The following is a 113,235-nucleotide window of genomic DNA, read 5'->3' as shown; positions in this document are numbered from 1 at the left end:
GTGAACGTGGTCTCGGCGGAAGAGCAGATCTTCTCGGGCGAGGCGAAATTCGTGGCGCTGCCGGGCGAAGGCGGCGAGCTGGGCATCCTGCCCAAGCACACCCCGCTGATCACCCGCATCAAGCCGGGCGCGGTGCGTATCCAGCGTCCCAATGGCGATGAAGAGTTCGTCTTCGTCGCCGGCGGCCTGCTGGAAGTGCAGCCGGACGTCGTGACCGTGCTGGCCGACACCGCCATCCGCGGCAAGGACCTCGACGAGGCCCGCGCCGAGGCCGCGAAGAAGGCCGCCGAGGAAGCGATGAAGAACGCCAAGAGCGACATCGACTTCGCCAAGGCGCAAAGCGAATTCGCGGCCATGGCCGCGCAGATCGCCGCGCTGCGCAAGTTCCGCGCCAAGCGCTGAGCCCCCCATCTCCTCGCGCGCCGGGACGCCGGTGCGGCGAGGACACCACACTGCATCGGCAGGACTGCGAAAAACTCGCACTCCTGCCGATGTTCTTTTCGGCGTTCCCCCAACCACTCGGTTCGGTATCGCACACTTCGAACATCCGGCTTCGACCGGAGCAAGCACCGGCGTCCCGCCGGTGTCGTTTTTGAGGGAGTTCCCATGTCATTCAACGTCCTGGCGCGCCGCGCCACCCTGGCGCTCGCCCTGACGGCCCTGTTCGGCTGCGCGACCGAGCAATCCCGCACCATTGAAGTCCCGCGCGCGGCGCCCGCCCCGGTCCAGTACCAGGGTCAGCGTGCCCCGATCGCGGTGGGCAAGTTCGAGAACCGCTCGAGCTTCATGCGCGGCATGTTCGCCGACGCGATCGACCGCCTGGGCAACCAGTCCAAGTCGATCCTGATCGCCCACCTGCAGCAGACCAACCGCTTCAGCGTGCTGGACCGCGACAACCTCGAAGAGGCGCAGCAGGAAGCCAAGTTCAAGAACAGCGCGCTGACGATCAAGGGCGCGGACTACCTGGTGACGGGCTCGGTGACCGAATTCGGCCGCAAGGAAGTCGGCGACCAGCAGCTGTTCGGCGTGCTGGGCCGCGGCAAGAAGCAGATCGCCTACGCCAAGGTCACGCTGAACGTGGTGAACAGCCAGACCTCGGAAGTCGTGTACTCGGCGCAGGGCGCCGGCGAATACGAGCTCTCGACGCGCGAGGTCGTCGGCTTCGGCGGCACCGCCAGCTACGACGCGACGCTGAACGGCAAGGTCCTGGACCTGGCCATCAAGGAGGCCGTCAACACGATGGTCGCCGGCATCGACAGCGGCGCCTGGAAGCCGCAAGCCGCCCGCTGACCAGGAGCCCGATCATGACCCTCCGTATCAAGCACGCGCTGCGCGTGAGCGCAGCCGTGGCCGTCGCCGCGCTGCTGACCGCCTGCGGCACGCCGCAGAAGCCGCTCTATCAATGGGCCGGTTACCAGAACAGCGTCTACCAGTACTTCAAGACCAACGGCACCGCGCCTGGCGACCAGATCACGCAGCTCGAAGCGCAGCTGATCAAGAACAAGGCGGCCAACGAAGCGACGCCGCCCGGCCTGCACGGCCACCTGGCGCTGCTCTACGCGAAGGTCGGCAACGACGACGCCGCGCGAGCCCACCTGGAAGCCGAGCGCGCGCTGTTCCCGGAATCCGCCGCCTACGTGGACTTCCTGCTGAAGAAGCCGTCCGAGAAGACCGCGGCCGCTGCCGCCGTGCCCGCCAAGGCGGCCAGCGGCGTCTGAGCGCCGAGGAGAACGACACCATGACGAACCTGATGTCCCTGATCCGCCGCCTCGGCGCCGTGGCCGTGCTGGCCGCGCTGACCGCCTGCGCCTCGCCGTCCAAGCCCTACGACTACACCGCGTTCAAGGAAGCCAAGCCGGCCTCGCTGCTGGTGCTGCCGCCGGTCAACGACACGCCGGACGTGAATGCCACCTATGGCGTGCTCTCCAACCTGTCGATGCCGCTGGGCGAAGCCGGCTACTACGTGCTGCCGGTGTCGCTGGTCGATGAGACGCTGCGCACCAACGGCATCACCACGCCGGCGGACGCACACCAGATCGACGCCGCCAAGCTGCGCCAGATCTTTGGCGCCGATGCGGCGTTGTATGTCGACGTGAAGCAGTACGGCTCGGTCTACAAGGTGCTGTCGAGCGAGACCATCGTCGAGATGCATGCCAAGCTGGTGGACCTGCGCACCGGCGCGCTGCTGTGGGACGGCAAGGCGACGGCATCCAGCGCTGAACAGAGCAGCACCCAAAGCAATCCAATCGCGATGCTGGTACAGGCTGTGGTGGATCAAATCGCTGCGAACCTTACCGACCGCAGCTACCAGATCGCGGGCATGACCAGCAACCGTCTGGTCTACGCCCCTAATGGCCTGCTGCCGGGTCCCCGGGCGCGTCAGCCTGTGAAAAACTAAGGGTCTCGACCACGAACCCGGAAACGGCGGGCGCCGCGACGCGCCAGCCGATCCCCACCCACCGGTTCGCGCCGGTGGGTTTTCTTTTTTCAGCATGACCACTCCGATCTCCATCACCCGCCACCAGGGCCTCGAGGCCATCGAACTCCGCGCGCCCGATGGCGCTCGCGCGACGCTGCTGCTGCATGGCGCGCACCTGGTGTCCTGGGTGCCCGCGGGCGCCGACGAGCAGCTCTACCTCTCCCCCAAGAGCGCCTTCGCCACCGGCCAGGCGATCCGCGGCGGTGTGCCGGTGATCTTTCCGCAGTTCGCCACGCGCGGCCCGCTGCAGCGCCATGGCTTCGCGCGTGGGAAGCCGTGGCAGCTGGTCAGCGCCGAGTCCGGCAAGGACGACGCATTGGCCGTGCTGCGCCTGAACGACGACGGCGCCACCCGCATGGTCTGGCCGCATGCCTTCGAAGCCGAGATCAGCATCCGGATTGCCGGCCGCGCGCTGGAGATCGAACTCGCCTGCGAGAACCAGGGCGACACGCCGTTGTCCTTCAGCGCCGCGCTGCACACCTACCTGCGGCTGACGCAGATCATGTCGGCGTCGGTCCAGGGGCTGTCCGGCCTGGCGTATTGGGACTCGACGATCGAACGCGCCGCCACCCAGCACGAGGACCTGCTGCGCCTGGACGGCGAGACCGACCGCATCTACCAGGACGTGAAGCACGGCCTGACCCTGCGCGACGGCGACCGACGCCTGGCGATCCGCCAGCAGGGCTTCGCCGACGCCGTGGTCTGGAACCCCGGCCAAGCCAAGGGCGACGCCCTTCCCGACATGCCCGAAGGCGGCTGGAAGCAGATGCTCTGCGTCGAAGCGGCCCAGGTGCTCAAGCCGGTCGAACTCGCGCCTGGCGAGAGCTGGGCCGGCATGCAGACGCTCGAACTGGTCTGATCCGCTCGCGCCGTGGCCGGTGCGTGCGACGAGTTAAGCTGGCCCGTCCTTCACTGCACGGAGCGAGCATGGGCGACAAGAAGTCCAAGAACGACGCGAAGCAAAGTGACCGGCCCGGCCAGAACGGCGGCAAGCTCTCCAAGTCCGACTACCTGGACCGCCTGCAGCCGATGCAGGTCGAGCTGAACAACCTGGCCCGGTGGCTGCAGCACACGCGCAAGCGGCTGCTGGTGATCATCGAAGGCCGCGACACCGCCGGGAAGGGCGGCGTCATCAACGCGATCTCCGAGACGCTCAATCCCCGCCAGTGCCGCACCGTCGCGCTGGGCAAGCCCAGCGAGCGCGAGCAGGGCGAGTGGTACTTCCAGCGCTACCTCACCCACCTGCCGTCCGCCGGCGAGATCGTGCTCTTCGACCGCAGCTGGTACAACCGCGCTGGCGTCGAGGCGGTGATGGGCTTCTGCACGCCGCGGCAGACCGAGGACTTCCTCGAGCAGGCGCCGCGACTGGAGCGGCTGCTGGTCGACGACGGCCTGCTGCTCTTCAAATACTGGCTCACCGTCGACCAGCAGCAGCAGGAAGAGCGCTTCGCCGAACGCGCCGAGGATCCGCTCAAGCAGTGGAAGCTCTCGCCGATCGACCTCGAGGCCCGCAAGCATTACCAGGACTACGGCCGTGCGCGCGACCGCATGCTCGAGCACACGCACACCAAGCACGCGCCCTGGACGCTGGTCGACTTCAATGACCAGCGCCGCGGCCGGCTCACGCTGATCCGCCACCTGCTCGACCACCTGCCGGACGTGACCGTGCCCGCGAAGGAACTGGTGTTCCCCAAGCTCAAGGGCGGGCCGAAAGCCGAGCGCTTCGGCTGGAAGCTCAAGCCGATCAAGAGCCTTTGAGCGCTTGCGGACTGCGACCGCCGCTGGCCCTACAGCACGACGACCGCGTCCGGCAGCTCATTGCGCGGCACCGAGCCCGCTTCGGGCGGGAAGTGCTCGGCGAGCAGGGCCTCCACCGCGCGGATCGCCTCCACCAGACCTTCCTCGAAGCGGCCATCGCGCAGCGACTGCCGCAGCCCGTCGACGATGGCCTGCCACTGCGCCGCGCTGACGCGCCGGTTCAGCCCGCGGTCCGCGACGATCTCGATCGCGTGCTCCGCCAGCAGCAGGTAGACCAGCACGCCGTTGTTGTGCTCGGTGTCCCACACGCGCAGCTTGCCGAACAGCGCCAGCGCCCGCTGCCGCGCGGACAGGCCACGCCACAGGTAGCTGACCGGCAGGCTGGCCTCGACGCACACCCGGATCTCGCCAGCATGGCGCAACTCGCTCTCGGTCACCCGCGCGGACAGCCGCGCCAGCGCCGCCGCGGGCAGCACGCGACGCACGTCGGCCTCGTCCCAGAAGCGATGGCGGAAGAACCGCCCCAGGCGGCTGGCGTCGCCGGCGTGGCGCGCCTCGTGATCGGTCCGTCGGTTCATCACCAGTCTCCCGAGGCGCCACCGCCGCCGAAGTCGCCACCGCCGCCGGACGAGAAGCCGCCGCCGTCGCCGCCGCCCCAACTGCCGCCGCCGTCACCACCGCCACCGCCCCAGATGATCGGTGGCGCGATGCCGCCCGATCCATGGGCGCTGCGCCGGTAGGCGCCGGAGGATCCCGAGCCGCGTCGGGCCGCGCCGATGCCGAGCACGCCCACCAGGACCAGCGAGGCGATGGCCGCGCCAGCGCCCAGCAGCAGGCTGCCGCTCAGCCCCCAGCCGACCGCGCCAGCGCCGGCGCCGGTGAACAGGCTGCCGAGCTTGCGGCCGAAGATCGCGGTGAGCAGCGCGCCGGCCAGCGGCACGCCGAGGAAGGCGATCATCGCGATCTCGCCGAGGTCGATGCCATGGCCGCCCGTCGATGGCGCCGATCGCTGCGTCGGTGCGGGCAGATGCTCGCCGCGGATGCGCGCCTGCAGCGAGTCGATCGCCCGGTTCAGTCCGCCGGCGTAGTCGCCGGCCTTAAAGGCGGGCGTGATGTCGCGTTCGATGATCTGGCGCGCGGCCAGGTCGGGCACCGCGCCTTCCAGCGCCTTGGCGGTCTGGATGTTGATGCGCCGGTCGTTCTTGGCCACGACGATCAGCAGCCCGTCGCCGACGTCCCGCCGACCGATCTTCCACTGGTCGCCGACCCGCTGCGCGTAGGTGGCGATGTCCTCGGGCGCGGTCGTCGCCACCATCAGCACGACGATCTGCGGCCCGGCCTCGCGCTCGAAGGCGGCGAGCTTGGCGTCGATCGCCTGCTGCTGCGCGGCGGTCAGGGTGCCGGTCTGGTCGACGACACGACCGCTGAGCGCGGGGACCGCCTGCACGTCCTGCGCCCGTGCGCGCGGCAGCAGGCCGACGCTCATCAGCAGGCCGAGGCAGGCGAGCGCGAACACGCGCAGCAGCGCGGACCAGCGCGCGGGACTGGCGCCGGCGTCGTTCATCACCGGGAGTCGCGCCGCCACCGAGGCCGCCCGCATGCGCGGGTCCTCAGTTCGACGCCGGAGAGGCGGCCGGCGCCGGCGTCGTGGGCGCCGTGGCCGGGGCGGACTTGTCGAAGCTCACCGACGGCGGTGCGGAGATCGCGGCTTCGTTCTGCACGGTGAAGTTGGGCTTGACCTCGTAGCCGAAGACCTTGGCCGTCAGGTTGGTCGGGAAGCGGCGCGTCAGCACGTTGTACTCCTGCACCGACTTGATGTAGCGGTTGCGGGCGACGGTGATGCGGTTCTCGGTGCCCTCGAGCTGCACGCGCAGGTCGCGGAAGCCCTGGTTGGCCTGCAGCTGCGGATACCGCTCGCTGACCACCATCAGCCGGCTCAGCGCGCCGGAGAGCTCGCCCTGCGCGGCCTGGAACTTCTGCAGCGCGGCGGGGTCGCGTGCCAGCTCGGGCGTGACCTGGATGCTGGTGGCCTTGGCGCGGGCCTCGACGACCTTGGTCAGCGTCTCCTGCTCGAAATTGGCCTCGCCCTTGACCGTGTTGACGATGTTGGGGATGAGGTCGCTGCGGCGCTGGTACTGGCTCAGCACCTCGGACCAACTGGCGTTGACCTGCTCGTCCAGGCTCTGGAACTCGTTGTAGCCGCAGCCGGTCAGCGCCAGGGGCGCCCCGACGATCAGCGTGGCGGCGGCCGCGGCGCGCGCGGCGGCAAGCAAACGGGACGGGGTCGATGTCATTCGCGTAACCTCCTTGTGCGCACCGGCATATCGTGTGCCAGCCGCGGGAATTCAAGAGCAGGGAGCCCCGAGGATAATCGCCCTCCCATGAGCGCCCCCCTTCAGAACGACGTCTTCCTGCGCGCCTGCCTGCGCCAGCCCACCGAATACACCCCCGTCTGGCTGATGCGCCAAGCCGGCCGCTACCTGCCTGAATATCGCGACACCCGCGCCAAAGCCGGCAGCTTCATGGGCCTGGCCACCAACACGGACTACGCGACCGAGGTCACGCTGCAGCCGCTGGAGCGTTACCCGCTCGACGCGGCCATCCTCTTCAGCGACATCCTGACCGTGCCGGACGCGATGGGCCTGGGCCTGTCGTTCGCGCAGGGCGAGGGCCCCAAGTTCGAGAAGGTCGTGCGCGACGAGGCGGCGGTGAACGCGCTGGCCGTGCCCGACATGGACAAGCTGCGCTACGTCTTCGACGCGGTGAGCTCGATCCGCCGCGCGCTGAACGGCCGCGTGCCGCTGATCGGCTTCTCCGGCAGCCCGTGGACGCTGGCCTGCTACATGGTGGAGGGCGGCGGCTCCGACGACTATCGCCACGTCAAGAGCCTGATGTACGCGCGCCCGGACCTGATGCACCGCATCCTGTCCATCAACGCCGACGCGGTCGCCGCCTACCTGAACGCGCAGATCGAGGCCGGCGCGCAGGCGGTGATGGTCTTCGACTCCTGGGGCGGCGTGCTGGCCGACGGCCAGTTCCAGCAATTCAGCCTGGCCTACTCGCGCCGCGTGCTGGCGCAGCTCAAGGGCGAGCACGACGGCCGCCGCATCCCCAAGCTGCTGTTCACCAAGGGCGGCGGCCTGTGGCTGGACGAGATCGCGGCCTCGGGCGCCGACGTCGTCGGCCTGGACTGGACGGTGAACCTGGGCCGCGCCCGCGCGCAGGTGCAGGACCGCGTCGCGCTGCAGGGCAACCTCGATCCGAACGTGCTGTTCGCGCCGCCGGCCGCGGTGCGCGAGCAGGCGCGCGCGGTGCTCGACAGCTTCGGCGCGCCGCGCCGCGCGGATGGCGCCTGGGGCGGCCACGTGTTCAACCTCGGCCATGGCATCAGCCAGTTCACGCCGCCGGAAAGCGTGGCCGAACTGGTCGACGAAGTGCATCGGCACTCGCGCCGGCTGCGGGGTGACGCGGCCTAGTTATCCCCAAATCCGTGCATGTCACCCAAACGCAGCACACGCCTTGGCTTGCAGCTAGGGCTTTCCCCGATGGGCGTGTAAGTCGTTGATTCCAAAGGGGAGGGAGTGTTTCCCCGGAATTTGACGCCGACAGGCCCTCGCGGCGGCAATCGCATCGGCCTCGAAAATCCCGGGGCGTTTCCCACAAAGTTATCCACAGGCTCTCGACCCCGTTGTGAACACCGTTGGAAATCAGGCACTTGGCGCGTTTTCCTCATGGCCGATGGAGGCCATCCGGGACGCGGCGGCGGTGGGCGAACGCCGCAGAGGGCGCGTCCGATGAGCGAGGCGCCGGCCTCACGCCGCGTGCGGGTCGCCGTGGAGGCGCCCCAGCACAGCGGGCTGACCGGACCGCTGGACTACCTCGGCCCGCAAGACTTGACCCCGGGCACCCTGGTGCATGTGACGCTGGGCCGCCGGGACGTGATGGGGCTGGTGTGGGACGACCTGCCGGACGGCGTGGACCTGCCCGAGGACGAGCGCCTGCCCGAATCCGAGCTGCGACCGGTGGGCGAGGCGCTCGATGCGCTGCCGCCGCTGTCCGACCGCTGGCGGCGGCTGGTGGAGTTCGCCGCGAGCTACTACCAGCGCAGCGTCGGCGAACTGGCGCTGGCGGTGCTGCCGCCCCAACTGCGGGACCTGGACGCCAAGCAGCTGCAGGCGCGGCTGAAGAAGCTGGACAAGGCCGACGCGGCGGCCGCGGCGCAGGCGGCCACCACGCCGGATACGCCGGCCACGCCCGCTGACCGGCCCGCGCTGACCGCGCAGCAGCAGGCGGCGCTCGACGCCGTCCTGGAGCTGGCCGCTCGCGAGGCGCCACCGCCCGCGCTGCTCTGGGGTCTGACCGGCAGCGGCAAGACCGAGATCTACCTGCGCGCCGCCGAGGCCGCCCTGGAGCGCGGCCAGCAGGTGCTGGTGCTGGTGCCGGAGATCAACCTGACGCCGCAACTCGAGGCGCGTTTCGCCGAGCGCTTCGCCGGCCATGCGATCGTGTCGCTGCACAGCGGGCTCACGCCGGCGCGGCGCCTGCGCCACTGGCTCGCGGCGCACCTGGGTCGCGCGCAGCTGGTGCTGGGCACGCGGCTGGCGGTCTTCGCGTCGATGCCGCGGCTCGGTTTGATCGTGGTCGACGAGGAGCACGACCCGTCCTACAAGCAGCAGGACGGCGCGCGCTACTCGGCGCGGGACCTGGCGGTCTATCGCGGCCACCTGGAGAAGGTCCCGGTGCTGCTGGGCTCGGCGACGCCGTCGCTGGAGAGCTGGCAGCACGCGCTGGGCGGTCGTTATCGGCGCATCGACCTGACCGAGCGCATCGGCGGCGGTGCCCTGCCGCGGGTGCGGCTGTTCGACATGAACCGGCTCGAGCGCAAGAAGGGCGTCACCACGACGCTGTCGGTGCCGCTGCTGGACGCGCTGCGCAAGCGGCTCGACCGCGGCGAGCAGAGCCTGGTGTTCCTGAACCGCCGCGGCTACGCGCCGGTATTGCATTGCGACCAGTGCAACTGGAAGAGCGACTGCCCGCATTGCAGCGCGCACCAGGTCTTCCACAAGGAGGACCGCACGCTGCGCTGCCACCACTGCGGCGTGTCGGCGCGCGTGCCGCGGGCCTGTCCGTCCTGCGGCAATCCGGACATCGCGCCACTGGGCCGCGGCACTGAGCGCCTGGAGGAGCAACTCGCGCAGGCGCTGCCCGGCGCGCGCGTGGCGCGCATCGATGCCGACACCACCAAGCTCAAGGGCAGCCTCGAATCGCAGCTCGCGGCGGTGCACGAGGGCGATGTCGACATCCTGGTGGGCACGCAGATGGTCGCCAAGGGGCACGACTTCCGCCGCATCACGCTGGTGGCGGCGGTGAATCCGGACGGCGCGCTGTTCAGCAGCGATTTCCGCGCGCCGGAGCGGCTGTTCTCGCTGCTGATGCAGGCCGGCGGACGCGCGGGCCGCGACGCGGCGCAGGCCGCCGCCAGCGAGATGTGGGTGCAGACCTGGTATCCCGAGCACGCGCTCTACCAGTCGCTGCAGAAGCACGACTACGAGGCCTTCGCGTCCAGCCAGCTGCATGAGCGCATGTCGGCCAACCTGCCGCCGTTCGCCCATCTGGCGCTGGTGCGCGCGGAAGGGCGCAGCGTCGAGGCCGCGCGCGACTTCCTGACCGCGGCGCAGGAGGCGGCGCAGGCGCTGCCCTTGTCGCTCGGCCTGCTGCTGTATCCGCCGGTGCCGATGGCGGTGGCGCGGGTCGCGGACAGCGAGCGCTTCCAGATGCTGATCGAGGCCGGCAGCCGCGCGCAGCTGCAGCGCTTCCTGCGCGCCTGGCTGCCGGAGCTGCACGCGCTCAAGCGCCGTCAGAAGGGGCTGACGCGCTGGGCGGTGGACGTGGATCCGCTGGCGATCTGAGGCGCCCGCAGGCGCCGTCTCACAGCAGGCGCGCGAGCGCCTCCTCCAGCACCGGCCACGCGGCGCGCACCGCGGCCAGCGCGTCCTCCGAGCCGGTGGCGGCGTCCTGCGCGTCCTGCTCGAGCTGGCGCGCCACTTCGGCGGCTTCGGCATGGCCGAGCGTCAGCAGCACGCTCTTGAGGCTGTGCGCGAGGTGGCGCAGCTTCACGTGCTCGCCCCGTTCGCAGGCGCTGCGACCGCTGGCGATGTCGATCGGGAACTGCATCCGGCAGCGCGCCAGGAAGGCCTGGTACAGCGCGGCGTTGCCGCCGAAGTACTGCTCGATGGCGGCCTGGTGGATCGACGGCATCGCCGCCGGCGGCGACGCGGCGTCGCGCAGGCCGTCCAGGCACGATTGCAGGTCCGCCAGCGAGCAGGGCTTGGACAGGAAACGCGTCACGCCCAGCGCCTCGAGCTGCTCGCGCACCGTCGGATTCAGGCCGGCGCTGAACACCGCCAGCCGCGCCTTGCCGCGCAGTTCGGGCCGCTGCTTGAGCGTCTGCAGCAGGTCCAGCCCGTGACGGCCGGGCAGCATCAGGTCGCTGATGACGAGGTCGAAACTCTGCGTCGCGAGCGCCAGCAGCGCCTCGTCGACCGAGATGCAGGCCTGCAGGCGCACCTCGTCGTCCTCCAGCGCCATCGCGACGAAGCGCTGCAGCGTGGTGTCGTCCTCCACGAGGAGGACCCGGATGCGGGACGCCATGCTCAGCCGGCGAATTGCGGCTGACGGGCCCGGATGCGCTGGACCGCCGCGGCGAGCAGCGGCGGCAGGTCGGTGACGAGCCGCGGCTTGTGCACCAGCGGCAGACCGGCGAGCGCGAACGCGTAGGGCGAGCGCTGCTGTTCGTCCAGCGCGGTGACGAAGATCAATTCGCTGCTGGCGAATTGCGGCTGCGAGCGCAGGCTGGTCACCAGCGCCGCGCCGTCGATGCCGGGCAGCAGGATGTCGACCAGCAGGATTTCCGGCTGCAGCTGCCCGTACATCACCAGGCCGCCGATGCCGTCGTTGGCCGTGTGCAGGTCGAGGTCGGGGAACTCCTGCTGCGCGAGCAGCATCACCAGGTTCTGGTAATGGACCGAGTCCTCGATCAGCAGCGCCTTCAGCCGCTGCGGCGCGCCGTCGGCGGGCGCCAGCTCGGCGGGTTTGGTGGGCGCGAGGCCCCGGCCGGTGAGCCAGGCGTCGAGCGAGGCCCGCAGGATGCGCCGGTGGCCGCCCGGCGTGCGCCAGGCCTGCAGCTCCCCGCGATCGACCATCAGCTGCACCGACCGGACCGCCATGCCGAGGCGCTGCGCGACTTCGCGCGTGCTGAAGTCCTCTTGCATGTCGTCGGGGGTCCGGGCAATGGCAGTCATGAGTCGATTTTGCCGAATTTCCTAAAGTTTTAGGTGGGCAATATCCCCATTTATAAGCGATAAAACTGATAGTCGATGTGACATCCGTGGGAGATCGGGGCTTCCCTTGCGGTCCGGTGGGGCGAACTCTGGTGCAATCCGGGTCCGAGGAGATGCGATGACGATGCGAAGGACCGGACAGGCCATGGCGGGCCGGCTGGCCGCGATGACGGCAGCCTTGTGGCTGCTTGCGTTCGCGCCGGCCGCGAGCAGCGCTCCGAAGGACGCCGCGCCGACCGCTCTGCCGGCGGCGGGCAGCACGCTGCAGCGCATCCAGGCCAGCGGCGTGCTGCGGGTCTGCATCTGGCCCGACTACTACGGCATCACCTACCGCCATCCTCGCGACGAGACGCTCAGCGGCCTGGACATCGACCTCTCCAACGAGCTCGCCAAGGACGTGGGCGTGCGCCTGCGCTATGTCGAATCCTCCTTCCAGCGCCTGATCCCCGATCTCGAAGGCGACCGCTGCGACGTGGCGATGTTCGCGGTGGCCGTGGTGCCGCAGCGCAAGGCGGCGCTCGCCTTCACCCAGCCCTACCTGCAGAGCGACATCTACGCGATCGCGAGCCGCGCGAGCCGCGTCGTCAAGCGCTGGGAGGACATCGACCAGAGCGGGGTGGTGGTCGCCGTGCAGGCGGGCACCTCGATGGAAGCGGTGATGCGCGAGGCGCTCAAGCGCGCGCGGCTGCTGGTCGTGCAGCCGCCGGCGACGCGCGAGCGCGAACTGGAATCCGGCCGCGCCGATGTCTTCATGACCGACTACCCCTACAGCCGGCGGCTGCTCGACAACGCCGACTGGGCGCAGCTGATCGCGCCGCCCAAGCCCTTCCACGTCCTGCCGTATGCCTACGCCATCCGGCGCGGCGATGCGGCCTGGCTGGCGCGCCTGGACGAGTTTGTCGCGCGCATCAAGCGCGACGGCCGGCTGCGCGCCGCGGCCGAGCGCCACGGGCTGGGCGCGATCGTGGTCCCTTGAGGCGGAGTCGCGGCGATGCTCGGTCCGGCCGTCCGATCCCTCCAGCGCCTGCGCCGCGCGGCGCTGTGGGCCGGCGTCGTCGTGGCGGCGGGCACGCTGGCCGGTCTGATCGGCCCGGCCTGGGTCGGCCGCCAGGAAGCGATCGACGAGGCCCGCGCCCGCGGCGCGCTGCTGGCGCAGGTGCTGGAGAGCGACGCGAGCCGCACCATCGAGACCGCGTCGCTGTCCCTGCATGCGATCGGGGATGGGCTGACGCGATCGATCGCCGATCCGCACGAGGCCGAGCACCTGGAGGCGCATTTCAGCCATGTGCTGGTGGGCTTGCCGTTCATCCGCAGCGTGTCGCTGCTGGACACCCGCGGGAAGGTGCTGATCAGCACGAATGCCGATGAAATCGGCCTGGAAGTGCCGCTGGACGACTTCGGCCGGCTGCCCGGTCCGGACCGCGACATGCTGATGCCGCTGCGACCGGGGCGCGGCCTCGCGGACCTGGCCCGGGGACGACCGCCGCGCAGTTCGCCGGTGGGGATGCTGCCGCTGCTGCTGCAACTGCCGGCGTCGCCGGACGCGCCCGCGAGCGGCGCGTCCACGGCGGCCGGCGTCGCGCCCGGTGCGCGCGAGCGGGAGCCGCGCTGGCTGCTGGCGCTGATCAATCCGGATGCGCTGACGCAGGTCCAGCAGCGCGCGCTGCCCTCCGGGCACAGCGCCGCCTGGCTCGCGTCGACGGACGGCCAGCTGCTCGCCGCGATGGAGACGCTGCATCAACTGCCCGGCCAGCGGCTGGACGGCCACCCGGCGTTCGACGCCCTGCGTCGCGGGCGCGAGCACGGCACCTACATCGGCGCCGGCGCCTTGCCGGGCGAGGTCGTCGTGGCCTATCGCGCGGCGCCGCGGCGCTCGCTGATGGTGGGCGTGGAGCAATCGGTCGAGGAGGTGCTCGCGCGCTGGCACGCCGGCCTGCGCTGGCTGATGCTGATCGGCGCCCTGGCGCTGGCCCTGATCGCGCTGGCGACGGTCACCGTGCGGCGCAGCCTGCAGGCGCGGGCCGAGGCGATGGAAGCGTTGGAGGGCGCGCACGTGCAGCTCGCCGACCGCGAGCGCGACATGCGCGTGCTGCTCAAGAGCGTGCAGGAGGTGATCTTCCGGACCAATCCGTCGGGCACGCTGACCTTCGTGAACGCGCGCTGGACGACGCTGCATCGCGGGCGTCCGGACGAGGCCGTCGGCCGCCGGCTGGCCGACCTCGCCGAGCCGGCCGACCGCGAGGCGGTGGCCGGGCTCTTCGGCGGTGACGAGGGCGTGCGCAGCGTCGAGGCCACGATCCGCAATGGCGAGGGCGCGCCGCGTCGCTACCAGATCGCGACGGTGCCGCTGCGCCGCGACGGGGAGCTGCTCGGCTACGCCGGCAGCGCCGTCGACATCACCGAACGCGCGGCCGCCGAGCGGCTCACCCGCCAGGCGCGCGACGCGGCGGAGGAGGCCTCGCGCACCAAGACCGAGTTCCTCGCCAACATCAGCCACGAGCTGCGCACGCCCTTGCAATCCATCCTCGGCTTCTCCGAACTGGGCATGGCGCGCAGCGGCGGCCAGGAGCGGTTGCATGCGATGTTCTCGGACATCCACGGCTCCGGCCAGCGCATGCTGGCCTTGGTCAACGACCTGCTGGACGCGTCCAAGCTCGACGCCGTCGGCGCGCTGGAACTCCGCGCGCAGGACCTGCGCGAGCCGGTGGGCGCGGTGATGCGGGAGCTCGCGCCCTTGACCGCCAAGCGCCAGCTCACGCTGGCCGCCGAGTTGCCCGAGCCGATGCCCGCGAGCGTCGATCCGCTGCGCTTCCAGCAGGCGGTGCGCAATGTGCTGGCCAACGCGATCAAGTTCGCGCCGCAGGGCGGCACGATCGAGCTGCGCGGGCAGCGGCGGTCCGACGGCGCGTTGCACCTGTGCGTCGCCGACCGCGGGCCGGGCATCCCGGTCGATGAGCTGGAGCGCATCTTCGATCCCTTCGTCCAGTCGAGCACGACCAAGGACGGCTCCGGCGGCACCGGCCTGGGCCTGCCGATCAGCCGGCGCATCGTCGAGATGCATGGCGGCCAGCTGTACGCAGCCAACCGCGAAGGCGGCGGGGCCGAATTCCACCTGATCCTGCCCGCCACGGATTCGGCGACGCCCGGGGACGGCGCACTGGCCGCCGACTGAGCCGCCAATTGGGCCGCCGCTGTCCCCTGATCGAGGCCGCCCGCGCGCGGCGCGGCGCCGTCCGACAGCGCCGTCCGGCGCGCTGTGCCATCCTTGCGCATCGTTGGAGCCGGCACACCGGCGGCAGGAGCGCACCATGAAGTGGGAAGGACAACGCGAGAGCGACAACGTCGAGGACGCACGAGGTAGCGGCGGCGGTGGCGGAGGCGGCTTCCCGATGCTCGGCGGACGCGGCATCGGCATCGGTGGCATCGTCATCGCCCTGCTCGCCTCCTGGGCCTTCGGCATCAACCCGCTGACCGTGCTCAGCGCGCTCGACGGCAGCACCGTCCAGACCGGCGGCGAGCAGCGGCCCGTCGCACCCAGTCATCCCCAGGACACGCCCGCCAAATTCGTCAGCGTCGTGCTGGCCGACACCGAAGACGTCTGGAACAAACTCTTCCAGGCCGGCGGCAAGACCTACGAAGCCCCCAAGCTCCGCCTCTTCGAGGGTCGCGAACCCACCGCCTGTGGCATGGGCCAGGCCGCCATGGGCCCGTTCTACTGCCCCGGCGACAGCAAGGTCTACATCGACCTCAGCTTCTACCAAACCCTGCGCGAGCGCCTCGGCGCGCCCGGCGACTTCGCCCAGGCCTACGTGATCGCCCACGAGGTCGGCCATCACGTCCAACATCAACTCGGCATCACCCAGAAAGTCGAAGCCGCCCGCCGCCGTCAGTCCGAACAGGCCGCCAACGCCACCAGCGTTCGCGTCGAACTCCAGGCCGACTGCTTCGCCGGGGTCTGGGCCCATCACTCCCAACAAAGCAAAGGCTGGCTCGAGGCCGGTGATATCGACGAAGCGCTCAATGCAGCCGCCAAGATCGGCGACGACACGCTCCAGCGCAACGCGGGACGCGCGGTGGTGCCAGAAAGCTTCACCCACGGCACCAGCGAACAACGCCAGCGGTGGTTCAAGCGAGGCATGGCACAGGGGGACCTCAGAGACTGCGATACGTTCTCGGCGCGGCAGATCTGAGATCGCGGGTTGCGGTGGGGGCGAGCGCACGCGCTTGGCCGAGGCCGCCGGCGAAGCCGAAGCCCAGGGCGCCAACTCGCTCCGCTCACCTTCGGCTCGCTCCGCTCAAACAGACGGCGCCCCAGTCAGTTGACGAAGCTTCGGCTTCGCCGGCGGCCTCGGCCAAGCACGTCAATCGAGTCGCTCATTGCGACGATTGCTGGGGCGTGGCGGGGGCGGAGCCCGGGGCAGGGCGCGGACGCGCCTCGGCTCGGGGATCGCCGACGCAACCCCTCAACCATTGACTCATCTCCCATTGCACTTGGCCAGCGGACTCGCGCGAGCTGTAGCCGTGCGCCTCGAAAGGCAGCAAGACATAGCGGGCCGTGCCGCCCAGGCCCGCCAAGGCCTGGTACAGACGCTCGCTCTGCATCGGGAACGTGCCCGAGTTGTTGTCCGCCTCACCATGAATCAGCAACAGCGGATCCTTGATCTGGTTCGCGAAAAGGAAGGGCGACAGCTTCAGGTAAACATCCTTCGCATCCCACAACGATCGGCGCTCGCTCTGGAATCCAAACGGCGTCAGCGTGCGGTTGTAGGCACCACTTCGCGCAATGCCACAACGGAACAGCTTCGTGTGCGCCAGCAGGTTCACCGCCATGAAGGCGCCGTAGCTGTGACCCCCGATCGCCACCCGCCTCGGATCCACCACGCCCAGATCCTCCGCCTTGTCCACGATCGCCCGCGCATTCGCAGTGACCTGCTCGATGAAGCTGTCGTTCATGTTCCGCGAGTCACCCACCACCGGCATCGTCGCGTCCATCAGCACCACATACCCATCCATCAGCAGGTTCAACGGACTGATGCCCGAGAAACTCATGTACCGGCCCGGCGATCCGCTCAACTGACCCGCGATCGCCGCATCGTTGAACTCCAGCGGATACGCCCACACCAGCGCCGGTCGCTTCTCACCCTCCTTGAGATCCGGCGGCAAATACATCCAGAACGACAGCTCGACGCCATCGTTGCGCTTGAAGCTCACCAGCTCGCGCCGCACCGCCTTGAGCTGCGGCGCCGGATCCTTGATCCGCGTCAGCGGCGTGACCTTGCCGTTCTCCCGCAGGCTCAGGTTGGGCGGCTCATGCTCGGTCTCGCGCTGCGTCACCAGCCGCCGGTCCTCCAGCAGCGCCACCGGCTGCTCGTACACGCCCTCGGCCGACTGGAACAGCCGCTGCACGCTCAGGTCGCGCAGCGACAGCTTGTCGAGGAAGGGCCGGTCGCCCTTGGGACTCGCACCCTGGCCCGACAGCAGCAGGTCGCCGTTGAGCGTCTGCGCGACCTGGTGACCATTGGCCAGCGTTCGCATGAAGGGGAAGCCCGGGTGCCGGTAGCGCTCGCGCACCGAGTGCTCGAACAAGGGCCGGCTCTGCTTGCCGTTGAGCGGCAGCAGGTAGGTCCGTGACCAGCCGCGGCTGCGGTCCTCCTCCGTCAGCAGCCCATGCACGCCGTCGTCCAGGAAACGCAGCCGCGTGAAGCGGTAAGGCATGCGCTGCACCTCGAAGGGCTCGCCGGTGTAGGGCGGGTCCAGCCGCATGACGCGGTCGCGGAAGGCGGCGCGGTTGGCGGGGTTCCCGCCGTCGAGCGCCTCCACCCAGTAGATCGCGGCGTCCTTGCTCGGCGACGGATAGAAGACCCGCGGGCCGGGCAACGCGCCGTCGATGGCCACGCCCTGCTTGAGCGGCATCTTGGCCAGCTCGCGGATGACCTTGCCGTCGCGCTGGCGCACCTCCACGACGGTGGGGAAATCATCGAAGGTGAGCGCGTAGCTGAACGGGCGCACCAGTCGCTCCGTCAGCAGCGCCTGGCCGTTGCCGACGCTGGACACGCTGGTGAACAGGCCCGGCGTGCCGATGTCGCGGCTCTGGCCGCTGGCGATGTCGATCAGCGTGAGCTGCGCGCGCGCGAAGTACTCGAACAGGTCTTCGTCGCGCGGGTTGCGCAGCAGGTCCGGATAGGTGCGCTCGGGCGACGCCTTGCCATGCGTCTCCTGGATCGCCGGGCCGGTCTGCGGCCGGTTGGGCACGGGGCCGCGATCGTCGGGAATGGTGAGCACCACCGCCTCGCGCGGATTCAGCCAGGCGATGTCGTCCGCATCGATGGCGTTGTTGAGCCGCACGTTGTAGATGCGCCAGAGCTGGCCGTTGGACGTCGCCCCGGCCCAGAGCTCTTCGCCGGTGTCCGTGCGCCGGGACAGCAGGAAGCGCTGCCCGTCCGGCGCCCAGACGAAGTTGTGCCAGGTGCCGCCGGCCGGCAGCTCGACCTCGCGCTCGGCCGCCTCGGGATCGAGCAGCGAGCGCAGCCGCACCCGCTGCACCGCGACCAGGTTCTGCTGGCTCGCATTGCGGGGATCGAAGCGGGCGCCGGCCAGCCGCAGCCCGGGGCGGGCCAGCTCTTCCAGCGGCGTGTAGCGGCGTTGCTCGACCAGCGCCAGCGATTGCCGGTCCGGCGAGGGCAGCAGCCGCGGCAGGGCCGGCGCGTCCAGCAGCTCGCGGATCGCCGGCGACGGCTGCTTGTACGGGGAGGGCGCCGCGCCGGCCCGGCCGGGCAGGAGGGTCGCCAGCAGCGAGGTGGCGAGGAGGGCCGCGAGGGCGCCGACGGGCGGGCGGATCAGGCCGACAGAGGGGACGCGGGAGGGCATGGGGCCGAAGTATCGCTGCGCTAGGATTCGCGCCCATGATCGAGCCGCCCAGCCCGCACGCGCCGGAATCCCGCGCCCCGCACGATCCGTCCGCCGCCAGGGGCGGCCGGGCGGTCGCGGCGCTGCCGGCGGTCGGCGAGCGCCTGGGCGTCTGGCGCGTCGCCGCCGAGCTGTTCGAATGCGCCTCCGGCTTCTGGTTCCGCGTCGAGCACGGCAAGGCCGCGGCCCAGACCGGCCTGGCGCTGGTCTATCGCCATGAGGTCGATGCGCAAGCCGTGCTGATGCGCTTCGCCGAGGACTCCGAGTCCCTATCGCGCTTCCAGCACCCCGCCTACGGCGCGCCGCTGGACAGCGGGCTGAGCCCCACCGGGCTGCCCTACCTCGTCGTGCCGGCGATGGAGGGCGCGCCGCTGATGCGCGTGGCGATGGCGCTGCCGCTCAAGCGCCGGATGCAGCTGCTGCTGGACCTCGTCGACCTGCTCGAAGCCGCTCATGCGCAGGGGCTGGTGCTGCACGAGCTCGACCCGGGCACCTTGTGGCTGAGCCCGGCCCAGCAGCTGCACTGGCTGGGCCAGGGCCTGGCCCCGCGCGACAGCCAGGCCCCCGCCGCGCTGGTGCGCGCCGCCGAGCCGCTCGCGAACGCGCGCCAGCGCGCGGGCGGACGCCCGGACGCGAACAGCGAGGCCCACACGCTGGGCCGCCTGCTGGGGCTGCTGGTCAATGGCCGGCTGCCGCGCCGCGACGCGACTGAAGAGGGATTCGAGGAAGAGCCCGAACCGGGCGCGACGCCGGTCGCCTCGCTGCAATCCTGGCTGTCGCTGACCGCCGCGCAGCGCGAGAGCCTGGACCAGTTGCTGGACCGCGCCATGATGGACGGCCGCTCCTTCACCGACCGTCAGCTGCTGGCGCAGGCCGTCCGCGACTGGATCGAGGCCGAGCCCGCGCCGGCGACGCGATCCGCCCCCACCGGCGCGCCGGCGTCCGCGCCGATGCCGCTGCTGCCGTCACCACCCCCGCTGGACCACGAGGCCGACGGGCGCCCCAGGGCGCCCGCCGCGTCGCTCGCGGAACGGCTGGCCGGCATCGCGCTGGTGCTGGCGCTGGCGGCGGTCGTCGCCTGGCTGCTGCTGCGCGCGGGTTGAGGGCGAGTTGAGTCCGGGGGCGCTCGGGGTGAGCGCTGGCGAGGCGCGGTTGGGACGCCGGCGGAACGCGGGCGCCCGGAGCAGCCTGACGAGATGACGGATTGACGACCTCGATGAGCTAGTCATCTCACGCATCCCGCTGTCGGGGGCATCGGAACACCCTGGCGAATCGACTACTTCGCGAGGCCAGTCGCCATCGATGAGTCACAAGCGCCCGAGTTCAGGCGAATTGTTTGGGCGCGGGCGTCTTCCTACGATCCATCTCCTGTCGCCATGGATGGTGACGCGAGGAGATGCGCGTGAGTTTCGAAATCCGGTCGATGTCGGTCGCCGACTGGCGGACCTGCTGGCGGGACGCGGTGACCGACCCCGAATGCTCCCCCTGGCTGCGCGGTGTGCTGGAGAGCTGCATCGACGGGAAGAACGCGCACTGGATCCGGCTGTCCGAGCGCTGGGCCGTGGACGGCGCCACCGGCGACTACCTGGTCCGGCTGCCCTCGCTGATCGGGCGGCAGATCTCGGACCAGTTCTGCGCCCGCGTCGGCGAGCGGCTCTACGGACTCTGCGGCCTGGGGGTGGGCGAGTCGAAGGTGTTCTTCGCGGGCGGCTCCTCGCCGTCCTACGAGGCCATGGCGCAGGTCCACGCGGTGCTGTCCGCGGCCTTCGCGGTGCACGGCTCGTATGCGGAGGACATCGGGCGCGATCCGATCCGCGAGCCGGTGTTCATTCCCGGCGCGCTGATGCCCGAGAACCTCGCCGCCGAAACCCGCGGTTCCTGAGGCCGCAACCCCGTGTCGCGGGGCTGTCCCGCGCGGACCGGGCGCCTATCATCGGCGCTCACATGGACGCCCTCCGCCGCCAACTGCTCCGCCATGCCGCGCTCGGCGCCGCGACCCTCGCCGGGTCGGGGGCCGTCCGGGCCGAGCCCCTGGCGAGTGGCAGCCCAACGGGCAACGCCGCATCGGGCCGGCCGCGATCGGGCCTGGTGCGGATCGTGGGCACCACCTTCGCCCGGCTCTTCGAACCCGGCGCGGACGGCGCCAAGCCGTTCGGCCTGGCGGTGGACCTGCTCGACGCGATCCTGATCCCCGCCGGCCACACGCCGCGCTACGAGTTCTATCCCTGGCTGCGGGCGCAGTCGATGATCGAGCGCGGCCCGGCGCAGGTCCTGGTCGGCCCCTACCGGACCCCGGAGCGCGAGCGGCTGATGCGTTTCTCGCGCCAGGCCTTCTACGAGGACGCGCTGGTCTTCTACGCGCGCCGGCGCGAGGAGGGCCTGTGGTGGGGCGACTTCCAGGCGCTGCAGCGCCTGAGCATCGGCGCGGTGCAGGGCTGGGTCTACGGCGAGCGCTTCGAGCAGTCGCGCGCCGCGCTCAGCGTCACCGTCGTGCGCGACCTGGCCACCGCGCTGCGCATGCTGCAAGTGGGCCGGCTGGACCTGATCGCCGCCAATCAGCGCAATTCGGAGCCGGTGATCCAGGAGCTGGGCCTGGGCGAGCAGGTCGCCCTCTGCGCCCCGCCGTTCGCGCAGCTCAAGGGGCACTTCGCGTTCAGCCGCGAGCCGGCGGGCGAGTCCTGGCTCGCGCTGGTCGACGCCGGCATGCAGCGCCTGCGCGCCAGCGGCGAGCTGCAGCAGATGGCCGCGCGACGCGGCGTCGCGCTGCCCGAGTGAGCGGCGCGCGCCGCCCGTTCAGCCCAGGAGCAGCAGGGCCAGGCCGATGGCGGCCGGCAGCGCCTGGATGAAGAGGATCTTGCGGCTGGCCGTCGCGGCGCCGTAGAGCCCGGCCACCAGCACGCAGGCCAGGAAGAAGACCTTCACCGGACCGCCCGCGGCGCCCAGCACCAGCCCCCAGATCAGACCCGCGGCCAGGAAGCCGTTGTAGAGGCCCTGGTTGGCGGCCAGCACCTTGCTGGCCTGGGCGAATTCGGGCGTCAGCCCGAAAGCCTTGCGGCCGGTGGGCGTGGTCCAGAGAAACATCTCCAGCACGAGGATGTAGACGTGGATGAGCGCGACGAGCGCGACGACGATGTTGGCGGCTGTGTTCATGGTTCGCACTTTACGTCCCGCTATCATCCCCGGCCCGCCCGCAGTTCCCTGTCCCGCACGTTCCATGTCCAAGACCACGCTCAATCCGGCCCAGCTCGCGGCCGTGCATCACCTGGCGGGGCCCTGCCTGGTGATCGCGGGCGCGGGGTCGGGCAAGACCAGCGTGATCACGCAGAAGATCGCCAAGCTGATGTCCGAGGGCTACCGGCCGAAGAACATCGCCGCGATCACCTTCACCAACAAGGCGTCGCAGGAGATGCGCGAGCGCGCCCGGCACCTGGTGGGCAACAAGGCGGGTTCGGAGCTGGTGATCTCGACCTTCCACTCGCTGGGCGTGCGCATCCTGCGCGAGGACGGGCGGCACCTCGGGCTCAAGGAGCAGTTCTCGATCCTGGACTCGGACGACGTGCTGTCCGTGCTCCGCGACGCGGGCGGCACCACCGACGCGGCGACGGCCAAGTCCTGGCAGTGGACGATCTCGCTCTGGAAGAACCAGAACCTCAGCCCGCAGCAGGCGCTGGCCTACGCCAAGGACGACATGGAGCGCGCGGCCGCCGTCGTCATGCAGCGCTACCAGGAACGGCTGACCGCCTACCAGGCGGTGGACTTCGATGACCTGATCGGCATGCCGCTCAAGCTGCTGCAGACCAACGAGGAAGCGCGAGGCAAGTGGCAGGAGACGCTGCGCTACGTGCTGGTCGACGAGTACCAGGACACCAACGCCGTCCAGTACGAGCTGCTGAAGTGCCTGGTCGGCGAGCGCGCGATGTTCACCGCCGTGGGCGACGACGACCAGTCCATCTACGGCTGGCGCGGCGCCACCATCGAGAACCTCAAGAAGCTGCCGGTCGATTTCCCGCAGCTCAAGGTGATCCCGCTGGAGCAGAACTACCGCTCCACCAGCGCGATCCTGCGCGCGGCCAACAACGTGATCGGCGGCAATCCGAAGCTGTTCCCCAAGACGCTGTGGAGCGAGTTCGGCGAGGGCGACCCCATCACGCTGATCGAGGCCGATGGCGAGGAACACGAGGCCGAGCGCGCCGTCGCGCGCATCCAGTCGATCCGCGCCAACCATCCGACGACGAAGTTCTCCGACTTCGCGATCCTGTACCGCGCCAACCACCAGGCGCGCATCTTCGAGCAGGCGCTGCGCCGCGCCGAGATCCCGTACAAGGTCTCCGGCGGCCAGAGCTTCTTCGACCGCACCGAGATCAAGGACCTGTGCGCGTGGCTGCGGCTGCTCGTCAACCAGGACGACGACCCCGCGTTCCTGCGCGCGGTGACCACGCCCAAGCGCGGCATCGGCCACCAGACGCTGGGTCACCTGAGCGACTTCTCGGCGAAGTGGAAGCTGTCGATGTTCGAGTCGCTGTTCGCCGAGTCGCTCAAGGCGACGCTGTCGAGCAAGGCGCTGCACGGGCTGCATGAATTCGGCCGCTATGTCGTCGACCTGGAGTACCGCGCCCGTCACGCCGTCGGCGGCGAGGAGGGCAAGGCGCTGATGATGGAGTGGCTCAAGGACATCGGCTACGAGCAGTACCTGGTCGACCAGGAGGACAACGAGAAGGTGGCGCAGGCCCGCTGGGGCAACGTGCTGGACTTCGTCGACTGGGTCGCCAAGCGCTGTGGCGGCGAGATCACCACCGACGGCGGCATCACCACGGAGAGCCCGCGCCAGTCGCTGCTCGAGGTGGCGCAGACGATCAGCGTGATTCTGTCGCTGGCCGAGCGCCAGGAGGAGCAGGACCAGGTCGTGCTGACGACGCTGCATGCCTCCAAGGGTCTGGAATGGCCGCACGTGCTGCTGGCCGGCGTCAACGAGGGCCTGCTGCCTTTCAAGGCCGAGAACGAGGACCTCACGCCGCAGCGCGTCGAGGAGGAGCGCCGGCTGATGTACGTCGGCATCACGCGGGCGCGGCGCACGCTGGCGGTGTCCACGCTGCGCCGGCGCAAGAAGAACCGCGAGACGGTGGTGGGCGTGCCCTCGCGCTTCATCGCGGAGATGAAGCTCAACGAGAGCGGCATCAAGGAAGACCCGCGGGAGAAGCTCAAGCGCATGCGCGAGCAGCTAGCCGCCAAGGCCGCCGAGACCGCGGCCCGGCAGGCGCAGGCGGCCAAGGACGAGCGCTGAGCAACCCCGGTCACCCGACCCACGGGTGCGGGGGCGCAAGCGCAGGATTCTTACTGGTTCGGGTCATTACGAGGCCCTGTCCGCCTTCCTAGCATCCGGTCCCTCTGCGCCCGCCGAGGAGACCCGATGTCCGCCGCCCCCTTCCCCAAGTCGCGCTTCAGCGACGCGCTGCCGCCCGAGGAGGCCGCCGCCCGCCACCGCCTCATCGGCACGATCGCCGATGAACTGCGCCAGGCCCATTGGCACCCCGCCACGCTGCCGGTGAGCGCGCAGGACCTGGCCGAGGGCGCCGGCGTGGAGGTGCGCGCCCGCGGCGGCGCGCAGGAACCGCTGTACCCGTATCGCGGCCGCCTGCTCTACCTCGACGAACGGCCGGTGATCGAGGTCAACCTGGGCGAGGACGCGGCGCGGCGACGCATCGTGCTGGCGCACGCGCTGGGCCACCACCTGCTGGGACACGGACCGGTGCCGCCGGAGACGCTGGTCACGCTGTCCACCTGCTGCCCGCGACGCATCGAGCAGGAGGCCCACCACTTCGCGCTGGACCTGCTGATGCCGGAGGTCGCGATCTACCGGTTGATGGATCACGGCATGCTCAGCGCCCGCAAGCTGGCCAACAAGTTCCAGGTCCCCGAAGCCTCGCTGCATGAACGCATGCAGGCGCTCGACCGCCGGAGCGGCTACCTCTGACCGGCGGTGCGCGTCCATGCCGTCCTCGCTCTCGCCCCTGCCGGCGACCGACCTGTAAGGTCTGCCATGTCACCGGGTCCAGGGGGATGGACGCCATCGGCAAACGGCAGAATGCGGCCGCATGACCGCCTCCGCCGCCAAGCCCGCCTCCCGGATGGGTGTCGCATTGCCGCTGCTGACCTTGCTCAGCGCGGCCGTCGCCATCCTCGCGCTGTCCCAGCCGCCCGAGCTGCCGCCGGCGCTGGCCTTCGTCTTCAAGCCGCTGACGACCGTCCTCATCCTGCTGTACGCCTGGGGGCGGAGCGCGCAGCAGCCGCGCCTGGCGCGCTGGCTGCGGGCCGGCCTGCTGTGCTCGCTGGCCGGTGACGTCGCCTTGCTCTGGCCGGAGCAGGGTTTCCTGCCCGGGCTGGTGAGCTTCCTCGCGGCGCACGTCTGCTACATCGTCGGCTTCTGCACGCGCAAGCGGCTGGGCGCGGTGCGCTGGCCCTTCCTGATGTTCGGCCTCATCGCGGCGATGGTGCTGGGGCGGCTCTGGTCCAGCATCCCGGCCGCGCTGCAGGTGCCGGTGGTGGTCTACGTGGTCTGCCTGGCGACCATGGCGGCGCAGGCCTGGGCCTGGTGGCGCGGCAGCGTCGGGCAGTCCGACGAGCCGCTGGCCCGCTGGGCCGCCTGGGGCGGCACGCTGTTCGTGCTGTCCGACGCGATGCTGGCGATCAACAAGTTCGCCGGTCCGCTGGACATGGCCAGCTTCTGGGTGCTCGCCAGCTACTGGCCGGCGCAGTGGTGCATCGCCAGCAGCCTGGGACGAGCGCGCGCATGAACCTCGTCCTGCCCCGGCGCCTGCCGGCCCTGGCCACGCTGGCGGCGGGCGCCGCCTGCGCCGTCGCCGGGCTGTGGCTCGCGCGTCATTACCCCATCGAACCGGCCGCCGCCGTCGCGCTGTGGACGGCGCTGGCCGTCGCCAGCTTCTTCGGCTGGCGCGCGCTGCCCTTCCTCGTGCCGGCGCTGGTGCCGGCGATCGGCTTCGCGCCCTGGACCGGCTGGATCACCTTCGAGGAACTGGACCTGGTCGTGCTTGCCGTGGCGGCGGGCGGTTATGCGGCACTCGCGCTGACGGCGCCCGCGCACCAGCCGGTGCCGTGGCGCTACCGCACGCTGCGCTGGCGCGCCGCGGTGCGGGTGCTGATGGCGGTCTTCGCGCTGTCGGCATTCATCGCGGTGTGGCGCGGCTTCGTGCATGCCGGCGGCGTGCAGTCCGGCTTCTGGCAGGGCTTCCAGGAGCCGATGAACAGCCTGCGCGCGGGCAAGAGCTTCTTCCTGGTGCTGCTGTTGCTGCCGCTGTGGCAGAAGGCCTCCGACCTGCGGCCCTCGTCGGTGCAGCGCCTGTCCCGCGCGGCCTGGGTGCTGGTGCTGCTGAGCACCTCGCTGGGCGCGCTGTGGGAGCGCTGGGTCTACACCGGGCTGCTGGACTTCTCGACCGACTACCGGACCACCTCGCTGTTCTGGGAGATGAATGTCGGCGGCGCGTCGCTGGACGGCGCGCTCGCGCTGAGCCTGCCGTTCGCGCTGCTGTGGGCGATGCGGGAGCGCCGCCCGCTGCGCTTCCTCGGCGCGCTGGCGGTGCTGCTGCTGGCCTTCTACGCCTCGCTGACGACCTTCTCGCGCGGCGTCTACCTGGCGGTGCCGCTCGGCATGGCGCTGTGCGCGCTGCTGTGGGCGGTGCAGCGCCGCGAGACCCTGGCGGCGGCGCGGCAGGAAGGGGCGTTGCCCGGCAGCCTGGCGGCGACCGGCGGTCCGGTGCCGCTGGGCTGGTCCGCCGGCGTGATCGGGGGCACCGCGCTGGCGGCCTGGGTGCTGTTCGGCGCTGGCGGGTATCGGGCCCTGCTCGCGCTCGCGGGCAGCGTCGCGGTGCTGCTGGCGATGCCGGCCTCGCGCGCCTCCTGGCCGCGCGGACAGCAGCGCGCGCTGCTGATGCTGTCGCCGTTGCCGGCGCTGCTGCTGGCGCTTGGCGGCGGGCTGCTGATCGACCTCGTGCCCAAGGGCGCCTACCTCATCGACGGCGCCGTGGTGCTGCTGGGCCTGGGGCTGGGCTGGCTGTGGCGCGGCGGGCTGACGCAGCCTGCGCAGGCCTTCGCGTTCGCGGTGGTGTGGATGGCCACGCTGGCGGGCGCCGGCCTGGTCGCGGCGCACTGGGGCGGCGGTCGCGGACTGGGGCCGGTCGCGGCGGTGCTGGCCGTGCTGGCGATCGGATGGATCTCGACGCAATGGTCGCCGCGTGTCGGCGCCGACCTGCGCAGCGTCGGCTGGCGCATCCGGGGGCTGGTGTGGACCGGCTGCCTGCTGGCCTGCGCGGTGGTCGCGGCGCTGGGCGGGGGCGCGTACATCGGCCAGCGGATGTCGACCGGGCAGCAGGACTTCGAGGGCCGCCTTGAGCACTGGCGCATCGGCCTGGACCTGCTCAAGACCATGGACGAATGGCTGCTCGGCAAGGGCAGCGGCCGTTTTCCCGCGAGCTTCGCCAATGGCGGCCCCTTCGACGAGCGTGTCGGCGACTACCGGTGGAACCCGGCGCGCGAGGACGGGTTGGCCGTGGGGTTGCCGGGTGCGGAGCCGTCGCCGCGGCCGACCGTCACGCTGACCAGCGGCCTGCACATGATGGGCAACGGCGAGATGTTCCGGCTCAGCCAGCGCGTGCCGTCGGTGGCGGGCGAGGTGGCCGCGACGGTGACCCTGCGGACCCAGTTCAAGACCCGGCTGCGGGTCGAGGTCTGCGAGAAGTTCCTGCTCTATCCGCTGCGCTGCGTGGACCGCGAGGCGGATGTCGAGCCGCTGGGCGGTGCCTGGCAGGCGGTGCAGCTGAAGCTGGGTCATGTGCCGCCGGACTTCGGCGGATCGATCTGGGCGCCGCGACGGCTGGTGGCCTCGGTCACGCAGAACTGGCGCGGGGGTGTGCTCGAGATCGCGTCGGTGTCGATCGCCGACAGCGTGCATGGACCGTTGCTGCGCAACGGCGACTTCAGCGAGGGCTTGGCGCGCTGGTACTTCACCAGCGACCGCAACCACATGCCGTTCCACATGAAGAGCCTGCCCTTGCACGTGCTGTTCGAGCAGGGCCTGTTCGGCCTGGCGCTGTGGAGCAGCCTGCTGGTGACGGTGCTGTGGCGCTGCACCTTCGGTGCGGGTCGCCGCCATCCGCTGTCGCCCGCCGTCGTGGGTGGCCTGTCGGCCTTCGTGATCGTCGGTCTCTTCGACAGCCTGATCGATGCCCCGCGGATTGCGTTCCTCTTCTACGCGCTGATGGCGCTGGGCCTTGGCCTTCGCACGCCTTCGCGTCGCCCCGGCGGCCCTGGCGACCTTGACTCCAGCCACGGCCTCGAGACGGTGCAGCCCGACATGGATTCCGACTTCGAGGGTGCCCCCGAGGTTCGCCGTGCGATGAAGGCTGCTGGCGTCAAGCTCAAAGCTCCCCCTCGCTAATTCCCCAGGGATGCCTGCCACGAGTGACGCGGTTGCGAGTCGGGCGCCGGGCTAGGCGCAAACCGCAGCCATAGCAGCGCTATGGCGAGGATTTGCAACACCGCCCGGCACCCGACTCGCAGCCGCGTCACATGCCTTTGAAGAGGTGGGTGTAGGAGCGGCTCACCTCGAGTTTTTCGTCGAGTCCTCGAACGCCCACGAGCTGGCGGCCGCGGAAGTCGCGGCTGATGCCGTTGATGGCTTTCACGTTGACCAGCGTCGAGCGATGGATCTGCCAGAACAGTTGCGGGTCGAGTTCCTCGACCAGTTCCTTGATCGGCTTGCGGATCAGCGCCTCGACGGTGGGTGTCTGGACGCGCGTGTACTTCTCATCGCTGATGAAGAACAGCACGTCCTCCACCGGGATCATCTGAATGGTCTGGCCGACCGACGCCTGAATCCACTGCAGATACTTCGGCGCCCCTCCCGCGTTGTTCACCCGCGCCGACAGCGAGTGCAGCAGCTGCTGCAGCGTGCCGGTGGCCGGGCCTTCGGGTTCGGCCTCGCCGCTGCGCTGGGCCAGGCGCTTCTTGATGCGTCCGACGGTGACCTGCAGCCGGTCGCGTTCCGCGGGCTTGAGCACGTAGTCGCAGACGCCCTGCTCGAAGGCCTCGACCGCGTACTGGTCGTAGGCGGTGATGAAGACGATCTCGGGCAGCGCCCACTCGTCGTCGTCGGGCAGCTGCGCGATCTGCTTGGCCGCTTCCACGCCGGTCAGCCCCGGCATGCGGATGTCGAGGAAGACCAGGTCGGGTTTGTGTTCCTTGACCAGCTCGACGGCCTCCAGGCCGTTCTTGGCCTCGGCGACGATCTGGAGCTCGGGCCAGACCTCGGCGATGCGGCTGCGCAGCTGCTCGCGCATCAGTCGTTCATCGTCGGCGAGGACGGCGCGGGGGGCGGAGGTGGTGTCGCTCATGAGGGGCGATGTTAGGGCAGGCGCCGGTCCGCGGACCGGCGGGAAGGACGGCTCAGGCGTGCAGGGTCGGCTCCGTGGGCGCACGGGGGCCGTTGGACACATGGGACGCGGCCGGGCCGACCGGCGCGGCGGGCGGCGCCATCGGTGCCTTGCGCGGCTTGTCGCGCACCAGCAGCCAGACGACCATGCCGATCAGGATCAGCGGCGAGCCGACGATTGCGCCCACCCCCACCAGCGCCGCCAGCCCGGCCAGCACCAGCGCGCCGATGATCAGCAGCGGCAGGCCCAGGCCCAGCAGGAGCAGCAGCGGAACGACCAGACACATCACGCCGATGGCGATGATCAGTCCCAGCCCCGCGCCGAAGGCATCGGCCAGGCCCAGGCTGGTCCAGACGACGTCGTCGCCGTCGATGGTGAGGTGCACGCCGGGCACGTCGCCCAGCAGGTGGACCGCGCCCCAGCCGAGCAGCGTCGCCACGCCGACCAGGACGAAACCGAAGATCAACAGGGCCTTGAACAGCGTCTTCATGCGTGTGCTCCTTGTTCCTGCGCGTGGTGGGCAGAGGTCCGGTACGGGACGGTGATGGTGACGACGGTGCCGGAGGGCTGGTTCTCCGCGACGGTCAGGCTGGCCGCCTTGCCGTAGAGCAGCGACAGGCGCTCGCGGATGTTGGCCAGGCCGACGCCGGTGCCGGAGGTCGCGGCCCGGCCGAAGCCCAGGCCGGTGTCGGCGACGGTGACCTGCAGCTTGCCGTGGACGATCTCGGCCTTGAGGGTCAGGCTGCCGCCTTCGGCCTTGGGTTCCAGGCCGTGCTTGATGGCGTTCTCGACCAGGCTCTGGATCATCATCGGCGGGAACTCGGCCGAGAGCAGGCCGTCGGGCACGTCGATGCGGGTCTGGAGCCGCTCTTCCATGCGGACCTGCAGGATCTCGAGGTAGGGCCGGATCACGGCCATCTCGCGGCCCAGATCGCGCACGCCGCCGTTGGCATTGGCCTCGCGCATCGTCGGCATCGAGGCCCGCAGCAGCGCGATCAGGTTCTTCTGCATCTGCGAGGCGCGCGGCGGGTCGGTCTCGATCAGGTGATCGATGGAGGCCAGGGTGTTGAACAGGAAGTGCGGCTCGACCTGGGCCTGCATCGCGGCCATGCGGGCCTCGACGACCTGGCGGCGCAGCGATTCGGCCTCGGCGGTCTCGGTGGCCTTGGCGGCCTTGACCTCGGCCTGCAGCCGGCCCTTGTAGGTGGCCTTCAGCAGCGCCGAGGCCAGCACCACCAGGATGGCGAGCTTGTCGAGGAAGTCACCCAGGTGGACGGTGCGGTAGCGGGTCTTGCGCGAGGTCTCGCGCTGGGCCTGCTCGAGTTCATCCTTGGCTTCCTCGGCTTCGGCCTTGGCCTGGCGGGCCTCCTCGGCGGCCTCTTCCAGCACGCGCTTGGCGTCGTTGACCGCGGTGCGGACCGCTTCACGCACCGCGTCGCGCTGCTTCTCGTTGGGGACGCGGATGTCGATGGCGGGCAGGTTGGGATCGGTGACCTCGGCCTCGGACGCCCCGCCGCTGGCCGCCGCGCTGGCGGCGCTGAGCGGCTTGCGCGGCACGATGCGCACGCCGCGCTTGTCGATCTGGACTTCGTAGCGCAGGCCCTCGAGGTCCTCGGCCTGGATGCCGCTGGCGGCGGAGGCGGCATGCTCGGGCTCGGCTTCTTCGCCGGAGCGCTCCGACCGTGCGGCCCGCTCGGCCTCGGCCGCCTGCTTCTCGGCCTTGGCGGCGGCCTTCTCCGCGGCCTTTTCCGCTGCCTTCTCGCGGTCGCGATCGCGGCGCAGGTCCTTGGGCGGGTGGATGGTCTCGGTGGTCTCGACCGGCAACTGCCAGCTGAAGGAGAAGGGCGGCAGGGTCTGGAGGATGTTGGCGCCGATGATCAGCATCACCGACAGCAGTGCGAAGCGCTTCCAGGTGATGGACACCAGCCAGCTGCCGTAGCTGTGGAAACCCTGCTCGGCGGCTTTCATGAAGCGCTGCCAGCGTTGGCGCGGGGTGGGGGAGGCGGGAGTCGGCGCGTTCATGGGGGGACCTGTCGTATGGGGCGCACTGTACGCAAGTCCCCTGGGCGCCCGAGGCGGCGGGCGACGCGCCGTGCGGAGGCCGGGATGGACTGCGCCGATCCGCGACAGGCCGGGGCGTCGGCGCGGCGGTCCGGCCCGCTCCAGGCGACCGCCCGCAAACGCGAAAGGCCCGCTTTCGCGGGCCTTTCGGCATCGGGTGTGAAGGATTCCCGGGGACTTACTGCTTCACCGCCTCGACCTGGACGATGACCTTGATGTCCTTCGAGAAGCCGTACTGGATGCCGTAGTCGACACCGAAGGCCGTGCGGTCGAAGGTGGTCTCGAAGTCGCCGCCGCAGACCTCGCGCTTGAGCATCGGGTTGTCGTAGCAGTTGAAGTTGGTCGCGGTCAGCGTCACCGGGGCGGTCTTGCCCTTGAGCGTCAGCTGGCCGGACACCGAGGCCACCTTGTCGCCCGAGAAGGTGAACTTGTCGCCGACGAACTTGGCCGTCGGGTTGTTGGCCACGTCGAAGAAGTCCTTGCTCTTCAGGTGGTTGTCGAACTGCGTCGAGCCGGTGCTGATGCCGTTCATGTCGAAGGTGATCTCGACCTTGCCCGACTTGCCGGCCTTGTCGAACTGCACGGTGCCTTCCTTCTTGTCGAAGCGGCCGCGGTTGGTCGAGGTGCCGAAGTGCTTGATCTCGAAGGTGGCGTAGGTGTGCGTCGGGTCGATCGCGTAGGTCGCGCTCTGGGCTTGCGCCAGGCCGGCGGCGGCGATCAGGGAGGCGAGCAGCAGGGCTTTCTTCATCATCGTGGGGTCCTGTCGAACAGTTGGGATGGAAAGGAACCGGGCGAGGACCCGGACCGGTTGGAGGAACTCGGAGGAACTCGAAGGAATGGCGGCGGGCCGCTTACAGCAGCGCCATGCCGGTGAGGGCCAGCTTGAACTTCACCTGGACGTCGTTGGCGACCATGGAGGTGTCCTTCCACTCGCCCTCGCCGATGTTGAAGTCCAGCCGCTTGATCGCGAACGCGCCGGTGGCGGTCGTGGTGCCGCCGGCCTGGGCCAGCGCCACCGGCACGACCACGTCCTTCACCTGGCCCTTGATCGTGAGCTTGCCGGTGGCCTCGAACTTGCCGCCGCCCAGCGCCTTGATGGCGGTGCTCTGGAAGGTGGCGGTCGGGATCTTCTTGACGTTGAACCACTCGGGCTTGACCAGCTCGGCGTCGGTGGCGGCGTCGCCCAGCGTGGCGCTGCCCAGCTCGATCGACAGCGACACCTTGCCGGCGGCCGCGTTCTTCGGATCGAAGGCCACCTGCGCGTCGAATTTCTTGAAGTGGCCGTCCACCGGCACGCCCATCTGGCGGAAGGTGAAGGCGATGTCGCTCTGCGCCGGCACCAGCTTGGCGGTGGCGGGCGCGGCCGCGGTGGCGGCGGGCGTGGCCGGCTTGGTCTGCGCCATCGCCGGCGCGGCCAGGATGAAGGCGGCGCTCAGCACCGACAGCGCGGTGATCGAGAGATGGGTGGCCATACGTGCGGTCATGGAATCCTCTGCGGGGTCGGAAGTCTTGGGGTCAGGTGTTGTCCAGGGCGATTGCCGCGCCGATGCCGCTCAGGCGCGGCCCGGGAGCATGCGCCGCAGCAGGCCGTCCTTGTCGAGCACGACGTGCTTGACCACGGCGCCAAGGTGGGCAAGGACGAGCAGGCCGAGGCCGTAGGCAAAAAACTGGTGGAGCTGCTTGAGCGATTCCGCCAGCGCCTTGTCCTTGGGCACGAAGTCGGGCAGCGGCAGCACGCCGAACCACACGATCGGGAAGCCAGCCGCCGAGCTGTAGGCCCAGCCGCTCAGCGGCACCGCGAAGAAGGCCGCGTACAGCAGCCAGTGCACCGCGTGCGCGCCCAGCTTCTGCCACGCCGGCATCGGCAGGTCCGCCGGCGGGCGGTGCCCCAGGCGCCACAGCAGCCGCAGCGCCGACAGCGCCAGGATGGTCACGCCGGCCCACTTGTGCCAGTTGAAGAGCTTGAGCCGGGTCAGCGAGAACGGCAGGTCCGCCATGTACCAGCCCACCGAGAAGGTCCCGATGATCGCGATCGCCAGCACCCAGTGGAACAGCATCGCCACGCCGTCGTAGCGGGTCTTGACCGCCGGCATCGGCGCCGGCGCGGCGACCGGCGCCGCGGGCAGGGCGGCCGCCTCGGCCGGCTGCGTCGGGGCGTTGTCGGGGTCCTGGGGCTGGTGGTCGATCGTGGTCATGGAAAGCTCGCGTCCTGGGAAAGTTCCTGGGGCAGATCCCCGGGCCGTCGAGGGCCGGAGCGTCCGGAATGGAACGAAGTGTCTGCGTGCGCCGTACGTCGTCGGTTCACCGGAACTGAGGCCACTGTTCAGTCGATTTGAATGAGAACCCCATCGTCGCTTCACAGACCCGTCATCGGCGGGGTCGAGACTGGCGCCGCTCCGCCCTTGGAGTGACGTCGAGGATTCGTCATGGACCTGATCGCGAAGGTCGAGGCCGTGTTTCACCGTCGCGGCCACCTGCAGTACGGCGACGAGCGCCGCGAGCCGGTCACCGCGCTGGAGCACGCGCTCCAATGCGCGCAACTGGCCGAATGGGCGCACGCGGAGCATAGCCTTGTAGCCGCGGCGCTGCTGCATGACGTCGGCCAACTGATGGACGGTGGTTCAACCGCCCCTCTGCGGGACGACCAGCACGAATTGACCGCGCTGCCGCTGCTGCGCGCGGGCGGTCTGGGACCTGACGTGCTGGAGCCGATCCGGCTGCATGTCGACGCCAAGCGCTACCTGGTGAGCACCGATCCCGCCTACGGGCCCGGCCTGTCCGAGGCCTCGCGCCACAGCCTGGCGCTGCAGGGCGGTCCGATGAACGCGGAGGAGCGTCTGCGCTTCATGACCCAGCGGCACGCGAGCGCCGCGCTGCAGCTGCGCCGCTGGGACGACCTGGCCAAGCGGCCGGGCATGCGGACGCCGCCGCTGGGCTACTACCTCGCGCTGCTGGAGGAACTGCTGCGCGACAGCCATGCGCCGGAGCGACTGCGCATCGCCTGAGCGGCATGAGCGCCCGGCCCGAACGCCGCGGACATGCGGGAGGCCGAGGCCTCGGCGCTCTCCCTCTTGAGGGGGATACCGGGCGGTGGCCTCCCTTCGCATACTGGGCACCGATCGCGCGCTGCCTGGACCTCAGCGTTGTGATCAAGGGGAGGAGTGCTATGCCGACCTACCAAAGCCCGATGGGGCGGCGGTGGTCGGCATAGTTTTATCCGCGCTGCGCTTTTTAGCCTTTCTCGCGATTTGCGCGGCGACCCGGCCGCGCTGGGGTGTCGCTCCCAGGCGTGGCACTTGGGTGTGAGGGTTCGGCAAGATATATTGCCGGCCCAGTACAAGCCTTACACAACCCATGCATCTCCACTCGCGGCAGCGGCCAGGCGCTGCCCCCTCCGGTCATGGCGGGTGAGCGCAGCGCCGAGCAGGCGAGCGTCGAGCTCGAACTGCTGCGCCTGATCGGCAAGCAGGGCCGCCGCGTCCCGTATCCGGTGAGCATCGCCGCGCTGATGATGGCGATGATGGCGGCGCAGGTGATGTCGCCGTGGCTGGCCTACGGTTGGCTGGGCGTGGTCTTCGTGGTGCTGGCGGCGCGCTGGGTCGTGCTGGGCCGGCTGCCCGAGATGCATGAGCGCCCCCTCGAGCAGCGCCTGGACTGGGCGATCTGGCTGAGCCTGGCCAACGGCCTGGTCTTCAGCGTGTCGCTGGTCGCCGCGCCGCACCTGAGCGATTTCCAACGGATGGTGCAGACCATCGTGCTGCTGGGCCTGTGCGCCGGCGCGGTCGCGACGACCGCCGGCCATCGCGTCGTGTTCCAGGTCTTCCTGTGGCCGGTGACGCTGGCCAATGCGCTCGCGTGGGGCCTCTTCCACCAGCCCGGCGAGCAGCACCGCTGGCTCGACTGGGTGCTGTCGGCGCTGATCGTCTTCTTCGGCGTCATCCTGACCGGCCTGGCGCGCGACACCTACCGCGTGTTCGCCGAGTCGGTGCTGATCCGGCTGCAGCAGAACAAGAGCAACCAGCAATTGCGCCAGGCGCTGTCGCAGGCGGAGTCCGCGATGGCGGCCAAGACGCGTTTCCTCGCCTCGGCCAGCCACGACCTGCGCCAGCCGATGCACACGCTGTCGCTGTTCGGCGCGGCGCTGGACAAGCGGCCGATGGATGACGAAGGCCGCGTCATCGTGACGCAGATGAACCTGGCGCTGCAGTCGCTCTCCTCGCAGATGGACGCGCTGCTGGACATCTCCAAGCTGGACGCCAACGTCGTGCCGGTGAACAACCAGGTCTTCGCGCTGCAGCCCTGGCTGGGCCGCTTGCAGCGGGAGTTCCAGCCCGCGGCGCTGCGCAAGCAGCTGCTGCTGCGCCTGGACTGCCCGCCCGAGGCCTGCGTCGAGAGCGACCCGGTGCTGCTCGAGCGCGTGGTGCGCAACCTGATCGACAACGCCATCAAGTACACGATGCGCGGCGAGGTGGCCATCGAGGTCAACCGCGGCCAGGACGAGGAAGTCTGGCGCCTGTCGGTGCGCGACACCGGCATGGGCATCCCCGAGCACGAGCAGCAGCGCATCTTCGAGGAGTTCTACCAGGTCGGGAATCCGGAGCGCGACCGCGCCAAGGGCCTGGGCCTGGGGCTGTCCATCGTCACGCGCCTCGTCGACCTGCTGGACCTGCACCTGGGCCTGCGATCGGCGCCGGGGCATGGCTCCAGCTTCATGCTGAACGTGACGGCCGCCGACATCGCGCTGGTGCGACCCGGCGCGGCGCCCAGACAGGGCCCGGCGCTGCCCCCGATGCGGGTGCTGGTGATCGACGACGAGGAGCCGGTGCGCGTGGCCATGCATGCGCTGCTGAGCGCGCATGGCTGCCAGGTGCTGCTGGCGGGCAGCACGCGGGAAGGCCTGCTCAAGAGCATGGGCCAGCAGCCCGACCTGCTGCTGACCGACTTCCGGCTGCGTGGCGGCGAGGACGGCATCAGCGCCGTGCGCTCGCTGCGCAGCGCCTTCCCCGGCCTGCCGGCGCTGATCGTCAGCGGCGACACCGCGCCGGAGCGGCTGCGCGAGGCCCACGAGGCCGGCTTGACGCTGCTGCACAAGCCGGTCACCGAAGAGCTGCTGATCAACGCGATGCAGGCCGCGCTGGCCGAGTACCGCAGGGAGGGTGTCGATGTCTCGTCCGTTCGAGGAGGCGCCGCCAGCCCCGTCTGACGGTGCCGCCGCCGGCCGGGAACGGCCGCTGGGCACGCGCTGGCTGTCGCGCCCGCTGGAGGACTGGATGGTCGAGCGGCTGGGCGCGCCCGCGCCCGGCCCGGCCGCCGTGGACGTGCTCATCGTCGGCAGCGGCTATGGGGGCGCGGCCGCCGCGCAGGCGCTCGCGGGTCGCCGCGACGCGGACGGCCGGCGTCTCGAGGTCGTGGTGCTGGAGCGCGGCCGGGAGTACCTGCCCGGCGCCTTCCCCAGCCGCTTCGCCGACCTGCCCGGGCATGTGCGGCTCGCGCGGGCCGGCGCCTCCGCGCCGATGGGCCGTCGCGAGGGGCTCTTCGATGTGCGGCTGGGACCGGATGTCTGCGTCGCGCTGGCCAATGGCCTGGGCGGCGGCTCGCTGATCAACGCGGGCGTGATGGAGCGGCCCGATCCGGCGGTGTTCCGCGAGCCCGGCTGGCCGCAGGCCTTCCTCGACGAGGACATGACGCCGTGGTTCGAGCGCGCCGAGCGGCTGCTGGGCGTGCGCGACGCCCAGGGAGACAACACGATCGAGCGGCTGCGCGTCCAGCGGCCCGAGGCCGCGCGCCGCCGGCTGGACGCGCTGCGGGCGCTGGATCCGGCGCGCACCCGGGCGGCGCGCTTGCAGGTCGCCATGGACGCGGCGCCGCGCGGCGCGGCGGACTGGGCGCACCGGCCCTGCCTCGCCTGCGGCGATTGCGCGACCGGCTGCAACCACGAGGCCAAGCTGTCGCTGGACACCGGGCTGCTGCTGCAGGCCTGGCGGCAGGGCGCGGAGCTGGTCTGCGGCGCCAGCGTCGAAGGGCTCGAGGCGGTGCCCGGCGCCGGCTGGCGCGTGGCCGTGCAGCACACCGACGAACTGCTGCGCGACCGGCAGGGCGCGCCGTTCGAGGTGATCGCGCGCCGGGTCGTGCTGGCGGCCGGGTCGCTGGGCTCGACCGAGATCCTGATGAGCGCGCGCGACCGCGGCCTGCCGCTGTCGCGGATGCTGGGCCAGGCGTTTTCCGCCAACGGCGACGCGATCGCGGTCGGCCACGACTGGCCGCGCGCGGTCCACGCCGTCGCCGACGAGGACCAGCCGCCCGCATCGCGGCAGGTGGGCCCGACCATCACCGGCGTGCTGGACGCGGGGCCGGACCATGTCGTCGAGGACCTCGCGATCCCGGGCGCGCTCCGGCCGATCTTCGAGGAAGGGTTCGCGCTGGCCGCGACGCTGGATGCGCTGGCGCGGCCGAACGCCGGCCCGCATGAGGAACGCGCCGATTTCGACGACCCCTTCGCCGTGCGGCCGTCCACGACGGCGCGGCAGCTGCCGCTCGCGGTCGTCGGCCGCGACAGCGGCACCGGGCGGCTGGTGCGGCCCGAGGGCTTCGCGGAACCGGGCGGGCTGCAGGTCGACTGGCCGAGCCTGCGCGACGAACCCGCGGTCGTCCGCCGCCACGAGGCCCTGCAGCGCCGCCTCGCCGCGCAGGGCGCGCGCCTGCTGCGCAATCCGCTGTGGCAGTTGCTGCCGCCGGAGATGGCCTTCCTCGCGAACGATGCGCGAGGCCCCATGGTCAGCGTCCATCCGCTGGGCGGCTGCGCGATGGGCGACCGCGGCACCGATGGTGTCGTCAACGCGATCGGCCAGGTCTTCGCCGGCGATGGCGAGGCGGTGCATGACGGGCTCGTCGTGCTCGACGGCGCGATCGTGCCGGGCTCGCTGGCGATCAATCCGGCGCTGACGATCAGCGCGCTCGCGCAGCGCGCGCTCGACCACCTGGTGGCGGCCTGGGGGCTGGGCGGATCGTCGCCGGTCGCTCAGCGACGCGAGCGCGAGCGGCCGGTGTTCCGGGACCTGTCCCATGAGCGCGCCCCCGCGACGCCCTCCGCGCCTGATGGAACCGCCCACGATCGAGCCGCTCGCGGTCCCGCCACCACCGACCGACTCGCCGGCGAGCGATCCACTGCCGATCGCGCGTCCGATCGCACCGCCGACCGCGTCGCCGCCGATGGCGCCGCGCCGCGCGACACCGTCATCGAGGTGCGCGAGCGCCTCGGCGGTTTCGTCCGCTGGCCCGGCGCGCCCGGCTCGCCGGTGAAGTACCTGGAGCTGTGCGTCGTTTATCGGCCGGCCGTGCTGGCCGCGCTGCTGCGGCCGGGGCCGGAGCGCCGGCTGGTGGTCGCGCCGGGCAGCCGGCTGCGCGTCTTCGAGGCGAGCGAGAAGCGCTCGGGCGGCTTCGAGATCGTCGGCCCGAAGGCCGGTGACGGCCGGCTCTGGCCGCACGAGGAGCACGGCGACGATCACGCGCTGTTCAGCGTGCCGCTGGCCGACGGCGAGTTGACGCTGTTCCAGCGCGAGGCCTCGGGCCCGCTGCGCCGACATGCACGCGGGCTCTGGGCCTGGGCGATCAACCGCGGCATCCGCGACAGCTGGCAGGGCCTGGTCGACTGGGCCGGACGACGCGCCGCGCCGAAGGCCCCGGGCGCGGCCCGGGCGGGGCTGCGCGCGCGGGCGGTCAACGCCTGGCATCTCGCCGGTCATGCGGGCGAGGCGCGCCTGATGCGCTATCGGGTGCGCGTCGATCCCGCGGCCGAGCTGCCGGCCTGGGCGGCCGCGCTGCGCGGCCAGGACCTGCACGGCTGCAAGCGCATCAGCTACACCCGGCGCGGCAATCCGTGGACGCAGCTGAGCCGCATGGTCCTGACGCCGGTTGCGGGCCTGGCGCCGCCGCCGGGCGCGCGCGCGATCACGCTGACGGTCGACCTGCATCACCTCGCCCGCGAGCGCCTGCCGCTGCTGCGCGTGCGTCAGGCTCGGGACGTCCCGTCGGCGGTGCGCGATGTCGGCGCGCTGATGGCCTACATCGCGCGGATGACGATCGGGCTGCATGCCTGGACCTTCCGCAAACCCGACGAAGCGCCGCCGCGGCGCGTCTCGCGCCTGCCTGGCGCGGTGCCGGGGCTGCCGGAGCCGGTGGTGATCGAGATGGCCGCGGGCCGCTGGGGCGACGCGGGCGCGCAGCGCCAGGACCTGGACCGCCCGCCGCGCGCCGACGACGACCGCCCGGTGCTCATCCGCCTGACGCGCTACGCGCGCCCGGGCGGCGTGCCGATGCTGATGATCCATGGCTACAGCGCCAGCGGCACGACCTTCGCCCACCACTCGGTGAGGCCCGGGCCGGCCAAGCTGCTGTGGGACGCGGGGCACGACGTGTGGGTGCTGGACATGCGCACCAGCGCCGGCCTGCCCACGGCGACGCTGCCCTGGACCTTCGAGGAGTCCGCGTTCAACGACATCCCGCTGGCCGTGGACCGGGTGCTGCGAGAGACCGGGCATCGGCGCCTGAACGTCTTCGCGCACTGCATGGGCTCGGTGATGCTGCACATGGCGCTGCTGGAGCCGCGCGAGCAGCCCTGGGAGCGCCACCATCCGCTGCGCGCGCTGCTGAAGGACCGGATCGCGAAGCTGGTGATCTCGCAGGTGACGCCGCTGATGGTGATGTCGCCGACCAACAGCCTGCGCGGCGTGCTGATGCAGTACCTGCGGCCCTACCTGCCGATGGGCGGCTACACCTTCCGGCCCGAGGGCCCGCCGACGCTGGTCGACCAGCTGCTCGACCGCCTGCTGGCCAGCCTGCCGTATCCGGATCGGGAGTTCGACCTCGAGAACCCGCCGCCGTGGCCGCCCTGGCGCATGCGCCGCACGCCGTGGACGGCGACGCGGCACCGCATGGACCTGCTCTACGGGCGGGACTTCGCGGTCGCCAATGTCGACCAGCCGGTGCTGGACTTCATCGACGACCACTTTGGACCGCTGAACATGGACACCGTCGCGCAGGCGATCCACTTCGCGCGCTGCCACGAGATCACCGACTGGCAGGGCGCGAGCCTCTACCTCGACAGCCTGGCCAAGAGCCTGGCGCTGCTGGAGGCCTTCCCGGTGCTGTCGCTGCATGGCGAGGACAACGGGCTGTGCAGCGCCGACAGCGCCGAGCTGCTCAAGGACCATTACGACCAGGCCGCGCCGGGCCGCTACCGCTATCGCGTGATCGCCGGCCATGGCCATCAGGACTGCCTGATCGGGCGCCATGTGGCGACGCTGGTGTTCCCGCATGTGCTGGCCTTCCTCGCCGAGGAGTCCCCGCCATGAGCGGCGCGAGACACCGCACCGCCCGGACCGCCATCAGCGGCCTGCTGATCGGCGCCGAGGCACCCGGCCATCGCGTCGAGCGCGCGGCGCCGGTGAACGGCCGGGTGCCCCTGCTGACCGCGTTGCGGCCGGAGCGCGGCTGGCCGCACTGGCTGCTCTGGGTGCCGATGCGCTGGCGCGGCGGCTGGGACTATGAGCGCCTGCCGCTGCCCTGGCGGCTGGAGGCCTTCGTGCCGCCGGGCATCGGGCGGCCCGGCGAGCCGTGGCGCGGTGCGGTCGATGTCGAGCACTTTCCGGCCTCGCCAAGCCAAGGCCCGACCGGCGGTGCGCCGGTGCTCGACCTTGATTCCGACATCGACAACGACGTCGACAACGACAACGACAACAACGTCGATCTGAGCGGCCTGCTCTTCCTGGCGCTGTACCTGGAGCCGCGCGCACTGGCGATGGAGGGCGCGCATCGCGGCGTCATGCACGAACTGGGCAAGGACGAGCTGCAGGCGCAGGTCGAGGGCGCGCTGGAACAGCTCCTGGTCCTGCCGCCGCATTGCTGGGCCCATGGCTTCGTGCCGTCGCCGGACGCGCCGGATGCCCCGGACGCGAGCGTCTCCGGCGACGTTGACCTCTGCTTCGTGCTCGCGGCCTGCCAGTACCCGCCGGGGCTGCTCGACGTGAGCCCGGGCTGGGAGCTCGACGCCGACGAGGCGGGGCCGGCGCTCGCGTCGCTGGCGCGGCTGCATCGCTTCACGCGGTCGACGGCGCGGGGGCAGGCCTGCTCGCTGGTGCTGTTCGCCGGCGACCAGATTTACGCGGATGCGAGCGGCGGGCTGGCGGACTCGCGCAGCGGCGTCGAGCGTTACGGGCGCGCCTATGGGGAGTTCAAGGCGGGGCCGATACGGTTGCTGCCACCGACCGTCGCGCGCCTGGTGCACGCGCCCGACGATCACGAGATCGTCGACAACTGGGAGCCGACGCCGGGCGCGAGCCATGGGGGCAAGGGGCCGTGGTTCGATGTCGCGCGGCAGGCGGCCTGGGATCACCGCTGGGAAGCCGGCGCCCGCGTCGGTGGACCGGGCCTGATGTGGCACGAATTCGACTGGCGTGGCGCCGCCTTCTTCATCGCCGACGCGCGTGGCGAACGCGAGGCGCGTCGGGTCGCCAACTGGTCGACCGCGCGCCTGTGGTCGATCGCGCAGCGCGATGCCTTCGAGGACTGGCTCGGCCGGACGCAGGGGCGGCCGCGTTTCCTGCTGTCGGGCTCGCTGCCGCTGCCGCGTCGCCGCGCGACGGCCGAGCACCCGGCGAGCTGCCTGCGCTCCGACGCCTGGGACGGTTATCCGCACAGCCTGCATGAATTGCTGGGCGCGATCTGGCGGCAGCGCGCGACCGGCCTGGTGTTCCTCTCCGGCGACGAGCACCGCTCCGGCTGGCTGAGCGCGCGGATCGAGGCGGTGGACGGCGAGGACCGCGCGCCGGTGCGGCTCCATTCGGTCCACAGCTCCGCGCTCTACGCGCCCTGGCCGTTCGCGGTCACCGCGGCGGAGGAGCTGGCCGCGCCGGACGCGTTCGAGTTCGTCGAGCCCGGCGGGCGGCGCCTGCGCTGCGTGGTCGGCGCCTGGCACGACCATCCCGGCGACGGCTTCGCGGTGCTGCGCGTGAGCCAGCGCGGCGTCGATCTCTGGTTCGATCGGGCCGGCCCCGCGCGAGCGGCACCCGACGGGCGGCTGTCATGGCCTGCGTGCGACACTGCCGGATGACCGAAATCGAGCTGCGCTTCCAGATCCCCGCATCGCAATCGGCCGCGGTCCGCCGCTGGGTCGCGGGCAGCGCCCAGTCGCCGGCCACGGAAGAACGGCTGCAGGCCATCTACTTCGACACGCCGGCCCGCGACCTCGCACGGGCCGGCTTCGCCTTGCGCCTGCGACGCGAAGGCGAGGCCTGGGTGCAGACGCTCAAGGGCGCCGCGCCGGACGGCATGACCCGCCTCGAACACAACGTCGCGCTCGGCGACGCGACGCCGGCGCTTGATGTCGCGCGACATGCAGACCATCCCGCCGGACAGGCGCTGCAGGCGCTGGTTGACACGCTGCCAGCCGACGCGCTGCAGGCGCTGTTCCGCACCGACATCACCCGCCTCAGCCGGACGCTGCGCACGCGGCACGGCGTGGTCGAACTCGCGCTCGACCAGGGCGCGCTGCTCGCCGGCGAGGGCGATGCGCTCCGGCGGACGCCGGTGGCCGAGCTGGAGATCGAGCTCAAGAGCGGCCAGCCGCGCGCGGTGCTGGAGGTCGCGCGGGTGTGGGCGATCGAGCGCTTCGGGCTGTCGCTGGAACTGCGCACCAAGGCGCTGCGCGGCGACCTGCTCGCGCGCCAGGCCGAGGTCGCGCCGGTGGCCGCGTCCAAGCCCCTGCGCTGGACCGAGGGCCAGTCCCGCGAGGCGGCGCTGGGCGCCTTGCTGAGCGCCTGCCTCGAGCCGGTCGTCGGCAATGCCTCGCAGATCGCGAGCGGTCGCCATCTGCCGGAACACCTGCATCAGATGCGCGTGGGCTTGCGCCGGCTGAGGGTCGGCCTGCGGCTGCTCGCCGGCGAGGACGAACCGGCGATGCTGGCGCTCGCCGAAGGCGCCGGGCAGCTGTCGCGCCGGCTCACCGCGGCGCGCGACGCCGATGCGCAGGCCGAGGCGCCGTGGCGCCAGGAACTGCTGGCCGCCTGGCGCGCCGAGCGCCCGTCCGCGGCAACGGCGACGCCCGAGGCGCCACCGGCCGACGTGGCCGGCCTGCTGCTGACGCGCGAGGTCCAGGGCTGGATGCTCGCGGTCATCGGCTGGCTGGCGCGTCCGGTGCCGGAGGTGGCGAGCGGCGAGGCACCGGGCCTGGACGGCGTCCATGAGCGCATCGCCCAATGGCGCGCGGCGGTGGACAAGCAGATCCGGCGCTTCGACCGCCTCGATGCCGAGGGCCGGCATCACCTGCGTCGCCGCCTGCGTCGCCTGCGGCTGGCGCTGGAACTGAGCGCTGCCGTGCCTGGTGGCGCGGCGGGCCGGCGGTTGTCGAAGAAGGAAATCGAGGCGCGCGGCAAGCTGCTCGCGCGGGTCCATGAGGCCGCTCAGCGGCTGGGCGCGCTGAACGACCTCGAGGTCGGCCTCGCGCAGGCCCGCCAGCAGCTGGCGATGGCGATGGCCAGCGGCGACGTGCCCGCCGCGGCGCAAGCGGGGTTCTCGCTGGGCTGGCTGCGGCCCCGCCAGCGGCAGGCGCTGGAGAAGGCGCGCAAGGCGGTGCGGGCCGTCAAGCCCGCGACGCCGGCCAAGCCCTCCAAGGGGAAGAACTAGAGGGAGAGGCGCCCGGGCGCACCGGGCGGACCCAGCGCGCCGGACCGAGCCGTCCGAGCGGCCGCGTCGTCAGGCGCTTCCACCCAGGTGCCGCGCGGCGCCCAGCATCTCGTGGACGTCGTGCGTCATCACCGCGAGGAAGGCCGCCAGGCCGATGTAGTAGGCGGCGTACTCCCACTTCACGCGGGTCGGGACCGCGTAGTAGGTGAGCGCCTCATCGCTGTCGCTGCGGTACTTCCAGGCCTTGACCAGCTGCGGGCCCGCCATCAGCGCGATCAGCAGCAGCATCGGGCTGGGCCGATACAGGAATAGCCCGACCAGCACCGGCACGCCGGCGAACCAGATCCGCGGCGACAGCACCGCGGTGATCCGGCCGCCGTCGAAGGGCGACAGCGGGATCAGGTTGAACAGGTTCAGGAAGAAGCCGGCATACGAGACCGCCAGCAGCCAGTCCAGGTTCCAGCTCCGCGCCAGCAGGTAGCAGACGGTGGCGCCGACAGTGCCCAGCAGCGGCCCACCCAGGCCGATGTAGGCCTCGGTCTGCGCGTCGTGGGGCATGTGCTTGAGCTCGACCCAGGCGCCGACGAAGGGGATGAAGGTCGGCAGGCCGACGTCCAGGCCCTTCTGGCGCGCGGCGATGAAGTGGCCCATCTCGTGCACGAACATCAGCGCGACGAAACCCACCGCGTAGCGCCAGCCGTAGACCCAGGCGTAGAGCAGCACCGACAGCAGCATCGTGCCGCCGCTGAGCAGCAGCTTGCTCAGCTTGGCGCCTGACAGCAGCAGCAACAGCAGCTTGGTCATCGCCTCAGGACTCCGCGGCTTCGGACTTCTTGCGGCCGAACAGCTTCAGGATCGCGCCGCCGAAGGCCACGCCCGCCAGCAGGATGACCTTGGCGAACTTCAGGAAGAAGGCGCCGATCACCGCTAGCAGGCCCAGCTTCTTCGCGCCGACGCCCAGCACCAGCGCGGCCAGGCCGTACTCGGCCACGTGGTCGGTGCTGGCGTTGAAATCGGCGTAGCGCTTGCCGTCGTTGAACTCCAGCGCGCCCAGCAGCTGCTGCGCATCGCCCTGGTACTTGGGCAGGTCGTTCAGGCCGGTGACCAGGTTGAGCGACATGTAGCCCTCGCGGCCCAGCGCATAGGTGTTGTAGTTGACGCCCAGCGGCTCGTCGGCCGGCGCGCCCACCTCGCGCGACTTCATCGCCCACACCAGCCGGTGGGTGTCGGCCGCGTAGGTCGGCTCCTGCGCCCAGCCGGTGATCTCCAGCGCGCGGCCGCCCATCTTCTTGCGCTCGCCGTTGCTGGCCTCGGTGCCTTCCTTGAAGCTCTTGAGCATGTCGGCGGCGTCCCAGTGCTTGGCGTCGTCGTCCTTGATGTAGCCCGACTTCTCGAAGCGCAGCGTCGCGAACCACTCGCCGTCGCCGCGCGGGAACACCACGCCCTCCAGGTCGCTGTAATCGCCCGGGTTGCCCATCGCGTGCATCAGCTTGGCCGCATGCGGTTGCGGCACGTAGACCTTGCCCTCGGGCAGGTGCAGCACGGCCTGGGTGGACAGCTTGATGTCCTGCGGGCCCTTGACGATGTCGTTCTGCGCGGCGGCGATGACCTTGGCGAATTCGTTCTCGCCGGCCTGCGCCCAGACCGGCGCGGTGACCAGGGACAGCGCGCCCAGCAGGGCGGCGGCGAAGGCCCGCAAGGCGCGGGCAGGGGTGGTGGCAAGCATGGGATTCCCTCGAAACGGACGGATGCACGGCCTCTGGCGGGCCGAGGGGTGCGAGTCTATCGATGCGGGTCATCGAAAAAGGCGCACCTCCCCCTTCCGGGGGCGTCGCCGTGCGCCCAGGGTGACAAAAGACACACGGCCCGCCGGGGTGTCCCTCGGGCGGGCCGTGTCGGTGGCCGGGCGGACCGGGTGGTCCGCCGCTCAGGCTCGGCGGATCACGCCGCGTTCTGCCACTGTTGCTTCAGCTGCTCCCACTTCAGGCGGGCGGCCTTGACGTGGCGCTCCTTGACGTGGCCGTAGCCGCGGATGTCCTCCGGGATGCGGGCCAGGTCGACGGCCACCGGCAGGCGCTCGGCGCTCAGGCCCTTGGCCAGGATGGCCTCGATCGTCGCGCGGTAGTCGGCGATCAGCTGGCGCTCCATCTTGCGTTCCTCGGTGTGGCCGAACGGATCGAAGGCGGTGCCGCGCAGGCCCTTCATCTTGGCCAGCACGCCCATCGCCGGACGCACCCAGCCGCCGAAGGGGCGCTTCTGCAGCTCGCCCTTGTCGTTCTTCTTGGCGAGCATCGGCGGCGCGAGGTGGTGCACGACCTTGAAGTCGCCTTCGAACTGACCCTTGATCTTGTCGAGGAACTTCGTGTCCGTGTGCAGGCGGGCGACCTCGTACTCGTCCTTGTAGGCCATCAGCTTGAAGAGATAGCGGGCGACGGCCTCGGTCAGCCGTGTGCCGCCTACCGGCTGCTCCGCTTGACGGACCTTCTCGACGAAGGTCCGGTACTGCTCGGCGTAGGCCGCGTTCTGGTAGTCGGTCAGGAACTCGACGCGCTTGGCGATCAGCTCGTCCACGCCCTGGCGCTTGACGAAGTTGATCACCTGCTGCGCCGCGAACAGCGACTGCACCGCGGCCAGGTCATGGGCGCAGCGACGGCCCCATTCGAAGGCGGCCTTGTTGTTGTCGACCTGCACGCCGTTGAGCTCGATGGCGCGCATCAGCGCGGCATGGCTCAGCGGCACGCGGCCCTTCTGCCAGGCGAAGCCCAGCATCAGCGGGTTGGTGTACAGCGAGTCGCCCAGCAGCTTCACCGCGACCTCTTCCGCGTCGAACATGCCCAGGTGCGGCGCGCCGACGGCCTTCTGCACCGCGGCCTCGCAGGCGGCGCCGGGGAAGGACCAGTTGGCGTCGTTGACCAGCGTGGCGGTGGGCGAGCCGTGCGTGTTCAGCGCGACGAAGCTGCGGCCCTCGCGCATCACGGCCAGCGTCGTCTTGTTGGCGGCGACGATGGAATCGCAGGCGATGACCAGGTCCGCCTCGGCGGTGCCGACCTTGGTGCAGTAGATCGCGTCCGGCGAGTTGGCGATCTGGATGTGGCTCCAGGTCGCGCCGCCCTTCTGCGCCAGGCCGGCGGCGTCCTGCGTGACGACGCCCTTGCCCTCCAGGTGGGCGGCCATGCCCAGCAGCTGGCCGATCGTGATCACGCCCGTGCCGCCGACGCCGGCCACGACGATGCCCCAGGCCTCGACCGGGTTGGGCACCAGCGGCTGCGGGATCGTCGGCAGCGAGGCGTCGAAGGGGCTGACGCGCTTGTCCTTCTTCGGCTTCTTGAGCTCACCGCCCTCGATGGTGACGAAGCTCGGGCAGAAGCCCTTCACGCAGCTGAAGTCCTTGTTGCAGGTGTTCTGGTTGATCTGGCGCTTGCGGCCGAACTCGGTCTCCAGCGGCTCGACCGACAGGCAGTTCGATTGCACCGAGCAGTCGCCGCAGCCTTCGCAGACCAGCTCGTTGATGACGGTGCGCTTGGCCGGGTCGGCCAGCTTGCCGCGCTTGCGGCGGCGGCGCTTCTCGGTGGCGCAGGTCTGGTCGTAGATGATGACCGTGGTGCCGGGGATCTCGCGGAACTGGCGCTGGATGGCGTCGAGCTCGTCGCGGTGATGCACGGTCACGCCCGCCGCGAGCGGCTTGCCGTCGTACTTCTCCGGCTCGTCGGTGACGATGACCAGCTTGGCGACGCCTTCGCTGATCAGGCTGTTCATGATCTGCGTGACGCTGTGGCCCTCGGGGCGCTCACCGACCTGCTGGCCGCCGGTCATGGCGACGGCGTCGTTGTAGAGCACCTTGTAGGTGATGTTCACGCCGGCGGCGATGGACTGGCGGATCGCCAGGATGCCGCTGTGGAAATAGGTGCCGTCGCCGAGGTTGCTGAAGATGTGCTTCTCGTCGGTGAACGGCGCCTGGCCCACCCAGGGCACGCCTTCGCCTCCCATCTGGGTGAAGGTCGCGGTGTTGCGGCCCGGCATCCAGGTGACCATGTAATGGCAACCGATGCCGCCGACGGCGCGCGAGCCGTCCGGCACGCGGGTGCTGGTGTTGTGCGGGCAGCCGGAGCAGAACCATGGCGTGCGGTCGGCGCCGCCGGCGGTCTTCTCCTCGGACTTGAGCGACTGCTCCTTGGCGTCGATCAGCGCGACGCGCGAGTCCAGGCGCGCGGCCGTGTCGGCGTCCACGCCCAGCTTCTTCAGGCGCTTGGCGATGGCGCGGGCGATGATGGCCGGCGTCAGGTCGGCCTGCGGGCGCAGCAGCCAGTTGCTGCTGGGGTTGGGCTGGCTCCACTCGCCGCCGCTGCGGTCGCCGTCGGACTCGTCGAACTTGCCCAGCACGTTCGGGCGGACGTCGGGGCGCCAGTTGTACAGCTCTTCCTTGAGCTGGTACTCGATCATCTGGCGCTTCTCCTCGATGACGAGGATCTCCTGCAGTCCGGTGGCGAAGTCGCGGGTGATGGTCGCTTCCAGCGGCCACACGACGTTGACCTTGTGCAGCCGGATGCCCAGGCGGCGGCAGCTGTCGTCGTCCAGGCCCAGGTCGTGCAGCGCCTGGCGGGTGTCGTTCCAGGCCTTGCCGGAGGCGATCAGGCCGATGCGATCGTTGGGCGTGCTGATGACGTTGTGGTTGAGCTTGTTCGCGCGGACGTAGGCGAGGGCGGCGTACCACTTGAAGTCCATCATCCGGGCTTCCTGGTCCAGCGGCGGGTCGGGCCAGCGGATGTGCAGGCCGCCCGGGGGCATCTGGAAGTCGGTGGGCAGCACGATGTCGACGCGGTCGGGATCGATGGAGACGCTGCTCGAGGACTCGACGATCTCCTGGATCGTCTTGAGCCCGGACCACAGGCCCGAGAAGCGGCTCATCGCGAAGGCGTGCAGGCCCATGTCGAGGATGTCCTGGACGCTCGACGGGAAGAAGACGGGGAAGCCGACGGCCTTGAAGACGTGGTCGCTCTGGTGGGCGGCGGTGGAGCTCTTGGCGATGTGGTCGTCGCCGGCGATGGCGATCACGCCGCCATGCTTGCTGGTGCCGGCCATGTTGGCGTGCTTGAAGACGTCGATGCAGCGGTCGACGCCCGGGCCCTTGCCGTACCACATGCCGAAGACGCCATCGAATTTGGCCTTCTCGGGGAACAGGGCCATCTGCTGGGTACCCCAGACGGCGGTGGCGCCGAGTTCCTCGTTGACGCCGGGCTGGAAGACGATGTTCTGCTTGGCCAGGTGCTTCTTGGCGGCCATCAGGGCCTGGTCGTAGCCGCCCAGCGGGGAGCCGCGGTAGCCGGAGATGAAGCCAGCGGTGTTCAGGCCGGCGATGGCGTCGCGGGTGCGTTGCAGCATCGGCAGGCGGACCAGCGCCTGGACGCCGCTCATGAAGGCGCGGCCCTCGTCGAGTGCGTATTTGTCATCCAGCGTGACCTTCTCGAGGGCGCGCAGGATGTGTTCGGGCAAGGGGGCGTTCATGCGGGGAGTCTCCTGATGGGTGGCTGACCTCCGGTCCCCGCTTGTGGCGGGGCCGTGTGCCGTGGCTGCCGACGCGTCGCCAGTATGGGCGCGCGCGGAAAACGCAGCGAACAGTGTAGGAAACAATGCCCGGCGAGTGTTTGCTAGTTCTCCTCCATCGCGGGCTGTTTGAGCAAGAATCTTTCCCGAATCGGTTCAAGGAGTTCGTATGGCATCGAAAAATGGCGCATCAGGGAAAACCATGAGGGTGTCGGCGGGGTCACCGGGCGGCGACGACGCCGAGGACGGGGTGGGGCCGGGCGGGTCGACCGGTGGGGCGAGTGGCGGACTGAATGGCGGGGCGCCGAACGGGGAACTCGACCGGTATCACGTGGCCATCCTGGCCGAACTGCAGCGCGAGGCGCGGCTGTCCAATGCCGAGTTGGCGGTGCGGATCGGCTTGTCGCCGGCGCCGACCTGGCGGCGGGTGCGGTGGCTGGAGGAGCAGGGCTTCATCACCGGCTACCGCGCGGAGATCGACCGCCGCCGGCTGGGCCTGGGCGTGCTCGCGTTCGTGCGGGTGGACGCGGACCGCAACAACGGCGCCGCGACGAAGGAGCTGGAGGAGGCGATCCGGCAACTCCCGGAGGTGATCGCCTGCCACTACATCAGCGGCGCGGGCACCTTCGAGCTCGAGGTCATGGCGACCGACCTGGATGCGTTCAGCCGGTTCTCGATCGACACGCTGCTGAACCTGCCGAACGTGAAGGACATCCACACGAGTTTCTCGCTCGGCGAAGTGAAGGCAGGGGGGGCGCTGCCGCTGGGGCATTTGAAACCGAAGGGATGAGCGACGGCGGAGAAACTTCCGGCATATCTGTCGATCCTTTTTCCAGTGAAAAGGAAAGTGCGGTCGCCGAATACTCGACGACCGCCGGGTGGTTTCTAGCCACGTTTCTCAAACCCGCCTGCCGTCCAGGCGATCAGGCTGAGCAAGAGGGCCGTGCAGAAAACCGTCAACGCCCAGGAAGGCAGCGTGGGCCAATCTCCGAACAAACCGCGTTGGACGACCGGTTGGAGGATGGCGATCAGGCTCACCGACCTGACCAGCCAACGCGGCGACAGCATCGTCGCGGAAACTGGCTTGTCGCCCAGGAAGCGCTTCACTGCTGCGCGTGGGAGATTTGGCGCTCGGAGCTGAGGCCGCCGCTGAACAGCCCGCCGCCGATGAAGCCGCCGATGCCGCCCGCGATGAACCCGACGCCGAAACCAAATGCCGCGCCGGGGCCCAGCACCGCGCCGGTGATTCCCCCGGCGATGCCTGTCCCGACCGCACCGGCCCAGGCCCCTTGGACCGCAGCTTGCGTGTCCCAACCGCCGGCCACGCTGTCGATTTCCTCCGCAGACAGTTCGCGGAATCCGGCTTGGGAGAGTTCCATCGTCAACATATGCGTTCTCCTATGAATCCTGTCGATATTGAAGGCCGCCGGGATGGCGGCGCCAGGAGCGACCCCTTCGTATTTCTCGAGTCGCGGAGCAACGCTAAATGCCGATGGATATCGCCGGAACTAGGGGAAATTCCATCATGAATATCGGTTAACTGAAATGAGTGGGAATTCCTCCGCATGATCGCTGCGGCCCAGTGAAAACAAGTCGGTCGGGCATTCGAGCCCGGCGGTGGTCAATATTAAGTGGCTGAAACTCGTCAGGCGCCAGCGACGTCCGCTGTACCGGTCGGCATCGCAAGTCCCTGTACCGGGCCACCGCGCGGGCCCGCTGGCATAGTCGGCGATCCCCCGCTCGCCCTGGCCGTCATGACGCTCCCGCTCCGCCATTTCCTGCTCGCGCTGACCGTGGTCGCCATCTGGGGAAGCAACTTCGTCGTGATCCGCTGGGGCCTGAACGCGTTCCCGCCGCTGCTGTTCGCCGCGCTGCGGTTCACGCTGGCAACCTTGCCGGCCATCCTCTTCCTGCCGCGGCCCAAGGTGGGCTGGCGCAACCTCGCCGCGTATGGCGCCTTGGTCGGCGTCGGGCAGTTCGGCCTGCTCTACCTGGCGATGCGCTCGCAGATCTCGCCCGGGCTCGCCTCGCTGGTCATCCAGACCCAGGTCTTCTTCACCCTGCTGCTGGCCATGCGCCTGAGCGGCGAACGCGTCCAGGGCTTCCAGTGGCTCGCGCTGGCCATGGCCGCGGCCGGCATCGGCGTCATCGCGTCGCACACCGACGGCACCACCACCGTGCTCGGCCTGGCGATGGTGCTGCTGGCGGCCTTCAGCTGGTCCAGCGGCAACATCGTCGGCAAGCGCGCCGGCTCCGTGAACATGCTCGCCTACGTGGTCTGGAGCAGCGCCTTCGCCGCGCCGCCGCTGTTCGCGCTCTCCTTCGTCGTCGAAGGCCCGGCCCGCATGGGCGAGGCGCTCCAGCACGCCGGCCTCGGCGCCTGGGCCGCCGTGCTCTGGCAGGCGGTCGGGAACACGCTGTTCGGCTACGGCGCCTGGAGCTGGCTGCTTTCGCGCCATCCCGCCGCGACCATCGTCCCGATGGCGCTGCTGGTCCCGGTCTTCGGCATGAGCTGCTCCGCGCTGCTGCTGGGCGAAGGCCTGCCGCCCTGGAAGTTGATGGCCGCGGCGCTGGTGATGAGCGGCCTGGCGGTGAACCTGCTGTGGCCGCGGATGCGCGGCGCGCTGCGCGCCGCATGACTGCCGCGGCCGCGGCGGCTGCGCGTGTCGCCGCCGCGCTCGTGCTGGCCTCGTCCACGGCGCTCGCCCAGTTCGTGCCGCCGGACACCGGCAAGACGCCGGCCGCACCCTCGGTGCGCGACCAGGAAATCGCGGAATGCCGCCCCGGCGAGCTTCAGACCTGGGGCGATGGGCGCGATCACCCGATCGCCTCGCGCGCGCTGCGCTTCGCCTACCGGCACGACAACGCGCCGCCATGGTTCAGCGAGGCGCAGGTGATGGCGCTCGTGACGCGCTCGGCCCAGGCCTGGTCCGCCTGCGGGCTCAAGCTCGCCGTCATCGCGGTGCCGCGCGGCCAGGCGCCGCCGGAGGACGCCATCCAGATCCTGTGGAGCGACGTCGGCAGCCGCGGCCAGTTCGCGCTGGCCAACGTGGGCGCGCGCAGCCTGTCGATCGGGCCGGCCCTGTTCGCGCTGCTGCGCGAGCGCAACCCCAGACACCCGGCGGCGCAGACGCTGCAGATGGTGCTGTCGCACGAGATGGGGCACTTCCTCGGCCTGATGGCGCATTCGAAACGCTGCGTCGACACGATGTCCTACTACGACAACGGCAAGGGCGAACGCTGCGCGCTGCGCGACCCGAAGGCCTGGGGCAGCGTCGTCGAGTACCGCTCGGCGCTGCCCACCGCCTGCGACATCGAGCGCTGCCGCGCGCTCAACCGCTGAGCCCTCGCGGAGACCGGGCCGCGCCGCATGGGGGCCCCGGCCCCGGCCGCGACGGCCGACGGCGTATGCTGCCGCGATGAACCCGACACGCCGCTTCATCCTTTCCGCCGCGTCTCGCGTCGCGCTCCCCGCCGCGCTGCTCGGCGCCAGCGCCGCCCTGATGGCGCCCGCCCACGCGCAGGGCCCGAAGCAGAACCTGCAGGTCGAGCTGCGCTGGGTCGAATCGGAGCTCAGCGGCGCCACCGTCGCCGGCCTGCGCGATGGCAGCACCGTCGTGAGCACCGGCGGCAGCGTCTCCGCGCGCGGCGGCGTGACGCTCTCCACCGAGAACCGCGAGCAGCGCCAGCAACTTTTCCCGCGCCTGCTGGTGCTCAACGGTGCGCAGGCCTCGTTCACGATGACCGAATCGACGCCGATCCAGTGGGTCGACGTCGCGCTGGACCGCCAGCAGGGCGAGCGCGATCGCGTGGTGGTGGTGCCGCGCCAGGGGCTGGCCGAGCGGGTGCGCGGCATCGTCGTGCGGCCCAACTGGCCGGGCGGCCGCAATCCGGTGAACGTCGAAGTCCGGGCGTCGGACCAGGCGCAGATGCCATCTGGCGGCGCCTACGGGACCTCGCTGCCCGACGCCCAGCAGCGGCCCAACACCGACGTGCTCAGCACCGTCCAGGCGCCGTTGGGGATCTGGGTCACCATCGCCCGCACCGGCAGCGTGACGGCGAGCGCCAGTCGCAACGTCTACAGCACGCGCGACGCCGAGGTGCAGAAACTGCGGGAACTGCAACTGCGGGTGGATGTCGCGCCGTAACGAAAGTGGCTCCATAACGGTATTTTCTAACCGCGCTTATCGGCGAAATTGGTATTTGACTGGTGTTTATATTCACGGTGATCGGCTAAGCTCCGGCGTCCATTGGAGACCCGCATGCCCGCTCGAGTCCTGTCCCACCTGCCCACCCCATTGACCGCGGTGATCACCTCGCTCGGGGCCATCGCCGCTTCGGCCGCCATCGCCGCCACGCCCCCGCCCGGCGCGGCGGCCGGCACCGCGCCCGAGGCCGCAGCCGAGGCCGCAGCCGAGGCCGCGGGCTACCCGCTCTTCGGCGGCAAGCCGGTGGCGTTCGAGCGCACCGGCAACAAGGTGGTCGGGATCTATGTCCCGAACTGGGAGCCGGTCGAGCTGATCGAGCGCGTGCCGCCGCAGAACCTGACCCATGTGCTCTACGCCTTCCTGCGCCTGTGCGGCCCCGGCCAGTTGGAGAAGGACGCCGCCAAGTGCGTGGGCAGGCAGGACTTCGAGATCGGCACCGGACCGGTCGACGCGCGCTTCGATGCCGCCTTCCAGCGCTACAAGCAGCGGGCGCCGCACCTGAAGATCGTCGCGTCGATCGGCGGCTGGGGCGGCTCGGATCCGATCTTCCATCTCGCGGGCGATCCTGCCCGGCGCGCCGTCTTCGCGGCCTCGGCGCAGCGCTTCCTGCGCGAGCATCCGTCCTTCGACGGCATCGACATCGACTGGGAGCATCCCGGCAACAACGGCGCGGCCAACGGCGTGCAGCTCGGCAGCCCGCGCGACGGCCAGTCCTACGCCGAGCTGATGGCCGACCTGCGCCGGGCGCTGGACGTGCTGACCGCCGAGACCGGCCGTCCCTACCTGTTGACCACGGCGGTCAATCCGATGGACTCGATCGTCGGCAAGATCAATTTCAAGGACGCCGCCAAGCCGCTCGACCTCGTCTTCATGATGAGCTACGACTTCTACGGCATGTGGTCGCCGGTGGCCGGCCATCACACCGCGCTGCGGTCCTCGTCGGCGCAGGCGGACGACAGCCTGGAGCGCGCGGTGCGCAACCTGGAGACCGCGGGCGTGCCGCGCTCCAAGCTGGTGGCCGGCGTGGCGATGTACGGCCGCGGCTTCACCGGTGTCGGCCAGACCCGGGCCGGCGCGGCCAAGACCGGCGCCTATCCGGGCGCCGAAGGCGCGCAGGGCTATCGCGAGATCGCCGGGCGCATCCTGGACGCGAAGGGTCAGGGCCGCGCGGGCTACCAGTCCGCCTGGGACCCGGTGACGCAGTCGTGGTCGCTGTACCACCCGAAGCTGAAGCTCTGGATGGGCTACGACGATCCGCGGGCGGTGCTGGCCAAGGGCCGCTTCGCGCGGGAGCTCGGCCTGGCGGGCGTCTTCGCCTGGGAGCTGAGCCAGGACAACGGCGACCTGCTCAATGCGATGAACCGCGGTGTGGGCAACTTGCCGCTGACCGGCGCCGCGGCGCAGGAGCCGGCGGCCCGGGCCGCGACGGCGGCGCAGAAAGAACCGCGTCGGTAACTCGCGGCCCGTGCGCCGGGCCTACGATCGCGCCATGACCGCACCGACCTCCCTCGACCTGCCGGCGGCGAGCGCCGCTCCCGCGCGCCTGCGCATCGCCCTGATCGCCCACGATGGCAAGAAGGACGAGATGGTGATGCTCGCCACCGAGTTCGCCGACTTCCTCGGCGGCTGCGAGCTGGTCGCGACCGGCACGACCGGCGCGCGCCTGACGGCCGAGGTGGGCCTGGTGGTCGAGCGCATGCTGTCCGGTCCGCACGGCGGCGACCTGCAGATCGGCGCGCGGCTGGCAGTGGGGCAGATCGACGCGGTGGTGTTCCTGCGCGACCCGATGACGCCGCAGCCGCATGAACCCGACATCAACGCGCTGGTCCGGGCCTGCGACGTGCACGACGTCGCCTGCGCCACCAACGTGGCCAGCGGCCGGCTGATGCTGCGGTCGCTGCAGGTGCTGGGCGCCGCGGGCGGCGGGCGGGAGTAGAGTCGTCCGCCGAGGCCGGCGACCCGTCGCTCGCCGGCCGACGACAAGGAGACTCCGATGCAACGACGTTCCCTGGTCGCTGCGGCGACCGCGATGCCGGCGCTGTTGCCGCTGATGGTGCTGCCGTCGCGCGGCCACGCGCAGACGCTGGCGGCCGAGCAGCAGTGGTTCATCTTCCTGGAGACCGGCCGGCCGGTGCCGGAGGACAAGGCCGCGGTTGCGGCGATGCAGGCCGGGCACCTCGAGAACTTCAAGCGGCTCTTCGCCGACGGCAAGCTGTTCGCGGCCGGCCCGATGCGCGACCCGGCGCGGGTCAAGCGCGGCATCGTCGTGGTGCAGGCGCCCAACCGCCAGGTGCTGATTAGCTACTTCCAGCCCGACGAGTATGTCCGCGAGGGCTACATGACGGTCAACGCGCAGCCGGCGAAGGTCCACCAGGCGCTGAACCACACCGGCATCGATCCCAATGGCATCGAGGAGCACCGCATCGTGCTGTTCAGCCGCGCGGAGGAGAAGGACCGGGAGGCGGTGCCGGTGTTCCTCCAGCGCGCGCTCGACGAGGGCGTCATCGGCGCCTGGTACTCGCTGGAGGACGGCCCGGTCGGCGAGGTCGTCTTCATGCGCGGCACCGACGAGACGGCGCTGCGCAAGACCATGGCCGAGTACCCGGGGCTCTCCGACCAGCGCGTCACGATGAAGATCTGGGCGCAGTGGCTGGGGAAGGGTGTGCTGAAGTAGTCGCCGGAGGCGGGCACGGGGCCCGGTAGTCAAAAACCGAAAAGGCGCCGTTGGTCAACAAAATGACCAAAACGGCGCTTTTTGATTAATATGCTGACCACATGAGCAGCGCCTCCGTCATTTCCGTGCTGGATCGCCAGCTGCTGTTGCAGCTTGGTGAGCGACTGCGCCGTCTGCGCAAGTCGCAGGGACTGGGCACAGTGGACATGGCTGCGAAAGTCGGCATCACTCGAAACACGCTGAGGGCGGTGGAGTCGGGCGATCCTGCGCCTTCCATCGGGAGCTACCTGCGCGTGATGTCCGTCTTGGGCGTGAGCGCTGAACTTGCCTTGCTGGCTGGCGACTCGTTGCAGCCGCCGCCGGCGGATTCGGCTGCCGCGAGATCGCGGCGCGACGCGCCGGTGGTGCGCGTGCTGGTATCGGCCCGGGAGACGCAACATCGACTTCAGGATCTGCAGAGCCTCGCCTTGCATGAAGAGGCGGTGCGGCGAGTCAAGGCCGATCCGTCGCTCGTGCATCGCGCCGAGGCCACCGTCGAGCGCTGGCTGGCGGCGGGGGATGCCAGATCGGCGCCGCTGTGGCGGGAATGGCAGGACATCCTGCGCGCCGGGAGCTGGCGCAAAGTGCTTGGCGTGTCGCGCCGGGCGCAGCAGTTGCGGCAGGCATCGCCGCTGGTCACGGTCCTCCCGGATGAGGTGCGACAACACATCTTGAGGCAGGTGAATCAACTGAAGACAGGCGTCATGCTTGGCCCGGATTCCGGCACTCCGCCGGACGCGCCAGGACAGACATCTTGAAGCGTCAGGAACTCGAGCACATCATCCGCGCCAGCGGCGACATCACGGACCAATACGAATTCGTGATCCTGGGCAGTCAGGCCATCCTCGGCACCGAGGCCCACCCCGATGCCGTCTTCACCGTCTCCATGGAGGCGGACATCTATCCATTGCGCGCGCCGCAATTGGCTGATCGGATCGACGGCGCGATCGGTGAAGGCTCCCGCTTCCACGATACCTACGGCTACTACGCCCAGGGCGTCGGGCCGGAAACGGCAGTGCTGCCTGATGACTGGATGACGCGTGTGCGCCGCGTGCAGAACGGCAATACCAACGATCGGGTCGGCTACTGTCTGGGTGTCGTGGACCTGTTCCTTGCCAAGGCGGTCGCGGGGCGCGACAAGGACCGGGAGTTCTGCATGGCGCTGCTGGCACAGGGTTACGTCCTGCCGGAAGACGCGTTGCGATTGACGGAGCGCATGGACCTGGATGCCCAGGCAGAACGACGGCTCCGCGCCACGATCCGTCGATGGGCGGAGGCGGCTTGTCCCACCCGGCCCGCCGGACCGGAGGGCTGACGTGAAACGACGCCTCAGCGCGCCAGCGGCAGCGGATAACTCGCCAGGCTCGCGTGGCCGGAACGGGACACCGCCTGCACGCCGAAGATCAGGTTGTCCTTGGACAGCGGCAGCGTGACCGTCGTGACCTTGCCGACATCCTTCGCGCCCTCCCAGGCCTGCGACTCGCTGCGGCGCCAGACGACGCGGTAACCGGCCAGCTCCGGATCGGTGCTGGCGGTCCACAGCAGCGTCGTGTCGTTGGTCAGCTCGCGCGCGTCGATGCGCGCGCCCTTGACCGGCGCGGGCGCCCAGGCCAGGGTCGCCAGGCCGGCGAGGTTGATCCGCGCCACATCGGCCACGTACGCGAAGTCGACGAATTCCGGCAGGTCGCCGTAGACCACCCCCTGCTCGGTGCGCAGGTTCTGGTGCTGGTGGCGGAAATCCTCGAAGGGCTCGGAGAAACGGACCGCCGCGTAGCCGCGCTCCAGGAAGGGCAGGTGGTCGCCGCCGCGCAGGTAGCGATCCCGGCGCTGGATCAGGTCGATGCGGAAGCCGGGCAGGTAGCGCTCGCCCTCGGCCTTGAGGTGGCGGCCGAACTGCTGCGTCGGCAGGTCCTCGCCGCCACCGGCCATCGCCAGCGGCTGCAGCTGCTCGCGAATCGCCGCATTGGTCTTGACCTCGTCCTCGTTGGCGGGGCTGTTGGCGTTCGCGTTCACCAGCAGGCGCAGCAAGGGATCGAAACCATCCGCGAACAGGCGCAGCCGCTTGGGATCGTGCTCGCCCTTGTCGCCGCGGGAGCTGCCGATGATGTCGTTGGTGATCATGCCCTCGACGTTCAGGCCCTGCGCCCGGGCCCGCCGCGCCCAGTGCCGCGCGCCGAGCAGGCCCTGCTCCTCGCCGGGCACCGCCATGAACACGAGCGTCGCGTCGAAACGCTGCTTCGCCGCGGCGCAGGCCATCTCCATGACGGCCGCGGTGCCGGAGGCGTCGTCGTTGGCGCCCGGCGCCTCGCCCTGCGCATCCATGACGTCGCTGTTGCGCGAGTCGTAATGGCCGCTGACGACCAGCACCCGCTCGCGCGGCGTGCCGGCCGACGCGCCGGGCAGCGTGGCCACGACGTTCACCAGCTCGGTGGGCGCCGACAGCCGGTTGCCGGCCGGCTCGATGAAGGCGTCCATCGTGACCTGCAGCCGGCCGCCGGCCTTCGCGCTGCAGTCCTTGAGCTGGCGTTCGATCCAGCGTCGCGCCGCGCCGATGCCGCGTGTGTCGCTGGTCGTGTCCGACGCCGTGTGGCGCGTGCCGAAGCCGGCGAGCTTGCGGATCGTCTGCTCGATGCGCTCGGCGGAGATGTCCGCGAGCATCGGCACCACGCGCGGATCGGGCGGCGGCGGGGCGGTCTCCGAGACGGCGCGTGCCGTGGCCGTCGCCGGTCCGGACGCCGGCGCGGTCTGCGCGGCGGCGGACGCGGCGATCAGCGCACCGGCGGCGGCGAGGGAGACCGGGCGAACCAGACGAACCAGAAGAAGAGGACGGCGCATGGGCGATGGCATTGGGGTGAGGGGACCGGCGGGCGCCAGGGCCGAGGCCCGGCGGACGGCGTCGGGTCAGGCGAGGTGCCGCTTCAGGAAGTCCAGCGTGCGCGACCAGGCCAGTTCGGCCGCCGCCTCGTCGTAGACCTCGGGGCGCGTCTTGTTGAAGAACGCGTGGTCGGCGACGTAGCGGTGGATGACGGGCTGCCGGCCGGCCGCCTGCATGCGCGCCTCGAGCGCATCGACCTTCTCCGGCGTGCACCAGTCGTCGCGCGTCGCGAAGTGGCCGAGGAAGGGCGCCTCGATCTGCGCCGGATCGGCGAACTCGGCGGGCGGGATGCCGTAGAAGCAGACCGCCGCCTGCAGGTCCTTGACATGCACGCCGGCTGCGATCGTCAGCGCGCCGCCCATGCAGAAGCCCATCACGCCGACCTCGCCGCAGCCCAGGTGTTCGCGCAGGTGGTCCAGCGCGCCTTGCAGGTCCTGCGTCGTGGCGTCGGCGAAGTCCAGGCCGTTCATCATGTGGCTGGCCTCGTCGGCATCCGCGGCCAGGCGGCCCCGGTAGAGGTCGGGCGCGAGCGTCGTGATGCCGGCGGAGGCCAGGCGCTCGGCGATGTCCTTGATGTGGGGCTTGAGCCCCCACCACTCCTGGATGAGGATCATGCCCGGCGCGCCGTCGCCGGCGCTGGCCAGGTAGCCGGCGGTGCGTCCGCCGTCGGGGCGGTCGAATTCGATCATCTGTCCCATGTGGAACTCCCAGTGCAAGAACGGAGGATGGAAGGAAGAATCGACGCCCTCGAAGAACACCACGAGCGATCCCTGCGGGCGGTCGCATCCTGAGGGAGGACCCTGTGAGTCTGCACGAGCAGTTGTACCAATGGACGGCCCGCCAGGGCCTGGATGCGAGCAGCGCACGCCGCTTGCGGGCGCTCAGCGGCCTCGATGATCCGCCACGCGACCTGTGGACGCCGCTGCGCCTGGGCGCGGGCGCGCTGGCGGCGGGGTTGATCGGCTTCGGGCTGATCCTGTGGGTGGCGGCGAACTGGGACGACTTCGGCCGCGCGATGCGTTTCGGGCTGCTCGAGGCGGTGACGGCGGTCAGCCTGGTCGCGGCGGCGCTGCTGGCGGCCTGGCGGGCGCCGCTGGCGCTGGTGGCCTTCCTGACGCTGGGCGGCCTGCTGGCCTACTTCGGCCAGACCTACCAGACCGGCGTGGACACCTACCAGCTGTTCGCGCTGTGGGCCGCGCTCGGACTGCCGATCGCGTGGGCGGCGCGCTCGGACCTGGTGTGGACGCCCTGGGCGCTGGTCGTCGCCACCGGGATCGGGCTCTGGATGGGAACCTTCGGCGGGCATGGCTGGCGTTTCGACGGCTCGACGGTGCCGGTGCATGCGCTGGGCTTCGTCGCCTACGGCGCGCTGTGCGCGGGGCTGGCGCTGCGGCCGTCGGCGGCGTCCCAGCCCTGGGCCTGGCGGCTGGCGGTGCTGGCCTCGGTGATCGCGGTCTCGGCGACCGCGCTGGGCGGGCTCTTCGCGCGGCATGTCGCGCCGCAGTATTTCCTCGGCCTGGGCGTGATGGGCATCGGGCTGGTGCTGGCTTGGCGCCGCGCCGAGGTCTATGCGCTCAGCGCGCTGGCGCTCGCGGTGGACACGTTGCTGGTGGCAGGGCTGACCCGCCTGGTCTACGACGCCAAGGGCGACCTGGGCGGCCTGTTCCTGATCGGCCTGGTCGCCTGCGGCCTGCTGGCGGCCAGCGTGAGCCTGATCATGCGGCGCGTGCGCGCCGTGGAGGTCCGGGCATGAGCGACCAGGACTGGATCGAACGCGCCCGGGTCGAAGGCCTGGCGCCCACCGCCGATGCGCAGGCGCCTCGACCCTGGCCGGTCGTGCTGCTGACCGCGCTGGGCGCCTGGCTGGCGGTGCCGCCGTTCCTGCTGCTGTTCGCGACGCTGTTCGGCGGCGACTGGGACCAGGGGCCGATGCCGTATGTCGAGGGCATCGCGCTGGTCGCGCTGGCGGTGGTGCTGCTGCGCAAGCCCTCGACGCCGCTGTTCCTGGAGCAGGCCGCGGTGCCACTCCTGCCCACCGGCCTGGCCTGCCTGGGCTACGGGCTCGTGCGCGACCTGTCCCGGGCCGATGCCGCCTGGGTCGGGCTGCTCATCGGCGCCGGGCTGATCGCGCTGCTGAAGCAGGGATGGCTGCGGTCGCTGCTGGGCATCGGCATGGCGATGCTGGCGGGCTTCCTCGGGCATCTGGCGCTGGAGGGCGTCGCGCCGCGTGACTGGTATGAGCGCGGGGGCGGGCTGTCGCTCGCCGCGGCCGCGCTGCTGCTGGCCGAGGGGCTGCTGCTGATGCTGCTGCAGCGGCGCCTGGGCCGGGAGGCGCGCACGGCGGGCGCGGCGGCGGCGCTCGAGCCGGCGTTGGGCGGCTGGTGGGTCAGCGTGCTGGCGATCCATGCGGTCGCGGCCGGCTGGTCCTTCGTCGCGGCGGGGCCGATGGGGGGCGGCGTGCTCATGCAGGGGATGGCGGAGGTGCTGACGCCGTCGCACCGGGTGCTGATCGGAGCGAGCCGGGCGCTGGCGGTGCTGCTGACGCTCGCGGGCGCGTTCTGGCTGCTGCGCCGCTGGCGTCCGGCCGGCGCGATCCGCCTGCTGCCGCCGCTGGTCGTGCTGGCGGCGCTGGCCGCGCTGATGCCGGCGCTGGGCGGCATCCTGCTGCTGCTGGCGCTGATGGTCTCGACCCGTCGCTGGCGCCTGGCCATGCTCGCTGGCGTGGCGGCGGTGTGGGCGCTGGGCGCGCTGTATTACGAATGGCGCCTGCCGTTGGCGCACAAGTCGCTGGCGCTGGTGGTGGCCGGCGTGGCGCTGGCCGCCTGGGCGCGCTGGCTGGCCTGGCATCCGACCGCGGGAGGCTCGACGACCGGGGCGTCGCGCGCCGTGCTGGCGATGCGCGGCGCGCCGGCGGTCCTGGTCGGTGCGGGCGTGCTGGTGCTCGTGGTGGTGAATCTCTCGATCGCGAGTCGCGAGCGGCTGATCACCGAGGGCCGGCCGGTGTTCGTGAAGCTGGCGCCGGTGGATCCGCGTTCGCTGATGCAGGGCGATTTCATGCGGCTCAGCTACGAACTGCCGGGTGTCGACTGGCGCAGCCGCCTCGACCGCGAGGTGCCGCTGCTCTGGGGCGAGCGGCCGCGGATCGCGGTGATGCTCGACGCGCGCGGGATCGCGCACTCGCCGCGCTTGCTCGCGCCGGGCGAGGCGCCACCCGCCGGCAGCCAGTTGATCGAGCTGACGCCCAAGGGCGGCGGCTGGACCTTCGTGTCCGATGCCTGGTTCTTCCGCGAGGGCGAGGCCCGGCGCTGGGAGCCCGCCCGGTATGGCGAGTTCCGCGTGACGCCCGAAGGCAAGGGCTTGCTGGTGGGAGTGGTCGGCGAGGACCTGAAGCCGTTGTGAGGGATCAAGCGACGGATCAAGCGACGGATCCGTCGGCGGTGGCGTCGGTGCCGCCCTCCGACTCCGGTCCCCAGCCGTCGATGGCGATGTAGTAGCGGGTCGAGCGTCCCGCGCCGACGCGGCGCAGGAAGCCGAGTTCCTCGAGCTGCTGCAGTTCGCGCGAGGCAGTGGCGCGGGACGTCGCGCCGATGCTTTCGTACTTGCGGGTGCTCATGCCGCCGGTGAAGCCGCCGGGGCCGGCGTCCAGGAGCACATTGAGCACCTTGCGCTGGCGTGCCGTGATATCGGGATCCTGATGCTCGGTCCAGAAGCGGGCCTTGGCCAAGGTCGCGTCGATGGTGGACGTCGCCCGCTCGCAGGACACGCGGACCTGCTCCAGGAACCAGAGCACCCAGCGCGTGACGTCCGCCGACCCGTGCTGCGCCGCTTCCAGCTCGTCGTAGTAGGCCTTGCGCTCTTCCAGCAGGCGTTGCGACGTGCGGATCAGGCGGCTGCTGGGACCCATCTCCCGGGCGAGCACCAGGTCGATCAGGGCGCGACCGACGCGTCCGTTGCCGTCCTCGAAGGGGTGGACCGTCTCGAACCAGACGTGCGCCAGCGCAGCGGTGACCAGCGGATCCTTGCCCGTCGTGCCGTTGAACCAGGTGACGAAGGCTTCCATCTCCACGGGCAGGCGATCGGAGGGCGGCGCCACGTAATGCACCTTCTCACGGCCCTGGGCGCCGCTCACGATCTGCATCGGCTCGCGATGGGTCCGGTACGCGCCCACGCTGATCCGCCGCATGCCCGAATAGCCAGTCGGAAACAGCGCGGCCTGCCAGCCATGGAGTCGCTGATGGGTGAGCGGTTCCCGGCTGCCGGTCACGGCGTCCTGCATGATGTCCAGCAAGCCCTCGACATGGCGCGGCGCCGACGGACCATCCTGTTCGCCGACACCGAGGCGACGCTCGATGGACGATCGGACGGCCGCGAGGTCGTAGCGCTCGCCTTCGATGGCCGCGGTGGCCAAGGCGTCCTGGCTCCAGGCTTCCGCTTCGAGGGTCAAGCGATGTTCGTACCCGACCAGCGCGAGACGGCCTTCCACGATGCCCTGCGCCCGGCGCGCGCGTGACAGCACCTCCTGGATGCGCTGGTGATCGGCGTGCAGCTGCGGCCAGTCGGGGGACTGCCAGATCAGGGGGAGGTCATAAGCCATGAGGCGATTCTAGGGATTTATCGACTCAAATTTGAGGCGATAAATGCGAGGAGTTGATCTGAGTCAGTAATTGACTCAATTTTGAGGTGATTAACCCGAAGAATCGCCTCACCGCCCGCCGCTCACTCCCCTCGCAGGCCTTCCGGCTCGCCGCCGTCGATCATCAGGTCGATGAGTTCGCGCAGGAAAGCGAGGGCCTCCTCGGCGGTGGCAAAGTAGTACTCGCCGCCCAGGTCGGCGGCGTCGCCGTCGGGCCCGACGTGGACGACGGACCACCCCTCCGCGCCGCCGCCGATCGCGCAGATCCCGAAGCTGCCCGGCGCGAGGTCGCGCACGGAGCCGGCGGTCACGAAGATGTCCTTGCCCCGATGGGCGAAATAGCGTTTGAACACGAGGAGTTGGAATGAAGGCAATCTGGAACGGCGAAGTCATCGCCGAGAGCGACGACACCGTGGTGGTCGAGGGGAACCATTACTTCCCCGCGTCCGCGCTGAAGCGCGAGTTCACCACCTTCAGCAACCACCGCACGACCTGTCCCTGGAAAGGGCAGGCGCACTACTTTAGCCTGCTGGTCCACGGCGACATGAACCCCGATGCCGTCTGGTATTACCCGGAGCCGTCCGAGGCGGCGGCCGAGATCAAGGACCGCGTCGCGTTCTGGAAGGGCGTCCAGGTCACCGAGTGATCCCGCCTGCTGCGACCGGCTGATCGGGCGCCCCCGCCCCGCCGACGAGCCGCGCGGCTCAGCGGTCGATCACGGTGCCCGCGGTACCGGTCGCCCCAGCGGCGCCGGCCATCGCGCCGGCCTCGCGGGGCCACAGCACCCACAGCCGCAGCGGCTGCTTCATCCGGCCCGCCTGGGCCTCGGCCAACTCGCCCCAGCCCCAGAAATAGTCGGCCCGCACGGCGCCGACGATGGCGGCGCCGGTGTCCTGCGCCATCACCAGCCGTCGCAGCGGTGTGGTCGACAGCGGCTCCGTCGTGTCCAGCCACACCGGCGTCCCGTACGGGATGCTGGCCTTGTCCACCGCGATCGAGCGCCCCGGCGTCAGCGGCACGCCCTGGCCGCCGCGCGGGCCCACGGCCAGGTCCGGCAGGGGCTCCTCGCGGAAGAAGACGTAGCGCGGATTCGCCCACATCGCTTCCTTGAGCCGCTGCGGATTGCGCCGACCCCAGTCCTTGATGCCCGGCCACGAGGCCTCGGTGGGCCGCAGCTCGCCTTGCGCGATCAGCCACTGGCCCATCGAGCGGTAGGGCTGCTCGTTGTGCCCGGCGAAGGACAGGCGCACCCAGCGGCTGCTGCCGTCGCGCTCGGTCACCCGCAGCCGTCCGCTGCCCTGGATCTGCATCACCAGCGCGTCCAGCGGGTCTTGCACCCAGGCCAGGCTCAAGCGCGCCAGCGCCGGGTTGTTCTCGATCTGCTGGCGCGTGTCGTAAGGCTTGCGCTGCGCCAGGTCCTGCGGCGGCGCCAGCAGCGGCACGCGGAACTCGCCCTGCGCCTGGCGGCGCGCGTCCAGTTCGGGCTCGTAGTAGCCGGTCACCAGGCCCTCGCGCTGGCCGTCGGGCGACTCGACGCGGTAAGGCTGCAGCATCCGCATCAGCCACGCCGTCGCCTCGCGGTCAGCGCCCGGGCGGAAGGCGCGTGCCTGCGCGCAGACCCCGGTCCAGCCCGGCATCGGCTTCTCGCAGCCGCGCAGCAAGGCCGGCCACCATTCCAGCGCGCGGTCCTGGCCCCAGCCGGGCAGTTCATGCCATTCGGCCGCCACCCAGCGGGCGCGCTCGCGCTGCAGGACGCGGCGCCCGGTGCTGTCGTCCTCGCCGTTGAGCAGCTTCTCGGGGTCGACGGGCGCGCGCGCCACCGGCGCCGGTGCGGGCCTGGTGGCGGCGGTGGGGGCGGGGGCGACGGTCGTCGCCTTCGGGGAAGCCCCCGGCTCGCGTACCGCGTGCTGCGGGCCGGCGCAGCCGGAGAGCACGCCTAGAATCGCCAGCGCCGCGCTCCAGCGGCGAGTTCTGCAACGGATCGGACCACGAATCATGGGCGTGATTTTGCTGGAGGCGCTCGGCGCGCTCGCGCTGCTCGTCTTCATCGTCTGGTGGACGATGTTCTCCGGACGCAAGGGCGGCGAGCGGCCCGACGACCGCGACGCCGCCTGAGCGCCGCGCTCAGCCCTTGGGCGGCACCAGGAAGCTCAGCGGCTGACGGCGCATGCGCGCCCAGATCGCCGCGCGCACCCGCTTCTGGTCGGCCAGCCGGATCCCGCGTGAGCGCAGCGCCACCTTGAACGCCAGGAAGAAGCTGACGCCCACGTTCAGCACGCCGGTGCCCAGGATGCTGATCACGCAGAGCCAGAACGGCCAGTGCCGCAGCACCTCCCACCCGAGCGCCCCGGCCGCCGCGGCCAGCTGGCCAGTCGACAGCGTCACGTGCCTGACCTCGATCGGCAGGCCGAAGAAACCCAGCAGCGCCGGCACCAGTCCCAGCATCAGGCCCAGGCTGATGTTGGCGGTCAGGCCCGAGATGTTCTCGCGCCACCAGCCCGACCAGCGCTTGGCGCGGGTCGCGCCCAGCGTCGCGACGATGCGCGGGTTCCAGGCGATCGCGCTGTCCAGGCGATGGAAGACGAACCAGTTCTCGACCCAGCCCGCGATCAGGCTGGACGCGAACAGCAGCACCCCGGTGAAGGCCGCGAAGAACAGCGACGGCCCCAGCACGGTGAGCGAATGCAGCACGTGCTCCGCCTCGTGCGCGCCGACCAGCGGCTTGCCCAGGCTCAGCCATGCCGCCAGCTGCACCACCAGCACCATCGGCGCCGCGAGCGCCAGGTTGCCGATGATGCCGGCGGTCTGAGAGCGGAAGAGATGCGCGACCTCGTCCACGAAGGCCGACAGGCCGGCGTCGCTGTCGATGTGGCGCAGCTTGTCGGCCAGGGCCGGCGCGGTCATCGCGGGCTGCTTGGTCGCCACCGTCCAGTGCAGCAGCAGGATGAGCACGAAGCTCACCGCGTAGTTCACCCCCGCCCAGAAGCCGCCCCAGAAGGCCGACAGCCCGATCGCGGCGATCGCGAACTTCATGAAGGTCGTGCCCGCGATCACCAGCCCGCCGCCACCGGCCCGGCGCAGCATGTCGCCGTACTCCTCGCGGTTGCGGGTGATGTAGTGCTCGCCGGTCTCCGCGCTGCGCTCCGCGACCTTGCGCGCCAGCAGCGAGTAATGCCGCGCGAACAGGGTGCGGATGCTGCGGCGCTCATGCACGACCGCCACCAGGTCGGCCACCAGCCGCAGCAGCTCGCGCTGCGGATGCTCGGCCAGCAGCACCGCGAGCAGTTCCTCGACGCGGCGCAGCCGCGCCTGCATCTGCTCGACGCCGAACATCAGGTCCACCGACACGCCGTGCTCTTCCAGGTGGTCCGGCACCGAGCGCACCGCCGCCCGGCATTCGTCCAGCAGCCCGCGCAGGTACTGCAGCCGGGCCGGCAGCCCGGCGTGCGCCGGATCGACCAGCGCCTGCTCGACCTGCTCCCAGGCGGTGGCCAGGTTGCGGAACGGCCGGCTGGCCAGCCGCTGCGGGTCCATGCGCACGCGCAGCGCGCCGGACAGGCCGGCCGAGCGCACCGCGCTCACCAGCACCGTGATGGCGGCGCGCATCTCCTCGCGCCAGTCGCCCTCGGGCGCGCCGGCGAAGAGCAGGCCCAGGCGCTCCAGCAGCTCATCGTCGACGGCGTTGATCCACTGCTCGTCCTGCTCATGCGGGAAGAGCAGCTCGAACAACTCGGCCAGTTCGCGCGTGTCGGCGCTCAGCGGCAGCAGCCGGCGGCGCAGGCGTCCGAGGAATTCATTCCACAGCGCCATGCGCGGCGCGAAGCCGACCTCGGCGAACAGGCCGATCGCGTCCACGTCGGCCCAGACGCTGGCGATCACCTCGGCGAAGGCCTTGGCATGGTCGGGATGGCGCTCCAGCATGCGGAGCAAATAGCGCAGGCGGCGCACCGGCAGCGGCGCGGACGGCGCCGCCGGCGCGGAGCTCTCGACGGCGGCGGCGGTCGCCCGGTCGTCCTTCAGCGGCGCATGGCGCAGCCATTCGATCAATCGCACCAGCCAGAGGTTGCGCTCGGCCAGCGGTGCCTGCGGATGCGCCGCGTTGAGCAGCGCGGTGAGGTCCCAGCCCTGACGACGCAGCATCAATGCAGCGATCCGGAGTCGGCCAGCAGGAACTCGGGCACCTCGGCGTGGAAGACCTCGGCATGCTCGGTGACGCACAGGAAGCGGCCGCCCATCGTGCCGTGGCGGGTTCCGATCTGGGCCCAGGAGCTGTACTGGAAGCGCTCGCCCGGTTGCAGCAGCGGCTGGTGGCCCACGACCGCCAGCCCGTGGACTTCCTGCACCTTGCCGTTGGCGTCGACGATGGTCCAGTGGCGGCCGATCAGCTGCGCGGTGACGTCGCCGCGGTTCTCGATGGTGATCGTGTAGCTGAACGCGAACTCGTTGCGCTCGGGGAAGGTCTGGTCGGCGAGCGGCTCGACGGCCACGCTGCAGTGGAAATGCGGATGTGCCATCGGCGGATTCTAGAGGCCGCCTCCGCTATGCTGGCTACCGCACACAGCAGTGGCAGTACCCGCTCGAACGGCTCCCCCCACGCGACCGGCGCGACCCGGCCATCTCCGTCATGGCAACCAGAGCAGGACCTCCCTCGGCCCCTTCCCGCCCCGACCGGCGCCATGCGCTGGCGCGCGGCTGTGCCCTCGCCGGTGCGGCCGCCGGGCTCGGCCTGGGAGGCTCGCCCGCCGGCGCCGCGCGTGATGCCGCGCGTGATTCCGCCCGTGATGCCGCCCGCGACACCCCCACTGGTGAGGTGTCCCTCCCGACCGCCGCCAGCGCCTCCGGGCCGCTGCGCTTGCGCAGCGCGGCGCAGGCGGGCGCGCCGGCCAAGTACGGCTCCGGCGATCCGCGCCGCCCGGGGCTGTGCGGCGAGATCGTCGCCGCCGTGATGCGCATCGATCCCGGCCTGCGCATCGAGGGCCTGGACCAGGCCGTCCCGCTGCGCCGGCTCGAGCTGATGCTCAGCGCCGGCGAACTCGACGTGTTCTTCTGCCTGCTCAAGTCCGAGCACCGCCATCCGCTGATGCGCTACCTGCCGGTGCCGCTGTATCGGATCGCGCATGTGCTGGCGATGCGCTCCGACGACGAGCGCGTGCCGCGCAGCTGGGACGAGCTGCGCGCCTTCGCCCGCCGCCATCCGCTGCTGCTGGCGCAGGGCACCAAGCTGGCATCGACGCTGCAGGTGGCCGACGTCGCCTTCCAGGACACCGCGCGCAGCGACCGCGAGGCGCTGCAGATGCTGGTCAAGGGCCGGACCGCCGCAGTCTACGGCCAGGACGTCAACCTGCGCGAGGCCGCGCGTGGCGCGGGACTGGAGGGCCAGGTCCGCATCGGCCCGCAGGTCTTCGAGGAGGAGACCCAGTACGCCGTCGTCTCGCGGCGGCTGCCGGAGCCGGTCGTCGAGCGCCTGACCGAGCGGCTGCGCCAGCTCAGCGCTTCCGGCGAGATCGCACGCCTAGCGGAACGCTACCGCTGAGCCCGGGCGTCGTGGCGGCGGCCGCCTTCCTACAATCGTCGACTTTCCCCGTCCGCGGCTCCGCGCCCGCCCCGCCATGAACCCGCCCACCTATCGCATCGCCCCCAGCATCCTGTCCGCCGACTTCGCCAACCTGGGCGAGGAGGTCCGCAACGTGCTGGCCGCCGGCGCGGACTGGATCCACTTCGACGTGATGGACAACCATTACGTGCCCAACCTGACCTTCGGCCCGATGGTCTGCGAGGCGCTGAAGAAACACGCGATCAAGCCCGACGGCACGCCGGCGCCCATCGACGTCCACCTGATGGTGCAGCCGGTGGATGCGCTGGCGCAGGCCTTCTGCCGCGCCGGCGCCAACCTGGTGAGCTTCCATCCCGAGGCCAGCCAGCACGTCGACCGCACGCTGCAGCTGATCAAGGCCGAGGGCGCGCAGGCCGGCCTCGTGTTCAACCCGGCCACGCCGCTGGACGTGCTGGAGTGGGTCATCGACAAGGTCGACCTGGTCCTGATCATGAGCGTCAACCCCGGCTTCGGCGGCCAGAGCTTCATCCCGGGCGCGCTCAAGAAGCTGCAGCAGGCCAAGGCGATGATCCTGGCCAGCGGCCGCGACATCCGCCTGGAGATCGACGGCGGCGTGAAGGTCGACAACATCCGCGAGATCGCGGATTCGGGCGCCGACACCTTCGTCGCCGGCTCGGCCATCTTCGGCAAGCCGGACTACAAGAGCGTCATCGACGCGATGCGCGCCGAGCTGGCGCGCTGATCGGCCAGGAAGCGCGGATCCGGTGACCCGACTGCTGCTTGTCTGCGCGGCCAACCTGTGCCGCTCGCCGATGGCCGAGGCCGTGCTGCGCCTGCGCGCCGGCGAACTGGGGCTGACCGAGGTGCGCTCGGCCGGCGTGTTCGCCTCCTCGAAGGCGCATCCCGTGGACAAGCGCGCGCTGGCGGTGCTGGAGCAGCGCGGCTACGGCATGGACCGGCGCTGGCGCTCGCGCAAGGTCAGGCCCGAGGACTTCGACACGCACGACCTCATCCTCGCCATGGACCGCCAGGTGCTGCGCGGCCTGCGGGCGATGAAGCCGGCGGTGTCGCCGGCGCGGCTGGGGCTGTTCCTGGCGGGCATGACCGGGCTGGGCCTGGACGAGGTGCCCGACCCCTACTACGGCGCGGGCAGCGGCTTCGTGCATGTGCTCGACCTGATCGAGGCCCGCGTCCACACCTGGCCACGCGACGCGGCGGTCTTCCACAAGTCCGTCACCGCCTGATCGCCGCCGCCTGATCTTCGTCGCCCCTGTCCTCCTGTCACGCGCCGACGGTCGTCGCGCCAGAATCGCGCGTCCATGAACTGCCGGGAGGGGCGACGATGAGCGAGCGATTGGCGCAGGGGCCGGATGGCCAGTGGCGCTGCAAGTGGTGCGAGGCGCCGGGCTTCGACGCCTACCGCGACTATCACGACACCGAGTGGGGCTACCCGGTCCACGAGGACCGCCGGCTCTTCGAGAAGCTCTGCCTGGAGGGCTTCCAGTCGGGCCTGTCATGGCGAACGATCCTGGCCAAGCGCGAGAACTTCCGCAAGGCTTTCAAGCAGTTCGAGATCGCCAAGGTCGCGAAGTTCAAGGAAGCCGATGTCGAGCGCCTGCTGGCGGACGAGGGCATCGTGCGCCATCGCGGCAAGATCGAGGCGGTGATCCACAACGCCTCGCGGGCGCTGGAGTTGCAGAAGGAAGCCGGCTCGCTGGCCGCGTTCTTCTGGCGCTTCGAGGACCCGGAGGAGGGCGGCGACGTGCGGCCGACTTCGGACACCTCGATCAAGCTCTCCAAGGAACTGAAGAAGCGCGGCTGGAAGTTCGTCGGCCCCACGACGGTCTACGCGTTCATGCAGGCGATGGGTCTGATCAACGACCACGCCCCGGGCTGCATCGGAAGGAGCGCCGCCACCGCTGCCCGCCACGAATTCCGACCGCCCCGGTGACCCTGGGCCGGCATGGGGCTTGGGGGTCCAGGAGGGAGCCCCCATGCCCCGTGGAGGCCGCGCTTGGCGATGGCAGTTGGTTGGCCTCTGTCAGTCCGCCTGCCCTGGCGCCGGCTGCTGCGCCGGATGGTCGGCATGGGCAGGATGTTCAGTCAGCCGCGTGTGGGCCACCTCCCGCGTGTCGGGCCCCTTCCCACTGAAGCGATCGAGCGCCAGGTAGATCACCGGCGTGATGTAGAGCGTCACTGCCTGCGACAGGATCAGCCCGCCGACCACCGCCAGCCCCAGCGGCTGGCGCAGTTCCGCGCCGGCGCCCAGCCCCAGCGCGATCGGCAGCGCGCCCATCAGCGCCGCCATCGTCGTCATCATGATCGGACGGAAGCGCAGGATGCAGGCCTCGCGGATCGCCTCGGCCGGCGTCATGCCGCCGTTGCGCTGCGCGTCCAGCGCGAAGTCGATCATCATGATCGCGTTCTTCTTCACGATGCCCACCAGCATCAGGATGCCGATCGTCGCGATGATGGTCAGCTCCATGCCCGCCAGCTGCAGCGTCAGCAGCGCGCCCACCGCCGCCGAGGGCAGCCCCGCCAGGATGGTCAGCGGATGGATGTAGCTCTCGTAGAGCACGCCCAGCAGCACGTAGATCACCGCCACCGCCAGCACGATCAGCAGCACCTGGCCGCCCTGCGAGTCCTTGAACACCGCCGCGTCGCCGCCGTAGCTGGTGATGATGGATGGCGGCAGTCCGATCTCGCGCGTGAACTGGTCGATCTTCGCCGTCGCATTGCCCAGCGGCACGTCCGGCGCGAGGTTGAAGCTCAGCGTGATCGCCTGCAGCTGGCCCTGGTGGTTGACCGCGGTGGGGCCGAGCTCGCGCTTGACGCTGGCGAAGGCGGTCAGCGGCACCATCGTGCTGCTCCTGCCGCGCAAGTAGATCTTGTCGAAGGCGTCCTCGCTCAGCCGGTCGCTGTCGGTCGCTTCCATGATCACCTGGTAGGTGTTGCTCTCCGCGTAGATGCTCGAGACCTGGCGCTCGCCGAAGGCCGAGTACAGCGCATTGCGCAGGTCCTGCATCTGCACGCCCAGCAGCGTGGCGCGTTCGCGGTCGATCACGAGGTTGGCCTGCAGGCCGCGCAGCTGCGAGTCGCTGGTGACGTCGCGGAACACCGGGTCGTTGCGCAGCTTGTCCTGCAGCTTCACCGCCCAGCTGTTGAGCTCGCCGGTGCTGACCGACTGCAGCGTGTACTGGTAACGGCTCTTGGACTGCCGGCCGCCGAGCTGCAGGTTCTGCACCGGCCGGAGGTACACGGCGATGCCAGGCACGGCGCGCAGCTTCTTGCGCAGCTGCTCCAGCACCTGCGGCATCGCGGGGCGCTCCGAGCGCGGCTTCAGGTTGATGAAGAGCCGGCCGGTGTTGACGTTGCCGCCGCCCCCGCCGCCACCTACCGCGGCGGAGACCGACGACACCGACGGATCCTCCTGGACGACGGTGGCGACGCGCTCCTGCAGCACCGTCATCGCGGCGAAGGAGATGTCTTCCGACGCCTCGGTGCTGGCCTGGATCTGGCCGATGTCCTCTTCCGGGAAGAAGCCCTTGGGGATCGCGATCCACAGCCAGGCGCTGGCGACGAAGCTCGCGATCGCCACCGCGCCGATCACCCAGCGATGCCGCAGTGCCCAGTCCAGCGAGGCCGTGTAGCGGTCCAGCACCCAGGTGAAGCCGGCTTCGAACGTGCGGCCCAGCGCGTTTTCTTCGACCTCGTGATGGCTGCTCAGGAAGCGGCTGCACAGCATCGGCACCAGCGTCAGCGACACGCCGGCCGAGACCATGATCGCCAGCGACACCACCACCGCGAACTCGTGGAACAGCAGCCCGATGACGCCCGGCATGAAGAAGATCGGGATGAGCACCGCCACCAGCGAGATCGAGATCGACAGGATGGTGAACGCCATCTCGCGCGCGCCGCGGATGGCGGCGTCGAACGGGGCCATGCCGTCCTCGACGTGGCGCACGATGTTCTCGAGCATCACGATCGCGTCGTCGACCACCAGGCCCACGGCCAGCGTGATGCCCAGCAGCGAGATGTTGTCCAGGCTGTAGCCCAGCGCGAACAGCAGCGTCACCGCGCCGATCAGCGAGATCGGCAGCGACAGCGTCGGGATCAGCGTCGCGACCATGCGGCGCAGGAACAGGAAGATCACCATCACGACCAGCGCCACGGTGAGCGCGAGCGTGAAGTAGACGTCGTGCAGCGACTCGCGGATCGAGACCGAGCGGTCATTGAGCGTGCTCATCTGCACCGAGGCCGGCAGCTGCGCGGCAAAGCGCGGCAGCATCGCCTTGACCGCGTCCACGACCTTCACCGTGTTGGCGTCGGGCTGGCGCTGCACGGCCAGCACGATGGAGCGCTCGCCATTGAAGTTGGAGAAGGACTTGACGGTCTCGTAGCTGTCCTGGACGTCGGCCACCTCGCGCAGGAACACCGGCGCGCCGTTGCGCGTGGCCACGACGATGCCGCCGAAGGCCGCGGCGTCGCGCAGCTGCTTGTTGGCCTGGATGGTCAGCGTCTGGCGCGTGCCGTCCAGCGTGCCGACCGGCGTGTTGGCGTTGGCGCCCTTGACCGCGGCCTGCAGCTCGTCCAGCGTGATGTTGCGCTGCTGCAGCAGCTCGTTGCGCGCCTTGATGCGCACCGCGAAGCGCTTCTGGCCGTAGATCGAGACCTGCGCCACGCCGTCGATGGTGGACAGGCTGGGGGTGATCAGGTTCTCGGCGTAGTCGTTGAGCTCCGACAGGTTGATCGACGGCGAGGTCAGCGCCACCAGCAGCACCGGCGCGTCGGCCGGGTTGACCTTGCGGTACGACGGCGGCGTCGTCATCTCGGTGGGCAGCGCGCGCAGCGAGCGGAACAGCGCCGCCTGCACGTCGACGGCGGCGGCGTCGATGTCGCGCGAGGGGTCGAACTCCAGCGTCAGCGAGCTGTTGCCCAGCGTGTTGGTGGAGGAGATCGTCGTGATGCCGGCGATCGTCGAGAACTGCTTCTCCAGCGGCAGCGCGACCGAGGAGGCCATGGTCTCGGGGCTGGCGCCGGGTAGCACCGCCTGGACGTTGATGACCGGCGTGTTGAAGCTGGGCAGCGCGGCGACCGGGATGCGGCTCCAGGCGGCGATGCCGGCGACGACCAGCGCGATGTTCAGCAGCACGGTCATGACCGGCCGCCGGATGAAGAGTTCGGTGAGATTCATGGCGTCGTTCGCGGCGGGGGCGGGGGCGTCGAATCGGAGCCGGGGGCTCAGGGCGCGGCGACGTCGGTGGCGGACGCGCCACCGCCCGCGGCGGCGGAGGCCGCGGCCAGGCGCACGGCCGCGGCCGGATCGACCGCGGCGGGCTGGGTGCGCAGCGGCGTGCCGGGGCGCAGGTTCTGCTTGCCGTCGAGCACGACCATCGCGCCGGCGTCCACGCCGTCCACCACCGCCATCTCGCCGAAGGTGTAGCGCAGCTTGACGGGCTTGAGCTGGGCGGTCTTGTCCGGGCCGACGACGTAGACCTGGCGGTCGCTGCCGCGCAGGATGATCGCGGCCTGCGGGATCACCACGACGCCGGGCAGGCTGCGCAGCGTCATGCGCACGCGCAGGTACTGGCCGGGCCAGAGCTTTTGCGCGCCGTTCTCGAACTCGGCCTTGAGCTTGATGGTGCCGGTGGTGGCGTCGACGAGGTTGTCCACGAAGGTCAGCTTGCCGCGCGCGACGGCGTCGACCGGCTTGCCGCCGCGGCTGTCCTTGCGAGAAGGGCCGCCCTCGATGGCGGGAAGCACCACCTGGACTTCGGGCGGCGCGGCCTTGGCGTTGCCGCCTTGCGGGCGCATCGCGTCGAGCACCGGCGCGAGTTCGGTCTCGGGCAGGTTGAAGCTGATGGCGATTGGATCGATCTGGACGATGTTGACCAGCGGCGAGCCGGTCGCGCTGGCCTGCACCAGGCTGCCGGGCCAGACGTTGACGGCGCCGGCGCGGCCGGCGAAGGGCGCGCGGATCTCGTTGTAGCTGAGCGCCACGGTGGCGGACTGGACGGCGGCCGCGTCGCCATCGACCAGGCTGCGGCCGGCCTCGAGGTTGGCCAGCGCCGTGTCGACCGCGCTTTGCGCGACGAACTTCTGGGCGAGCAGGTCCTTGGCGCGTTCGTACTGGCGCTGCAGGTCGGCGAGGCTGGCCTTGTCTCGGGCGAGCTGGGCGCGGGCCTTGTCGAGGTTGGCGCGGTCCGCGCGCTCATCGAAGCGGAACAGCGGCTGGCCCTTGGCGACGGTCTGCCCGTCGCGCACCAGCACGTCGCGGACGGTGGAGGTGGTCTGGGCGCGGATGTCGACCTGGTTGATCGGCGTGACGGTGCCGCTGGCCTCGACGGTGACCGGCACGTCGCGGCGCTGCGCCGTGACGACGCCGACCAACTGCGTGCCGCCCGCGCCCGAGGCCCCGCGCGCCGGCGCGGGCGCGCCGTCGGCGGTGACGGCGCCGGACCGGCCATCTGCCGATCGGGCCTTCCACCACCAGCCGCCGCCGGCGACCAGCAACAGGACGATCAAGGACAGGGCGAGGGACTGGCGGCGCATGAACACGTTCTCCAACGACGGTCTTCTTCGAGGGGCGCGGAAGCTTAGGCCGCGGTCCTGCGATGAATGTTTCGTTCAGGTTAATCCTGCGTAGGACGGAGGAAAACCGTGCGATTGGAGCGTGTTCGGGCGGGGCGGGGGCCGGCGCCCGCGGGCGTCAGAGGCCCTTGAGCGCCTTCGCCAAGGCGGCGCCCACCTGGGCGTTGTGTTTGACCAGCGCGATGTTGGTGACCAGGCTCGCGCCGCCGCTGAGGTCCTTGATGCGGGCGAGCAGGTAGGGCGTGACCGCCTTGCCGCTGATGCCCCGGGCGCCGGCCTCGGCCAACGCCTGCGCGATGAAACCGTCGATCAGCGCCTTGGGCATCGCGTGCGCTTCCGGCACCGGGTTGCTGATGACCGCGCCGCCGCCCAGGCCCAGCGCCCATTTCGCGCGCAGGAACTTCGCCTGCTCCGCCGGCGCGTCGATGCGGAAGTCCGCCTTCAGTCCGCTGTCGCGCATGTAGAACGCGGCGAAATTCTCCTGGCCCACCGACAGCACCGGCACACCGTGCGTCTCCAGGTATTCCAGCGTCAGCGCCAGGTCCAGGATGCTCTTGGCGCCGGCGCACACCACGGCCACCGGCGTGCGCGCCAGTTCCTGCAGGTCGGCGGAGATGTCGAAGCTGGTCTCCGCGCCACGATGCACGCCGCCGATGCCGCCGGTGACGAAGACCTCGATGCCGGCCAGCCGGGCACAGATCATCGTCGCGGCGACCGTCGTCGCGCCGATGCGGCCGGTGGCCAGCGCGTACGGCAGGTCGCGGCGGCTGAGCTTCATCGCGTCGGGAGACTGACCCAGCAGCTCGAGCTGCGCGTCGTTCAGGCCGACGCGGATCTTGCCGTCCAGCACCGCGATCGTCGCCGGCACGGCGCCGTGCGCCCGGACGATGGCCTCGACCTCGCGGGCCGTCTGCACGTTCTGCGGATACGGCATGCCGTGGGAAATGATGGTCGACTCCAGCGCCACCAGCGGGCGGCCCTCGGCGCGCGCGGCGGCCACCTCGGGGGAGAAATCGATCAGGGTGGCGTCGAAGCGGTCTTGCGTGTTCATGCGGTCTCTCTCGAATTCATGAGGTCGGGGTCAGACAAGCAGCGCCGGGCTCAGCGCCTCGCTGACCGTCGCGTCGCTCTGCAGCGTCAGCGCGGCCAGTCGCAGGCCCAGCGCGCAGGCGCCGCGCAGGTCGTCGGGATCGCGGTGCAGCGCCGCGGCGATGCCGGCGGTCATCGCGTCGCCGGCGCCGGTGACCTCGCGGATGGCCGCGGGATCCAGCGGCGGCGGGGCGAGCAAGGCGAGCTCATCCCCATCGGAATGGCGCACGCCCCGCGCGCCATCGCTGATCACCAGCCGCTGCAGGCCGGCCTCGCGCAGCGCATGCCAGGCGCCGCGGAGCGCGCCGTCGTCGGGCAGCGCGCGGCCGACCAGCGCCTGCAGCTCGCCGCGATTCAGCACCAGCAGCTCCACGCCGCGCAGGTCGGGGCCCAGGCGCGCCATCTTTGGTTCCGACACGGCGACGAGCAGCAATCGCTGCTCGCGCAGTCGGGCCTCGGCGCGCAGCTCGTCGAGCGTCTCGCGCGGCAGGTTCAGGTCGGCGACGAGCCAGCGCGCCGGCGCCCGCTGCGGTGCGGTCTGGCGCAGGAACGCGGGATCGAGCCGGTCGGTGAGTTCCATGTGCGCAAGCGCCAGCACCAGCTCGCCGTGCGGATCGAGCACCGCGGTGTAGCTGCCCGTCGCCGCGTCCATCGCCTGCAGCGAGCCCGCGCAATCGACGCCGAGCGCCTGCAGCTGCGCCAGCAAGGCCTGTCCCGCGGCATCGCGGCCGACGGCCGTCAGCAGATGCACCGGCAGGCCGAGCCGCGCGAGGTTCTCGGCGATGTTGCGGGCGACGCCGCCGGCGGTTTCATGCTGGGTCGCGGGATTGGAACTGCCCACGCGCAGCGGCCCGAGGCCACGCAGCTTGCGGTCGAGGTTGGTGCCGCCTATGCAGACGATGGGCTGGCGCTGCGGGAGCACATAGGCGCGACCGAGGATGCGGCCCTCCTTCGTCAGCTGCGCGAGGTGGCCGGCGACGGCCGAGCGCGACAAGCCGAGCTGGTCGGCCAGTTCCTGCTGGCTGATGAAGGGGTTGGATTCGACCAGGGCGAGCAACTGGTCTTTGGACGAAGACATGCAGGCATTCTAGACAAATGTCTTTACAGGAAACAAATGTCCAATGCGATTCTGCGGTCAAGGCGCGTCCACTCGTCCTGACCTTTCATGTTCCAGCGCTGCTGCCCATCGGGCCGCCCCCTCACCCCCACCCTCCCCCTGCGGGGGCGAGGGAGTAAGTAATAGGCCCTCTCCCGCTTGCGGGAGAGGGAGGGGTGAGGGCCAGCAGCCTCAGAAGAACCCGAGCTTCTGCTGCGAGTAGCTGACCAGCAGGTTCTTGGTCTGCTGGTAATGGTCCAGCATCATCTTGTGGGTTTCGCGCCCGATGCCCGATTCCTTGTAGCCGCCGAAGGTCGCATGCGCCGGATACGCGTGATAGCAGTTGGTCCACACGCGCCCGGCCTTGATGCCCTTGCCCATCCGGAAGGCGGTGTTGATGTCGCGCGACCACACCCCCGCACCCAGCCCATAGGGCGTGTCGTTGGCGATGCGCAGCGCCTCCTCCTCGGTCTTGAAGGTGGTGACGGCCAGCACCGGGCCGAAGATCTCCTCGCGGAAGATCCGCATGTCGTTGGTCCCCTTGAACAGCGTCGGCTGGATGTAATACCCGCCCGCCAGGTCCCCGCCGAGCTGCGCGCGTCCGCCACCAATGAGGCACTGCGCGCCTTCCTGCTTGCCGATCTCGAGATAGGACAGGATCTTGTCGAGCTGCATCGACGAGGCCTGCGCGCCCATCATCGTGTCGGTGTCCAGCGGGTTGCCCTGCTTGATCGCCTTGACGCGGTCGATCGCGCGGGCGATGAAGCGGTCGTAGATCGATTCATGGATCAGCGCGCGCGACGGGCAGGTGCAGACCTCGCCCTGGTTGAACGCGAACAGCACCAGGCCTTCGATCGCCTTGTCGAAGAGGTCATCGTCCTGGGCGGCGATGTCGGGGAAGAAGACGTTGGGGCTCTTGCCGCCGAGCTCGAGCGTCGCGGGGATCAGGTTGGTCGCGGCCGCCTGCGCGATGACGCGGCCGGTCGCCGTCGAGCCGGTGAACGCCACCTTGGCGATGCGCTTGCTCTGCGCCAGCGGCATGCCCGCTTCCTTGCCGTAGCCGTTGACGATGTTGAGCACGCCCGGCGGCAGCAGGTCGGCGATCAGCTCGGTCAGCACCAGGATGCTCACCGGCGTCGACTCCGCCGGCTTGAGCACCACGGCATTGCCCGCGCCCAGCGCCGGCGCCAGCTTCCACGCGGCCATCAGGATCGGGAAGTTCCACGGAATGATCTGACCCACGACGCCCAGCGGCTCGTGGAAGTGGTACGCGACGGTGTTCGCGTCGATCTCGCTGAGCGCGCCCTCCTGCGCCCGCAGGCAACCGGCGAAGTAGCGGAAGTGGTCGACCGCCAGCGGCAGGTCGGCATTGAGCGTCTCCCGCATCGGCTTGCCGTTGTCGATGGTCTCGGCGTAGGCGAGCCGCTCCAGGTTCTGCTCGATGCGGTCGGCGATGCGCAGCAGCACGTTGGCGCGCTCGGCCGCCGGGGTCGCGCCCCAGCGCTCGGCGGCGGCATGCGCCGCGTCCAGCGCCAGTTCGATGTCCGCGGCATTCGAGCGCGCCGCCTGCGTGTAGACCTGCCCGGTGATGGGCGTGATGACGTCGAAGTACTGGCCGTCCCGCGGCGCGGTCCATTGGCCACCGATGAAGTTGTCGTAGCGGGGCTTGAACTGCAGCGGGGCGCCGGCGGCGTTGGGCTTGGCGTAGATCATGGCTTGTCTCCGTGGTTGATGAGGCGTCGAACGCCCGCCCCCGCTTTGCATGGGCCGTGCCAGCGCCCGCTTCGCGCCGAAGACCCTGCTCGGCGGCGGAAAGCCGCTTCTCTTTTCGACAGGCTTTGGTCAGGATCGGTCCACAGACTGGTCCCGGCATCGCCGCGATGGCGCAGGTGTTCCGGAATGGCGCAACCCGGGTGCGGATTCCGGCTCAAACCCGCGATCGCGTCGATGGCGAGGACCGGGCGGACCGTCGAGGCCGAGGGCGCCGACGCAAGGAGACGACAGGATGGTGAAAACCCCGAGCGGCGCCGCGCTGGCGCCGAGGCTGCTGCGCGCCGCGCGGCGCGAGCTGCTGGACACCGGTCGGCTCAGCGTCGAGGCGCTGGACGAGGGCCTGAGCCGCAGCTGGCTGCGCAGCCGTGATTTCGGCCTGGACCCGGTCGGCCGTCCGCCGGGCGCGCCGCATGCGTCGGGCGCCCAGCTCAGGCGCGCGCTGGAGCGGCAGCACGAGCTGGTGGCCCATGCGCGGCCGGTGATGGAAGACCTCTTCGAGCAGACACGCGACAGCGACGGCCTGGTCATCCTGGCCGACGCGCAAGGCCTGCTGCTGGGCGCGCTGGGGGATGGCCGCTTCGTCGACCGGGCGCAGCGGGTGGCGCTGCGGCCCGGCGCGATCTGGGACGAGCGCTGGCGCGGCACGAACGCGATCGGCACGGCGCTGGCGGAGCAGCGGCCGGTGGCGGTGCTCGGCGGCGAGCACTTCCTTGAGCGCAATGCGTTCCTCAGCTGCACCGCGGCGCCGATCCGCGATCCGCAGGGGCGCGTGCTGGGCGTGCTGGACATCTCCGGCGAGCAGCGCGGCTTCCAGCGGCACACGCTGGCGCTGGTGCGCTCGGCGGCGCGGATGGTGGAGCACCGGCTGTTCCAGACGCGGCATGCCGACGGCCTGCGCCTGCAGCTCCACCTGCAGCCCGAGGGCCTGGGCACGCCGACCGAAGGGCTGCTGGCGCTCAGCGACGACGGCTGGATCCTGGGCTGCAACGCGGCGGCGCAGGCATGGCTGGGCGCCGAGGCGGCGCGGCCGAGTCCGCTGGAGGCGCTGCTGCCCCTGCGGTGGGCCGAGCTGATGGACTGGGCCCGCGAAGGCGGCGAGGGCGCGCGGCTGCTGCGCCGCGAGGACGCACCGCCGCTGTGGTTGCGGCTGGACGCGCCGCGCGGATGGCGGCGACCGGCGCCGGCGCCGCGAGGGCATGGGGCGACGGTGGTCGATGTGGAGGCCCAGGCCGAGGTGGCGATGACGCGCCCGGTGGCGCTCGATCTCGCACCGGCGGAGCAGGCGTCGCGCACGGCGATGCCCGCGTCGATGACGCCCGATGCGCTGCATCTGCTGGACCTTGGCGACGCGGCGATGCACCAGGCGGTGATGCGGGCGCGGCGGGTGCTGGACAAGCCGATCCCGTTGCTGCTGCAGGGCGAGTCCGGCGTGGGCAAGGACCTGTTCGCGCGCGCCGTCCACGACAGCGGCCCGCGACGTGGCCGGGCCTATGTCGCGGTGAACTGCGCGGCCCTGCCGGAGTCGCTGATCGAGGCGGAGCTCTTCGGCTACCGGCCCGGCGCCTTCACCGGGGCCTCGCGCGATGGCGCGCAGGGGCGGCTGAGGGAAGCGCATGGCGGCACCCTGTTCCTCGACGAGATCGGCGACATGCCGCTGCCCCTGCAGGCGCGGCTGCTGCGCGTGCTGCAGGACCGGCAGGTGCAGCCGCTGGGCGGCGGGCCGGCGGTGGCGGTGGACTTCCAGCTGATCGGCGCGAGCCACCGGCCGCTGCGTCAGCTGGTCGCGCAGGGCCTGTTCCGCGAGGACCTGTACTACCGGCTCAACGGGCTGACACTCTGCCTGCCGCCGGTGCGAGAGCGCCAGGACCTGCCGATGCTGGTGGCGCGATTGCTGGCGGCGATCGAGCCGGCGCGGCGGGTGGAACTGGATCCGCCGCTGGCGCGCGAGCTGATGGCCTATCGCTGGCCGGGCAACGTCCGGCAGCTGGAACAGGCCCTGCGCATCGCCTGCGCGCTGATGGAGCCCGGCGAGTCGGTCATCCGCCGCGGGCACCTGCCGGATGACCTCGTCGAGGAACTGGACCAGGGCGCGCCGCTGCCGATTCCGGTGCTGCGGCCGGAGCGGCCGGTCGCCGCCGAGGCCGAGGGGAGTCCCGAGTTCGCCCGCGCTGCGGATGGACGTCCGGCGCCCCCGGCGATGTTGCGCGAGCAGTCGCGGGCCCACGCCCGCCGCGTGCTGGCGGACTGCGGCGGCAACCATTCGGAGGCCGCGCGGCGGCTGGGCATCGGTCGCAACACGCTGTACCGGCTGCTCAAGGGGCCGGCATCCGCGTCGGGCGAGTAGCACCCGGGCACTCGGCGTCGGACCTGTAAGGCGACGCCTGACAGGCTGATCAGCGGATCGCTGCCGCCGCCTTGCGCCGAACCCGGCTTCCGAGGGCGAGCCGGCGCCCCTATTCTTTCGGTCATGCGGTCCAGGTTTCTGGTGGTGGATTGCAGAGGCGCAAGCCGGACGTCAATGGGTAAGGCGGGCATCCGAAAGGATGTCCGCCTTCGTCTTTTGGGGCGCTGCGATGGGCCGTATCGGGGGCGATCAGGGGGTGATCAAGCGGCGAACTGGCGGATCGCCCGACCCACGCGCGCGGTTTCGAGCAGGACGCTCAGTTCCTCCATCAGCTCGTCGCCATGCGAGCACGGGATGCTCAGGAAGTTGTAGACCAGGGTCACCGGATAGTCGCCCTCGGTGCCGGTGGTCCAGCCGGCGATGATCCGGCCTTCCCGGTCGTTCTCGGTGCTCTGGATCACGAGGCGTTCCCGCTGGTCCGCGATGCTCATCACCCGCTCGTCCTGGGCGTTGTGGAACTCGCCGACATGCAGCCGGGCCTTGCCGAAGGTGGCGCTCTGGATGGCGATGTCCAGTCGATCGAGGATGCCGCGGATCTCGGCGCGCTCGCCGTCCGCGGTGGAGGCGGCGTTGAGCCCTTGATGGATGCTTTTCGCGAAGTCGATCATGAGGGCTGCCTTTCGAAATGTCCGACGATGGGAAGGTGGTCGAAGAAGGGATGCGGGGCGAGGGGGTCGTCGCTCGACTCGAGCGCCGGCAGGGGAGCGACCCGGGTGTTCGCCTCGTTCAGGCGCCAGCCGAACCGTCCGCAGAGCACCGAGGACGAGACGATCAACTGGTCGAAGGTGCGCCAGTGGGAAAAGCGGCCGCCAGCGTGGAAGTAGGTGCCCGGGTCGCAGCTGCGATCCTCGGCGGCGCCCGGCGGAAAGGCGTGGAGATGCCGCCAGAAGGGGTTGTAGAAGAGCCGCCGGTTCCGCTTCACCCGGTCGCGATCGCGGCTTGCATGGAGATAGCGCTCCATGCCCTCGTCGAAGGGTTCATCGTTGAAATCGCCGACCAGGACGACGTTCGCATCGGGCAGGTACCTCAGGATCTGGTCGTCGATCCAGCGACGCAGGAAAGCGGCCAGGTGCGTCCGTTCGACATCGTGCCGGTCCATGAACAGCCGGCTCGGCCAGTGCGATGCGATCAGGTGCAGCGGCTGGTTGCCATCGCGCAGGCGGACCAGGAAGGCCTGGCCGACCTTGCGGATCCCGCCTCCCTCGTCCTGGATGATCGACCGGTCGAACTCCACCGTGATGCGATCGGTCCGGCTCAGGACGCATTGCGAGAAGCGGCTCCGTCCCGCAGGGTGGAAGGCCTTCAGCCAGGTGTAGTCCGCCCGCGCGATCGGGCAGGCGTCGTGCAGTCCGTCGATGCTGCGCTCGGCCATCTCGCCCAGCACGATCACGTCCGCCCGGACCACTTCGATCAGGTGTCGCAGCACCTGCGCGGCTGCCTGGAAATGGGCCGGTCCAGCGCGGTCCGGGACGCGCGTCGGCGACAGGCCGGTGTTCCACCACGCGATGTGGATGCCCGGATCGGCGGGGAGGGGAGAAGTCTTCATGGTCGGCGTCGGTAGGGACGGGCAGTCACTCTACGAGGACGTCCGCGAGCGCGCCACGCCCGCGGCGCAATCGAATGAGTGGACTTCCCGCCGGTCCTGCCGGACATGAGTCAGCGCGCCCACCGACTCCTGCGCTTGCGGGCGCCGGACCGGCGCGCTGGGCCGTCGCGGCGGGGCCGTCCGCTCGCGGCCGAGGCCGCGCGACGTGGCATCTCCGCCACGGAATCGCCGCGAAGGCCGATGAAATCGGCCTCGGAGGGCGTCGGATCCCTATGTTGTCAGGCGCGCCGCGCGCGCAATCGGCGTAGCCTTCGGGCCGTTGACAGACGGGACTGGCGGCCAGCGATGGCCAGGGAGGCCCTCATGGACGACTCCGCGCACGAGCGGCCCACGTCCGCCGCGGCGGCCGCGCTGCTGGGGCAGATGAAGCGGGCGGTCTTCGACGGCTCACGCATCGCCGTGATCCAGCGCGACCTCGCGAACCGCGTGCTCTACGCCAATGCCGCCGCCTTGGACATGAGCGGCGCCGCCCATGTCGACGAACTGCGCCTGGACCAGCTCTTCGCCGGCGAGGCCGGCCGCATCCTCGACGAAGAGACACGCGGTCGACGCAACGGCGAGCTCGGCGCCTATCGCGTCACGCTGACGCGCCTGGACGACCCTGGCCGCCAGGTCGCCGTCGAGGTCACCGGCCTGCCGCTGATGGACGCGCGGGGCGCGGTGGTCGGCTCGCTGGGGTTCTTCCGCAGCCTGCAGCACCAGGTGCTGACCGACCGGCTGCGCGAATTGACGCTGAGCCACGCCGGACGCCCGGATTTGCTGCCGCGGATGGCCGAGGCCCTGCGCAGCGAGCTGCCCTACGACCTGATGCTGGTATCCCGCGTCGTCGCGGACGGCGAGCATTGGGAATCGGAGATCGTCTTCAACCACCCGCCCTTCCGCCAGGACGTGCCGACCGCCTGGTACGAGCTCAACGACGCGCAGCGCGCCTTCATGGAAGCGAACGACGGCGGCATCCACGACTTCGATACGGTGATGAGCGCGCCGCCCTGGTCCGACATGGCCGACGAGCCGATCTGCCGCCAGATGCGCGCGATGGAGCTGAAGTCCAGCATGTGGCGACGCATCACCCGCGGGCAGGGCAGCGACGAGCGCACCGTCGCCATCCTGACCCTGCTCAGCCGTGAGCGCGATGCCTACGGCGAGTCCCATCAGACGCTGTTCAACCAACTGCCCCTGGTCGAGACGGTGCTCTGCGCGCTGGACCACGCGGCCCAGGAGCGCGACCGGCGCCAGCTGCGGATGTTCCGCGCGCTCAACCGCTGCGTCGACATCCAGGGCGCCTGCCGCTGCCTGGCCGACGCGCTGATCGAGATCTTCGACTGGCAGCATGTCGCGCTGTTCCGCATCGACAGCGCGCGCGAGTCCATCGTGCGCGTGGCCTCGGCGCGCCGCGGCGAGGACGGGTGCGCGGTCGATACCGGCACCGTCTGGGGCGACTACGCGCAGCACCTGGGCGTGGGCATCCTCGGCCGCGTGGCGCGGACGATGACGGCGCAGAAGATCGCGGATGTCTCGCAGGACCCCGACTACCTGCGCACGCCCGATGGCGAGCCGATCCGCTCCGAACTGGCGGTGCCCATCCTGTTCTCCGAGGGCGAGCGGGTGCGCTTCATCGTCAACGTCGACGATCCCCGGGTCAACGCGTTCTCGCGCGAGCATGTCCGGCAGCTGACCGACATCGCCCACGAGATCGCCGGCGCGATGGAGCGCATCAGCGACCTGACCTTGATGACCGAGTGCGTGAACAACGTCGCCGATCCGGTCATCGCCACCGACGCGAAACTGCGGATCCGCCGCGTCAATCCGGCCGCGGAAGCGCTGTTCGGCGCGCGTCGCAAGGCGCTCGAGGGGCGCAGCCTGATCGACCTGTTCCAGGATCCGCAGCCGCTGGTGGCGCTACTGCAGGGCACCGAGGCCGGTGATCGGCTCGGGGAGTTGCACGTGCGCCGCCCGGCCTGCGAGGACGCGGCGGCGGAGGCCGCCCAGGGCTCCGAGGCGTCGGGCGGGATGGGGGAGGCGCCCAGCTCGGTCTTCGTCACCCGGCGCGACTTTCCCGGCAAGCTCGGCGGCCATGTGTTCATCGCGCGCGACCTGCGGCCGATCCGCCGGTCGGTGCAGCTCGAATTCCTGGAGGAGACCGCCTACGAGCTGGCCGTCGAGACGCAGGCGCCGCTGGGCATGGCGATGTCCTGGCTGGAAAGCGAGCTCGAGTCGGCGCATCGTCCTGGCGCCGCGCGCGACCCGGACCGGGCCCGCGACCTGCAGACGGTGCTGCGGCAGCTGGGCCGGGTGAAGCACGCCTTCACGCGGCTGGCCATGTACAACCGCGAGGCCCGCGTCGCCGCGCGCGCGGTCAGCACGGTGCAGCTCGACAGCGAGCTGGAGGCGCTGCTCGCCAGCCTGGCCGCGTCGGAGCGGGAGAAGGTGCGGCTGGTCTCGGCGGCGCGGCGGGTCGAGGTCGAGGCCGACCACACGCAGATGCACATCGTCGTGGAGAGCCTGCTGTCGGTGCTGCTGCGCGCGGCGCCGGAGACGGCGACGGTGCAGCTCACGCTGGTGCCGGACGACCGGGAAGTCTTCCTGCGCCTGCGCGGCAAGCTGCCACCGGCCCGTCGGCACGGCACGCGTTTCGCGGCGCCCGAGGCGGCGCAGGCGGATCTGCGGCTGGCTCATCCGCTGCTCGACAAGCTGATGCGCAACCAGGGCGGCAGCCTGCGCATCCACGCGCTGGCCGATGGCGAGACCGAATTCGTGCTCGGTTTCCCAAGGGGGATCGCTCATGGCTGACTTCCTCCTGGTGTTCTGCCCGCAGCAGCAAGGCATCGAGGTCGAGCAGATCAAGAAGCAGCTGCGGCGCTTCGGCGCGCACGCGGTGCAGCAGGAGACCACCTGCGAGACCGCCCTGGAGCAGCTGCAGCAGCAGCGCTTCGACTTCGTCATCGTCGGCAGCCGCCTCGCGGCCGATGCCGGCGCGGTGGTGGAGGACGGCGGCGGTCTCGACTTCTGCCGCAAGGCCCGGCTGCTGACGCAGACGCCGATGATGCTGCTGGCGCCGGCGCTGACCTCGGAGCTGCAGCGCGAGAGCGCGCGCGTGCCGGGCCTGACCGCCTATGCCGATCCGGGCACCGCCGGCGGCTTCGCGCTCGAGCTGCTGCAGCCCGGCCAGCGCGTCGATCCCTGCCTGGCGATCCGCGTCAAGGCCAGCGAGACCGGCTGGAGCTTCGACATCGACGGCATCGGCTTCAAGTTCCATGGCGACGGCATGCTGACCGTGCCCCGCTCGGCCTGGATGCGCTGGGAAGCGCAGCACATGTTCCAGCCCGACTGGTACGACGAGTTCTCCGACATCGGCGAAAGCATCCGCATCGCGCTGTGCGACGAGAACCCGCATTTCAAGGTCCAGCGCGAACTGGGCCGCGCCGCCGCGGCGATGCAGCTGGGCGATGCCGGGCGCGAGCTGCCGGACCGGCTCACCTTCGCGGTGTCGGAGGCCTGTTATCCGCTGATGCTGGAGGCGGTCTTCGATCCGTCGCTGCGGCCGGAGCCCTGGCTGGCGCAGGCCGCCTCGGTGGCGCGGCGCCTGCTGGAAAGCGATGGCGACGCGAGCCAGGACCTGTTCTCCGGACCGCCCGCGGCGCGGCGCGCGCTGCTGATCTGCGCCGACACGCATGGCAGCGTGTTCAGCGCGAAGCTGCTGGGCGGGCAAGTGCGGCTCGATCCTCTGACCTCGGTGCGGCTCGAATGCGCGCGGGTGCGCAAGCTGCTGACGACCCGCGATACGCGCACGGGCCAGCCGCTGTTCTACGAGGACAACATCCGCGTGCTCGGCATGGACGGGCCGGTGACGCGCGCGGCGCTCGACGCGGCGCTGCGCGAGGGCAGCTGGGACCTGATCCATTTCGCCGGCCACACCTGCTTCCAGCGCCACGGCACGCAGCAGCGCGGCGGCACCGGCTTCCTGTTCATCGGGCCGGCGGAGGAGCCGGAGGGCATCGACTTCGGCGACATCGTCAGCTACATGCGCGAGGCGCGCTTCGTCTACCTGAGCAGCTGCGAGAGCGGCAACTCGGGCTTCGCGGCGCTGGCCGCGGCCGCCGGCATTCATGCGGTGCTGGGTTATCGCTGTCGCGTCAACGACCGCACGGCGGCGCTGCAGGCGCGGCTCTTCTACCGGATGCTGCTGCGCAGCCATTCGCTGAACGCGGCCTTCGGCCTGGCGCGGCGCCGCATCTACAAGCGCTACCGCGACCGGGACAACGCCTGGGCCTCCGCGATGCTGGTCACGCCGGAATTCCGGTCGTGATCGGGGAAGGCGGTCTCGTCGACGCGTTCTCGCTCAACTCGGCTCGCCGGTCATCAGGTCCAGCGCGATGCCGGCGGCGGGATCGCGCGGGTAGAAAGCTTGATGGCCGTGCGCGGCGCGCATTGCCGGCTCGCCCCATGGCGCGGTGCGCGCGGACCGGTAGTTGAAGAGCAGGCGTGCGCCTGGCACCTGCCGCACGACCGCGTGGATCGCTTCGTCGTCCGGATGCTGGAAGAGGCTGCCGTCGGTGGAGACCAGCCAGGTGCCGCACTCGATCCGACCGAGCAGGTCCGGGCTGAGGTTGGCGGCCGAGCCGTGGTGGGCCAGCTTGACCGCGTCGAGCCGCAGCGTCGCGGCGCCTGTCGCGGCCGCCATCCGGCCCAGCGTCGCCGCGAGCGTCGGCGCATGCGCGTCGCCGAGCAGCGCGAGGCGTCGACCGGCGTATTCGGCGATGACGGCGATGCTCGAGCCGTTGGCCACCGCGTCATCCATCGGTCCGAGCGCCAGCGCCGCCGACGACATCATCTGGTCCGGCGTCGGCCGCAGCCGCGCGCCCGAGGCGCGATAGGCCGCGCGACCATCGAGCCGCGCGCGCAGCGCCGCCTCGTTCGCCGGGTCGACCTCGGCGCGCTCCAGGGCGCGGCTCCAGGCGGTGCGCAGCTTGACGAGTTTGTCCAGCGTCGGCGAGAGCAAGGTGAGCCGCAGGCCGCCGGGCAGCTCGCGCACCGGCAGCGGGCCGGTCGCGGGCACGAACACCGGCGCGCCTTCGAAGGCCGCGTTCCATTGGCGCCCATCGATGCGCACGCTGATCTCGGTGCCCTGCATCGCGCTGCGCTGGTGGATGCCGGCCTCGTCGGATGGCGCTTGGCGCGGGGCGGGCGGCGGCTCCTTCAGTTCCTGCGCGATGTGCGGCCAGCCGTTGAACCAGATGTCCCGGAAGGTGGCCAGCTCCGGATGATTCAGCAGCTTGAGACAGCCCTCGATGTGATCGCCGTCGACATGCGTGATGACCAGCAGTTCCAGCTCGCGCTGATCCTCGGGCAGCGCCGCCAGGCGGGCCGACAGCGCGCCATAGGCGCCGACCGGTCCGCCGTCGATCAGCACGCGATGGGGCCGCGCCGCGTCGCCATAGCTCAGCAGCAGGCAGTCGCCGTGCCGCGCCGGCAGCAGCTCGATGCGGAAGACCTCGGCCATGGCGGTCGTGGCGACGCGCTCAGGACAACGCGTGCCGCGGATAGGGCCAGGCGGGTGCCTGGGAGCGGAAGACCACCGCCGGCGCGCGGGAACGCAGCCCGGCGTCGCTGACCGCGTAACCCCAGTTGATCAGCTCGCACTGCTCCTGTTCCTTGAAGCGGTCCAGGCGCGTGCGGATCGCCGCGAGGTCGGCGATCCGCGCCGGATCGACGGACAGCGCCGGCACCTCGGTCGCGGGGTAGTCGGCGATGTCGGTGTCGATGGCCCAGAACGCGCCCTGGGCCTCGCCGCGCGCGTAGGCCGCGATCAGCATGCGCTTGCGCAGGGCCAGCGCCTGGTTCAGGCCGATGTCCATCGCGCGCAGCACCTGCCGCGGGGCCATCGTGCCGATGCCGGCATCGATGTCGAAGGGCTTGCCGGCGTCGCTGACCAGCACCGTGGCGTGGCGGCCCCAGACGGTTTCCAGCCCGAGGTTGTCGTAGACGCCGCCGTCGGCCAGCATCAGGCGGCGGCGGTAGTCGACCTGGTCGTAGAGGTCGGCGCCATCGACGCGGGTGAAGTCCTCCGGCCGCACGTCCAGCGCGATCGGCGCCAGGACCGGCGGGAAGGCGCTCGAGCAGGCCACCGCGGTGGCCACGTCGAAGCGCGGTTTCGGGATGAGGCCGATGCGGTAGTCGCCGGCGTAGGGCTTGGAGAAGCGGAAGCTGACGCCGGTGGCGTAGTTGGTCGCGTTGAACACGAAGCGCGGCGTGTCGGGCAGCGACTGCAGCGAGGCGTCCAGGCCCAGACGCTGGCGATATTCCTCGGCGACGGCCTCGCCGGCCGACCGGAAGGGATTGAAGGCGCCCGACAGCACCGAGGCCACGTCGATGTTGCGGGCGCAGAACTCGCGCAGCGGTGTCACGACTTCGGCCTCGAAACGCGGGGAGTGCCCGTCGCCATCGAAGGCCAGCCGCGGCCAGCGCACGGCCAGCAGCCCCGAGGCGATCGAGCCGCCGGACACGCTGGACAGGCGCGCCAGCCGGCCCAGCACGCCCAGCTCGTTGAGCCGCCACAGCACGCCGACATGGAACAGCACGGCTCGGAAGCCGCCGCCGGACAGCGCGAGCGCGATGCCGTCGGCACGCGCGTCAGGGTCGAGGGGCATGGCCGTCTCCCGCAGTGGCAATGGACCAGCCTAGGCGCCGGGCGCTGGCGTCGCAAGCGGTCAAGTTGGGGATGCGGGCCGGCGTGACGGCGCACGGCAGGCCGACCGTGGGGGCGCGGCCGTGAGGTAGTGACGCATAACGCCGTGCGTTAGCGGCGATGGGGATTCAGCATCGAACGGAACGAGCCGATAGTGCTGTCTGGTCCATTCGCGCCGCCCCGTGCATCGGGCGTGGCGGCGCCGTTCTCTTCCCACTCATGAAACTCCGCACCCGCATTCTTTTCCTGTGTCTGGCCGCGTTGATCGGCATGGTGGTCCTGGCAACGGTGTCCTTGACGACGCTGCGCCAGACGATGATGAAGGAGCGCACCGCGCAGCTGTCCACGCTGGTGGTGCTGGCCCAGGCCGCGCTCGAGAAGCTGCACGAGCAGGAGCTCGCCGGCAAGCTGACCCGCGAGGAGGCACAGCGCCAGGGCAAGCTGATCATCGGCAGCTTCCGCAAGGACGAGCTCTACTTCTTCGTCCGCGGCTACAGCGATGACGTCAACCTGGTGCATCCCAATCCGAAGCGCGTCGGCATCGTCGACGCCAAGGGCGGCAAGGAGGCCGGCGTGCGCTATCGCGCCGCGCTGGAAGGCCGCAAGGTCGGCACCGTGATCGCACCGGGGACGCGGCCCAACACCAAGGACGAGGTCGAGAAGCTCTACGCGGTGACCCGCTTCGAGCCCTGGGACTGGATCGTCGGCTTCGGCGACTACATCGACGACATCGACAAGGCCTTCTGGCGCAGCGCCGCGGTGCTGCTGTCGATCGGCCTGGCGCTGATGGCGGTGGTCGGCCTGCTGGGCTGGCGCCTGGCGACCAGCATCTACCGCCAGCTGGGCGGCGAGCCGGCCTATGCCTCGGAGATCGTCCACCGCATCGGTGCCGGCGACCTGAACGTGGCGGTGGACCTGCGCGGCGCGCATGCCGACAGCCTGCTGGTGGCGATGGACCGCATGCAGCGCAGCCTGTCGACCACCGTCGGCCAGATCCGCGGCGCGACCGACACCATCGCCAGTGCCGCGGGGGAGATCGCCTCGGGCAACCGCGACCTGTCCTCGCGCACCGAGGCGCAGGCCAGCGCGCTGGAAGAGACGGCGGCGTCGATGGAGGAACTGACCGCCACCGTCAAGCAGAGCGCCGACAACGCCCGGCAGGCCAACCAGCTGGCGATGTCCGCGTCCGATTTCGCGGTGCAGGGCGGCCAGGTGGTCGACGAGGTGGTGGCCACGATGGCGTCCATCAGCGGCTCGTCCAACAAGATCGTCGACATCATCGGCGTCATCGACGGCATCGCCTTCCAGACCAACATCCTGGCGCTGAACGCAGCGGTGGAGGCGGCCCGCGCCGGGGAGCAGGGACGTGGCTTCGCGGTGGTGGCCTCGGAGGTGCGCACGCTGGCGCAGCGCAGCGCGACGGCGGCCAAGGAGATCAAGTCGCTGATCGGCGACTCGGTGCAGAAGGTCGAGGCCGGCAGCGCACTGGTGAGCCAGGCCGGCGCGACCATGTCGCGGATCGTGGGCAGCGTGAAGCGGGTCACCGACATCGTCGGCGAGATCTCCAGCGCCAGCCAGGAGCAGACCGCCGGCATCGAGCAGATCAATCAGGCCATCGCGCAGATGGACCAGGCGACGCAGCAGAACGCGGCGCTGGTCGAGCAGGCCTCGGCCGCGGCCGAGTCGCTCGAGCAGCAGTCGCAGGCGCTGGTGACGGCGGTGGGCGCGTTCTCCTGAACGCCTGAACGCGCCCGGGCGAGCGAGGCGGTCGGCGGGGCACCGCTACGATGCGGGCCCCGATGTCCTCGTTGCCGCACCGATGCCCGCGCTCGTTCCCACTCCCACCGCCTTCATGCTCGACCTCGACGGCACGCTCGTCGACACGCTGGGCGACTTCGTCGCCGTGCTCAACCGCGTGATGGCCGACATGGCGCTGCCCGAGGTCTCGCGCGCTTTCGTCGAGCACACCATCGGGCAGGGCAGCGAGCACCTGATCCGCAGCGTGCTCGCCGAGGCGGGCGCGCCGCCGCAGCGCTACGAGGAGGCCTGGACGCTGTACCAGCGCCATTACGAGGTGCTCAACGGCGAGCACGCCGATGTGTTTCCCGGCGTCGTCGAGGGACTGGACGCGCTCAAGGCGCTCGGCCTGCCGATGGCCTGCCTGACCAACAAGCCGGCCGCCTTCGCCCGCGAGCTGCTCCGGCGCAAGGGCCTGGCCCACTACTTCGACCGCGTCTTCGGCGGCGACGACTTCGAGCGCAAGAAGCCCGATCCGCTGCCGCTGCTCAAGACCTGCGAGGCGCTGGGCAGCGCGCCGGCCACGACCTGGATGATCGGCGACTCCAGCAACGACGCCCGCGCCGCCCACGCGGCCGGCTGCCCGATCGCGCTGGTCAGCTACGGCTACAACCACGGCGAGCCGATCCGCGGCGTGCCCGCGGATCGCTACCTGGACCGGCTGGACGAGCTGCTCGGCTGAGCGCTCGCGGAGCGCCGCGAGCTCAGCGGTTGCTGCCCGCGGCGTTGCGGCTGCTCGTCGCGGCAGGCTTGGCGCCGCCCAGCAGCGCCACCTTCAGGTCGGAATCGGCCGGCGACTTGCCCAGCCAGATCTTCAGCAGCATGTGGAAGAAGTCCTCGCCCTTGATCGGCTCGCCGGGAATCAGCTGGCCGTTGACGAAGACCACGGTGCCGGTGCCGGGGATGTAGTCCACACCGAAGCTCTCTCCGGTCTTGAGCTTCTTCTTCTGCACGAAGATCTCCGACATGCGCAGCACGCCGCTGATGGAGCGGCCGAATTCCTCGCGCGTGGCGTTCTGCTCCATGCCCTTGGTGAAGAGCTTGCCCAGCTCCTCGCCATCGATGTCGCGCAGCATCTGGATGTGGATGCGCTTGGGACCGTTGTTGGCCAGCACGGCCTCCGGCGTGGTGGCCTTCGCGTTCAGGTACAGGCCGGCGGTGTAGACCTTGAAGATCGCCTTGTAGCGGATCCCCGCGCCGTTGAGCTGCAGCTTCTGGCCGGCGACCTCGGCGGTGCCGTCGTACTTGACGCCGGCGAGCTCGACCGGCGCCGGGGCCGCCGTGGGCGGGGCGGCCGGCGCGGCCGATGACGCGCCCGGTGGCGTCGACTGGGCGGACGCCCCGACGGGCGCCAGCATCGCGGCCGCGAGCGCGGCCATCAGGACATTGCGCTTGGACATGGTGTCTCCTTCCCTCCGGAGGATCGGCCGGCTCCGCGGCCGACTCTGGACGGGGAGTATGCGCGAACCGCCCCGCGGCCGGCCCCCGGGAATCCGCCTGCTACACTGCGCCGCACCATGTTTATCACGCGCAAGCACATCAAGGGGTCGAACGACCGGGGAGCCTGGCCCTGGCGATCCTGGCACGACTTCACCTGAAGCCGCCTGCTGCTTGCCACCCGCCGTCCCCTCTATCCCTCGGACGCGGGTCACCGTCACACTCTTGCTGCACCCTACCCGACGGGGCAGGTCCAACAGGCGACCTGAGTTTCCGCTTGCGCGCGCGCCGTGATGCCCTGCGTCACCGGCCGTCGTCGCAGCCGACAAGAGGTTTGACGACGTGATCACTGAACTGGAATTCCAAAGCCTGGCCGCCGACGGCTACAACCGCATCCCGCTGATCAGCGAGGCCTTCGCGGACCTTGAGACCCCGCTCTCGCTCTACCTCAAGCTCTGCGCCGGCAACGGGCCGGGCCGGCACAGCTTCCTGCTGGAATCCGTGGTCGGCGGCGAGCGCTTCGGGCGCTACTCCTTCATCGGGCTGCCGGCCCGCACCGTGCTCAAGAGCGAAGGCACGGTCACCCGCGTGATCCGTGACGGCGCCGTGATCGAGACCCACGACGGCGACCCGCTCGCCTTCATCGAGGCCTACCAGCAGCGCTTCAAGGTCGCGCTGCGGCCCGGCATGCCGCGCTTCTGCGGCGGCCTGGCCGGCTACTTCGGCTACGACGCGGTGCGCTACATCGAGCCGCGCCTGGCGGACTCCACGCCCGAGGGCGGCCTGCCCACCCCCGACGTGATGCTGCTGCAGTGCGAGGAGCTGGCTGTCATCGACAACCTCTCGGGCAAGCTCTACCTGATCGTCTACGCCGACCCGTCGCAGCCCGAGGCCTACTTCAAGGCCAAGAAGCGGCTGACGGAGCTCAAGGACAAGTTGGGCTACTCGGTGGCCGCGCCGCGCGTGGTGCGCGGGCAGGCCCATCCGGTCGAGCGCGAATTCAACAAGGCCGACTTCCTCGCCTCGGTCGACAAGGCCAAGGCCTTCATCGCGGCCGGCGACTGCATGCAGATCGTCTTCGGCCAGCGGCTCAAGAAGCGCTACACCGAATCGCCGCTGAGCCTCTACCGCGCGCTGCGCTCGCTCAATCCCAGCCCCTACATGTACTTCTACGACATGGGGGACTTCCAGATCGTCGGCGCCTCGCCCGAGATCCTGGTGCGTCAGGAATCGACGCCGGAAGGCCGCAAGGTCACGATCCGCCCGCTGGCCGGCACGCGTCCGCGCGGCGGTACGCCGGAGCAGGATCAGGCGCTCGAAGTGGAGCTCAAGGCCGATCCCAAGGAGCGCGCCGAGCACCTGATGCTGATCGACCTGGCCCGCAACGACATCGGTCGCATCGCGCGGACCGGCAGCGTCAAGGTCACCGACGCGTTCGCGGTCGAGCGCTACTCGCATGTGATGCACATCGTCAGCAACGTCGAGGGCCTGCTGAAGGACGGCATCGGCAACATGGACGTGTTCCGCGCCAGCTTCCCGGCCGGCACGCTGTCGGGCGCGCCCAAGATCCGCGCGATGGAGATCATCGACCAGCTCGAGCCGGTCAAGCGCGGCATCTACGGCGGCGCCTGCGGCTACCTGAGCTTCGGCGGCGACATGGACCTGGCCATCGCCATCCGCACCGGCGTGGTCATGGACCAGGTGCTGTACGTGCAGGCGGCGGCGGGCATCGTGGCCGATTCGGTGCCCGAGCTCGAATGGAAGGAGACCGAGGCCAAGGCCCGCGCGCTGCTGCGCGCGGCGGAGCTGGTCGAGGAAGGTTTCTGACCCGGACGAAGGAGAACGACATGCTGCTGATGATCGACAACTACGACAGCTTCACCTTCAACCTGGTGCAGTACTTCGCCGAGCTCGGCGCCGAGGTGAAGACGGTCCGCAACGACCAGATCAGCCTCGACGAGATCGCGGCGCTCAAGCCCACCCACCTCGTGCTCTCGCCCGGCCCCTGCACGCCCAAGGAAGCCGGCATCTGCGTGCCGGCGATCCAGCGCTTCATCGGCCAGCTGCCCATCCTGGGCGTGTGCCTGGGCCACCAGAGCATCGGTGCCGCGCTCGGTGGGAACATCATCCGCGCCAAGGTGCAGATGCATGGCAAGTCCTCGACCATCACCACCGACGCGCAGGGCGTGTTCAGCGGCCTGCCCGAGCGCTTCGACGTGATCCGCTACCACTCGCTGGCGATCGAGGAAGCGACGATCCCGGCCGAGCTGGAGATCAGCGCGCGCAGCGAGGACGGCGAGATCATGGGCGTGCGCCACCGTGCGCTGGCGGGCACCGCCACGCCGCTGGAGGGCGTGCAGTTCCATCCCGAATCCATCCTGTCCGAGCACGGCCACGCGATGCTCAAGAACTTCCTGGAGTTGGCGCGATGAATGCGAGCACGAATGCGGGCAGGAATGTGGACGCGGCGGTCGTCGACCTGCGCAGCGACACCGTCACCCAGCCCACCGCCGGCATGCGTGCCGCCATGGCGGCCGCGCCGCTGGGCGACGACGTCTTCGGCGACGACCCCAGCGTCAACGCGCTGCAGTCGACGCTGGCGGAGCGCCTGGGCTTCGAGGCGGCGCTCTTCATGCCCACCGGCACGCAGAGCAATCTGTGCGCGCTGATGGCGCATTGCCAGCGCGGCGACGAATACATCGTCGGCCAGTTCGCCCACACCTACCGCTGGGAGGGCGGCGGCGCCGCGGTGCTGGGCTCGATCCAGCCGCAGCCGCTGAACCACGCGCCCGACGGCTCGCTGCCGCTGGCCGACATCGAGGCCAACATCAAGCCCGACGACGCGCACTTCGCGCGCACCCGGCTGCTGGCGCTGGAGAACACGATCGGCGGCAAGGTGCTGCCGATGGACTACCTGGCCGCCGCATCCGAGCTGGCGCGGCGTCACGGCCTGGCCCGTCACCTGGACGGCGCGCGCCTGTTCAACGCGGCCGTCGCCGTGGCCGCCGCCGAGGGCGGCGATCCGTATGCCGCGGCGCGGCGCATCTGCGCGCATTTCGACAGCGTCTCGGTCTGCTTTTCCAAGGGCCTGGGCGCGCCGGTGGGTTCGGTGCTGTGCGGCTCGCGCGAGTTGATCCAGCGCGCGCACCGATCGCGCAAGATGCTCGGCGGCGGCATGCGCCAGGCCGGCGTGCTCGCGGCGGCGGCGCATCACGCGCTCGACCACCAGGTCACGCGCCTGGCCGAGGACCATGCGCTCGCCAGCCGCCTGGCGGAGGGCCTGCGCGGACTGCCCGGCCTGACGGTCGAGGCGCCGCAGACCAACATCGTGTTCTGCGATGTCGACAAGGACATCGCCGCGGCGCTGGTCGCGCATCTGAAGGCGCAGGGTGTGCTGGCGACGGGCCTGTACAAGCTGCGCTTCGTCACCCATCTGGATGTCGATGCCGCCGGCGTCGACCGCGCGATCGCGGCGGTGCGCCGCTTCTTCAACGCCTGAGCGGGAGGCCACCATGCCCATCACCGACAACGAAGCGCTGACGCGGGTCATCGAGCACCGCGAGATCTTCCACGACGAGATGCTGGCGCTGATGCGCCGCATCATGAGCGGCGAGATCTCGCCGGTGACCGCCGCGGCCATCCTGATCGGCCTGCGCGTGAAGAAGGAGACCATCGGCGAGATCACCGCCGCCGCGCAGGTGATGCGCGAGTTCTCCGTCAAGGTGCCGATCACGCCGGGGCCGCATCTGGTGGACGTCGTCGGCACCGGCGGCGACGGCGCGCATACCTTCAACATCTCGACCTGCTCGATGTTCGTGGCGGCCGCGGCGGGCGCGCAGGTGGCCAAGCACGGCAACCGCAGCGTCTCGTCCAAGACCGGCAGCGCGGATGTGCTGGAGGCGCTCGGCGTGACGCTGTCGCTGCCGCCGCAGGCGGTCGCCGATTGCGTGCGCAACACCGGCATCGGCTTCATGTTCGCGCCCAACCATCACCCGGCGATGAAGAACATCGCGCCGGTGCGCAAGGAACTGGGCGTGCGCACCATCTTCAACATCCTGGGCCCGCTGACCAACCCGGCGGACGCGCCCAACATCCTGATGGGCGTGTTCCATCCGGACCTGGTCGGCATCCAGGTCCGCGTGATGCAGCGCCTGGGCGCGCAGCACGCGGTCGTGGTCTACGGCAAGGACAACATGGACGAGATCTCGCTGGGCGCGGCGACCCTGGTCGGCGAGCTCCGCAACGGCGAGATCCGCGAGTACGAGATCCATCCCGAGGACTTCGGCATGCCCATGGTCGCCAGCCGCAACCTGCGGGTGAGCGGCCCCGAGGAGAGCCGCCGCATCCTGCTGGGCGTGCTCGGCAACGAGCCCGGCGCGGCGCGCGACATCGTGCTGCTCAATGCCGGCGCGACGCTGTATGCGGCCAATGTCGTCGAGTCCATCGCCGACGGCATCGTGAAGGCGCGCGCGGCGATCGAATCCGGCGCGGCGCGCGCCAAGCTCGACGAATTCGTCGCCGAGACGCAGCGGCAAGCCGCGGCGCAGTCCTGACCGCGGCGAGGCCGGGCCCGTGCAGGCCCGGGCGTCGACCGCCTCCGGCCCTGGCGCCGGACCTGAAGTGAGAAAGCCATGTCCGACATCCTGGATCGCATCAATGCCGTCAAGCGCGACGAGGTCGCCGCCGCGCAGGCCCGCGTGCCGCTGGCCGCGCTGCGTGCCGAGGCGGAATCGCGCGCCGAGCCCACGCGCGGCTTCGCGCAGGCCTTGCGCGACAAGATCGCCGCCGGCCACAGCGGTGTGATCGCCGAAGTGAAGAAGGCCAGCCCCAGCAAGGGCGTGCTGCGCGCCGACTTCCGTCCGGCCGACATCGCCCGCAGCTACGAGCGGCACGGCGCGGCCTGCCTGAGCGTGCTCACCGACGCGCCGCATTTCCAGGGCTCGGTCGAGTACCTGCGGCAGGCGCGCGCCGCCTGCGCGCTGCCGGTGCTGCGCAAGGATTTCATGGTCGATCCGTACCAGGTCTACGAGGCGCGCGCGATGGGCGCGGACTGCATCCTGCTGATCGTCGCCAGCCTCGCGGACGGCCAGATGGCGGAGCTGGAGGACTGCGCGCTGGGCCTGGGCCTGGACGTGCTGGTGGAGGTCCACGATGGCGCCGAACTCGAGCGCGCGCTGCGGCTGAAGACGCCGCTGGTGGGCATCAACAACCGCAACCTGAAGACCTTCGAGGTGACGCTGGACACGACGCTGGGACTGCTGGCGCAGGTGCCGGCCGATCGCCTGCTGGTGACCGAGTCCGGGATCCTGGGGCCCGACGACGTGCAGCGCATGCGCGATGCGCAGGTGCATGCCTTCCTGGTCGGCGAGGCCTTCATGCGCGCGCCCGACCCGGGCGCGGCGCTGTCGGCGCTGTTCGGTTGAGGCCGGCGATGCCCGCGACGCTGCAGGCCATCGACTGGCAGGTCGGCGACGGCTGGCAGCCGCTGATCGACGCCTGGCGCGCCAGCGCCGACGGCCAGCGCATCGAAGCGCTGCTGAAGGAGCGCCTGGCCGCGGGCGCCGCCATCTATCCGCCGGACCCGCTGCGCGCGCTGCGGCTCACGCCGCTGACGCGGGCGACGGTGGTGATCGTCGGCCAGGATCCGTATCACGGGCCGGGGCAGGCGGAAGGGCTGGCGTTCTCGGTGCCGGCGGGGCAGAAGCTGCCACCGTCGCTGCGCAACATCTTCAAGGAGCTGCAGCGCGACCTGGGCCAGCAGCCGGCGATGTGTGGTCACCTGGGCGAATGGGCCCGGTGCGGCGTGCTGCTGCTCAACACCAGCCTGACGGTTGAGGACGGCGCCGCCGCCTCGCATGCGAAGAAGGGCTGGGAATCGCTCACCGATGCGCTCATCGCCGCGACGGCGCGGGATGCGGCGCCGAAGGTCTACCTGCTGTGGGGCGCGCATGCGCAGGCCAAGGCGCCGTTGATCGAGGCCGCCGGCAACGGTCACCTTGTGCTGCAGGCCAATCACCCGTCGCCGCTCTCGGCCACGCGCGGGCCGGTGCCGTTCATCGGCTGCGGCCACTTCTCCGCGGCGCGGGACTGGCTCAAGGGCAAGGGCGTCGACCTGGAGTGGTCGCTGGACTGAAGGACTGCAAAGGGCGCTGGCCCTCCGCAGGCCACCTCTGCGCGCTTCCTCATTTCAATCGGCCATCACTGGTACGTTGGTGGTTATCATCCGCGAGCCCCTAGCGGAGCGATTTGTGCATCAAGGTTAAGTCCAGTGCGCTACCAATTGACGCTTCGCGTTTTTTGGTACTAAACTGGTATTAATCATGAACAGCCATCCCTTGGCGGACGCCTGGTCCGCGCCCTTGCAGCCGCGCTTCACCGCCGTCCGCTACCTCGTGGGGGTGGATGGCGGCGGCACCGGCACTCGGGTCCGGCTGAGCGACGTCCACGGACAACTGCTCGGCCAGGGATGGGCGGGGCCGTCCGCGCTGGGGCAGGGCATCGCCCAGGCCTGGCGTCATATCCAGACGGCGGTCCAGGAGGCCGCGGCCAAGGCCGGCATCGAGCGCCTGCCGCTGGCCGAGGCCGCCATCGGGCTCGGCCTGTCCGGCGCCGGCGTCACCGCGCAGGCGCAGGCCTTCATCGCGCAGCAGCCCGGCTACGCCCACATCGAGCTCGCGAATGACGGCACCACCTCCGTCATCGGCGCCCATGCCGGCCGGCCCGGTGGCGTCATCGCCGCCGGCACCGGCACGGTGGGCGAGGCGCTGCGCGCCGATGGCTCGCTGGTCTGCGTCAGCGGCTGGGGCTGGATCGGCGGGGACGAGGGCAGCGGCGCCTGGCTCGGCATCCAGGCCATGCGCCAGGCGCAGAAGGCCATGGACGGCCGCGCCGAGCCCGGCCCGCTCGCACAGGCGGTGTGGGGCGCCGCCGGCTGCCAGCACGAGCAGGATCGCGACGCGATCAACGCCTGGGTCGCCCAGGCCGGCCAGCATGCCTACGCGCAGCTGGCGCCGCTGGTCTTCGAGCATGCGGGCGCCGACCCGGCCGCGGCCGCGCTGGTCGCGCAGGCGGTGGCGGAACTCGAGCAGCTCGCGCTCGCGCTGGACCCCACGCAGCAGCTGCCGCTGTCGCTCGCGGGCAGCGTGGCGCAGCGGCTTGCCGCGCTTTTCTCAGGCAACATTCGGGCCCGTTGCGTGTCGCCCCAGGGCGACTCGGCCGACGGTGCGCTGCGGCTGGTCCGCGGCGCTCTCTCCGACCCCCGTTGAGAAGCAGAGAAGCCCGATGAGCACCAAGCTGCCCTTCCAGTTCAAGCCCGATCCCGCCGCCGCCTCGCCGCTGTACATGCAGCTGGCCCACAAGCTGGCGCAGGCGATCCGCGAGGGGCAGTACCAGGCCGACGAGGCCCTGCCGTCCGAGCGCGTGCTCTCCGAATCCCTGGACCTGTCGCGCGTCACCGCGCGCAAGGCCATCGACCGCCTGGTCGAGCAGGGCCTGATCGTGCGCAAGCGCGGCTCCGGCAACTACATCGCGCCCAAGCTCGAGCAGCCGCTGTCGCGCCTGACCAGCTTCTCCGAGGAACTGCACCAGCGCGGCTTCAAGCCCAGCAGCCGCTGGCTGACGCGCGGCTTCGCCATGGCGGCGCCGGACGAGCAGCTGTCGCTGGGCCTGACCACCGGCCAGCGCGTCGCGCGCCTGGAGCGCCTGCGCCTGGCCGATGCCGTCGTCATGGCCTATGAGCTGTCGGTGCTGCCCGAGGCGGTGCTGCCCGAGCCGCAGAAGGTCGAGTCCTCGCTGTACGAGCACCTCGCCCGGCATGGCGGCGCGCCGGTGCGCGCGCTGCAGCACATCCGCGCGATCAACGCGGACTCGCGCCTGGCGGGCCTGCTGGAAGTGCCGGTCGGCCAGGCCGTGCTGTTCATCACCCGCGTGGGCTACCTCGACCAGGGACAGGCCGTCGAGCTCACCCATTCCTACTGCCGCAGCGACTACTACGACTTCGTCGCGGAGATGAGGCGAGACGGATGACGACCCAGCACATCGACGGATTCGTACTGACACCTGGCGGCTTCATCCGCGGTGTGCTGGAACATGACAAGGGACGCGTGGTCGGCATCGACGGCAGCGCCGTCCCCGAGCACGAGGCCCGCCACGGCGCGCAGGACCTGCCGCTGATCCTGCCGGGCTTCATCGATACCCACGTCCACGGCGGCGCCGGCCGCGACACGATGGAAGGCGGCGACGCGGCCGCGCGGCTCGCGCAGCTGCATGCGCGGCACGGCACGACCTCGCTGCTGGCGACGACGATGACCGCGCCGCTGGACGAGATCCGCCAGGCGATGCGCGCGCTCGCGCCCACCTGCGTCGAGCGGCCCGCCGGCGGCGCGCGCGTGCTGGGCGTGCACCTCGAAGGGCCCTACATCAACCCCGGCAAGCTCGGCGCGCAGCCGGACTTCGCCAAGGCCGCGTCGATCGACGAGATCCGCGCCCTGCATGCGCTGGCGCCGATCCGCCTGATCACGCTGGCCCCGGAGCTGCCCGGCAACCTCGAGCTGGTGGAGCGACTGAGCGAAGCGGGCTTCCGCATCCAGATCGGCCACACGCTGGGCACCTACGAGGACGGCGTGGCCGCGCTGGCTCGTGGCGCCGGCGGCTTCACCCACCTGTTCAACGCGATGACCGGCCTGCATCACCGCGAGCCCGGCATGGTCGGCGCGGCGCTGGCCCACGCGCGCTACGCCGAGATCATTCCCGACCTGCTGCATGTGCATCCGGGCGCGATCCGCGTCGCGCTGCGCAGCATCCCGCACCTGTTCTGCGTCACCGATTCGACGGCGGCGGCCGGCATGCCCGATGGCGAGTACCGGCTCGGCCGCCATCGCGTCACCAAGTGCCTGGGCGGCGTGCGTCTGCCCGACGGCACGCTGGCCGGCTCGACGCTGACGATGGACCAGGCGCTACGCAATCTGGTGTTGAAGCTCGGCCTGTCGATCGAGGACGCGTCGCGGCGCGTCTCGACGAACGCGGCCGATTACCTGGGTCTGGACGATCGGGGCCGCCTGGCCCCGGGCGCCTGGGCGGACTTTGTCGTGATGGACCGTGGCTTGCAGTTGCACAGCGTGGTCGTCGAAGGAGAAGCGATTGACCTCGCGCATGCTGGATGAGGCGCTGAGCGCGCCGCAGGTGGTGGCCCGTCAACTGGCCGCCGATCAGAACGCCTACGCGGCCCTGGGCGACGCGCTACGGGAGCAGCCGCCCAGCGCGCTGCTGACGATCGCGCGCGGCAGCTCGGACCACGCGTCGCATTACCTGGCCTATCTGGTCATGGCGCGGCTGGGCCGGCTGGTGACCTCGCTGCCGATGTCGCTGATCACGCTCTACCAGAGCCGGATCGAGAGCAAGGGCCTGGTCTCGCTGGCGTTCTCGCAATCGGGCCAGAGCCCCGACTTGGTGTCGCCGACGCAGTACTTCCGCGCCAATGGGGCGCGCACGGTGGCCTTCGTCAATGCCGACGGCTCGCCGCTGGAAGCCGCCGCCGAGCACGTGTTCCGCCTGCATGCGGGCGTCGAGCAGAGCGTGGCCGCGACCAAGAGCTACATCGCGCAGTTGGTGGCCGGCGCGCGCGTCGTTGCCGCGTGGCAGGGCGACGAGGACCTCGCCGCCGCGCTGCAGGCGCTGCCGCAGGCGATGGAGCAGGCCGCCCGGCAGCGCTGGGACGTGGCGGTGGACGCGCTCAAGGGCGCGGACAAGCTCTTCGTCATCGGCCGCGGCACCTCGCTGCCGATCGCGCTGGAGGCGGCGCTGAAGTTCAAGGAGACCTGCGGCATCCAGGCCGAGGCCTTCTCCGGCGCCGAGGTCAAGCACGGCCCGATGGCGCTGGTGGACGAGGGCTACCCGCTGCTGGTGTTCGCGCCGCGTGGCCCGGCGCAGGCCGGCCTGCTCGCGCTGGCCGAGGAGATGCGCGGCCGTGGCGCGCGCGTGCTGCTGGCGGCGCCGGAAGGCACGCCGGGCGCCGAGCTGCCGCTGACCTGCACCGGCAACGAGGACCTCGATCCGATCGCCGCGGTGCAGAGCTTCTATCCGATGGTCGAGGCGCTGGCCCAGGCCCGGGGACTGAACCCCGACCAGCCGCGCCATCTGGCCAAGGTCACCAAGACCCATTGATGTCCCACCCCGCCGTCGACCCGCGGCCCAGGCAGAAGAGAACGACATGAGCGAGACAGCATTCCATCCGGGCCGGCTGGTGATGGTGGACATCCAGGGCAAGCGCCTGGATGCGGCCACCGCCGCCTTCCTGCGCGACAACCGGATCCGCGCGGTCTGCCTGTTCCGCAAGAACCTGGGCACCGAGGCCGAGGTCCGGCAGCTGACCCGGGACCTGCGCGAGGCCATGGGTCCGGACGCGCTGATCGGCCTGGACCAGGAGGGCGGCTCCGTGGTGCGCGCCACCTTCCTGCCGCAGCCGCCGTCGGCGATGGCGCTGGGCGCGGCGGGCGACGAGGGGCTGGCCGAACAGGTCGGCGCCGCGGTCGCGCGCGGGCTGCGCGGTATCGGCATCAACTGGAACTTCGCGCCGGTCACCGACATCAACAACAACCCGGCCAATCCGGTGATCGCCGAGCGCAGCTTCGGCGAGACCGCGGACACCGTCACCCGCCTGGCCGGCGCCTGGATGAAGGGCTCGATGGCCGCGGGCGTGGCCTGCTGCATCAAGCACTTCCCGGGTCATGGCGACACGCATGTCGATTCCCACCTGGACCTGCCGACGGTGGACAAGTCGCGCGCCGAGCTCGACGCGCTCGAGCTCAAGCCCTTCCAGGCGCTGCGCGACCTGGCGCCGTCGATCATGACGGCGCACATCGTCTATCCGAAGATCGATCCGCTGTACCCGGCGACGCTTTCCAGGACGCTGCTGGGCGGCATCCTGCGCGACGAATACGGCTACGACGGCGTCGTCATCACCGACGCGTTGATGATGAAGGCCATCGCCGAGCGCTACGGCTACGCGAAGGCGGCGGTGCTGGCGATCAACGCCGGCGCCGACATGATCCTGGCGCAGGGCTCGCTGGACGAGCAGGCACAGGCCATCCACGCGCTGCAGGACGCGCTCACGCGCGGCGACCTGAGCGTCGAGCGCGGCCGGCAGGCGCAGGCGCGGCTGGACAAGCTGGCGCACGATTTCCCGGTCCGCTTCGACGACTACCAAGGCGCGCCGCGCGAGGCCGACGACCGGCTGATGCGTCGAGCCTGGGCCGCGGGCCTGAGCGCGCTGCGTGGCGCGATGCCGCCGGCGACCGATCGCCCGACCCGCGTGCTGGTGCAGGACGAAGTGCCGACCGACGGCGTCTCCGAGGCCGGACCGACCGGCGCGCAGGTGCGCGCGCTGTTCGAGGGCTACCGCGACGTCGAGTTCGTCTCGCTCGCCGACATCGCCGCCCTGGACTGGGCGACGGTCCCGGCGGATGGCCGCTTCACCATCGTCGCCTCGACGCACCGGGCGCGCTACGGCGCGCAGGCCGGCAACTGGCGGCCCGACCTGCACCTGGTGCTCTGGAACCCGTTCCAGGCGCTGGATGTCGACGCGCCGACGGTGATCAGCTGGGGCTACGCGGACGGCGCGCTGGCGGCCCTGGGCGACTGGCTGCAAGGCCGCGGCCAGGCCGGCGGCCAGTCGCCGGTGACGCTGAACTGAGCATCGATCCGAGGGCCTCGACATGAGCCAGCCGCAGACTTCCTCCGCGCCCGCGCGATCGCCGATCCGCTGGGTCTCCAGCCTGTACTTCGTGCAGGGCATGCAGTTCTTCGTCGTCATGCTGATCGCCGGCCTGATGTTCAAGAACATGGGCGTGGCCAACGACCAGATCGCGCGCTGGACCGGCCTGCTGGGCCTGGCCTGGGCGTTCAAGCCGTTGTGGAGTCCGTTCCTGGAGCTGGCGCGCAGCAAGAAGCTGATCGTCGTCGCCGGGCAGTTCACCGGCGCGGCCGGCCTGGCGCTGATGGCGGTGGCGCTGCAGCTGCCGATGTGGTTCGCGGCCAGCATCGCGGTGCTGTTCCTGCTCGCGTATGCGTCGGCCACGCACGACATCGCCTGCGATGGCCTGTACATGGCGGCGCTCGACGACAAGCAGCAGGCGGCCTACGCCGGGTGGCAGGGCGCGTTCTTCAACGCGTCGAAGTTCCTGACGCTGGGCGGCCTGCTGGTCCTCGCGGGACATCTGGAGCGCGGCATCGGCGTCATGAACGCGTGGTCGGTGATCTTCGCGCTGCTGTCGGTGCTGCTGTTCGTGCTGGCCAGCTACAACGCGTACGCGCTGCCCGGCGCGCTCAACACCGATCACGGCGACCTCACGGCGGCCGGCGTCTGGCGCACGCTGCGCGAGGTCCTTGCGGACTTCCTCGGCAAGCCGGGCATCTGGCTGATGATCCTGTTCATCGTGATGTTCCGCTTCGCCGAAGGGCAGGTGCAGACCATCGGGCCGCTGTTCCTGATCGAGGCGCGCGACAAGGGCGGCCTGGGCCTGAGCACCGAGCAGGTGGGCGGGATCTACGGCACGGTGGGCACGGCGGCCTTCCTGCTGGGCAGCATCGCCGGGGGTTACTTCACCAGCTGGATGAGCCTGCGCCGCGCGATGCCCTTCCTGATCGTGGCGATGGCGGTGCCCAACGCGACCTTCTACTACCTGGCCGTCACGATGCCGGCGGATCTCTGGCATGTCGGCTTCGCCGTCGCGGTGGAGATGCTAGGCTACGGCTTCGGTTTCGTCGGGATGATCCTGTTCATCATGCAGGCCGTCGCGCCGGGCAAGTACCAGACCGCGCATTACGCGCTGGGCTCGGGCGTGATGCAGCTGGGCTTCATCTTCTCCAAGACCATCAGCGGCGACATCCAGCTCGCGATGGGCTACGAGCATTTCTTCCTGTGGACCATCGCCTGCGGCGCGCCGGCGCTGATCCTGCTGCTGTTCGTGCGCATGCCCGGACGGGCGCCGCAGGAGCCGGCGGTCGCGGCGGCGCCGGTGGAGAACGCGACATGAAGGCGATCGCCGCGGGCCTCGTGGCGATGTCGATGGCCGGTGGCGCGCACGCCGCCGACCCGCAATTCTTCTTCGACGACTTCAGCTACGCCGACACCGCCGCGCTGTTCAAGCAGGGCTGGACGGTCCGCAGTGCGCCGGGCCACCCGGGCATTCCCGGCGCTCGTTGGGCGCCCGAGGGCTTGAGCGTCGTCGACGGCCTGCTGCGCCTGCATGGCGTGACCGACGGCACCGGCCCGGGGACGGCACAGGTGCAGGTGTGCCACCAGCGCAAGTACCTCGCGGGGACCTATGCCGCGCGGATCCGCTTCAGCGACCAGCCGGTGAGCGGCGCCGACGGCGATCCGGTGATCCAGACCTTCTACGCGGTCAGCCCGCTCAGGCACGACTTCGATCCCGAGTTCAGCGAGCTGGACTGGGAGTACCTGCCCAATGGCGGCTGGGGCAGCGACAAGACCCGCATCTACGGCATCACCTGGCAGACGGTGCGCCTCGATCCATGGCTGGCCTTCAACCAGCAGCACGAGGAGTTCGGCCCGCTGGGCGAGCGCGGCCGCGACTGGCACACGCTGGTGATGCAGGTCGCGGAGGGCCGCACCCATTGGTTCATCGACGGCCGCAAGATCGACGAACACGGCGGCCGCAACTATCCGGTGGTGCCGATGTCGATCAACTTCAACCTGTGGTTCTCGCCGGGCGGCCCGCTGCCCGCGGGCGTCGCCGGCGGCCCGCCGCGGGTGTACGAGCAGGACGTCGACTGGGTCTTCCACGCGAAGGACACCGTCCTGAGCCCGGCCCAGGTGGAGGCGCAGGTGAAGCGCTGGCGCGCCGGCGGCGTCGCGCGGCTCGACCAGGTCCCGCCGGCCACGCCCGCGCTCGAGAGTCGCTGCGACTTCTGAGCGTCTGTTTCCTTCCGATCCTCGTCCCATGAACGCTTCCTCGAAACGCATTGCGTCCGTCGACGCGATGCGCGGCCTGGCCGTCGCCGCGATGCTGCTGGTCAACAACCCCGGCGACTGGGGCCACGTCTACGCGCCGCTGGAGCACGCGGCGTGGAACGGCTGGACGCCGACCGACCTGGTGTTCCCGTTCTTCCTGTTCATCGTGGGCGTCTCCTTGTCGCTGGCCATGGGCGCGCGCATCGAGGCCGGCGACGGTGCGTCCTTGCGCGCCACCGTGGTCCAGCGCGGCTTGCGCATCGTGGCGCTGGGACTGGTGCTGCACGCGCTGGCGTGGTGGCTGATGGACAAGCCGGCGCTGCGCATTCCCGGCGTGCTGCAGCGCATCGGCCTGTGCTTCGCGCTCGCCGGCCTGATCGCGATCCAGTGGCGCGCCGCCGGTCAACGCGTCTGGCTCGCCGCCTTGCTGGCCGGCTATGGCGCCTTGCTGCTGTGGGGCGGTCCCCTCGACAAGGCCGGCAACATCGCCAGCCGTGTCGATGCGTGGCTGCTCGGTCCGCATGGCTACGAGTGGGACCCAGTGACCGGCCTCGGCCATGACCCGGAAGGCCTCGTCGCGACGCTCGGCGCCCTGGCGACGACGTTGCTGGGCTGGCGCTGCGGCGAGGCGCTGCGCGCCGGCGCCCTCAGGCAGCTCGCGGCCGTCGGCCTCATCGCGGCGGCCACGGGCTTCGCGCTCGACGCCATCGGGCTGATGCCGATCAACAAGAATCTCTGGACGCCGTCCTTCGTGTTGTGGACCGGGGGGCTGGCCGCGCTGGTGCTGCTCGCGGCGCATGTGCTGATCGACCGGCTGGGCGCGCCCGCGCTGTTCCGCAGCTTCGGCGTCAACGCGATCGCGGCCTACGCAGGGGCCTGGATCTGCACCGTGTTCCTCGAAGGCTTCGGCTGGATGAGCCCGCTCTACGCGCACGGCTTCGGCTGGCTGGGCGCCTGGCTCGGGCCGCATGCGCAGTCGCTGGGCTTCGCGCTGGCCTTCGTGGGCGTGTGGTGGCTCATCGTGCGTGAGCTCGACAGGCGCCGCTGGTACTGGAAGATCTGAGCGGACCGCGCCCGCACAATACCGTTCCATGAGCCCGGAGACCTTCGCCATCCGCATGCCGCCCGACATCCGATCGGTGCGGGTCGGCGAGCATCCGGTCGTCGTCATCGACGATTTCCTCGCGCATCCGCAGGCGCTGGTCGAGGCAGCCTGCCAGGCCCGCTTCGACCGCTGCCCGGGCGCTGACGAGCGCAAGGGCTATCCCGGGCTGCGAGCGCCGGTGCCGGCGGCCTATAGCGAAAGCCTGACGGAGCTGCTGGACCCGTTGATCCGGCTGAACTTCGGCGTCCCCGAGGAACTGCCGCTGCGCAAGTCGCCGTGCGCGTTCTCGCTGACGACGGTCGCACCCGAGGATCTGGGGCCCCTGCAGCGGGTGCCGCATTTCGATGCCAGCACGCCGCACTTCATGGCCGTGATGCTCTACCTCTGCGACGAGCGCCATGGCGGTACCGCCTTCTACCGCCACAAGGCCAGCGGCCTGCAGCAGATCACCGCCGATCAGCGCGAACGCTACGGCGACTTGATCTATGCGGAGATGGAGCGCTCCCCGGCGCCGCCGCGGTATTTCAGCGACTCGGACGATTGCTTCGAGCTGCTGGGCATGCTGCCGGCGCGATTCAACCGCCTGGTGGCCTACCGGGGCAGCCTGTTGCACTCGGCCATCGTCAATCCCGCGCTGGGCCTCAGCAGCGATCCGCGCCAGGGCCGGCTGACCATCACCACCTTCTACGACTTCTAGCGCGCGAGCGCCGCCCGCCCGCAGGCGGAGAGTCGCTTGCTTGCTTGCTTGCTGGCTTGCTTGCTTGCTTGCTTGCTTGCTTGCCCGGCCGCGCAGCGCAACGAAAAAAGCCCGGCGGCTGCCGGGCTTTCGAAGTGACGCAGCGGTGCCGGTCAGAACTTGGCGCTCAGGCCCAGCTTGTAGGTGGTCTCGCCCTTGAAGCTCCAGGCCGGGAAGCCGGCGCGCAGCGGATCCTTGATGGCGGTGTTGGAGGCCGCCGCGGCGCCGTACTGGACGTCGTCTTCCTTGGTCAGGTTGATCGCCTCGAACGACAGCCGCAGGTTCTTCGTGATGTTCCAGCCCACGCTGGCGTCCAGCGTGCCGTAGGCATCGTGCATGCGGTTGCCATACCAGAACGCGCCTTCGCGGATCATGTACTTCGAGCGCCAGTTGTAGGCCAGGCGAGCAAAGTACTGCTCGTTCTCGTAGTAGCCGACCAGGTTCACGTTGTGCTTGGACGACTGCGTGAACAGGCTCAGCCCATCCAGGTAGCTGCTGGCCGGCGCCGTGCCTTCGGTGAAGGTGTAGTTGCCCTGCGCGCCGAAGCCGTTGCCGAAGGCGTGGTTGGCCTGCAGTTCGATACCGCGGATCTTGCCGCCGCCGGCGTTCTGGAAGCTCTGCACCGTCCAGTTGTCGACGCCGGTCTTGGGATCGACCAGGCCGACCTTCTGGTTCGGCGTGGCGATGGCGACGACGAAGTTGGAGATGTCCTTGATGAAGTAGGTCGCCGACATCATGTTGCCGCGGCCGTAGTAGTACTCCAGGCCGAGGTCAGCCTGGCTCGACTTCATCGGCTTGAGGCCGATGTTGCCGATGGTCCAGGTCTCGTTGCCGTTGCGGTCGTCGTTGTAGCCGGACACCGTCACGCCGAACATGTTGGCGAAGTTCGGGCGCGTGATGGCCTGCGAGGCGGTCGCCCGCAGCACCAGGTCGCTTCTCAGGTCGAAGGCCAGGTTGATGCTGGGCAGCACGTCGTTGTAGGTCGACTTGGTGGACGTGGTGGTCTTGGCCCAGTTCTGGTTGCCGGCGTACTGGTCGGCCGGCGTCACGCCGTCGAACAGGTAACCGGTGCTGGTGGCCTTGGTGGAGACGTAGCGCACGCCGAAGTTGCCGCGCATGCCCTTGGTCTCGAACTCGAACATGCCGTAGACCGAGCGGTTCTTCTCGTTCAGCTCGCCATAACCGGAGCGGTCCTCGACCCAGCCGGAGATGTTCCGGTTGGTGTTGTCCAGCATCGCGCCGATGTTGGCGCGCGGCACCGTCCATCCGCCGACGTTCACCGAGCCGTCGAACAGGCCGGAGGTGGCCACCGGCGTGATCGTCGTGTTCCAGATCGGGCGGTAGCTGCGCTTCTCGAAGGTGTGGTCGGCAAAACGCACGCCGGTCTTGAAGGCGTTGATCACGCCCCAGTCCAGGTCGAAGGTGGCGTCGAGCTGGCCGAACTTCTCCTTGTCCTTGTTGGGACCGGCGGAGGTGGCCCAGGTTTCCGGCGACATCTGCGCCGGCAGGGACCCGACGCCCCAGGACTGGTCGTTGCTCGGGTTGACCTTGATCTGCTTGCCGGTGGCGTCGATCGTGCCCTGCCAGTTCGGGCGCGTGAACGGGCCGGCGGCGCCATCGAAGGCGGCGGTCTGGTAGTTGGTGGTGGCCGAGGTGCCGCCGTCCGCCTTGGTCGTGCCGACAACGAGGTCGAACTTGGCGCTGCCCAGGGTGTAGTGGGCGTCGGCCACGGCGCTTTCCGAGTCCATGCTGGCGCCGCGCGCCCAGACCTGGAAGAACTTGTGCGGCAGCGGGTTGGCGGCCGTGGTCGTGCTGTGCAGGCACATGCCGTTCGGGTTGAAGTCCGACTTGACCGCGGTATTGCGCTGGTCGCAATTCTGGTCATGCATCAGGTAGTCGCTGGAGTTGGAGCTGTCGGCGTCCAGCTTCAGCTTCAGCAGGTTCAGGCCGACTTCGAAGCCCTCGACCGGGCGCGCCTGCAGGGCGACGTTGAGCGAGGTGCGCTTGCGCTCCTGCACGAAGGCGGTCGGGGCCACGTCGCTGTTCCAGCGGCTGTCGGCTTCGACGCCGCGGCGGATGTAGTCGCCCTTGGACAGGCCGGCGGCGATCAGCGCGCCAAAGGTGCGGCTTTCGTTGCGCCAGCTGTACAGGCCGGAGGCTTCCTTCTCCGAGTCGCTGATGGTGCCGTCGCCGTAGCGCACGCTGCCGAAGACCGTGTTGGCCTTCAGGTCCAGCGGCTTGCGGGTCTTGACGATCACCGTGCCGCCGATGCCGCCTTCGGTCAGGTTGGCCTGCGAGGACTTGTAGACCTCCATGCCGCCGATCATTTCGGCGGGGAGCAGCGAATAGTTGAACGAGCGGTCGATGTCCATCTGGTCATACCAGCCGGTGGACGCGACGGTCTGGCCGTTCAGCGTGGTGTACGTCATCTGCGGGTCGGTGCCGCGGATCGACACCGAGGCGCCCTGGCCGAACGCCCGGCCGACCGAGATGCCGGGGATGCGGCCCAGGGCCTGGCCGACGTCCGAGTCGGGGAGCTTGCCCACGTCCTCGGCGCTCACGGCATCGACAACGGCGCTGGCGTTCTTCTTGATGTTGGCGGCCGACTGCAGCGACGCGCGGATGCCGGTCACCACGACCTGTTCCAGCTGGGTGCCGTCGTCCTTTTTCTGTTCCTGCGCCTGCACGGCGAAGGCCGCGCTCAGCAACGTCAGCGTCACCGCCGCTGCGATAGGGGTCTTGTTGACCTTCATGATGAACTGCTCCTCGAATGGCCTGGAGTTGTTGGCCTTTGATGAAGACTCGGCACCTGAAATCACGACACCCATCGGCGGAGTGGCATGCAGCTGGCGCCCCCGAATACACCTCAATGCAACCAATGCCATGCCACTATAACGAGCGGTAACGCCACTTTGCTACCAGTTTGACGCCGGTGTTTTCCCTGCTGTGGCATCGCCGCGACCCGCATGGACAGCGGTGTCGAGGGTGTCGCGCTCGAGGAGGTGCGCGGGGAGGGCGGGGCCTCGGGGATGAGACCAGTTGGCGTTGAATTGGTATTACTTGTGGTCCGCCCCGGCAGGCGTTGCACTGTGCGCTCGCGCGCTTTGGTGGTGCCTCCCGATCACACTCCGCGTGGAGAGCGCCAATCGCACGCCAGAGGTGCGCGAGCCAAAAAGTATTTGCGCCAAAAAAGAACGGTGCTATAGTCGTGGGCTCGCCTCGGAGGGGTGGCCGAGTGGTTAAAGGCAGCAGACTGTAAATCTGCCCGCTAACGCGTACGCTGGTTCGAATCCAGCCTCCTCCACCAAGGCGAACGGATGCAAGAGCAACGAAGCGGGTGATCGTCACCCGCTTCGCGGTTCAGGCAGCTGGAATTGGAAAACTCCCGGGCGGGAGTAGTTCAATGGTAGAACCTTAGCCTTCCAAGCTAATGACACGGGTTCGATTCCCGTTTCCCGCTCCATCGGAAGTTGAAGGTGCCGTGTCGAGATATCGACACAGGTTTGCTGATAAGGTCATCAATCCTGTGTCGATGCCCATGTGGCTCAGTGGTAGAGCACTCCCTTGGTAAGGGAGAGGTCACGCGTTCGATCCGCGTCATGGGCACCAACCCTCTTCTCTCGTTTCTTGATCTGATCGCCAGGAGCGCAAGATGGCAAAAGGCAAGTTTGAACGTACCAAGCCGCACGTGAACGTGGGCACGATTGGTCACGTTGACCACGGCAAGACGACGCTGACGGCCGCGATCGCGACCGTGCT

The 113,235-nt window shown here is 70.5% G+C and carries 96 protein-coding genes and 3 tRNA genes (1 of these 99 only partly in view); 63 read left to right on the top strand and 36 right to left on the bottom strand.

The features are described from left to right. The 6 genes from FHT37_RS17270 to ppk2 form a co-directional block, all read left to right on the top strand. A protein-coding gene (locus FHT37_RS17270) for a F0F1 ATP synthase subunit epsilon (RefSeq protein WP_091728389.1) crosses the window boundary here: on the top strand, window positions 1-402 show its 3' portion. It extends 15 nt beyond the left edge of the window; 402 of the gene's 417 nt are visible here — the last part of the coding sequence; its start codon lies beyond the left edge, outside the window; the stop codon is at window positions 400-402. Between the two features lie 204 nt (window positions 403-606). Beyond that, a complete protein-coding gene (locus FHT37_RS17265; RefSeq protein ID WP_091728385.1) occupies window positions 607-1,290 on the top strand; it encodes a CsgG/HfaB family protein in 684 nt (227 codons plus the stop codon). Window positions 1,291-1,304: 14 nt separating this feature from the next. After that, on the top strand, window positions 1,305-1,718 hold the full coding sequence (locus FHT37_RS17260) for a DUF4810 domain-containing protein (protein ID WP_091728381.1): 414 nt from the start codon (window positions 1,305-1,307) through the stop codon (window positions 1,716-1,718). Between the two features lie 20 nt (window positions 1,719-1,738). Continuing rightward, window positions 1,739-2,398: a DUF799 domain-containing protein gene (locus FHT37_RS17255; RefSeq protein WP_217648454.1), complete on the top strand. Its 660-nt coding sequence runs from the start codon at window positions 1,739-1,741 to the stop codon at window positions 2,396-2,398. 94 nt (window positions 2,399-2,492) lie between these two features. Continuing rightward, complete coding sequence (locus FHT37_RS17250; RefSeq protein ID WP_183483191.1) at window positions 2,493-3,338, top strand: D-hexose-6-phosphate mutarotase; 846 nt, start codon at window positions 2,493-2,495, stop codon at window positions 3,336-3,338. A 68-nt stretch (window positions 3,339-3,406) separates the two neighbouring features. Beyond that, window positions 3,407-4,237 carry a polyphosphate kinase 2 gene (gene ppk2 / locus FHT37_RS17245; RefSeq protein WP_091728373.1) on the top strand — a complete coding sequence of 277 codons (831 nt, stop codon included), beginning with the start codon at window positions 3,407-3,409 and terminating at the stop codon, window positions 4,235-4,237. A 29-nt stretch (window positions 4,238-4,266) separates the two neighbouring features. Here the strand turns inward: ppk2 and FHT37_RS17240 are convergent, their stop codons facing one another. From FHT37_RS17240 to FHT37_RS17230, 3 genes are read right to left on the bottom strand one after another with little or no spacing between them, the layout of a single operon-like run. Continuing rightward, window positions 4,267-4,815: a TPM domain-containing protein gene (locus FHT37_RS17240; RefSeq protein WP_091728370.1), complete on the bottom strand. Its 549-nt coding sequence runs from the start codon at window positions 4,813-4,815 to the stop codon at window positions 4,267-4,269. Further along, entirely contained in the window at window positions 4,815-5,837 is a 1,023-nt protein-coding gene (locus FHT37_RS17235) for a TPM domain-containing protein (protein ID WP_310739752.1), read from the bottom strand. Before FHT37_RS17235 ends, FHT37_RS17240 begins: the two co-directional genes overlap by 1 nt. Window positions 5,838-5,847: 10 nt before the next feature. Beyond that, window positions 5,848-6,531 carry a LemA family protein gene (locus tag FHT37_RS17230; protein ID WP_183483189.1) on the bottom strand — a complete coding sequence of 228 codons (684 nt, stop codon included), beginning with the start codon at window positions 6,529-6,531 and terminating at the stop codon, window positions 5,848-5,850. An 87-nt stretch (window positions 6,532-6,618) separates the two neighbouring features. Between FHT37_RS17230 and hemE the strand changes: the two genes are divergently transcribed. Both hemE and FHT37_RS17220 read left to right on the top strand, forming a co-directional pair. Next, window positions 6,619-7,713, top strand: a complete 1,095-nt coding sequence (hemE, locus tag FHT37_RS17225; RefSeq protein WP_183483187.1) for a uroporphyrinogen decarboxylase — start codon at window positions 6,619-6,621, stop codon at window positions 7,711-7,713. Window positions 7,714-8,031: 318 nt separating this feature from the next. Next, window positions 8,032-10,146 carry a primosomal protein N' gene (locus tag FHT37_RS17220; protein ID WP_183483185.1) on the top strand — a complete coding sequence of 705 codons (2,115 nt, stop codon included), beginning with the start codon at window positions 8,032-8,034 and terminating at the stop codon, window positions 10,144-10,146. 19 nt (window positions 10,147-10,165) lie between these two features. On the opposite strand, the gene FHT37_RS17215 is transcribed toward FHT37_RS17220, so the two are convergent. Beyond that, window positions 10,166-10,888: a response regulator gene (locus FHT37_RS17215; RefSeq protein ID WP_183483183.1), complete on the bottom strand. Its 723-nt coding sequence runs from the start codon at window positions 10,886-10,888 to the stop codon at window positions 10,166-10,168. 2 nt (window positions 10,889-10,890) lie between these two features. Next, the gene (locus FHT37_RS17210; RefSeq protein ID WP_091728352.1) at window positions 10,891-11,538 is read right to left on the bottom strand and encodes a helix-turn-helix domain-containing protein; all 648 of its coding nucleotides are present in this window, start codon (window positions 11,536-11,538) and stop codon (window positions 10,891-10,893) included. A 163-nt stretch (window positions 11,539-11,701) separates the two neighbouring features. Between FHT37_RS17210 and FHT37_RS17205 the strand changes: the two genes are divergently transcribed. The 3 genes from FHT37_RS17205 to FHT37_RS17195 all read left to right on the top strand — a co-directional run bounded on the left by FHT37_RS17205 (window position 11,702) and on the right by FHT37_RS17195 (window position 15,767). Further along, complete coding sequence (locus FHT37_RS17205) at window positions 11,702-12,553, top strand: ABC transporter substrate-binding protein (RefSeq protein ID WP_183484127.1); 852 nt, start codon at window positions 11,702-11,704, stop codon at window positions 12,551-12,553. A gap of 15 nt (window positions 12,554-12,568) precedes the next feature. After that, the gene (locus FHT37_RS17200; protein WP_183483176.1) at window positions 12,569-14,749 is read left to right on the top strand and encodes an ATP-binding protein; all 2,181 of its coding nucleotides are present in this window, start codon (window positions 12,569-12,571) and stop codon (window positions 14,747-14,749) included. A 136-nt stretch (window positions 14,750-14,885) separates the two neighbouring features. Then, entirely contained in the window at window positions 14,886-15,767 is an 882-nt protein-coding gene (locus FHT37_RS17195; RefSeq protein ID WP_183483174.1) for a neutral zinc metallopeptidase, read from the top strand. A 184-nt stretch (window positions 15,768-15,951) separates the two neighbouring features. Here FHT37_RS17195 and FHT37_RS17190 read toward each other — a convergent pair whose 3' ends face one another. Further along, on the bottom strand, window positions 15,952-18,444 hold the full coding sequence (locus FHT37_RS17190; protein ID WP_183483172.1) for a S9 family peptidase: 2,493 nt from the start codon (window positions 18,442-18,444) through the stop codon (window positions 15,952-15,954). 35 nt (window positions 18,445-18,479) lie between these two features. On the opposite strand from FHT37_RS17190, the gene FHT37_RS17185 reads away from it, so the two are divergent. The 3 genes from FHT37_RS17185 to FHT37_RS17175 all read left to right on the top strand — a co-directional run bounded on the left by FHT37_RS17185 (window position 18,480) and on the right by FHT37_RS17175 (window position 21,258). After that, window positions 18,480-19,586, top strand: a complete 1,107-nt coding sequence (locus FHT37_RS17185; protein ID WP_183483170.1) for a hypothetical protein — start codon at window positions 18,480-18,482, stop codon at window positions 19,584-19,586. Window positions 19,587-19,885: 299 nt separating this feature from the next. After that, window positions 19,886-20,365 carry a hypothetical protein gene (locus FHT37_RS17180; RefSeq protein WP_175538368.1) on the top strand — a complete coding sequence of 160 codons (480 nt, stop codon included), beginning with the start codon at window positions 19,886-19,888 and terminating at the stop codon, window positions 20,363-20,365. A 62-nt stretch (window positions 20,366-20,427) separates the two neighbouring features. After that, a complete protein-coding gene (locus tag FHT37_RS17175; RefSeq protein ID WP_221211147.1) occupies window positions 20,428-21,258 on the top strand; it encodes an ABC transporter substrate-binding protein in 831 nt (276 codons plus the stop codon). Between the two features lie 18 nt (window positions 21,259-21,276). On the opposite strand, the gene FHT37_RS17170 is transcribed toward FHT37_RS17175, so the two are convergent. Beyond that, complete coding sequence (locus tag FHT37_RS17170; protein WP_091728331.1) at window positions 21,277-21,633, bottom strand: DUF1304 domain-containing protein; 357 nt, start codon at window positions 21,631-21,633, stop codon at window positions 21,277-21,279. 64 nt (window positions 21,634-21,697) lie between these two features. Between FHT37_RS17170 and FHT37_RS17165 the strand changes: the two genes are divergently transcribed. The 4 genes from FHT37_RS17165 (at window position 21,698) to FHT37_RS17150 (ending at window position 27,931) form a co-directional block, all read left to right on the top strand. Next, a complete protein-coding gene (locus FHT37_RS17165; protein ID WP_091728328.1) occupies window positions 21,698-23,764 on the top strand; it encodes an ATP-dependent helicase in 2,067 nt (688 codons plus the stop codon). 126 nt (window positions 23,765-23,890) lie between these two features. Beyond that, window positions 23,891-24,454 carry an ImmA/IrrE family metallo-endopeptidase gene (locus FHT37_RS17160; RefSeq protein WP_091728326.1) on the top strand — a complete coding sequence of 188 codons (564 nt, stop codon included), beginning with the start codon at window positions 23,891-23,893 and terminating at the stop codon, window positions 24,452-24,454. Between the two features lie 121 nt (window positions 24,455-24,575). Then, window positions 24,576-25,274, top strand: a complete 699-nt coding sequence (locus tag FHT37_RS17155) for a lysoplasmalogenase (RefSeq protein WP_183483165.1) — start codon at window positions 24,576-24,578, stop codon at window positions 25,272-25,274. Further along, window positions 25,271-27,931, top strand: coding sequence for an O-antigen ligase (locus FHT37_RS17150; RefSeq protein WP_183483163.1), 2,661 nt, complete (start codon window positions 25,271-25,273; stop codon window positions 27,929-27,931). Before FHT37_RS17155 ends, FHT37_RS17150 begins: the two co-directional genes overlap by 4 nt. Window positions 27,932-28,058: 127 nt before the next feature. Here FHT37_RS17150 and FHT37_RS17145 read toward each other — a convergent pair whose 3' ends face one another. From FHT37_RS17145 to FHT37_RS17120, 6 genes are all read right to left on the bottom strand, one after another. Further along, window positions 28,059-28,886, bottom strand: coding sequence for a LytTR family DNA-binding domain-containing protein (locus FHT37_RS17145; RefSeq protein ID WP_091728318.1), 828 nt, complete (start codon window positions 28,884-28,886; stop codon window positions 28,059-28,061). A 52-nt stretch (window positions 28,887-28,938) separates the two neighbouring features. Further along, window positions 28,939-29,415, bottom strand: coding sequence for a hypothetical protein (locus FHT37_RS17140; RefSeq protein WP_183483161.1), 477 nt, complete (start codon window positions 29,413-29,415; stop codon window positions 28,939-28,941). Beyond that, window positions 29,412-30,947, bottom strand: coding sequence for a sensor histidine kinase (locus FHT37_RS17135; RefSeq protein ID WP_183483159.1), 1,536 nt, complete (start codon window positions 30,945-30,947; stop codon window positions 29,412-29,414). Before FHT37_RS17135 ends, FHT37_RS17140 begins: the two co-directional genes overlap by 4 nt. 217 nt (window positions 30,948-31,164) lie before the next feature. Further along, window positions 31,165-31,734 (bottom strand): YceI family protein, encoded by a 570-nt coding sequence (locus FHT37_RS17130; protein ID WP_091731674.1) that lies wholly within the window; start codon window positions 31,732-31,734, stop codon window positions 31,165-31,167. Between the two features lie 103 nt (window positions 31,735-31,837). Continuing rightward, window positions 31,838-32,389, bottom strand: coding sequence for a YceI family protein (locus FHT37_RS17125; protein WP_255489870.1), 552 nt, complete (start codon window positions 32,387-32,389; stop codon window positions 31,838-31,840). Between the two features lie 150 nt (window positions 32,390-32,539). Continuing rightward, complete coding sequence (locus FHT37_RS17120) at window positions 32,540-33,079, bottom strand: cytochrome b (protein ID WP_091731667.1); 540 nt, start codon at window positions 33,077-33,079, stop codon at window positions 32,540-32,542. Window positions 33,080-33,412: 333 nt separating this feature from the next. On the opposite strand from FHT37_RS17120, the gene FHT37_RS17115 reads away from it, so the two are divergent. From FHT37_RS17115 to FHT37_RS17095, 5 genes are all read left to right on the top strand, one after another. Further along, window positions 33,413-33,991, top strand: a complete 579-nt coding sequence (locus tag FHT37_RS17115; RefSeq protein ID WP_091728313.1) for an HD domain-containing protein — start codon at window positions 33,413-33,415, stop codon at window positions 33,989-33,991. Window positions 33,992-34,386: 395 nt separating this feature from the next. Continuing rightward, complete coding sequence (locus FHT37_RS17110) at window positions 34,387-36,189, top strand: hybrid sensor histidine kinase/response regulator (RefSeq protein ID WP_175538365.1); 1,803 nt, start codon at window positions 34,387-34,389, stop codon at window positions 36,187-36,189. Next, window positions 36,149-40,336: an alpha/beta fold hydrolase gene (locus FHT37_RS17105; protein WP_183483157.1), complete on the top strand. Its 4,188-nt coding sequence runs from the start codon at window positions 36,149-36,151 to the stop codon at window positions 40,334-40,336. Before FHT37_RS17110 ends, FHT37_RS17105 begins: the two co-directional genes overlap by 41 nt. After that, window positions 40,333-42,093: an alkaline phosphatase D family protein gene (locus FHT37_RS17100; protein ID WP_183483155.1), complete on the top strand. Its 1,761-nt coding sequence runs from the start codon at window positions 40,333-40,335 to the stop codon at window positions 42,091-42,093. Before FHT37_RS17105 ends, FHT37_RS17100 begins: the two co-directional genes overlap by 4 nt. After that, window positions 42,090-43,664, top strand: coding sequence for an inorganic triphosphatase (locus FHT37_RS17095; RefSeq protein WP_183483153.1), 1,575 nt, complete (start codon window positions 42,090-42,092; stop codon window positions 43,662-43,664). Before FHT37_RS17100 ends, FHT37_RS17095 begins: the two co-directional genes overlap by 4 nt. Before the next feature lie 69 nt (window positions 43,665-43,733). Here FHT37_RS17095 and FHT37_RS17090 read toward each other — a convergent pair whose 3' ends face one another. The 3 genes from FHT37_RS17090 to FHT37_RS17080 form a co-directional block, all read right to left on the bottom strand. Continuing rightward, a complete protein-coding gene (locus FHT37_RS17090) occupies window positions 43,734-44,468 on the bottom strand; it encodes a site-2 protease family protein (RefSeq protein ID WP_183483151.1) in 735 nt (244 codons plus the stop codon). 4 nt (window positions 44,469-44,472) lie between these two features. Next, window positions 44,473-45,390, bottom strand: coding sequence for a DUF2167 domain-containing protein (locus tag FHT37_RS17085; RefSeq protein WP_183483149.1), 918 nt, complete (start codon window positions 45,388-45,390; stop codon window positions 44,473-44,475). A 215-nt stretch (window positions 45,391-45,605) separates the two neighbouring features. Further along, window positions 45,606-49,166, bottom strand: coding sequence for an indolepyruvate ferredoxin oxidoreductase family protein (locus FHT37_RS17080; protein ID WP_183483147.1), 3,561 nt, complete (start codon window positions 49,164-49,166; stop codon window positions 45,606-45,608). A 241-nt stretch (window positions 49,167-49,407) separates the two neighbouring features. On the opposite strand from FHT37_RS17080, the gene FHT37_RS17075 reads away from it, so the two are divergent. Continuing rightward, on the top strand, window positions 49,408-49,995 hold the full coding sequence (locus FHT37_RS17075; RefSeq protein WP_255489752.1) for an Lrp/AsnC family transcriptional regulator: 588 nt from the start codon (window positions 49,408-49,410) through the stop codon (window positions 49,993-49,995). Between the two features lie 95 nt (window positions 49,996-50,090). Here FHT37_RS17075 and FHT37_RS17070 read toward each other — a convergent pair whose 3' ends face one another. Both FHT37_RS17070 and FHT37_RS17065 read right to left on the bottom strand, forming a co-directional pair. Then, window positions 50,091-50,312 (bottom strand): hypothetical protein, encoded by a 222-nt coding sequence (locus FHT37_RS17070; RefSeq protein ID WP_183483144.1) that lies wholly within the window; start codon window positions 50,310-50,312, stop codon window positions 50,091-50,093. Next, complete coding sequence (locus FHT37_RS17065) at window positions 50,309-50,593, bottom strand: hypothetical protein (protein ID WP_091728276.1); 285 nt, start codon at window positions 50,591-50,593, stop codon at window positions 50,309-50,311. The genes FHT37_RS17070 and FHT37_RS17065 overlap by 4 nt, the downstream gene beginning before the upstream one ends. A 366-nt stretch (window positions 50,594-50,959) precedes the next feature. Between FHT37_RS17065 and FHT37_RS17060 the strand changes: the two genes are divergently transcribed. From FHT37_RS17060 to FHT37_RS17025, 8 genes are all read left to right on the top strand, one after another. Next, entirely contained in the window at window positions 50,960-51,844 is an 885-nt protein-coding gene (locus FHT37_RS17060) for an EamA family transporter (RefSeq protein ID WP_091728273.1), read from the top strand. Continuing rightward, window positions 51,841-52,548, top strand: coding sequence for a hypothetical protein (locus tag FHT37_RS17055; protein WP_141225355.1), 708 nt, complete (start codon window positions 51,841-51,843; stop codon window positions 52,546-52,548). The genes FHT37_RS17060 and FHT37_RS17055 overlap by 4 nt, the downstream gene beginning before the upstream one ends. A 76-nt stretch (window positions 52,549-52,624) precedes the next feature. Then, a complete protein-coding gene (locus FHT37_RS17050; RefSeq protein ID WP_183483142.1) occupies window positions 52,625-53,353 on the top strand; it encodes a hypothetical protein in 729 nt (242 codons plus the stop codon). Window positions 53,354-53,467: 114 nt separating this feature from the next. After that, on the top strand, window positions 53,468-54,868 hold the full coding sequence (locus tag FHT37_RS17045) for a glycoside hydrolase family 18 protein (protein WP_183483140.1): 1,401 nt from the start codon (window positions 53,468-53,470) through the stop codon (window positions 54,866-54,868). Window positions 54,869-54,902: 34 nt separating this feature from the next. Next, window positions 54,903-55,349 carry a methylglyoxal synthase gene (locus FHT37_RS17040; RefSeq protein WP_147242320.1) on the top strand — a complete coding sequence of 149 codons (447 nt, stop codon included), beginning with the start codon at window positions 54,903-54,905 and terminating at the stop codon, window positions 55,347-55,349. Window positions 55,350-55,406: 57 nt separating this feature from the next. Further along, window positions 55,407-56,087 (top strand): YciI family protein, encoded by a 681-nt coding sequence (locus tag FHT37_RS17035; protein ID WP_183483138.1) that lies wholly within the window; start codon window positions 55,407-55,409, stop codon window positions 56,085-56,087. 101 nt (window positions 56,088-56,188) lie between these two features. Continuing rightward, the gene (locus FHT37_RS17030) at window positions 56,189-56,884 is read left to right on the top strand and encodes a helix-turn-helix transcriptional regulator (RefSeq protein WP_183483137.1); all 696 of its coding nucleotides are present in this window, start codon (window positions 56,189-56,191) and stop codon (window positions 56,882-56,884) included. Next, complete coding sequence (locus FHT37_RS17025; RefSeq protein WP_091728250.1) at window positions 56,881-57,441, top strand: DUF6036 family nucleotidyltransferase; 561 nt, start codon at window positions 56,881-56,883, stop codon at window positions 57,439-57,441. Before FHT37_RS17030 ends, FHT37_RS17025 begins: the two co-directional genes overlap by 4 nt. Window positions 57,442-57,455: 14 nt before the next feature. Here the strand turns inward: FHT37_RS17025 and FHT37_RS17020 are convergent, their stop codons facing one another. Beyond that, window positions 57,456-58,961 (bottom strand): M28 family peptidase, encoded by a 1,506-nt coding sequence (locus FHT37_RS17020; protein WP_221211146.1) that lies wholly within the window; start codon window positions 58,959-58,961, stop codon window positions 57,456-57,458. Between the two features lie 66 nt (window positions 58,962-59,027). Further along, the gene (locus FHT37_RS17015) at window positions 59,028-59,699 is read right to left on the bottom strand and encodes a dienelactone hydrolase family protein (RefSeq protein WP_183483133.1); all 672 of its coding nucleotides are present in this window, start codon (window positions 59,697-59,699) and stop codon (window positions 59,028-59,030) included. 104 nt (window positions 59,700-59,803) lie between these two features. On the opposite strand from FHT37_RS17015, the gene FHT37_RS17010 reads away from it, so the two are divergent. Both FHT37_RS17010 and FHT37_RS17005 read left to right on the top strand, forming a co-directional pair. Further along, entirely contained in the window at window positions 59,804-60,754 is a 951-nt protein-coding gene (locus FHT37_RS17010; protein ID WP_183483131.1) for a DUF2157 domain-containing protein, read from the top strand. Further along, on the top strand, window positions 60,751-62,400 hold the full coding sequence (locus tag FHT37_RS17005) for a GDYXXLXY domain-containing protein (RefSeq protein WP_183483129.1): 1,650 nt from the start codon (window positions 60,751-60,753) through the stop codon (window positions 62,398-62,400). Before FHT37_RS17010 ends, FHT37_RS17005 begins: the two co-directional genes overlap by 4 nt. Before the next feature lie 16 nt (window positions 62,401-62,416). On the opposite strand, the gene FHT37_RS17000 is transcribed toward FHT37_RS17005, so the two are convergent. Together FHT37_RS17000 and FHT37_RS16995 are read right to left on the bottom strand one after the other, a co-directional pair. After that, window positions 62,417-63,595, bottom strand: coding sequence for a Fic family protein (locus tag FHT37_RS17000; protein WP_183483127.1), 1,179 nt, complete (start codon window positions 63,593-63,595; stop codon window positions 62,417-62,419). Window positions 63,596-63,717: 122 nt separating this feature from the next. Beyond that, window positions 63,718-63,987, bottom strand: coding sequence for a hypothetical protein (locus tag FHT37_RS16995; protein ID WP_091728239.1), 270 nt, complete (start codon window positions 63,985-63,987; stop codon window positions 63,718-63,720). Window positions 63,988-63,998: 11 nt separating this feature from the next. Between FHT37_RS16995 and FHT37_RS16990 the strand changes: the two genes are divergently transcribed. Then, window positions 63,999-64,280, top strand: coding sequence for a DUF427 domain-containing protein (locus FHT37_RS16990; protein ID WP_091728236.1), 282 nt, complete (start codon window positions 63,999-64,001; stop codon window positions 64,278-64,280). Between the two features lie 58 nt (window positions 64,281-64,338). On the opposite strand, the gene FHT37_RS16985 is transcribed toward FHT37_RS16990, so the two are convergent. The 3 genes from FHT37_RS16985 to apaG all read right to left on the bottom strand — a co-directional run bounded on the left by FHT37_RS16985 (window position 64,339) and on the right by apaG (window position 68,148). After that, on the bottom strand, window positions 64,339-65,631 hold the full coding sequence (locus FHT37_RS16985) for a murein transglycosylase A (protein WP_255489751.1): 1,293 nt from the start codon (window positions 65,629-65,631) through the stop codon (window positions 64,339-64,341). A 127-nt stretch (window positions 65,632-65,758) separates the two neighbouring features. After that, entirely contained in the window at window positions 65,759-67,774 is a 2,016-nt protein-coding gene (locus tag FHT37_RS16980) for a site-specific recombinase (protein ID WP_183483124.1), read from the bottom strand. Continuing rightward, window positions 67,774-68,148 (bottom strand): Co2+/Mg2+ efflux protein ApaG, encoded by a 375-nt coding sequence (gene apaG / locus FHT37_RS16975; RefSeq protein ID WP_091728220.1) that lies wholly within the window; start codon window positions 68,146-68,148, stop codon window positions 67,774-67,776. The genes FHT37_RS16980 and apaG overlap by 1 nt, the downstream gene beginning before the upstream one ends. A 296-nt stretch (window positions 68,149-68,444) precedes the next feature. On the opposite strand from apaG, the gene FHT37_RS16970 reads away from it, so the two are divergent. From FHT37_RS16970 to FHT37_RS16955, 4 genes are all read left to right on the top strand, one after another. Next, window positions 68,445-69,167: an ABC transporter substrate-binding protein gene (locus FHT37_RS16970; protein ID WP_175538361.1), complete on the top strand. Its 723-nt coding sequence runs from the start codon at window positions 68,445-68,447 to the stop codon at window positions 69,165-69,167. A 76-nt stretch (window positions 69,168-69,243) separates the two neighbouring features. Next, window positions 69,244-69,930: a ribulose-phosphate 3-epimerase gene (gene rpe, locus FHT37_RS16965; RefSeq protein ID WP_147241869.1), complete on the top strand. Its 687-nt coding sequence runs from the start codon at window positions 69,244-69,246 to the stop codon at window positions 69,928-69,930. Between the two features lie 22 nt (window positions 69,931-69,952). Then, window positions 69,953-70,432, top strand: a complete 480-nt coding sequence (locus FHT37_RS16960) for a low molecular weight protein-tyrosine-phosphatase (protein WP_217648453.1) — start codon at window positions 69,953-69,955, stop codon at window positions 70,430-70,432. Between the two features lie 98 nt (window positions 70,433-70,530). Continuing rightward, the gene (locus tag FHT37_RS16955) at window positions 70,531-71,139 is read left to right on the top strand and encodes a DNA-3-methyladenine glycosylase I (protein WP_091728209.1); all 609 of its coding nucleotides are present in this window, start codon (window positions 70,531-70,533) and stop codon (window positions 71,137-71,139) included. 90 nt (window positions 71,140-71,229) lie between these two features. Here FHT37_RS16955 and FHT37_RS16950 read toward each other — a convergent pair whose 3' ends face one another. The 5 genes from FHT37_RS16950 to FHT37_RS16930 form a co-directional block, all read right to left on the bottom strand. Continuing rightward, window positions 71,230-74,382: an efflux RND transporter permease subunit gene (locus FHT37_RS16950; RefSeq protein ID WP_183483122.1), complete on the bottom strand. Its 3,153-nt coding sequence runs from the start codon at window positions 74,380-74,382 to the stop codon at window positions 71,230-71,232. Between the two features lie 47 nt (window positions 74,383-74,429). Next, on the bottom strand, window positions 74,430-75,740 hold the full coding sequence (locus FHT37_RS16945) for an efflux RND transporter periplasmic adaptor subunit (protein WP_183483120.1): 1,311 nt from the start codon (window positions 75,738-75,740) through the stop codon (window positions 74,430-74,432). A gap of 157 nt (window positions 75,741-75,897) precedes the next feature. Continuing rightward, window positions 75,898-76,830: a pseudouridine-5'-phosphate glycosidase gene (locus FHT37_RS16940; protein WP_183483118.1), complete on the bottom strand. Its 933-nt coding sequence runs from the start codon at window positions 76,828-76,830 to the stop codon at window positions 75,898-75,900. Between the two features lie 30 nt (window positions 76,831-76,860). After that, window positions 76,861-77,946, bottom strand: coding sequence for a carbohydrate kinase (locus tag FHT37_RS16935; protein WP_183483116.1), 1,086 nt, complete (start codon window positions 77,944-77,946; stop codon window positions 76,861-76,863). Between the two features lie 210 nt (window positions 77,947-78,156). Then, window positions 78,157-79,677, bottom strand: coding sequence for an aldehyde dehydrogenase family protein (locus FHT37_RS16930; protein ID WP_091728193.1), 1,521 nt, complete (start codon window positions 79,675-79,677; stop codon window positions 78,157-78,159). Window positions 79,678-79,969: 292 nt separating this feature from the next. Between FHT37_RS16930 and FHT37_RS16925 the strand changes: the two genes are divergently transcribed. Further along, a complete protein-coding gene (locus FHT37_RS16925; protein WP_183483114.1) occupies window positions 79,970-82,081 on the top strand; it encodes a sigma-54-dependent Fis family transcriptional regulator in 2,112 nt (703 codons plus the stop codon). 260 nt (window positions 82,082-82,341) lie between these two features. On the opposite strand, the gene FHT37_RS16920 is transcribed toward FHT37_RS16925, so the two are convergent. Together FHT37_RS16920 and FHT37_RS16915 are read right to left on the bottom strand one after the other, a co-directional pair. Continuing rightward, window positions 82,342-82,749: a hypothetical protein gene (locus tag FHT37_RS16920; protein WP_147241088.1), complete on the bottom strand. Its 408-nt coding sequence runs from the start codon at window positions 82,747-82,749 to the stop codon at window positions 82,342-82,344. Further along, a complete protein-coding gene (locus tag FHT37_RS16915) occupies window positions 82,746-83,687 on the bottom strand; it encodes an endonuclease/exonuclease/phosphatase family protein (protein ID WP_183483112.1) in 942 nt (313 codons plus the stop codon). Before FHT37_RS16915 ends, FHT37_RS16920 begins: the two co-directional genes overlap by 4 nt. A 363-nt stretch (window positions 83,688-84,050) precedes the next feature. On the opposite strand from FHT37_RS16915, the gene FHT37_RS16910 reads away from it, so the two are divergent. Both FHT37_RS16910 and FHT37_RS16905 read left to right on the top strand, forming a co-directional pair. Next, window positions 84,051-86,537: a PAS domain-containing protein gene (locus tag FHT37_RS16910; RefSeq protein ID WP_183483110.1), complete on the top strand. Its 2,487-nt coding sequence runs from the start codon at window positions 84,051-84,053 to the stop codon at window positions 86,535-86,537. Continuing rightward, window positions 86,530-88,053, top strand: coding sequence for a CHAT domain-containing protein (locus tag FHT37_RS16905; protein ID WP_183483108.1), 1,524 nt, complete (start codon window positions 86,530-86,532; stop codon window positions 88,051-88,053). The genes FHT37_RS16910 and FHT37_RS16905 overlap by 8 nt, the downstream gene beginning before the upstream one ends. 33 nt (window positions 88,054-88,086) lie before the next feature. On the opposite strand, the gene FHT37_RS16900 is transcribed toward FHT37_RS16905, so the two are convergent. Then, window positions 88,087-89,247: a hypothetical protein gene (locus tag FHT37_RS16900; protein ID WP_183483106.1), complete on the bottom strand. Its 1,161-nt coding sequence runs from the start codon at window positions 89,245-89,247 to the stop codon at window positions 88,087-88,089. A gap of 19 nt (window positions 89,248-89,266) precedes the next feature. Next, a complete protein-coding gene (locus FHT37_RS16895) occupies window positions 89,267-90,394 on the bottom strand; it encodes a patatin-like phospholipase family protein (RefSeq protein ID WP_183483104.1) in 1,128 nt (375 codons plus the stop codon). 257 nt (window positions 90,395-90,651) lie between these two features. Between FHT37_RS16895 and FHT37_RS16890 the strand changes: the two genes are divergently transcribed. Then, the gene (locus FHT37_RS16890) at window positions 90,652-92,169 is read left to right on the top strand and encodes a methyl-accepting chemotaxis protein (protein ID WP_183483102.1); all 1,518 of its coding nucleotides are present in this window, start codon (window positions 90,652-90,654) and stop codon (window positions 92,167-92,169) included. 82 nt (window positions 92,170-92,251) lie between these two features. Then, complete coding sequence (gene gph, locus FHT37_RS16885) at window positions 92,252-92,911, top strand: phosphoglycolate phosphatase (RefSeq protein ID WP_091728176.1); 660 nt, start codon at window positions 92,252-92,254, stop codon at window positions 92,909-92,911. A 22-nt stretch (window positions 92,912-92,933) separates the two neighbouring features. On the opposite strand, the gene FHT37_RS16880 is transcribed toward gph, so the two are convergent. Next, on the bottom strand, window positions 92,934-93,629 hold the full coding sequence (locus tag FHT37_RS16880) for a chalcone isomerase family protein (protein ID WP_183483100.1): 696 nt from the start codon (window positions 93,627-93,629) through the stop codon (window positions 92,934-92,936). A gap of 379 nt (window positions 93,630-94,008) precedes the next feature. Between FHT37_RS16880 and trpE the strand changes: the two genes are divergently transcribed. The 15 genes from trpE (at window position 94,009) to FHT37_RS16805 (ending at window position 109,437) form a co-directional block, all read left to right on the top strand. After that, window positions 94,009-95,493 carry an anthranilate synthase component I gene (gene trpE, locus FHT37_RS16875; RefSeq protein WP_183483098.1) on the top strand — a complete coding sequence of 495 codons (1,485 nt, stop codon included), beginning with the start codon at window positions 94,009-94,011 and terminating at the stop codon, window positions 95,491-95,493. Window positions 95,494-95,513: 20 nt separating this feature from the next. Next, window positions 95,514-96,098, top strand: a complete 585-nt coding sequence (locus FHT37_RS16870) for an aminodeoxychorismate/anthranilate synthase component II (RefSeq protein WP_147240892.1) — start codon at window positions 95,514-95,516, stop codon at window positions 96,096-96,098. Beyond that, window positions 96,095-97,165, top strand: a complete 1,071-nt coding sequence (gene ltaE / locus FHT37_RS16865; RefSeq protein WP_183483096.1) for a low-specificity L-threonine aldolase — start codon at window positions 96,095-96,097, stop codon at window positions 97,163-97,165. Before FHT37_RS16870 ends, ltaE begins: the two co-directional genes overlap by 4 nt. A gap of 13 nt (window positions 97,166-97,178) precedes the next feature. Beyond that, window positions 97,179-98,219: an anthranilate phosphoribosyltransferase gene (gene trpD, locus FHT37_RS16860; RefSeq protein ID WP_091728158.1), complete on the top strand. Its 1,041-nt coding sequence runs from the start codon at window positions 97,179-97,181 to the stop codon at window positions 98,217-98,219. A gap of 78 nt (window positions 98,220-98,297) precedes the next feature. After that, on the top strand, window positions 98,298-99,089 hold the full coding sequence (gene trpC / locus FHT37_RS16855) for an indole-3-glycerol phosphate synthase TrpC (protein ID WP_183483094.1): 792 nt from the start codon (window positions 98,298-98,300) through the stop codon (window positions 99,087-99,089). Between the two features lie 8 nt (window positions 99,090-99,097). Then, the gene (locus FHT37_RS16850) at window positions 99,098-99,799 is read left to right on the top strand and encodes a uracil-DNA glycosylase (protein ID WP_183483092.1); all 702 of its coding nucleotides are present in this window, start codon (window positions 99,098-99,100) and stop codon (window positions 99,797-99,799) included. Between the two features lie 187 nt (window positions 99,800-99,986). Further along, window positions 99,987-100,931, top strand: a complete 945-nt coding sequence (locus tag FHT37_RS16845) for a BadF/BadG/BcrA/BcrD ATPase family protein (RefSeq protein ID WP_091728148.1) — start codon at window positions 99,987-99,989, stop codon at window positions 100,929-100,931. Between the two features lie 16 nt (window positions 100,932-100,947). Beyond that, on the top strand, window positions 100,948-101,691 hold the full coding sequence (locus FHT37_RS16840) for a GntR family transcriptional regulator (RefSeq protein WP_091728146.1): 744 nt from the start codon (window positions 100,948-100,950) through the stop codon (window positions 101,689-101,691). After that, entirely contained in the window at window positions 101,688-102,827 is a 1,140-nt protein-coding gene (gene nagA, locus FHT37_RS16835; protein WP_091728143.1) for an N-acetylglucosamine-6-phosphate deacetylase, read from the top strand. The genes FHT37_RS16840 and nagA overlap by 4 nt, the downstream gene beginning before the upstream one ends. Next, window positions 102,817-103,827, top strand: a complete 1,011-nt coding sequence (locus FHT37_RS16830) for an SIS domain-containing protein (protein WP_147242522.1) — start codon at window positions 102,817-102,819, stop codon at window positions 103,825-103,827. Before nagA ends, FHT37_RS16830 begins: the two co-directional genes overlap by 11 nt. Window positions 103,828-103,873: 46 nt before the next feature. Next, window positions 103,874-105,355 (top strand): beta-N-acetylhexosaminidase, encoded by a 1,482-nt coding sequence (gene nagZ / locus FHT37_RS16825; RefSeq protein ID WP_183483090.1) that lies wholly within the window; start codon window positions 103,874-103,876, stop codon window positions 105,353-105,355. Window positions 105,356-105,377: 22 nt separating this feature from the next. Further along, the gene (locus FHT37_RS16820; RefSeq protein WP_183483088.1) at window positions 105,378-106,697 is read left to right on the top strand and encodes an MFS transporter; all 1,320 of its coding nucleotides are present in this window, start codon (window positions 105,378-105,380) and stop codon (window positions 106,695-106,697) included. After that, window positions 106,694-107,596 (top strand): glycoside hydrolase family 16 protein, encoded by a 903-nt coding sequence (locus FHT37_RS16815; RefSeq protein WP_183483086.1) that lies wholly within the window; start codon window positions 106,694-106,696, stop codon window positions 107,594-107,596. The genes FHT37_RS16820 and FHT37_RS16815 overlap by 4 nt, the downstream gene beginning before the upstream one ends. Before the next feature lie 28 nt (window positions 107,597-107,624). After that, entirely contained in the window at window positions 107,625-108,698 is a 1,074-nt protein-coding gene (locus tag FHT37_RS16810; protein WP_091728131.1) for an acyltransferase family protein, read from the top strand. A gap of 28 nt (window positions 108,699-108,726) precedes the next feature. Continuing rightward, complete coding sequence (locus FHT37_RS16805; RefSeq protein ID WP_217648452.1) at window positions 108,727-109,437, top strand: DUF6445 family protein; 711 nt, start codon at window positions 108,727-108,729, stop codon at window positions 109,435-109,437. Between the two features lie 152 nt (window positions 109,438-109,589). Here the strand turns inward: FHT37_RS16805 and FHT37_RS16800 are convergent, their stop codons facing one another. Beyond that, window positions 109,590-112,229: a TonB-dependent receptor gene (locus tag FHT37_RS16800; protein ID WP_183483084.1), complete on the bottom strand. Its 2,640-nt coding sequence runs from the start codon at window positions 112,227-112,229 to the stop codon at window positions 109,590-109,592. 468 nt (window positions 112,230-112,697) lie between these two features. Between FHT37_RS16800 and FHT37_RS16795 the strand changes: the two genes are divergently transcribed. From FHT37_RS16795 to FHT37_RS16780, 4 genes are all read left to right on the top strand, one after another. Beyond that, window positions 112,698-112,783, top strand: a tRNA-Tyr gene (locus FHT37_RS16795). A gap of 82 nt (window positions 112,784-112,865) precedes the next feature. Further along, window positions 112,866-112,939: transfer RNA gene (locus FHT37_RS16790), tRNA-Gly, on the top strand. Window positions 112,940-113,010: 71 nt separating this feature from the next. Then, a tRNA-Thr gene (locus tag FHT37_RS16785) sits at window positions 113,011-113,085 on the top strand. 43 nt (window positions 113,086-113,128) lie between these two features. Then, a partial coding sequence (locus tag FHT37_RS16780) for a GTP-binding protein (RefSeq protein ID WP_038204084.1) occupies window positions 113,129-113,235 on the top strand: 107 nt, incomplete at its 3' end.

The organism is Mitsuaria sp. BK037, from assembly GCF_014193045.1.
Lineage (GTDB): Bacteria > Pseudomonadota > Gammaproteobacteria > Burkholderiales > Burkholderiaceae_C > Roseateles.
The sequence above is the reverse complement of the archived record's forward strand: the minus strand, read 5'-3'. Positions and strand labels throughout refer to the sequence as shown.

Bases quoted from the DNA above. Each gene is read 5' to 3' on its own strand.
- FHT37_RS17265 (WP_091728385.1), top strand. From the start codon at position 607: ATGTCATTCAACGTCCTGGCGCGCCGCGCCACCCTGGCGCTCGCCCTG.
- FHT37_RS17260 (WP_091728381.1), top strand. From the start codon at position 1,305: ATGACCCTCCGTATCAAGCACGCGCTGCGCGTGAGCGCAGCCGTGGCC.
- FHT37_RS17255 (WP_217648454.1), top strand. From the start codon at position 1,739: ATGACGAACCTGATGTCCCTGATCCGCCGCCTCGGCGCCGTGGCCGTG.
- FHT37_RS17250 (WP_183483191.1), top strand. From the start codon at position 2,493: ATGACCACTCCGATCTCCATCACCCGCCACCAGGGCCTCGAGGCCATC.
- ppk2 (WP_091728373.1), top strand. From the start codon at position 3,407: ATGGGCGACAAGAAGTCCAAGAACGACGCGAAGCAAAGTGACCGGCCC.
- FHT37_RS17240 (WP_091728370.1), bottom strand. From the start codon at position 4,815: ATGAACCGACGGACCGATCACGAGGCGCGCCACGCCGGCGACGCCAGC.
- FHT37_RS17235 (WP_310739752.1), bottom strand. From the start codon at position 5,837: ATGCGGGCGGCCTCGGTGGCGGCGCGACTCCCGGTGATGAACGACGCC.
- FHT37_RS17230 (WP_183483189.1), bottom strand. From the start codon at position 6,531: ATGACATCGACCCCGTCCCGTTTGCTTGCCGCCGCGCGCGCCGCGGCC.
- hemE (WP_183483187.1), top strand. From the start codon at position 6,619: ATGAGCGCCCCCCTTCAGAACGACGTCTTCCTGCGCGCCTGCCTGCGC.
- FHT37_RS17220 (WP_183483185.1), top strand. From the start codon at position 8,032: ATGAGCGAGGCGCCGGCCTCACGCCGCGTGCGGGTCGCCGTGGAGGCG.
- FHT37_RS17215 (WP_183483183.1), bottom strand. From the start codon at position 10,888: ATGGCGTCCCGCATCCGGGTCCTCCTCGTGGAGGACGACACCACGCTG.
- FHT37_RS17210 (WP_091728352.1), bottom strand. From the start codon at position 11,538: ATGACTGCCATTGCCCGGACCCCCGACGACATGCAAGAGGACTTCAGC.
- FHT37_RS17205 (WP_183484127.1), top strand. From the start codon at position 11,702: ATGCGAAGGACCGGACAGGCCATGGCGGGCCGGCTGGCCGCGATGACG.
- FHT37_RS17200 (WP_183483176.1), top strand. From the start codon at position 12,569: ATGCTCGGTCCGGCCGTCCGATCCCTCCAGCGCCTGCGCCGCGCGGCG.
- FHT37_RS17195 (WP_183483174.1), top strand. From the start codon at position 14,886: ATGAAGTGGGAAGGACAACGCGAGAGCGACAACGTCGAGGACGCACGA.
- FHT37_RS17190 (WP_183483172.1), bottom strand. From the start codon at position 18,444: ATGCCCTCCCGCGTCCCCTCTGTCGGCCTGATCCGCCCGCCCGTCGGC.
- FHT37_RS17185 (WP_183483170.1), top strand. From the start codon at position 18,480: ATGATCGAGCCGCCCAGCCCGCACGCGCCGGAATCCCGCGCCCCGCAC.
- FHT37_RS17175 (WP_221211147.1), top strand. From the start codon at position 20,428: ATGGACGCCCTCCGCCGCCAACTGCTCCGCCATGCCGCGCTCGGCGCC.
- FHT37_RS17170 (WP_091728331.1), bottom strand. From the start codon at position 21,633: ATGAACACAGCCGCCAACATCGTCGTCGCGCTCGTCGCGCTCATCCAC.
- FHT37_RS17165 (WP_091728328.1), top strand. From the start codon at position 21,698: ATGTCCAAGACCACGCTCAATCCGGCCCAGCTCGCGGCCGTGCATCAC.
- FHT37_RS17160 (WP_091728326.1), top strand. From the start codon at position 23,891: ATGTCCGCCGCCCCCTTCCCCAAGTCGCGCTTCAGCGACGCGCTGCCG.
- FHT37_RS17155 (WP_183483165.1), top strand. From the start codon at position 24,576: ATGACCGCCTCCGCCGCCAAGCCCGCCTCCCGGATGGGTGTCGCATTG.
- FHT37_RS17150 (WP_183483163.1), top strand. From the start codon at position 25,271: ATGAACCTCGTCCTGCCCCGGCGCCTGCCGGCCCTGGCCACGCTGGCG.
- FHT37_RS17145 (WP_091728318.1), bottom strand. From the start codon at position 28,886: ATGAGCGACACCACCTCCGCCCCCCGCGCCGTCCTCGCCGACGATGAA.
- FHT37_RS17140 (WP_183483161.1), bottom strand. From the start codon at position 29,415: ATGAAGACGCTGTTCAAGGCCCTGTTGATCTTCGGTTTCGTCCTGGTC.
- FHT37_RS17135 (WP_183483159.1), bottom strand. From the start codon at position 30,947: ATGAACGCGCCGACTCCCGCCTCCCCCACCCCGCGCCAACGCTGGCAG.
- FHT37_RS17130 (WP_091731674.1), bottom strand. From the start codon at position 31,734: ATGAAGAAAGCCCTGCTGCTCGCCTCCCTGATCGCCGCCGCCGGCCTG.
- FHT37_RS17125 (WP_255489870.1), bottom strand. From the start codon at position 32,389: ATGGCGCAGACCAAGCCGGCCACGCCCGCCGCCACCGCGGCCGCGCCC.
- FHT37_RS17120 (WP_091731667.1), bottom strand. From the start codon at position 33,079: ATGCCGGCGGTCAAGACCCGCTACGACGGCGTGGCGATGCTGTTCCAC.
- FHT37_RS17115 (WP_091728313.1), top strand. From the start codon at position 33,413: ATGGACCTGATCGCGAAGGTCGAGGCCGTGTTTCACCGTCGCGGCCAC.
- FHT37_RS17110 (WP_175538365.1), top strand. From the start codon at position 34,387: ATGGCGGGTGAGCGCAGCGCCGAGCAGGCGAGCGTCGAGCTCGAACTG.
- FHT37_RS17105 (WP_183483157.1), top strand. From the start codon at position 36,149: ATGTCTCGTCCGTTCGAGGAGGCGCCGCCAGCCCCGTCTGACGGTGCC.
- FHT37_RS17100 (WP_183483155.1), top strand. From the start codon at position 40,333: ATGAGCGGCGCGAGACACCGCACCGCCCGGACCGCCATCAGCGGCCTG.
- FHT37_RS17095 (WP_183483153.1), top strand. From the start codon at position 42,090: ATGACCGAAATCGAGCTGCGCTTCCAGATCCCCGCATCGCAATCGGCC.
- FHT37_RS17090 (WP_183483151.1), bottom strand. From the start codon at position 44,468: ATGACCAAGCTGCTGTTGCTGCTGCTGTCAGGCGCCAAGCTGAGCAAG.
- FHT37_RS17085 (WP_183483149.1), bottom strand. From the start codon at position 45,390: ATGCTTGCCACCACCCCTGCCCGCGCCTTGCGGGCCTTCGCCGCCGCC.
- FHT37_RS17080 (WP_183483147.1), bottom strand. From the start codon at position 49,166: ATGAACGCCCCCTTGCCCGAACACATCCTGCGCGCCCTCGAGAAGGTC.
- FHT37_RS17075 (WP_255489752.1), top strand. From the start codon at position 49,408: ATGAGGGTGTCGGCGGGGTCACCGGGCGGCGACGACGCCGAGGACGGG.
- FHT37_RS17065 (WP_091728276.1), bottom strand. From the start codon at position 50,593: ATGTTGACGATGGAACTCTCCCAAGCCGGATTCCGCGAACTGTCTGCG.
- FHT37_RS17060 (WP_091728273.1), top strand. From the start codon at position 50,960: ATGACGCTCCCGCTCCGCCATTTCCTGCTCGCGCTGACCGTGGTCGCC.
- FHT37_RS17055 (WP_141225355.1), top strand. From the start codon at position 51,841: ATGACTGCCGCGGCCGCGGCGGCTGCGCGTGTCGCCGCCGCGCTCGTG.
- FHT37_RS17050 (WP_183483142.1), top strand. From the start codon at position 52,625: ATGAACCCGACACGCCGCTTCATCCTTTCCGCCGCGTCTCGCGTCGCG.
- FHT37_RS17045 (WP_183483140.1), top strand. From the start codon at position 53,468: ATGCCCGCTCGAGTCCTGTCCCACCTGCCCACCCCATTGACCGCGGTG.
- FHT37_RS17040 (WP_147242320.1), top strand. From the start codon at position 54,903: ATGACCGCACCGACCTCCCTCGACCTGCCGGCGGCGAGCGCCGCTCCC.
- FHT37_RS17035 (WP_183483138.1), top strand. From the start codon at position 55,407: ATGCAACGACGTTCCCTGGTCGCTGCGGCGACCGCGATGCCGGCGCTG.
- FHT37_RS17030 (WP_183483137.1), top strand. From the start codon at position 56,189: ATGAGCAGCGCCTCCGTCATTTCCGTGCTGGATCGCCAGCTGCTGTTG.
- FHT37_RS17020 (WP_221211146.1), bottom strand. From the start codon at position 58,961: ATGCGCCGTCCTCTTCTTCTGGTTCGTCTGGTTCGCCCGGTCTCCCTC.
- FHT37_RS17015 (WP_183483133.1), bottom strand. From the start codon at position 59,699: ATGGGACAGATGATCGAATTCGACCGCCCCGACGGCGGACGCACCGCC.
- FHT37_RS17005 (WP_183483129.1), top strand. From the start codon at position 60,751: ATGAGCGACCAGGACTGGATCGAACGCGCCCGGGTCGAAGGCCTGGCG.
- FHT37_RS17000 (WP_183483127.1), bottom strand. From the start codon at position 63,595: ATGGCTTATGACCTCCCCCTGATCTGGCAGTCCCCCGACTGGCCGCAG.
- FHT37_RS16990 (WP_091728236.1), top strand. From the start codon at position 63,999: ATGAAGGCAATCTGGAACGGCGAAGTCATCGCCGAGAGCGACGACACC.
- FHT37_RS16985 (WP_255489751.1), bottom strand. From the start codon at position 65,631: ATGATTCGTGGTCCGATCCGTTGCAGAACTCGCCGCTGGAGCGCGGCG.
- FHT37_RS16980 (WP_183483124.1), bottom strand. From the start codon at position 67,774: ATGCTGCGTCGTCAGGGCTGGGACCTCACCGCGCTGCTCAACGCGGCG.
- apaG (WP_091728220.1), bottom strand. From the start codon at position 68,148: ATGGCACATCCGCATTTCCACTGCAGCGTGGCCGTCGAGCCGCTCGCC.
- rpe (WP_147241869.1), top strand. From the start codon at position 69,244: ATGAACCCGCCCACCTATCGCATCGCCCCCAGCATCCTGTCCGCCGAC.
- FHT37_RS16955 (WP_091728209.1), top strand. From the start codon at position 70,531: ATGAGCGAGCGATTGGCGCAGGGGCCGGATGGCCAGTGGCGCTGCAAG.
- FHT37_RS16950 (WP_183483122.1), bottom strand. From the start codon at position 74,382: ATGAATCTCACCGAACTCTTCATCCGGCGGCCGGTCATGACCGTGCTG.
- FHT37_RS16945 (WP_183483120.1), bottom strand. From the start codon at position 75,740: ATGCGCCGCCAGTCCCTCGCCCTGTCCTTGATCGTCCTGTTGCTGGTC.
- FHT37_RS16940 (WP_183483118.1), bottom strand. From the start codon at position 76,830: ATGAACACGCAAGACCGCTTCGACGCCACCCTGATCGATTTCTCCCCC.
- FHT37_RS16935 (WP_183483116.1), bottom strand. From the start codon at position 77,946: ATGTCTTCGTCCAAAGACCAGTTGCTCGCCCTGGTCGAATCCAACCCC.
- FHT37_RS16930 (WP_091728193.1), bottom strand. From the start codon at position 79,677: ATGATCTACGCCAAGCCCAACGCCGCCGGCGCCCCGCTGCAGTTCAAG.
- FHT37_RS16925 (WP_183483114.1), top strand. From the start codon at position 79,970: ATGGTGAAAACCCCGAGCGGCGCCGCGCTGGCGCCGAGGCTGCTGCGC.
- FHT37_RS16920 (WP_147241088.1), bottom strand. From the start codon at position 82,749: ATGATCGACTTCGCGAAAAGCATCCATCAAGGGCTCAACGCCGCCTCC.
- FHT37_RS16915 (WP_183483112.1), bottom strand. From the start codon at position 83,687: ATGAAGACTTCTCCCCTCCCCGCCGATCCGGGCATCCACATCGCGTGG.
- FHT37_RS16910 (WP_183483110.1), top strand. From the start codon at position 84,051: ATGGACGACTCCGCGCACGAGCGGCCCACGTCCGCCGCGGCGGCCGCG.
- FHT37_RS16905 (WP_183483108.1), top strand. From the start codon at position 86,530: ATGGCTGACTTCCTCCTGGTGTTCTGCCCGCAGCAGCAAGGCATCGAG.
- FHT37_RS16900 (WP_183483106.1), bottom strand. From the start codon at position 89,247: ATGGCCGAGGTCTTCCGCATCGAGCTGCTGCCGGCGCGGCACGGCGAC.
- FHT37_RS16895 (WP_183483104.1), bottom strand. From the start codon at position 90,394: ATGCCCCTCGACCCTGACGCGCGTGCCGACGGCATCGCGCTCGCGCTG.
- FHT37_RS16890 (WP_183483102.1), top strand. From the start codon at position 90,652: ATGAAACTCCGCACCCGCATTCTTTTCCTGTGTCTGGCCGCGTTGATC.
- gph (WP_091728176.1), top strand. From the start codon at position 92,252: ATGCCCGCGCTCGTTCCCACTCCCACCGCCTTCATGCTCGACCTCGAC.
- FHT37_RS16880 (WP_183483100.1), bottom strand. From the start codon at position 93,629: ATGTCCAAGCGCAATGTCCTGATGGCCGCGCTCGCGGCCGCGATGCTG.
- FHT37_RS16870 (WP_147240892.1), top strand. From the start codon at position 95,514: ATGCTGCTGATGATCGACAACTACGACAGCTTCACCTTCAACCTGGTG.
- ltaE (WP_183483096.1), top strand. From the start codon at position 96,095: ATGAATGCGAGCACGAATGCGGGCAGGAATGTGGACGCGGCGGTCGTC.
- trpD (WP_091728158.1), top strand. From the start codon at position 97,179: ATGCCCATCACCGACAACGAAGCGCTGACGCGGGTCATCGAGCACCGC.
- trpC (WP_183483094.1), top strand. From the start codon at position 98,298: ATGTCCGACATCCTGGATCGCATCAATGCCGTCAAGCGCGACGAGGTC.
- FHT37_RS16850 (WP_183483092.1), top strand. From the start codon at position 99,098: ATGCCCGCGACGCTGCAGGCCATCGACTGGCAGGTCGGCGACGGCTGG.
- FHT37_RS16845 (WP_091728148.1), top strand. From the start codon at position 99,987: ATGAACAGCCATCCCTTGGCGGACGCCTGGTCCGCGCCCTTGCAGCCG.
- FHT37_RS16840 (WP_091728146.1), top strand. From the start codon at position 100,948: ATGAGCACCAAGCTGCCCTTCCAGTTCAAGCCCGATCCCGCCGCCGCC.
- nagA (WP_091728143.1), top strand. From the start codon at position 101,688: ATGACGACCCAGCACATCGACGGATTCGTACTGACACCTGGCGGCTTC.
- FHT37_RS16830 (WP_147242522.1), top strand. From the start codon at position 102,817: ATGCTGGATGAGGCGCTGAGCGCGCCGCAGGTGGTGGCCCGTCAACTG.
- nagZ (WP_183483090.1), top strand. From the start codon at position 103,874: ATGAGCGAGACAGCATTCCATCCGGGCCGGCTGGTGATGGTGGACATC.
- FHT37_RS16820 (WP_183483088.1), top strand. From the start codon at position 105,378: ATGAGCCAGCCGCAGACTTCCTCCGCGCCCGCGCGATCGCCGATCCGC.
- FHT37_RS16815 (WP_183483086.1), top strand. From the start codon at position 106,694: ATGAAGGCGATCGCCGCGGGCCTCGTGGCGATGTCGATGGCCGGTGGC.
- FHT37_RS16810 (WP_091728131.1), top strand. From the start codon at position 107,625: ATGAACGCTTCCTCGAAACGCATTGCGTCCGTCGACGCGATGCGCGGC.
- FHT37_RS16805 (WP_217648452.1), top strand. From the start codon at position 108,727: ATGAGCCCGGAGACCTTCGCCATCCGCATGCCGCCCGACATCCGATCG.
- FHT37_RS16800 (WP_183483084.1), bottom strand. From the start codon at position 112,229: ATGAAGGTCAACAAGACCCCTATCGCAGCGGCGGTGACGCTGACGTTG.